The 112,584-nt window shown below is 70.2% G+C and carries 107 protein-coding genes, 7 pseudogenes and 1 riboswitch (1 of these 115 only partly in view); of the genes and pseudogenes, 51 read left to right on the forward strand and 63 right to left on the reverse strand.

Annotated features, from left to right (window positions below):
• Positions 1-653, reverse strand: a 653-nt coding sequence (locus MXD59_RS06520) for an RNA-guided endonuclease InsQ/TnpB family protein (protein ID WP_248823872.1), incomplete at its 3' end; no start/stop codon positions are given.
• A gap of 409 nt (positions 654-1,062) precedes the next feature.
• On the opposite strand from MXD59_RS06520, the gene MXD59_RS06525 reads away from it, so the two are divergent.
• The 4 genes from MXD59_RS06525 (at position 1,063) to MXD59_RS06540 (ending at position 5,484) form a co-directional block, all read left to right on the forward strand.
• Positions 1,063-1,587, forward strand: coding sequence for a PadR family transcriptional regulator (locus tag MXD59_RS06525; RefSeq protein WP_248823874.1), 525 nt, complete (start codon positions 1,063-1,065; stop codon positions 1,585-1,587).
• A complete protein-coding gene (locus MXD59_RS06530; RefSeq protein ID WP_248823876.1) occupies positions 1,584-2,300 on the forward strand; it encodes an ABC transporter ATP-binding protein in 717 nt (238 codons plus the stop codon). Before MXD59_RS06525 ends, MXD59_RS06530 begins: the two co-directional genes overlap by 4 nt.
• The gene (locus tag MXD59_RS06535; protein WP_248823878.1) at positions 2,297-4,630 is read left to right on the forward strand and encodes an ABC transporter permease; all 2,334 of its coding nucleotides are present in this window, start codon (positions 2,297-2,299) and stop codon (positions 4,628-4,630) included. Before MXD59_RS06530 ends, MXD59_RS06535 begins: the two co-directional genes overlap by 4 nt.
• A 278-nt stretch (positions 4,631-4,908) precedes the next feature.
• Positions 4,909-5,484, forward strand: a complete 576-nt coding sequence (locus MXD59_RS06540) for a Rossmann-fold NAD(P)-binding domain-containing protein (RefSeq protein ID WP_248823879.1) — start codon at positions 4,909-4,911, stop codon at positions 5,482-5,484.
• A gap of 248 nt (positions 5,485-5,732) precedes the next feature.
• Here MXD59_RS06540 and MXD59_RS06545 read toward each other — a convergent pair whose 3' ends face one another.
• Both MXD59_RS06545 and MXD59_RS06550 read right to left on the reverse strand, forming a co-directional pair.
• Positions 5,733-6,395, reverse strand: a complete 663-nt coding sequence (locus MXD59_RS06545) for a hypothetical protein (RefSeq protein WP_248823880.1) — start codon at positions 6,393-6,395, stop codon at positions 5,733-5,735.
• Positions 6,396-6,398: 3 nt separating this feature from the next.
• Positions 6,399-7,388, reverse strand: coding sequence for a helix-turn-helix transcriptional regulator (locus tag MXD59_RS06550; protein ID WP_248823881.1), 990 nt, complete (start codon positions 7,386-7,388; stop codon positions 6,399-6,401).
• A gap of 98 nt (positions 7,389-7,486) precedes the next feature.
• Here MXD59_RS06550 and MXD59_RS06555 point away from each other — a divergent pair, with 98 nt between their 5' ends.
• A complete protein-coding gene (locus tag MXD59_RS06555) occupies positions 7,487-8,083 on the forward strand; it encodes a DinB family protein (protein WP_248823882.1) in 597 nt (198 codons plus the stop codon).
• An 88-nt stretch (positions 8,084-8,171) separates the two neighbouring features.
• Here MXD59_RS06555 and MXD59_RS06560 read toward each other — a convergent pair whose 3' ends face one another.
• Both MXD59_RS06560 and MXD59_RS06565 read right to left on the reverse strand, forming a co-directional pair.
• Positions 8,172-9,011, reverse strand: coding sequence for a phytanoyl-CoA dioxygenase family protein (locus MXD59_RS06560; RefSeq protein ID WP_248823884.1), 840 nt, complete (start codon positions 9,009-9,011; stop codon positions 8,172-8,174).
• A 52-nt stretch (positions 9,012-9,063) separates the two neighbouring features.
• Positions 9,064-9,969, reverse strand: coding sequence for a TIGR03620 family F420-dependent LLM class oxidoreductase (locus MXD59_RS06565; RefSeq protein WP_248823887.1), 906 nt, complete (start codon positions 9,967-9,969; stop codon positions 9,064-9,066).
• A gap of 136 nt (positions 9,970-10,105) precedes the next feature.
• Here MXD59_RS06565 and MXD59_RS06570 point away from each other — a divergent pair, with 136 nt between their 5' ends.
• On the forward strand, positions 10,106-10,849 hold the full coding sequence (locus tag MXD59_RS06570) for an SbtR family transcriptional regulator (RefSeq protein ID WP_308301659.1): 744 nt from the start codon (positions 10,106-10,108) through the stop codon (positions 10,847-10,849).
• Here MXD59_RS06570 and MXD59_RS27275 read toward each other — a convergent pair.
• Positions 10,812-11,222, reverse strand: a complete 411-nt coding sequence (locus tag MXD59_RS27275; RefSeq protein ID WP_372511947.1) for a hypothetical protein — start codon at positions 11,220-11,222, stop codon at positions 10,812-10,814. The genes MXD59_RS06570 and MXD59_RS27275 overlap by 38 nt on opposite strands.
• A 367-nt stretch (positions 11,223-11,589) precedes the next feature.
• A riboswitch (ZMP/ZTP riboswitch) is annotated at positions 11,590-11,672 on the reverse strand.
• Between the two features lie 268 nt (positions 11,673-11,940).
• Between MXD59_RS27275 and MXD59_RS06575 the strand changes: the two genes are divergently transcribed.
• Positions 11,941-12,927 (forward strand): DMT family transporter, encoded by a 987-nt coding sequence (locus tag MXD59_RS06575; RefSeq protein ID WP_248823889.1) that lies wholly within the window; start codon positions 11,941-11,943, stop codon positions 12,925-12,927.
• Here MXD59_RS06575 and MXD59_RS06580 read toward each other — a convergent pair.
• Together MXD59_RS06580 and MXD59_RS06585 are read right to left on the reverse strand one after the other, a co-directional pair.
• Positions 12,893-13,312 carry an LLM class flavin-dependent oxidoreductase gene (locus MXD59_RS06580; protein WP_248823891.1) on the reverse strand — a complete coding sequence of 140 codons (420 nt, stop codon included), beginning with the start codon at positions 13,310-13,312 and terminating at the stop codon, positions 12,893-12,895. The two genes, MXD59_RS06575 and MXD59_RS06580, sit on opposite strands and share 35 nt — an antisense overlap.
• Complete coding sequence (locus MXD59_RS06585; RefSeq protein WP_248823893.1) at positions 13,194-13,679, reverse strand: LLM class flavin-dependent oxidoreductase; 486 nt, start codon at positions 13,677-13,679, stop codon at positions 13,194-13,196. Before MXD59_RS06585 ends, MXD59_RS06580 begins: the two co-directional genes overlap by 119 nt.
• Positions 13,680-13,976: 297 nt before the next feature.
• On the opposite strand from MXD59_RS06585, the gene MXD59_RS26875 reads away from it, so the two are divergent.
• Positions 13,977-14,732, forward strand: a complete 756-nt coding sequence (locus MXD59_RS26875) for an IclR family transcriptional regulator (protein ID WP_248823895.1) — start codon at positions 13,977-13,979, stop codon at positions 14,730-14,732.
• A gap of 82 nt (positions 14,733-14,814) precedes the next feature.
• Here the strand turns inward: MXD59_RS26875 and MXD59_RS06595 are convergent, their stop codons facing one another.
• Positions 14,815-15,879, reverse strand: coding sequence for an FAD-dependent monooxygenase (locus tag MXD59_RS06595; RefSeq protein WP_248823898.1), 1,065 nt, complete (start codon positions 15,877-15,879; stop codon positions 14,815-14,817).
• A gap of 42 nt (positions 15,880-15,921) precedes the next feature.
• Here MXD59_RS06595 and MXD59_RS06600 point away from each other — a divergent pair, with 42 nt between their 5' ends.
• A complete protein-coding gene (locus MXD59_RS06600; protein WP_248823900.1) occupies positions 15,922-16,482 on the forward strand; it encodes a TetR/AcrR family transcriptional regulator in 561 nt (186 codons plus the stop codon).
• A gap of 38 nt (positions 16,483-16,520) precedes the next feature.
• Here MXD59_RS06600 and MXD59_RS06605 read toward each other — a convergent pair whose 3' ends face one another.
• Both MXD59_RS06605 and MXD59_RS06610 read right to left on the reverse strand, forming a co-directional pair.
• Positions 16,521-17,378: an exodeoxyribonuclease III gene (locus MXD59_RS06605; RefSeq protein WP_248823901.1), complete on the reverse strand. Its 858-nt coding sequence runs from the start codon at positions 17,376-17,378 to the stop codon at positions 16,521-16,523.
• Between the two features lie 427 nt (positions 17,379-17,805).
• Positions 17,806-18,561 (reverse strand): DUF2306 domain-containing protein, encoded by a 756-nt coding sequence (locus MXD59_RS06610; RefSeq protein ID WP_248812202.1) that lies wholly within the window; start codon positions 18,559-18,561, stop codon positions 17,806-17,808.
• 313 nt (positions 18,562-18,874) lie between these two features.
• Here MXD59_RS06610 and MXD59_RS06615 point away from each other — a divergent pair, with 313 nt between their 5' ends.
• From MXD59_RS06615 to MXD59_RS06655, 10 genes and pseudogenes are all read left to right on the forward strand, one after another.
• Positions 18,875-20,209 carry a sensor histidine kinase gene (locus tag MXD59_RS06615; protein WP_248812234.1) on the forward strand — a complete coding sequence of 445 codons (1,335 nt, stop codon included), beginning with the start codon at positions 18,875-18,877 and terminating at the stop codon, positions 20,207-20,209.
• Positions 20,206-20,874, forward strand: a complete 669-nt coding sequence (locus tag MXD59_RS06620) for a response regulator (RefSeq protein WP_248812203.1) — start codon at positions 20,206-20,208, stop codon at positions 20,872-20,874. The genes MXD59_RS06615 and MXD59_RS06620 overlap by 4 nt, the downstream gene beginning before the upstream one ends.
• Positions 20,875-21,000: 126 nt before the next feature.
• Positions 21,001-21,090: pseudogene (locus MXD59_RS26880) on the forward strand (HhH-GPD-type base excision DNA repair protein); the annotation flags it as partial.
• 216 nt (positions 21,091-21,306) lie between these two features.
• Entirely contained in the window at positions 21,307-21,537 is a 231-nt protein-coding gene (locus tag MXD59_RS06630) for a hypothetical protein (protein ID WP_248812204.1), read from the forward strand.
• A complete protein-coding gene (locus MXD59_RS06635) occupies positions 21,534-21,917 on the forward strand; it encodes a twitching motility protein PilT (protein ID WP_248812205.1) in 384 nt (127 codons plus the stop codon). Before MXD59_RS06630 ends, MXD59_RS06635 begins: the two co-directional genes overlap by 4 nt.
• A gap of 122 nt (positions 21,918-22,039) precedes the next feature.
• On the forward strand, positions 22,040-22,504 hold the full coding sequence (locus tag MXD59_RS06640; protein WP_248823902.1) for an aromatic-ring hydroxylase C-terminal domain-containing protein: 465 nt from the start codon (positions 22,040-22,042) through the stop codon (positions 22,502-22,504).
• A gap of 581 nt (positions 22,505-23,085) precedes the next feature.
• Positions 23,086-23,997 (forward strand): NADP-dependent oxidoreductase, encoded by a 912-nt coding sequence (locus MXD59_RS06645; protein WP_248824076.1) that lies wholly within the window; start codon positions 23,086-23,088, stop codon positions 23,995-23,997.
• A 105-nt stretch (positions 23,998-24,102) separates the two neighbouring features.
• Positions 24,103-24,228 carry a hypothetical protein gene (locus tag MXD59_RS26310; RefSeq protein ID WP_283096539.1) on the forward strand — a complete coding sequence of 42 codons (126 nt, stop codon included), beginning with the start codon at positions 24,103-24,105 and terminating at the stop codon, positions 24,226-24,228.
• A 180-nt stretch (positions 24,229-24,408) separates the two neighbouring features.
• Complete coding sequence (locus MXD59_RS06650; protein WP_248823903.1) at positions 24,409-26,139, forward strand: ATP-binding protein; 1,731 nt, start codon at positions 24,409-24,411, stop codon at positions 26,137-26,139.
• Positions 26,140-26,298: 159 nt separating this feature from the next.
• On the forward strand, positions 26,299-26,874 hold the full coding sequence (locus MXD59_RS06655) for an HhH-GPD-type base excision DNA repair protein (RefSeq protein ID WP_248823904.1): 576 nt from the start codon (positions 26,299-26,301) through the stop codon (positions 26,872-26,874).
• Positions 26,875-26,989: 115 nt separating this feature from the next.
• Here MXD59_RS06655 and MXD59_RS06660 read toward each other — a convergent pair whose 3' ends face one another.
• Entirely contained in the window at positions 26,990-27,589 is a 600-nt protein-coding gene (locus MXD59_RS06660) for a TetR/AcrR family transcriptional regulator (RefSeq protein ID WP_248823905.1), read from the reverse strand.
• A 104-nt stretch (positions 27,590-27,693) separates the two neighbouring features.
• Between MXD59_RS06660 and MXD59_RS06665 the strand changes: the two genes are divergently transcribed.
• The 3 genes from MXD59_RS06665 to MXD59_RS06675 all read left to right on the forward strand — a co-directional run bounded on the left by MXD59_RS06665 (position 27,694) and on the right by MXD59_RS06675 (position 29,156).
• Positions 27,694-27,840 carry a hypothetical protein gene (locus tag MXD59_RS06665; RefSeq protein WP_248823906.1) on the forward strand — a complete coding sequence of 49 codons (147 nt, stop codon included), beginning with the start codon at positions 27,694-27,696 and terminating at the stop codon, positions 27,838-27,840.
• Positions 27,841-27,847: 7 nt separating this feature from the next.
• On the forward strand, positions 27,848-28,495 hold the full coding sequence (locus MXD59_RS06670) for a hypothetical protein (RefSeq protein WP_248823907.1): 648 nt from the start codon (positions 27,848-27,850) through the stop codon (positions 28,493-28,495).
• 109 nt (positions 28,496-28,604) lie between these two features.
• Complete coding sequence (locus tag MXD59_RS06675) at positions 28,605-29,156, forward strand: HhH-GPD-type base excision DNA repair protein (RefSeq protein WP_308301660.1); 552 nt, start codon at positions 28,605-28,607, stop codon at positions 29,154-29,156.
• Between the two features lie 16 nt (positions 29,157-29,172).
• Here the strand turns inward: MXD59_RS06675 and MXD59_RS06680 are convergent, their stop codons facing one another.
• The 4 genes and pseudogenes from MXD59_RS06680 to MXD59_RS06695 all read right to left on the reverse strand — a co-directional run bounded on the left by MXD59_RS06680 (position 29,173) and on the right by MXD59_RS06695 (position 31,328).
• Positions 29,173-30,000, reverse strand: a complete 828-nt coding sequence (locus MXD59_RS06680; protein WP_248823908.1) for a tyrosine-type recombinase/integrase — start codon at positions 29,998-30,000, stop codon at positions 29,173-29,175.
• Positions 30,001-30,005: 5 nt separating this feature from the next.
• Positions 30,006-30,458, reverse strand: a pseudogene (locus MXD59_RS06685) (replication initiator); the annotation flags it as partial.
• A gap of 289 nt (positions 30,459-30,747) precedes the next feature.
• Positions 30,748-31,128 (reverse strand): hypothetical protein, encoded by a 381-nt coding sequence (locus tag MXD59_RS06690; RefSeq protein ID WP_248823909.1) that lies wholly within the window; start codon positions 31,126-31,128, stop codon positions 30,748-30,750.
• Positions 31,128-31,328, reverse strand: a complete 201-nt coding sequence (locus tag MXD59_RS06695) for a hypothetical protein (RefSeq protein WP_248823910.1) — start codon at positions 31,326-31,328, stop codon at positions 31,128-31,130. Before MXD59_RS06695 ends, MXD59_RS06690 begins: the two co-directional genes overlap by 1 nt.
• 548 nt (positions 31,329-31,876) lie before the next feature.
• Here MXD59_RS06695 and MXD59_RS06700 point away from each other — a divergent pair.
• Positions 31,877-32,311, forward strand: coding sequence for an alpha-amylase inhibitor (locus MXD59_RS06700; protein WP_248823911.1), 435 nt, complete (start codon positions 31,877-31,879; stop codon positions 32,309-32,311).
• Here MXD59_RS06700 and MXD59_RS06705 read toward each other — a convergent pair.
• Genes MXD59_RS06705 through MXD59_RS06725 form a run of 5 tightly spaced genes read right to left on the reverse strand, consistent with a single transcriptional unit; the run spans position 32,289 to position 36,964 of the window.
• Positions 32,289-33,047, reverse strand: coding sequence for a hypothetical protein (locus MXD59_RS06705; protein ID WP_248823912.1), 759 nt, complete (start codon positions 33,045-33,047; stop codon positions 32,289-32,291). The genes MXD59_RS06700 and MXD59_RS06705 overlap by 23 nt on opposite strands.
• Positions 33,044-34,636 (reverse strand): hypothetical protein, encoded by a 1,593-nt coding sequence (locus MXD59_RS06710; RefSeq protein WP_248823913.1) that lies wholly within the window; start codon positions 34,634-34,636, stop codon positions 33,044-33,046. Before MXD59_RS06710 ends, MXD59_RS06705 begins: the two co-directional genes overlap by 4 nt.
• Positions 34,633-35,505 (reverse strand): ATP-binding cassette domain-containing protein, encoded by an 873-nt coding sequence (locus tag MXD59_RS06715; protein WP_248823914.1) that lies wholly within the window; start codon positions 35,503-35,505, stop codon positions 34,633-34,635. Before MXD59_RS06715 ends, MXD59_RS06710 begins: the two co-directional genes overlap by 4 nt.
• Entirely contained in the window at positions 35,502-36,407 is a 906-nt protein-coding gene (locus MXD59_RS06720; protein WP_248823915.1) for a cupin domain-containing protein, read from the reverse strand. The genes MXD59_RS06715 and MXD59_RS06720 overlap by 4 nt, the downstream gene beginning before the upstream one ends.
• A complete protein-coding gene (locus MXD59_RS06725) occupies positions 36,404-36,964 on the reverse strand; it encodes an RNA polymerase sigma factor (protein WP_248823916.1) in 561 nt (186 codons plus the stop codon). The genes MXD59_RS06720 and MXD59_RS06725 overlap by 4 nt, the downstream gene beginning before the upstream one ends.
• A gap of 189 nt (positions 36,965-37,153) precedes the next feature.
• On the opposite strand from MXD59_RS06725, the gene MXD59_RS06730 reads away from it, so the two are divergent.
• Together MXD59_RS06730 and MXD59_RS26885 are read left to right on the forward strand one after the other, a co-directional pair.
• A complete protein-coding gene (locus tag MXD59_RS06730) occupies positions 37,154-37,678 on the forward strand; it encodes a PadR family transcriptional regulator (protein ID WP_248823917.1) in 525 nt (174 codons plus the stop codon).
• Between the two features lie 44 nt (positions 37,679-37,722).
• Positions 37,723-38,193, forward strand: a pseudogene (locus MXD59_RS26885) (ABC transporter ATP-binding protein); the annotation flags it as partial.
• Positions 38,194-38,258: 65 nt separating this feature from the next.
• Here the strand turns inward: MXD59_RS26885 and bla are convergent.
• The 3 genes from bla to MXD59_RS06745 all read right to left on the reverse strand — a co-directional run bounded on the left by bla (position 38,259) and on the right by MXD59_RS06745 (position 41,850).
• On the reverse strand, positions 38,259-39,437 hold the full coding sequence (gene bla / locus MXD59_RS27280) for a class A beta-lactamase (protein WP_372511967.1): 1,179 nt from the start codon (positions 39,435-39,437) through the stop codon (positions 38,259-38,261).
• A gap of 101 nt (positions 39,438-39,538) precedes the next feature.
• Complete coding sequence (locus MXD59_RS06740) at positions 39,539-40,495, reverse strand: NERD domain-containing protein (RefSeq protein WP_308301661.1); 957 nt, start codon at positions 40,493-40,495, stop codon at positions 39,539-39,541.
• 584 nt (positions 40,496-41,079) lie between these two features.
• Entirely contained in the window at positions 41,080-41,850 is a 771-nt protein-coding gene (locus MXD59_RS06745; protein ID WP_248823919.1) for an SDR family NAD(P)-dependent oxidoreductase, read from the reverse strand.
• A gap of 59 nt (positions 41,851-41,909) precedes the next feature.
• Here MXD59_RS06745 and MXD59_RS06750 point away from each other — a divergent pair, with 59 nt between their 5' ends.
• On the forward strand, positions 41,910-42,752 hold the full coding sequence (locus MXD59_RS06750) for a helix-turn-helix transcriptional regulator (protein WP_248823920.1): 843 nt from the start codon (positions 41,910-41,912) through the stop codon (positions 42,750-42,752).
• 162 nt (positions 42,753-42,914) lie between these two features.
• Here MXD59_RS06750 and MXD59_RS06755 read toward each other — a convergent pair whose 3' ends face one another.
• Positions 42,915-43,625 carry a response regulator gene (locus tag MXD59_RS06755; protein WP_248812216.1) on the reverse strand — a complete coding sequence of 237 codons (711 nt, stop codon included), beginning with the start codon at positions 43,623-43,625 and terminating at the stop codon, positions 42,915-42,917.
• Positions 43,625-44,977: a sensor histidine kinase gene (locus MXD59_RS06760; protein WP_248823921.1), complete on the reverse strand. Its 1,353-nt coding sequence runs from the start codon at positions 44,975-44,977 to the stop codon at positions 43,625-43,627. The genes MXD59_RS06755 and MXD59_RS06760 overlap by 1 nt, the downstream gene beginning before the upstream one ends.
• A gap of 181 nt (positions 44,978-45,158) precedes the next feature.
• Here MXD59_RS06760 and MXD59_RS06765 point away from each other — a divergent pair, with 181 nt between their 5' ends.
• The 3 genes from MXD59_RS06765 to MXD59_RS06775 are packed head-to-tail and all read left to right on the forward strand — an operon-like array spanning position 45,159 to position 46,628.
• Positions 45,159-45,812, forward strand: a complete 654-nt coding sequence (locus MXD59_RS06765; RefSeq protein ID WP_248823922.1) for a hypothetical protein — start codon at positions 45,159-45,161, stop codon at positions 45,810-45,812.
• Positions 45,813-45,834: 22 nt separating this feature from the next.
• A complete protein-coding gene (locus tag MXD59_RS06770) occupies positions 45,835-46,146 on the forward strand; it encodes a hypothetical protein (protein WP_248823923.1) in 312 nt (103 codons plus the stop codon).
• A complete protein-coding gene (locus tag MXD59_RS06775; protein WP_248823924.1) occupies positions 46,143-46,628 on the forward strand; it encodes a hypothetical protein in 486 nt (161 codons plus the stop codon). The genes MXD59_RS06770 and MXD59_RS06775 overlap by 4 nt, the downstream gene beginning before the upstream one ends.
• 78 nt (positions 46,629-46,706) lie before the next feature.
• On the opposite strand, the gene MXD59_RS06780 is transcribed toward MXD59_RS06775, so the two are convergent.
• A complete protein-coding gene (locus MXD59_RS06780) occupies positions 46,707-47,450 on the reverse strand; it encodes an RNA polymerase sigma factor (RefSeq protein WP_248823925.1) in 744 nt (247 codons plus the stop codon).
• 46 nt (positions 47,451-47,496) lie between these two features.
• Here MXD59_RS06780 and MXD59_RS06785 point away from each other — a divergent pair.
• Positions 47,497-47,595: pseudogene (locus tag MXD59_RS06785) on the forward strand (HhH-GPD-type base excision DNA repair protein); the annotation flags it as partial.
• A 49-nt stretch (positions 47,596-47,644) separates the two neighbouring features.
• Here MXD59_RS06785 and MXD59_RS06790 read toward each other — a convergent pair.
• Together MXD59_RS06790 and MXD59_RS06795 are read right to left on the reverse strand one after the other, a co-directional pair.
• Positions 47,645-48,433: a Fic family protein gene (locus MXD59_RS06790; protein ID WP_248823926.1), complete on the reverse strand. Its 789-nt coding sequence runs from the start codon at positions 48,431-48,433 to the stop codon at positions 47,645-47,647.
• Positions 48,434-48,565: 132 nt separating this feature from the next.
• On the reverse strand, positions 48,566-49,141 hold the full coding sequence (locus MXD59_RS06795) for a LysR substrate-binding domain-containing protein (RefSeq protein ID WP_248823927.1): 576 nt from the start codon (positions 49,139-49,141) through the stop codon (positions 48,566-48,568).
• A 140-nt stretch (positions 49,142-49,281) separates the two neighbouring features.
• On the opposite strand from MXD59_RS06795, the pseudogene MXD59_RS27285 reads away from it, so the two are divergent.
• Positions 49,282-49,485: pseudogene (locus MXD59_RS27285) on the forward strand (MmyB family transcriptional regulator); the annotation flags it as partial.
• Positions 49,486-49,650: 165 nt separating this feature from the next.
• Here the strand turns inward: MXD59_RS27285 and MXD59_RS06800 are convergent.
• Complete coding sequence (locus MXD59_RS06800; RefSeq protein WP_248823928.1) at positions 49,651-50,529, reverse strand: helix-turn-helix transcriptional regulator; 879 nt, start codon at positions 50,527-50,529, stop codon at positions 49,651-49,653.
• A 114-nt stretch (positions 50,530-50,643) separates the two neighbouring features.
• On the opposite strand from MXD59_RS06800, the gene MXD59_RS06805 reads away from it, so the two are divergent.
• The 4 genes from MXD59_RS06805 to MXD59_RS06820 all read left to right on the forward strand — a co-directional run bounded on the left by MXD59_RS06805 (position 50,644) and on the right by MXD59_RS06820 (position 54,027).
• Complete coding sequence (locus MXD59_RS06805) at positions 50,644-52,284, forward strand: MFS transporter (protein WP_248823929.1); 1,641 nt, start codon at positions 50,644-50,646, stop codon at positions 52,282-52,284.
• Between the two features lie 86 nt (positions 52,285-52,370).
• On the forward strand, positions 52,371-52,622 hold the full coding sequence (locus tag MXD59_RS06810; protein WP_308301667.1) for a winged helix-turn-helix transcriptional regulator: 252 nt from the start codon (positions 52,371-52,373) through the stop codon (positions 52,620-52,622).
• A complete protein-coding gene (locus tag MXD59_RS06815) occupies positions 52,610-53,479 on the forward strand; it encodes an alpha/beta fold hydrolase (RefSeq protein ID WP_248823931.1) in 870 nt (289 codons plus the stop codon). The genes MXD59_RS06810 and MXD59_RS06815 overlap by 13 nt, the downstream gene beginning before the upstream one ends.
• The gene (locus tag MXD59_RS06820; RefSeq protein ID WP_248823932.1) at positions 53,479-54,027 is read left to right on the forward strand and encodes a TetR/AcrR family transcriptional regulator; all 549 of its coding nucleotides are present in this window, start codon (positions 53,479-53,481) and stop codon (positions 54,025-54,027) included. Before MXD59_RS06815 ends, MXD59_RS06820 begins: the two co-directional genes overlap by 1 nt.
• A 202-nt stretch (positions 54,028-54,229) precedes the next feature.
• On the opposite strand, the gene MXD59_RS06830 is transcribed toward MXD59_RS06820, so the two are convergent.
• Positions 54,230-55,459: an RNA polymerase sigma factor gene (locus MXD59_RS06830; RefSeq protein WP_248823933.1), complete on the reverse strand. Its 1,230-nt coding sequence runs from the start codon at positions 55,457-55,459 to the stop codon at positions 54,230-54,232.
• Positions 55,456-55,866 carry a YciI family protein gene (locus MXD59_RS06835; protein WP_248823934.1) on the reverse strand — a complete coding sequence of 137 codons (411 nt, stop codon included), beginning with the start codon at positions 55,864-55,866 and terminating at the stop codon, positions 55,456-55,458. Before MXD59_RS06835 ends, MXD59_RS06830 begins: the two co-directional genes overlap by 4 nt.
• A 141-nt stretch (positions 55,867-56,007) precedes the next feature.
• On the opposite strand from MXD59_RS06835, the gene MXD59_RS06840 reads away from it, so the two are divergent.
• On the forward strand, positions 56,008-56,652 hold the full coding sequence (locus MXD59_RS06840; protein WP_248823935.1) for a dihydrofolate reductase family protein: 645 nt from the start codon (positions 56,008-56,010) through the stop codon (positions 56,650-56,652).
• Positions 56,653-56,772: 120 nt separating this feature from the next.
• On the opposite strand, the gene MXD59_RS06845 is transcribed toward MXD59_RS06840, so the two are convergent.
• Entirely contained in the window at positions 56,773-57,510 is a 738-nt protein-coding gene (locus MXD59_RS06845; protein WP_248823936.1) for an SDR family NAD(P)-dependent oxidoreductase, read from the reverse strand.
• 193 nt (positions 57,511-57,703) lie between these two features.
• Between MXD59_RS06845 and MXD59_RS26895 the strand changes: the two are divergent.
• Positions 57,704-57,802: pseudogene (locus MXD59_RS26895) on the forward strand (HhH-GPD-type base excision DNA repair protein); the annotation flags it as partial.
• A 101-nt stretch (positions 57,803-57,903) separates the two neighbouring features.
• On the opposite strand, the gene MXD59_RS06855 reads toward MXD59_RS26895, so the two are convergent.
• The 7 genes from MXD59_RS06855 to MXD59_RS06885 all read right to left on the reverse strand — a co-directional run bounded on the left by MXD59_RS06855 (position 57,904) and on the right by MXD59_RS06885 (position 66,966).
• The gene (locus MXD59_RS06855; protein WP_248812230.1) at positions 57,904-58,287 is read right to left on the reverse strand and encodes a type II toxin-antitoxin system VapC family toxin; all 384 of its coding nucleotides are present in this window, start codon (positions 58,285-58,287) and stop codon (positions 57,904-57,906) included.
• Positions 58,284-58,532: a type II toxin-antitoxin system Phd/YefM family antitoxin gene (locus MXD59_RS06860; RefSeq protein WP_308222699.1), complete on the reverse strand. Its 249-nt coding sequence runs from the start codon at positions 58,530-58,532 to the stop codon at positions 58,284-58,286. The genes MXD59_RS06855 and MXD59_RS06860 overlap by 4 nt, the downstream gene beginning before the upstream one ends.
• Positions 58,533-58,706: 174 nt before the next feature.
• Positions 58,707-59,156, reverse strand: a complete 450-nt coding sequence (locus MXD59_RS06865) for a DUF7919 family protein (protein WP_248823937.1) — start codon at positions 59,154-59,156, stop codon at positions 58,707-58,709.
• A 57-nt stretch (positions 59,157-59,213) separates the two neighbouring features.
• Positions 59,214-59,663, reverse strand: a complete 450-nt coding sequence (locus MXD59_RS06870) for a DUF7919 family protein (RefSeq protein ID WP_248823938.1) — start codon at positions 59,661-59,663, stop codon at positions 59,214-59,216.
• Positions 59,664-59,736: 73 nt separating this feature from the next.
• On the reverse strand, positions 59,737-64,770 hold the full coding sequence (locus MXD59_RS06875; RefSeq protein WP_248823939.1) for a putative adhesin: 5,034 nt from the start codon (positions 64,768-64,770) through the stop codon (positions 59,737-59,739).
• A 450-nt stretch (positions 64,771-65,220) separates the two neighbouring features.
• Positions 65,221-65,361: a hypothetical protein gene (locus MXD59_RS06880; protein ID WP_248823940.1), complete on the reverse strand. Its 141-nt coding sequence runs from the start codon at positions 65,359-65,361 to the stop codon at positions 65,221-65,223.
• Between the two features lie 60 nt (positions 65,362-65,421).
• On the reverse strand, positions 65,422-66,966 hold the full coding sequence (locus tag MXD59_RS06885; protein WP_248823941.1) for a DUF7868 domain-containing protein: 1,545 nt from the start codon (positions 66,964-66,966) through the stop codon (positions 65,422-65,424).
• 564 nt (positions 66,967-67,530) lie between these two features.
• Here MXD59_RS06885 and MXD59_RS06890 point away from each other — a divergent pair.
• A complete protein-coding gene (locus MXD59_RS06890; protein WP_248823942.1) occupies positions 67,531-72,618 on the forward strand; it encodes a DUF6531 domain-containing protein in 5,088 nt (1,695 codons plus the stop codon).
• A complete protein-coding gene (locus MXD59_RS06895; RefSeq protein ID WP_248824089.1) occupies positions 72,599-73,264 on the forward strand; it encodes a hypothetical protein in 666 nt (221 codons plus the stop codon). Before MXD59_RS06890 ends, MXD59_RS06895 begins: the two co-directional genes overlap by 20 nt.
• A gap of 144 nt (positions 73,265-73,408) precedes the next feature.
• Here MXD59_RS06895 and MXD59_RS27740 read toward each other — a convergent pair.
• A pseudogene (locus tag MXD59_RS27740) lies at positions 73,409-73,681 on the reverse strand (MerR family DNA-binding transcriptional regulator); the annotation flags it as partial.
• An 11-nt stretch (positions 73,682-73,692) separates the two neighbouring features.
• Between MXD59_RS27740 and MXD59_RS06905 the strand changes: the two are divergent.
• Positions 73,693-73,953, forward strand: a complete 261-nt coding sequence (locus MXD59_RS06905) for an NAD(P)-binding domain-containing protein (RefSeq protein WP_248823943.1) — start codon at positions 73,693-73,695, stop codon at positions 73,951-73,953.
• Here MXD59_RS06905 and MXD59_RS06910 read toward each other — a convergent pair.
• The 3 genes from MXD59_RS06910 to MXD59_RS06920 all read right to left on the reverse strand — a co-directional run bounded on the left by MXD59_RS06910 (position 73,937) and on the right by MXD59_RS06920 (position 76,153).
• Positions 73,937-74,341, reverse strand: coding sequence for a hypothetical protein (locus tag MXD59_RS06910; RefSeq protein WP_248823944.1), 405 nt, complete (start codon positions 74,339-74,341; stop codon positions 73,937-73,939). The two genes, MXD59_RS06905 and MXD59_RS06910, sit on opposite strands and share 17 nt — an antisense overlap.
• An 82-nt stretch (positions 74,342-74,423) precedes the next feature.
• Positions 74,424-75,299 (reverse strand): trypsin-like serine peptidase, encoded by an 876-nt coding sequence (locus MXD59_RS06915; RefSeq protein WP_248823945.1) that lies wholly within the window; start codon positions 75,297-75,299, stop codon positions 74,424-74,426.
• Between the two features lie 395 nt (positions 75,300-75,694).
• Positions 75,695-76,153 (reverse strand): MarR family winged helix-turn-helix transcriptional regulator, encoded by a 459-nt coding sequence (locus MXD59_RS06920; protein ID WP_248823946.1) that lies wholly within the window; start codon positions 76,151-76,153, stop codon positions 75,695-75,697.
• A gap of 169 nt (positions 76,154-76,322) precedes the next feature.
• Between MXD59_RS06920 and MXD59_RS06925 the strand changes: the two genes are divergently transcribed.
• Positions 76,323-77,882: an MFS transporter gene (locus MXD59_RS06925; protein ID WP_248823947.1), complete on the forward strand. Its 1,560-nt coding sequence runs from the start codon at positions 76,323-76,325 to the stop codon at positions 77,880-77,882.
• A 53-nt stretch (positions 77,883-77,935) separates the two neighbouring features.
• Here the strand turns inward: MXD59_RS06925 and MXD59_RS06930 are convergent, their stop codons facing one another.
• Positions 77,936-78,274, reverse strand: coding sequence for an ArsR/SmtB family transcription factor (locus MXD59_RS06930; RefSeq protein WP_248823948.1), 339 nt, complete (start codon positions 78,272-78,274; stop codon positions 77,936-77,938).
• Between the two features lie 142 nt (positions 78,275-78,416).
• On the opposite strand from MXD59_RS06930, the gene MXD59_RS06935 reads away from it, so the two are divergent.
• Positions 78,417-79,307 (forward strand): LLM class F420-dependent oxidoreductase, encoded by an 891-nt coding sequence (locus tag MXD59_RS06935; RefSeq protein ID WP_248823949.1) that lies wholly within the window; start codon positions 78,417-78,419, stop codon positions 79,305-79,307.
• Between the two features lie 106 nt (positions 79,308-79,413).
• Here the strand turns inward: MXD59_RS06935 and MXD59_RS06940 are convergent, their stop codons facing one another.
• On the reverse strand, positions 79,414-80,274 hold the full coding sequence (locus tag MXD59_RS06940) for an SDR family NAD(P)-dependent oxidoreductase (RefSeq protein WP_248823950.1): 861 nt from the start codon (positions 80,272-80,274) through the stop codon (positions 79,414-79,416).
• A gap of 61 nt (positions 80,275-80,335) precedes the next feature.
• Here MXD59_RS06940 and MXD59_RS06945 point away from each other — a divergent pair, with 61 nt between their 5' ends.
• Positions 80,336-80,707 (forward strand): LysR substrate-binding domain-containing protein, encoded by a 372-nt coding sequence (locus MXD59_RS06945; RefSeq protein WP_248823951.1) that lies wholly within the window; start codon positions 80,336-80,338, stop codon positions 80,705-80,707.
• Between the two features lie 58 nt (positions 80,708-80,765).
• On the opposite strand, the gene MXD59_RS06950 is transcribed toward MXD59_RS06945, so the two are convergent.
• Positions 80,766-81,002: a hypothetical protein gene (locus tag MXD59_RS06950; RefSeq protein ID WP_248823952.1), complete on the reverse strand. Its 237-nt coding sequence runs from the start codon at positions 81,000-81,002 to the stop codon at positions 80,766-80,768.
• Between the two features lie 100 nt (positions 81,003-81,102).
• Between MXD59_RS06950 and MXD59_RS06955 the strand changes: the two genes are divergently transcribed.
• Positions 81,103-82,077, forward strand: coding sequence for a cold shock domain-containing protein (locus MXD59_RS06955; RefSeq protein ID WP_248823953.1), 975 nt, complete (start codon positions 81,103-81,105; stop codon positions 82,075-82,077).
• Positions 82,078-82,113: 36 nt separating this feature from the next.
• On the opposite strand, the gene MXD59_RS06960 is transcribed toward MXD59_RS06955, so the two are convergent.
• From MXD59_RS06960 to MXD59_RS06990, 7 genes are all read right to left on the reverse strand, one after another.
• Entirely contained in the window at positions 82,114-83,433 is a 1,320-nt protein-coding gene (locus MXD59_RS06960; RefSeq protein ID WP_248823954.1) for a VWA domain-containing protein, read from the reverse strand.
• Positions 83,423-86,011, reverse strand: coding sequence for a DUF5682 family protein (locus MXD59_RS06965; protein WP_248823955.1), 2,589 nt, complete (start codon positions 86,009-86,011; stop codon positions 83,423-83,425). The genes MXD59_RS06960 and MXD59_RS06965 overlap by 11 nt, the downstream gene beginning before the upstream one ends.
• On the reverse strand, positions 86,011-87,207 hold the full coding sequence (locus MXD59_RS06970) for an ATP-binding protein (RefSeq protein WP_248823956.1): 1,197 nt from the start codon (positions 87,205-87,207) through the stop codon (positions 86,011-86,013). The genes MXD59_RS06965 and MXD59_RS06970 overlap by 1 nt, the downstream gene beginning before the upstream one ends.
• Positions 87,204-90,359, reverse strand: a complete 3,156-nt coding sequence (locus tag MXD59_RS06975) for an SWIM zinc finger family protein (RefSeq protein ID WP_248823957.1) — start codon at positions 90,357-90,359, stop codon at positions 87,204-87,206. The genes MXD59_RS06970 and MXD59_RS06975 overlap by 4 nt, the downstream gene beginning before the upstream one ends.
• A gap of 46 nt (positions 90,360-90,405) precedes the next feature.
• A complete protein-coding gene (locus MXD59_RS06980) occupies positions 90,406-91,245 on the reverse strand; it encodes a DUF2182 domain-containing protein (protein WP_248823958.1) in 840 nt (279 codons plus the stop codon).
• A gap of 103 nt (positions 91,246-91,348) precedes the next feature.
• Positions 91,349-92,905, reverse strand: coding sequence for a tyrosinase family protein (locus tag MXD59_RS06985; protein ID WP_248823959.1), 1,557 nt, complete (start codon positions 92,903-92,905; stop codon positions 91,349-91,351).
• A 422-nt stretch (positions 92,906-93,327) separates the two neighbouring features.
• Positions 93,328-94,185 carry a short-chain dehydrogenase/reductase gene (locus MXD59_RS06990; RefSeq protein WP_248823960.1) on the reverse strand — a complete coding sequence of 286 codons (858 nt, stop codon included), beginning with the start codon at positions 94,183-94,185 and terminating at the stop codon, positions 93,328-93,330.
• Between the two features lie 179 nt (positions 94,186-94,364).
• Here MXD59_RS06990 and MXD59_RS06995 point away from each other — a divergent pair, with 179 nt between their 5' ends.
• Positions 94,365-95,075 carry an SDR family oxidoreductase gene (locus tag MXD59_RS06995; RefSeq protein ID WP_248823961.1) on the forward strand — a complete coding sequence of 237 codons (711 nt, stop codon included), beginning with the start codon at positions 94,365-94,367 and terminating at the stop codon, positions 95,073-95,075.
• A 22-nt stretch (positions 95,076-95,097) separates the two neighbouring features.
• Here MXD59_RS06995 and MXD59_RS07000 read toward each other — a convergent pair whose 3' ends face one another.
• Together MXD59_RS07000 and MXD59_RS07005 are read right to left on the reverse strand one after the other, a co-directional pair.
• Positions 95,098-95,988, reverse strand: a complete 891-nt coding sequence (locus MXD59_RS07000) for a MerR family transcriptional regulator (protein ID WP_248823962.1) — start codon at positions 95,986-95,988, stop codon at positions 95,098-95,100.
• A 34-nt stretch (positions 95,989-96,022) separates the two neighbouring features.
• Positions 96,023-96,574, reverse strand: coding sequence for a nuclear transport factor 2 family protein (locus MXD59_RS07005; RefSeq protein ID WP_248823963.1), 552 nt, complete (start codon positions 96,572-96,574; stop codon positions 96,023-96,025).
• Positions 96,575-96,692: 118 nt separating this feature from the next.
• On the opposite strand from MXD59_RS07005, the gene MXD59_RS07010 reads away from it, so the two are divergent.
• A complete protein-coding gene (locus tag MXD59_RS07010; RefSeq protein ID WP_248823964.1) occupies positions 96,693-97,145 on the forward strand; it encodes a MarR family winged helix-turn-helix transcriptional regulator in 453 nt (150 codons plus the stop codon).
• A complete protein-coding gene (locus tag MXD59_RS07015) occupies positions 97,142-98,824 on the forward strand; it encodes an MDR family MFS transporter (RefSeq protein WP_248813105.1) in 1,683 nt (560 codons plus the stop codon). Before MXD59_RS07010 ends, MXD59_RS07015 begins: the two co-directional genes overlap by 4 nt.
• Before the next feature lie 102 nt (positions 98,825-98,926).
• Here MXD59_RS07015 and MXD59_RS07020 read toward each other — a convergent pair whose 3' ends face one another.
• From MXD59_RS07020 to MXD59_RS07030, 3 genes are all read right to left on the reverse strand, one after another.
• The gene (locus MXD59_RS07020) at positions 98,927-100,534 is read right to left on the reverse strand and encodes a flavin monoamine oxidase family protein (protein WP_248823965.1); all 1,608 of its coding nucleotides are present in this window, start codon (positions 100,532-100,534) and stop codon (positions 98,927-98,929) included.
• Positions 100,535-100,738: 204 nt separating this feature from the next.
• Positions 100,739-101,323 (reverse strand): lytic polysaccharide monooxygenase auxiliary activity family 9 protein, encoded by a 585-nt coding sequence (locus MXD59_RS07025; RefSeq protein WP_248823966.1) that lies wholly within the window; start codon positions 101,321-101,323, stop codon positions 100,739-100,741.
• Between the two features lie 224 nt (positions 101,324-101,547).
• Positions 101,548-103,353, reverse strand: a complete 1,806-nt coding sequence (locus MXD59_RS07030) for a serine/threonine-protein kinase (protein WP_248823967.1) — start codon at positions 103,351-103,353, stop codon at positions 101,548-101,550.
• Positions 103,354-103,832: 479 nt separating this feature from the next.
• On the opposite strand from MXD59_RS07030, the gene MXD59_RS07035 reads away from it, so the two are divergent.
• The 3 genes from MXD59_RS07035 to MXD59_RS07045 all read left to right on the forward strand — a co-directional run bounded on the left by MXD59_RS07035 (position 103,833) and on the right by MXD59_RS07045 (position 105,684).
• Complete coding sequence (locus MXD59_RS07035; RefSeq protein WP_248823968.1) at positions 103,833-104,597, forward strand: SAM-dependent methyltransferase; 765 nt, start codon at positions 103,833-103,835, stop codon at positions 104,595-104,597.
• A gap of 156 nt (positions 104,598-104,753) precedes the next feature.
• Positions 104,754-105,098, forward strand: coding sequence for a hypothetical protein (locus tag MXD59_RS07040; protein WP_308301662.1), 345 nt, complete (start codon positions 104,754-104,756; stop codon positions 105,096-105,098).
• A gap of 256 nt (positions 105,099-105,354) precedes the next feature.
• Entirely contained in the window at positions 105,355-105,684 is a 330-nt protein-coding gene (locus MXD59_RS07045; protein ID WP_248823969.1) for a hypothetical protein, read from the forward strand.
• Between the two features lie 85 nt (positions 105,685-105,769).
• Here MXD59_RS07045 and MXD59_RS07050 read toward each other — a convergent pair whose 3' ends face one another.
• From MXD59_RS07050 to MXD59_RS07065, 4 genes are all read right to left on the reverse strand, one after another.
• Positions 105,770-105,964: a hypothetical protein gene (locus MXD59_RS07050; RefSeq protein ID WP_372511955.1), complete on the reverse strand. Its 195-nt coding sequence runs from the start codon at positions 105,962-105,964 to the stop codon at positions 105,770-105,772.
• Positions 105,965-106,367: 403 nt separating this feature from the next.
• On the reverse strand, positions 106,368-109,238 hold the full coding sequence (gene ppc, locus MXD59_RS07055) for a phosphoenolpyruvate carboxylase (RefSeq protein ID WP_504858342.1): 2,871 nt from the start codon (positions 109,236-109,238) through the stop codon (positions 106,368-106,370).
• Between the two features lie 194 nt (positions 109,239-109,432).
• Positions 109,433-110,776, reverse strand: a complete 1,344-nt coding sequence (locus tag MXD59_RS07060; RefSeq protein ID WP_248823970.1) for a M56 family metallopeptidase — start codon at positions 110,774-110,776, stop codon at positions 109,433-109,435.
• A 43-nt stretch (positions 110,777-110,819) separates the two neighbouring features.
• Positions 110,820-111,338, reverse strand: coding sequence for a BlaI/MecI/CopY family transcriptional regulator (locus tag MXD59_RS07065; protein WP_248823971.1), 519 nt, complete (start codon positions 111,336-111,338; stop codon positions 110,820-110,822).
• 818 nt (positions 111,339-112,156) lie between these two features.
• Here MXD59_RS07065 and MXD59_RS07070 point away from each other — a divergent pair.
• Positions 112,157-112,584 carry the 5' portion of a cytochrome ubiquinol oxidase subunit I gene (locus MXD59_RS07070; RefSeq protein ID WP_248823972.1) on the forward strand. The gene runs 1,654 nt beyond the window's last position, so only the first 428 of its 2,082 coding nucleotides appear in the window; it begins with the start codon at positions 112,157-112,159; the stop codon falls past the right edge of the window.

Here is a 112,584-nt window from a genome sequence, read left to right on the forward strand (position 1 = left end):
CTGGCGCGGGCGAGTCGGCGTTGCCACCGGTGCAGCCGTTCGGTTTCGGTCGGCAGCAGCCCCGGGCAGGTCCGCAGCTCGCCCGTCGACAAGGCCGCGGACACGGCGACCCCACGGTCCACGCCCACCACCTCACCCGTGCCGGGCGGGTCGACGGGCACGGGCACGGCGGCGAACGCCACATGCCAGCGGCCGGCGCGGTCCCGGGTCACCCGGTAGGACTTGAAATCAGGGACCTTCCGCGATACACGGAACTTCACCCAGCCGGTTTTCGGTACCCAGCAGCGGGACCATCGCCGGTTCAGCTTCTCGACCCGAGCGTTCTTCCCGACGACCTGGAAACCTTCGGACTGGCCGCGTTTTCGGAACGTCGGCCGCCGATGCGACCCACCGAAAAAGTTCCGCATAGCCTGGTCGAAATCCCGCAATGCCTGCTGCTGGATGGTCTGCGACCCGGCTTTCAACCAGTCGAACTCCGCTCGCGCGTCGGTCAACTGCCGGCAGCGTTCCAGATGATTCGGCGGCTTTCCCCGATAGCGGGTCCACCACGACTGCTGTTCGACTGCCAGGTTCCACACGTACCGCGCATGCCCGCAGTGCTCTTCGAGTCCGACGCCCTGCCCGGGCGTCGGAGAGAGACGGTAACGGGACATGCTTCTATTCTACTGAAAGGATTCGCTCATGCGTTCCAGCGTGGGGCGCCGTTTCCTCCCCGGCCTGAAGGCCAGGGTATCCACGGCGCAAATCCGATGACGATCGGGCGACCCTCGGATCGTCACCCGGGAAGCGGGAAACGAGAAACGGCGCGATGCGCCGTGTCCGTGGGCTCCGCGGGTGGGCGTCGTGAACCACTCGCGCTGGGCCGACAAGGTCGGCAGCTCCAGCGGATCTGGCCAGCGTCTCGTGACGGGGCGGTCGTGGCGGCCGCGTTCCGCGCCCATCGGTCGGTGAAGCTGGCCTGATTGACGCTGTGATCATCTGTTGGAATGCCTGGTTTTGACACACGGGCTACTTCGGCGAACTACTACCTTCGCGTATACTCTCGATGTAGAGTCTCGGGTCATGAGCGTTCCGCTGGCCCTGTTGGGGCTGCTCGAGCGAGAGCCGAGCCACGGGTATGACCTCAAGCGCGACTACGACGCGTTCTTCGGCCGGGGCAAGCCGCTGCCGTTCGGGCAGGTGTACGCGACCCTGGCGCGCCTGGCCCGGGATGGGAAGGTGATCGCGGCCGACGTCGAGCCCGGCGCGGGGCCGGACCGCAAGCGTTACGTCATCACCGAGCAGGGCGTCAGCGACATCGAGACCTGGCTCGCGACGCCGGTCGAAGCCGAACCCCATCTGCAGACGGTCCTGTTCGTCAAGGTGGTGCTCGCCCTGATGTCAGGGCGCTCGGCCGAGGGGTACCTCGACGCGCAGCGGGCCGCCCACATGCATCGGATGCGGGAACTGACCGAGCTCAAGCGCACCGGGACTGTGGTCGACGCTCTGCTCGCCGACCACGGCCTGTTCCATCTGGAGGCCGACCTTCGTTGGATCGAGCTGACCTCGGCTCGGCTGGACGCGCTGGCGAAGGTGGTCACGACGTGAGCACATCCTCGAGTGGCGCTGCGCCGAGCTGGCCGGCGCGCGTGCTGGAGGCACGCGAGGTCTCGCTGTCTTTCGGGCAGACGCCCGCGCTGAGGGGGGCGAGCATGTCGGTGGCCACCGGCGAGATCCTGGCGGTGATGGGGCCGAGCGGGTCCGGCAAGTCGACGTTGCTGCACTGCCTGGGCGGCATCCTCGCCCCGGACACCGGTGAGATCCACTTCGCCGGCCGGCGCATCGACACCCTGAGGGAGAACGCCCGCGCGGCGCTGCGGCGCGACCGGTTCGGCTTCGTCTTCCAGTTCGGGCAGCTCGTGCCGGAACTCAGCGTCGAGGAGAACATCGCACTGCCCCTGCTGCTCAGGGGCGCCCGACGGTCCGATGCCCTGAACCGGGCCCGTGGCTGGTTGGAGCGGCTCGACCTGGCCGGGCTGGAACGCCGGCGCAGCGGGGAGCTGTCCGGTGGGCAGGCCCAACGGGTCGCATTGGCCCGGGGTCTGGTCGCCGATCCGGACGTGCTGTTCGCGGACGAGCCAACCGGGTCACTGGACTCACTCGCCGGTGAGCGGGTGATGGACCTGCTGGTCACCGCAGCCCGTGAGCAGGGTACGAGCGTCGTACTGGTCACCCACGATCCCCGGGTGGCAGCCTGTGCCGATCGGGAGATCATGGTGCGGGACGGCAGGGTCACGTACGGTGAGCTGGTCGCCTCATGATCCGGCTGGGCCTGCGACTCGCGGTGGCCGGCGGCCGGGAGGCGATCAGTCGGCTTGCTCTCATCGCGATCGGGGTGGCGGTTGGGGCGGCCCTGCTGCTGACCACTGTGGCCAGTCTCCACGCGGTCAACACGCAGAACTCCCGGTACGCCTGGCTGGAGACCACCTTCCTCGGGTCGAACGCACCTGCCGCGTTCACGGCGTCCGGTGGGTCTGCCCCGCTGTCCCCGCCGTCGTCAGCGTCATCGGCCGCGAGCCGCGCGGGCACGAGCGATCCCCTGTGGTGGCGGTTGCGCGCCGACTACTTCCGGGGCCGGGAGATCGGGCGGGTCGACGTGGCGGCCACCGGCCCCGGCTCCCCGGTGCCGCCCGGGCTCGCGCGCCTGCCGGGACCGGGGCAGTTCTACGCCTCGCCCGCCCTGGCGAGGCTGTTGCGCGACACCCCGGCCGGGCAGCTCGGCGACCGGTTTCCCGGCCGCCTGGTCGGCCAGATCGGCTCGGCCGCGCTGCCTGCCCCGAACTCACTGCTCGTCATCATCGGCCACAACGCCGCCGATCTTTCCCAGCAGGACGACGTCGGGCAGGTCACCGCCATCAGCACGACCACTCCCGCGGCCTGCGCCACCTGCGCGCTCGGCGTCGGCATCAACGACAACGGCATGACGCTCATCCTCTCCGTGGTGATCGCCGCGCTGCTGTTCCCCCTCCTGATCTTCATCGCCGGCGCGACACGGTTGTCCGCCGCGCGCCGGGAACAGCGTTTCGCGGCGATGCGTCTGATCGGCGCGACGCCGCGGCAGATGTCGGTGATCTCAGCCGTTGAATCGAGCGTGGCGGCGTTCGCCGGCGTCGCCGCCGGCTTCGGCCTGTTCTACGTGGCGCGTCCGGCCCTGGCCCGGATACCGTTCACGGGCCAGCCGTTCTTCACCGGCGACCTGACGCTGAGCCTTCTGGACGTGCTGCTCGTCGCCGTCGGCATTCCGGCCGCGGCCGCCGTAGCGGCGCATGTGGCTCTGCGTCGGGTGAACATCTCACCGCTGGGCATCGCCAGGCGCGTCACCCCGCGACCGCCCCGCGCCTGGCGGGTGATCCCGTTGGCGGCCGGTCTTGGCGAACTCGGCTACTGCGCCTACATCGCCGACATCGGCGCCGACTCCGATACCAGCACGCACCTGCAGGCCGCCGCGTTCCTGACCGGCATTCTGGCGACCATGGTCGGGCTGGTCATCGCCGGGCCCTGGCTGACCATGCTCTGCTCCCGCCTGATGGCCGGACGGGCCCGGCGGGCCGCCACTCTCATCGCCGCCCGCCGTCTCGCCGACAACCCGCATGCCGGGTTTCGCGCCATCAGTGGGCTGGTCCTCGCTCTGTTCGTCAGCACGTGTGCCATCGGGGTGGTCACGACGATCGCGGCTTACAACGGCGGCACGGCAGGCGCTGTGGCTGCTGGCCGCTCCACCGTCGTCCGCACATTCGACAACGGGCCGACGGGTTCGACGGGTTCGACCACGTCGGTCCCCACTGTGACCTGGCGAGCGCTGACCTCGATTCCCGGTGTTGCCGGGGTGACGCTGATCCGCCGCGCGCCGGTTTTCGACCCGCGCGAGTTCCCACCGCCGGGGATTGTCTCCTGCGCGGAGCTTGCCCGCGCCCCGGCCCTCGGTCGCTGTTCGGCCGGCACCGGCACCGCGACGATCAGGCCTGTCTTCGGCGGCGGTTTCGTCCATGGCGCCTCGCCGCTGGCCGACACCCGCTGGCCGGCGGCCGCCGTAACCGGCGCCGATCTCGGGCGGCTTCCGCTCAGTTCCATCGTTGTCGCGACGGACGGCTCGAGGAGTGCGGTCGAGCGGGCCCGGACCGTCCTCGACCTGGCCTACCCGAGCACGTTTCCCCCGCAGACCCTCACCGAGTTCGACGCGCGCAACGCGCAGCAGCTTGACAGCTACCGTCAACTCGCGAACGTCGTGATCTTCACCAGCCTGCCCATCGCCGGCTGCGGCTTGGCCGTCAGCGTCGCTGGTGGTCTCGCCGACCGCCGACGGCCGTTCAGCCTGCTGCGCCTCACCGGAGTGCCGCTCGCGGTACTCCGGTGGATCATCGCCCTCGAAGCGGCTGTCCCGCTGGTTATCACCGCGGCCGTTGCGGCGGGCATCGGCTTGCTCGCCGCGCACCTGTTCCTACGCGGGCAGTTGTCCGAGAACCTCCAGCCGCCCGGGGCCGGGTACTACCTGCTTGTCCTCGCCGGACTCGTCGCGTCCCTTGCCGTTGTCGCCTCGACTATGCCATTGCTAGCGCGCAGCACCGGCCCAGAAACCGCCCGCAACGAGTAGCTGGGGCCGCGGTTGTCGCTGGCCGGCGGTTATCTCCCCAACCACGGTCCTCACACTGCCAGCTCAGATCCGGCCATCCGGGGGCGGCTGCTGGCCTGGGCTGGTCTTGTGCCGGTTGCCGGACGGGCACAAGCCATACTCAGCTCGCGGGTGCGGGGCGCTCGCTGGCGGCGCGTTCATTGGAGCGCAGGGTGTCGACAGCGAGGTGGCGTTTGGCCGGGGTCAGCGGCCCGAGGCCTTTCCTGGCGGCTGCCGCGAAGGCTGGAGTCCGCTACCTGGTGGTGCTGTCTTCTCCGGCGGCGTACGAAGCGGGGGAGTTCGACCGGCCGATCGGCATGGTCCACCGCGCGGTCGAGCGTGCCGTGGCCAACTTTGGCCTCGATCACACCATGCTCTACCCGAGTTGGCTCGCGACCAACACCCAGCGTGACTGGGCTGACCAGATCCGGACGACCAGACGGGTCGCGATGGTCTTCGGGGACGCTCCCGTCGCGCCTATCCATGCTGACGACATCGCGGAGGTCGCCGCCGACCTGCTTACCCGCAACACCCGTCGCGCCCGGATACAGATCCTCATCGGACCCCGGTCGCTGCGCCTGCGGGGCGCGGTCGCAACCATCGGCGACATGCTTGGCGTCGAACTCCCCGTCGATGACCTGACCCGGGACCAGGTATTCGAACGTGAGCAGGCCCGGATGCCCCGCCCGATCCTGGAAACCCTGCTCGACGTCGCCGCCGCGAGTATCGGCCAGACCGACCCGGTCACCAACACTGTCGAACGGATCACCGGCCACCCCGCCCGACCGCTTCGCTCCTGGATCGAAGCCCACCGGACGGACTTCCAGCACGTCTGACGAGGTTCTTGCGAACCCACAAGAAGATTCGCCTGGCGCCATGGTCGCCATATCTGCTGGGATCAGGAGATCCAAGACGATCGGGTGACCCTCGGATCGTCACCTGGGAGGCAGGAAAGCGGGAAACGGGCGATGCGCCGTGTCCGCGGGCGGCACACCCGGAGGCTGGCCGTCGTGACGTGGCCGAGCTCGCCGGCCATAGCGCGTTGGACGCGATGTCGACCGACACGACCGGTCGGCGGTCCGCCCTACCAGAAGGTCAGGTCCATCCGGTGGGAGCAGTGGGGATCGGTGTCGATCTCCACCTTGCGCTCCTTTTCGGTGATCAGTGTGGGCAGGGCCGCGATCAGTGCGGTGACGGCACCGGAGGGCCGCACGTCGACCGCGAGCACATCGGGCCTTTCCGCGGTGTCGAGGTAGAGACGCAGCAGGTCCTGCTCGAGGAAGAGAAAGCCGCGCAGGAGGGGGTCCGGCCGTTCCCCGGTGAACGGCTGGGCGACGCAACGCAGAATGGTCAGGGCACGGTCATCGAGGGCCTCGGCCGCGGACGCGATGGTGGTGGGGTCCGGGCGGACGAGTGTCATGCCCATCATCGTGGTGACATTGTCGCTGGAGAAGTAGTGGGGGCCGCTGGTCAGGGTGCGCAGGATGGCGAGAAGGTCTCCGGCGGTGAGGTTCTGTCCGTTCACGTGCAGGGGGAACTCGTACGCCGTCAGCCTGTCCGGGGTGTGCGCGGCCTCATCCCCGGTAACGAGGCGGATGGCTGCGGCCGGCGGTGGTATGGGAAGGACGCCCCGGAGGTACACGGTGTCGTCACGTGCAGCCGGGAGCAGGGGTGTCTGAACATGGTGGAGCAGCAGGCAGGTGATGTCCGCCTGCTGCTCCACCAGCCCGTCATACGTGGATGTCATCCGTCAATTGCAGCCGCTGGCGGCGGCGCGCGCGTACCGGCGGGCCAGGGTGGCGAAGGCGTCCGCGAGCTCGGGTGGCCCGAGGACCTCGATGTCGGCGTCGAACCGGCCGACGGTGGCGGCCAGGCTGGGCCAGGACCAGGAACCGAGAACGAGCCGGCAGCGGTCCGGGCCGAGTTCCTCGACGATCCCGTCCTGGGCGTACCGGGAGACGAAGGCGGCGGGCAGATGAATGATCATCTCCCCGTGGCAGGGCTGGCGCTCCGGTCCGAAGGAGCCCTCGAAACGCTGGGCGACGAAGGCGGCCACATCCGTGCCGGGCAGCTGCCGCGGGGTGAACCGCGGCCCGGTCGGGGTGCGCGGGCTGATCCGGTCGGCCCGGAAGGTGCGCCAGTCCTCCCGGTCCAGATCCCAGGCGACGAGATACCAGCGTCCCGCCCAGGTGACCAGGTGGTGCGGCTGCGCCCGCCGCGGCGGGGAGGCAGCGACCGACTCCGATCGCGACGAGACGGTGTAGTCGAAGGAAAGCTCCTCGCGGGCGTGGACCGCGGCACCGAGCGTCACGAGAACGGCCGGGTCGACCCGCGGGTTCGGTCGATTTCCGCCGCGTTCGACCGCGGTGACCTGAAGCGCGTCGATCCGGTGGCGCAGCCGCGCGGGCATGACCTGCCGGATGGTGCTCAGCGCGCGGGCCGCCGCCTCCTCGACACCGACGCCGGAGCTGGCAGCGATCTGGAGCGCGACGGCGACGGCGACGGCCTGCTCGTCGTCGAACAGCAGCGGCGGCAGGTCCGCCCCCGCATCGAGCTGGTAGCCACCGTCGGGGCCCTTGGTGGCCCGGATCGGGTAGCCCAGCTCACGAAGGCGGTCGACATCGCGGCGCACCGTGCGCGGACTTACCTCGAGCCGGGCGGCCAGCAGCGCCCCCGGCCAGTCCCGGCGTGCCTGCAACAGCGAGAGCAGGGCCAACAGGCGCGCTGAGGTCGTCGGCATGTCACTGAGATTGCCCGTAGAAGAGGCCAGAAACTGACCGCTTCTCCGGTGACAGTGGTCTTCAGTCGACCACGGCGACAACAGAAAGGCCGATCATCATGACGACCGCCCCCGCCCCCGCCCGTACCCTCGGGCACGCCAGCGTCCTCGACGCCGAGCGGGCCGACCTGCTCGCCGAGCTCGCCGCGGCCCGCACCCTGCTGATCAACACGACTCGTGGCGTCAGCGACGCCCAGGCCGGCGAGCGACCGACCGTCAGCGCCCTGTGCCTGGGCGGGCTGATCAAACATGTCGCCTCCTGCGAGGAAACCTGGGCGCGGTTCATCCTCGAGGGGCCCTCGGCGTTGGACGTCGCGCTGCCCGACGGCGTCACCTGGGACGAGTTCATGACCGGCACCGCGCGCGAATACCCGGCCTGGGCCATCAGGCGTCACAACGACTTCCAGATGCTGCCGGGTGACACGCTGGCCGGGGCCATCGCCCGCTACCGGCAGGCCGCTGCCCGCACCGACGAGATCGTCGCGACCATTCCCGACCTGTCCGCGGCGCAGCCACTGCCGGCGGCACCCTGGAACGAACCGGGCGCGCGACACAGCGTCCGCCGGGTGCTGATCCACATCATCGCCGAGACCACCCAGCACGCCGGGCATGCCGACCTTCTGCGCGAGACGATCGACGGCCAGACCACAACCTGACGACCGCCTCGTCCAGGCCCTGGATGGGGCTGGACGGGCCTGGCGGTGGACGAGTCGCACCAGCGTCCGTGCGGGTCCGCGGCGTCGGCTACCCGGTCACACCCAGCCCGCGGCGGACGGCGAGTTCGACGGGGGAGTAGGTGTCGTCGGCGCGGTCCAGGTCGAGCAGGCCTACCGGGTCCAGCGGGGGCTGGGCGATGAAGCGTGGAACGGACCCGCGGTGTCGTTGCGCGGCGTGGATGAGGAACGGGTGGCAGAGGTACACGTCACCGGCCCGCCCGGTCGCGAGGACCACCGGACGGTCGGGACTGTCGAGCCTGCCCGCGGCGTCCATCTGCCCGCACAGCTCCAGCCCGTTTCGGCCGCGTTCACCCCCCGGCGCCAGAAACGGCGGCACATCGAGGTGTGATCCGGCCTTGATGCGGGTCGGTGCGTCGTCGGGGCCGACGTCCGAGAACAGGAACAGCATCAGCAGGGCGCGGCCGCGGGACCTGATGTTCAGCCAGAACCACGTCTCACCGTCGGGCAGGTAGGAGCCGTCCATGTGCCAGCCGGCATCACCGGGGTCACGGGGATGCGGGAAGCGGATGGGGAACGTGCCCAGGCCGCCGCGGGGCCGCCACCGGCCGGGCCCGACCAGCTGATCGAAGGCGGCATGCAGCCGTGGCGTGGTGGCGGCCCGTTGGAAGGGTTTCTCCGCGCTGCCGTCGATCCGGATGACGGGACGGGTCCAGCCAGCCGGGTTGTCGGGGTCGAGGCCGGTCAGGCGCCACAGGATCGCACGGCACTCGTCGGCCAGGTCCCTCGGGAACGCCTCCCGGACGTGGACGAAGCCCTCGTCGATGAACGTCTGGATCTCTTCGTCGGTCAACGTCGACACCGCGGTCATCACCTCGACCTCGGATTCTCGTCGGCCGGGGACGGTCACTCAAGCGCATTTCGTGCGGCCACGACGTGCCCGCACCGGATGCGCTGGGCGGTCAGACGGCTGGGAACAGCAGTGGGGCGAGCCGTTCGAGCTGGTCGACCGCCTGAGTGAGGTCCGCCGCGAACGGGTTGACCAGCACGTGGTCGGCGCCCGCGTCGAGATGGGCGGTCAGCCGGGCCGCGACAGTGGTTTCGTCGCCCCAGGCGAGGACGTCGTCGATCAGCCGGTCGCTGCGTTCGCCGGTCACCTCCGCCTCGCTGTAGCCGAGCCGGCGGTAGTTCCTGGTGTAGGGGGACTCGGGGGCACCCGCGCCGAGGCTGAGGATGCGGCGCAGCTGTGCGCGGGCGGCCGGCGCGTCGGTTTCGAGGACCACGGCCTGATGGGGGATGACCAGGAGGTCCGGGCCGACCGCCGCGCGGGCGACCGCCGTGTGCGCCACGGGCTGCAGGAACGGATGGACGCCGTCGGCTCGTTCGCGGGCCAGTTGGTGCGCACGCGGTCCAAGGGCAGCCAGGACGCGCGGGTAGGGGGGAGCTGGTAGCTGCGTCAGACGCCGCCCGGCATCGTCCATGGCATCGAGGTAGTCACGCAGGTGAGCAAGAGGCCGCTCGCCGGACTGACCACCAAGGCCGAGGACGAACCGGTCCGGATGGGCCTCAGCCAGTGTGGCGGCGCCGGTGTGCATCGAGCCCGCGGCGCGGACACTGATGTTCGCGATGCCGGTGCCGACGGTGATCCGATCGGTCGTGGCCAGCATCAGACCGTGCTGGGTGAACGCCTCGCGGCCGCTGACCGGCGCGACTGGCGGGGTCTCCCCGCTCCACACCGATCCGTACCCCAGCCGCTCGATGCGGACGAGCTCGCGGCGCTGCATGGCCACCGGCGTACTGAGCAGGACGAACGGGGGAATCCAGACCCCGAACCGGCCCAGCCTTCGCCTGGTCTCCGCAACCGTCATCGCCGATCCCTCCACCTCTTCAAGTCAAACGGAGGCTGCCTCCGCCTGAGGGAGGCGAGCTTACCGGAGGCAGCCTCCGCCTATGGCTGTGGGGGGGGAGGTACCCTCCGCTTGTTCGCCGGGAAGGGAAGCGCGGGTGAGTGCAGTGGCCGAGCCGAGGCCCATGCGGGCCGATGCCCGGGCCAACTACGAGCGTCTGCTGGCGTATGCCCGTGCCGCGTTCGCCGAGCACGGCATCGGGGCCTCCCTGGAGGACATCGCCCGCCGGGCCGGAGTCGGGACGGGGACGCTGTACCGGCACTTCCCGTCGCGAGAGGCTCTTCTCGAGGTCCTCCTCCACGATCGGTTCGACACACTCGCGGCCAGGGCCCGCGAGCTGTCGGCCACCGCGGCGCCCGGATCCGCGCTGACCTGCTGGCTGCGGGAGTTCGTGGAGTTCACGGGCACCTACCGCGGGCTCACCGCCGCGTTCACCCGGACCCTGCGGGATACCTCGACCGAGCTCCACACGGCCTGTGAGGGCATGCGCGAGGCCGGGGCGTCCCTGCTCACCCGCGCGCAGCGGGCGGGCGTGGTCCGCGCCGACCTCGACGCGCTGGAACTGTTCACCCTGGTCAGTGGACTCGCGTGGTCCTACGAGCAGACCTCGGCCGCAGTCCCGGGGCGGGTGACGGTCGACCGGCTGCTCACGCTCGCGCTCGAGGGCGTGGCGCCGACGGCCCTCCCCGACCGCGGTCGGGGTCGCCGTCGCGGAAAGGCGGACGAGCCTCCCGAAAGACGGTCGCCGCACACATCAGTGTCGGAACAGGCGAAGCCCGGTGTGGACGAGGGCGACCCCTTGATCACGGCAGGCACTGAGGATCTCCGCGGAGCGGATTGATCCGCCGGGTTCGGCCACGTAGCGCACCCCGTGTCGGCGGGCATGAACAATGTTGTCCTGAAAGGGGAGGGCGCCGTCGGAAGCGAGGCTGACCTGGTCGAGTCGACTCAGCCATCGGGAGCGCTCCGTGGCGGTCAAGGGCGGGCTCCCGCCGGGCCCGAGCGGGAACGCGGGATCGGCGGAGCTCGCCTCGAGGTAGTGGATCTGGGCATTGATTCTTTCTTGGATCTTCGAGTTCTGGCCGACGTGCAGTGCCCGGACGAGGCGGTGTCGGCGTAGCCACGTCCACCCGGGACTGTTGACCCGCGCCCACGCCAAGCGTCATCCCGCCGCGGACGTAGGCGACCGAGTTCGACTGGGTGTGACGCACCACGAGAAGGCCCCTAGGAGCAGGTCGTCGAGGGCGTGGTCGGGAATCGTGCCGACGCGGATATCGGCCAGGGTCTGCCGGTTCGGAACGGCGTCATCCCAGGGCTGGGTGAAGCGCATCCCGTGCACCTCGCGGATCTCCCAGGGGGTGGCCGGTGGGTCGGGTCGGCCTCCAGGGTCAGGAATGTGCCGTTCTTCTTCGCGGACAGGGTTGCCACGACCCCTGGCTCATAGCCGGGCGCCACGATTCCGTCGCAGACCAGCTGGCGCAGCAGCAGGGCCAGCGGGGCTGGCGGTCGCCGGCCGCTGGTGGGGATTCATGCCGTACCGCAGGTCCATCGACCGTCCTCACCGCGCACAGTCAGCTGTGCGTCGCGGGCCTAGGCGGTCGGCGTCGACGATCTTTCGGCCGTTCCCCGGTGGTCATCCACCCGCGCCAGTAGCGGCCACGTCCAACCGTAGCAGCTACACATCAGCCGGTAGCTGCGTGTCGACGCGATCCTGTGCGCGGGATTCTCCTCGGGATCCTATGCTGACCGCTATGAGTTCGACTGCGCTTTCGCCGCCCGCCGTCTAGGCGGGCCGCTACGGAAGGTAGTTGCGACGGGTGACGGTGCCCGCCGCACTGGTTGTGCTGCCCGCATCCGGGAACCAGGCCACTTCCCTTCCGTGGAGAGCGCGCAATGTCGAATATTTTTGTCGGCCCGTCTGCTGGGCGGGGAATGATTTTTCTGGCCCTGGCGGGCACCGCCTGGGGCACGACCGGTGCCGTCGTTGACACGGTCTGCCGAACAGGCGCTGTCGGACCGTTCGCCGTTTCCTTCTGGCGCTTTGCCAGCGGCCTGTTCGTGCTTCTCCTGGCGCGCGTCGTGCGACCGTCCCGATCCGTGAGGACTGCCGATACGGCTGCTCCGTCGCAGCGTTGGAGCTTTGTCATGCGGGTCGGAACAGGCGTTGGTCTGGCGGTCTTCCAGACGGCCTACTTCGGGGCGGTTGCTGTGACCGGCCTCGCGGTGGGCACGATCGTCACGCTGGGAGCGGGACCAGCGCTGACCGCCCTGGGGGCGCGACTGGTGCTCGGCGAGCGCCTGGGGCACGGCCTCGCCGCGATACCGGCTGTCCTCGGTGGGCTGATGGTGCTTGTGCTGGGAAACCACGGCGGCGAGGTACATCCAGCGGGTGTCCTGCTCGCGTTGCTGTCCGCGGCGGGGTACACGGCGATCACGCTGCTGGCTCGATGGGCGGGACGCGCTGGCGGTGGCGGTGATGATGCCGTCGCACTGACAGCGTGGGCTTTTGGCGTCGGCGGTCTGGTTCTGTTGCCGCCTGCCATGGCCGAGGGACTGCTGCCCCATACGGCCGACCTCGCTCGGGTGCTGGCGTTGCTGGCATACGTGGCCGTGGTGCCGACCGCCCTGGCCTACCCGCTGTACTTCGCCGGCGCGGCAGTCGTGCGTGCCACCACCACCTCGACCATCATGCTGATCGAGCCGGTCAGCGCCACCGTCCTCGCGGTTATCCTGCTCGGCGAGCGGTTGTCGACCGCGGTTGTGGTCGGCACGCTTTTGTTGGTGTCCGCCATGACCGTTCTCGCGGTTACCGAACATGCGGACGCGCTGCGCTCCGTGCCTCAGCCAGACGAGAGGGGCGAAACGCCGTGTGCGGAGGACGGCGCTAGAGGTGGGTGGACAGCGCGCCGAGCAGAGTGATCGTGCGGGCGTGTTCCTCAGGTGTGGGGACTCCGGAGAGGTTGGCGATGACCTGGGTGGCGCCGGCGTCGGCCAGCCGGGTCAGCTCCCTCTCGACGTGGCGTTCGTCTCCGATGATCGCCACGTCGGCTGCTGTCCGGGCGCCCTCACGGTCGAGGATCGTGCGGTAGGACGGTACCGAGTCGAAGAACGCGAGGTTGGTCGCGGCGCGGGCGCGGACCTCGTCGGGTGCGTCGGTCACACAGATCGGGAGGCCGGCGATGACCTCACGGTGCTGTCCGCCGGCACCAGCGGACAGCGTGGGCACGATGTGCTCCGCGAGCGTGCGCGGCCCGGCCAGCCAGGTGATCGTCCCGTCGGTCAGCTCGCCGCACAGACGCAGCATGGCCGGGCCGAGCGCCGCAAGCACCAGCGGAGGAGGCGCCGTGGCGCTGTTCGACGGCGGCCCGGTGGCCGACGCCGAGACCGAGCCACAGGCGTCCACCGACCGCGGCCTGGGTGGTCTGTACCTGGCTGGACATCGCGATCGGGTGCCGGGAGTGGATGGTCGTCACAGCTGTGCCCAGGGCCAGCCTCGGGACCTCCCGCCCGATGAGGGCGAGGGCGGTCAGCGCGTCGACGGTGTAAACCTGGCCGAGCCACAGCGATGCCAGGCCGGCGTCCGCGACCACGCGAGCTCGGGTGACCAGGTCGTCCACGGCGTTGGGGCCGTCCGCGGCGGGCAGTTCGAGCGCGAGTCCGAGTGGGATCATCAGTGGTCACCGCCGTCGCTCGCGAACGAAAAGCTCGTCCGATGTCCACCTACGATGACCATGCGCAGGTGCCGCCGAAGTCGGTGCCCGGCATGGTGCGATGAGGCGCGGCGTGCCGCTCTGGTTCTTCCGACCGGCGATTCCACGGGGGTGGAGGCGGGCACGGTGTGGCTCCCTTCAACGGCGGCTGTGGAAATCCGACCCCAGATTCCCCGTAACGCGCCATGAACCCACACATTCACTTTCACGGGATGAAAGTCGGTCCACTCGCGGTGAGGAGCACGCACAGTGTCGGTGGTGGGCAGAGCGTTCTCGATCCTGGACGCCTTCGCGGGCGGGACGCCAAGCCTGCGGCTGACCGCGATCGCCGAGCGTGCCGACCTGCCACTGCCGACGGCGCTGCGGCTGGTACGTGAGCTGGTCGCCTGGGGTGGCCTGCAACGACAGTCCGACGGCTCCTACCGGCTGGGAAGCCGGCTGTGGACACTGGGTGGGCAGGCCCCCTGCCAACGGCGGCTGGTGGAGACCGGACGCCCCGTTCTGCACGGTCTGAGCCGGGAGACGGGGCTGCCGGTGCTGCTCGCCGCGCTGGATGGCAGCCGCCTCGTGGTGCTGGATGGTGCTGATGCCGGGGCCGGCACCGCCGTGCGGCCGGGGACGATGCTGCCGCTGCACGCCACCGCGGCCGGCAAGGTCCTGCTGGCCTACCTGCCGGACTCCCGCCGTCGGCAGCTGCTGACCGACCTGGTGCGCCTCACGCCGCACACGCTCACCGCACCTGGCCTGCTGGATCGGCAGCTGGCCGCGATCCGGGCCGGAGCGCCCGCGAGCGCATGGGAGGAATGGCATCTCGGCGAGAACGAGGTGGCCGTTCCCGTGGACCCGTTCGCCGTGCACGGCCCTGAGGCAGCCCTGGCCGTGACGGCACGCTCGGCGGCCCAGGCCCGCCGTGTGCTGCCGCTGCTCGCCCGGGCGGCGCTGACGATCAGTGCTGGACTGCGACCCTCGGGGCAGGCCACGGCCTGTGCGACCCGTGCAGGCGAGCCGCGGTGACCAGCGGCGCGGAGCGGCCTGACTACCAGTGATCGTGATGGAGAACCTGGTCGGCTCGACACCTGGTAGCTGTCCGCAGGTGTCAGCGGACGAGGGGCTGGAGCCCGCGCAGCATGAGGTTGCGGACTGTCGCGCCGCTGCGGGCGTGCGAGACGGTTCCGATCCGTCGTGACCGCGCCGCGATCTGCTGTGCCTTCTTGCGGCGCTCGCCGTCATAGCGACGCAGCGCGGCGGTGACGCCGTCGTCGCCGTCATCACGGGTAGCAGCCGTCAGATGGTGCACGAGACTGATCGCGTCGATGATCGCCTCGCATCCTCCTCTTCCGGCGTGCGGGGTCATGGCATGTGCGGCGTCGCCGAGCAGCGCGACCCGGCCGGCGACGAAACCGGGCAGCGGCGGGTGCAGGTCGTAGATCGGGTTGCGAAGAAGATCCGCCTCCTGGGCTGCGGCGAGGATGGTCGGAATGGGCTCGCGCCAGGCTCCGAACCGTTCACGTAGTCCGTCGAGTCCCGAGGTGTCCTGCGGCTGCGCACGGAACGCCGCGTAGAAGTTCGTCCTGCCCGGCTCCATCGGGGTGTTGCCGAACAGGGCGCCGTCACCCCACGTCTCGCCGTAGGAGCCCGACTCGAAGTCGACGGTGCCCCGGTAGCCGATCAGCCCGCTGTAGCGGGGTGTGGTGCGGTCGCCGAAGAACGTCTGCCGCACTGCGCTGCGCAGCCCGTCGGCACCGATCAGGACGTCGGTCTCGGTGAGTTGGGCGCGCAACGCGGCCTGGTCCGCCCGCACGCCGGTCCGGATGTCGATGTCGTTCGCGTGCGTCAGCAGGAGGTCCATCAGCGTGCGGCGGCTGATCAGGCGCACGCGTGGAGTGCGCGGTGAGTCCCCGGGTAGCCGGAGCAGCCGGCGGCCGTCGTGGCGGTAGATCGCCGCCTCGGTAACGGGCACGGACGCCTGGGAGAACTGGTCACCCAGGCCGATCGTCGCCAGCCCGTCCTGTGCTTCGGGCCAGAGGCCCAGGGCGGCGCCCACACCGACGACCCGCGGCCACCGCTCCCAGACGGTGACCGACCATCCCGCGTCCCGCAGGCCGATCGCGGTGCTCAGACCGCCGACGCCCGCGCCCACGATCAGTGCTTGCTTCGCCATGCCCCAAGAATACTACGCCTGTAGTAAAACTACAGTCGTCTCGTGTCCACCCAGCGCAGCCGACGCGAGGCGGTCCTTGATGCGGCGATCGAGGTGCTCGGCAGCGGCGGCTCCCGGGCTCTCACTCACCGCGCGGTCGACCGCCGCGCGGGCGTCGCGGAGGGCACCACCTCCAACTACTTCCGCACCCGGCAGGCATTGGTCGCAGGCGTGCTGGCCCGTATCGCCCGACGGGAAAGCGCACCGTCCACGAGCCCGGCCGCCGTACCGACCGACGCCGAGCAGCTCGTCGCCGTGATCGCCGAGCGGCTGCGGTTCCTGCTGGGCCCGGGCCGTACGCTGACCCTGGCGCGGCACGCCCTGTTCCTGGAGGCCGCGCTCGACCCGCGGCTGCGGCCCGATCTGCTGGCCGAGTCGGCGCCGTGGTGGGAACTGGGGGAGACGTTCCTCCGGGGATTGGGCGTTCCCGATCCCCGGACACGCAGTCGCCTGCTGTTCGCCTACCTCGACGGGCTGCTCGCCGACCAACTGGCCCGGCCGTCTGCCGACTTCGACCCGGCGGTGGCAGTACGCACGGTCATGCGCGGTCTGCTGACACCCTGACGAGGCGCAGCTCCCTGCTCGCCCGGAGAACCTGACTTCTACCTCGCGTGCAACGCATCCTTTCCATCGCCAGCGGTATTGATGGTTGGCGGAGTGCCGGAAGTCCGTGCGTCGAGATCGGCGTAGACCGGTGCGTGGTCGCTCCAGCGTTGGTCGTAGGTGGGTGCTCGGTCCACGGCGGTGGCGAGGAGTCGTCTGGCGAGGTGCGTGCTGGAGATCAGGTAGTCGATGCGCCAGCCGGTGTCGGTGTCGAAGGCCTTGCCGCGCCACGACCACCATGTGTAGGGGCCCGGTTGTTCGCCTGTGGCCTTGCGTACCAGGTCCACGAAGCGGTCCTCGGTGAACAGCTGGTCGAGCCAGGCTCGTTCCCGGGGAAGGAAACCGGCTTTCTTCAGGTTGCCTTTCCAGTTCTTCAGGTCGAGCTCGCGGTGGCAGATGTTGAGGTCACCGCACACGAGCAGGTGCCGGCCGTCGGCGGCAAGCTTTGCCATCCGTTCACGGATCGTGGCCAGGAAGCGGTATTTTTCCTCCTGCATCGGCGTGTCCGCTTCGCCGGTGTGGACGTACACCGACGCCACGGTGAGCAGTCCGGGATCGCCTTCCAGGGCGAAGTCCGCCTCCACCCATCGGCCGGTGCCGGTGAAGTCGCCGAGCCCGGTGCGGACAGCCGTGGGAACGATCCGGGACAGGATCGCGACTCCCGCCCGGCCCTTCGCCGCCCCGGCCTCGTGGACGATATGCCAGTCGGGCCCGACCGAGTCCGCCAGGATCGTGTCGTCGGCGCGGACCTCCTGGAGACAGAGGATGTCCGGGTGTCGGGCCGCCAGCCACGCGTCCATTCCCCGCCGCCTGGCAGCGCGGATGCCGTTCACGTTGACCGTCGCCACCCTGAGCACAGCGCCCCGGCCTCCTCGTCAGCACGTGGTCCGTTCCACCGTGTTGTGCACCATGGAAGCAGACCGGCGAAGCGGGGGATCGGCCGCCATCGTCACCTGCGAAGCCGATCAGTCCTCGAGGTGGGGCTCGGACTCGCGGACACGCGCCCGTGCGCGGCGCCGTTGCCACAAGGTCACCGCGGCGCTCGTTGCCGAACCGGCGACCTTCGCCACCAGGAATCACGCCAGTTTCGCTTCCGACTGCGCCGATGGGTGAGTTACTTCACGCATCCATATCCCGACGATCTCGATGTGAGAGGAGTCGTCGGAGGCAGTCTCCGATTTCAGGTGCACTTCAGGTCAACGGTCGCGCGGCGCGTCGGTCGCAGGCGGCCTGCGAGCAGCATGCGGAGAAAGCCGTTCTCCGTCCCGAGCGTGTGTTCATGCGCTACTTCCGCTTGAGGAACGAACTGCTCACGTCGGAGGCGGGGACTTCGTCCATACGGATCTGATTGCGGCGGAACCTCCGGGCCAGGAACCACTGGGCGACGAGCAGGTTCGGCACCCAGCACAGGAACGGCACGGCATAGTAGGCCCGGTCGAACGCGACGTCATCGCTGGTGCCGGCCAGCCCGGCCTGGGCGGCGATCAGCACGGCCAGCCACAGCCGCAGGGTCACCGCCGCGTAGGTAAGGGCGAAGGCCCGGACCGCCCAGCGTCGGTGGGCGGGGACGTCGCGGCGGCGGATGGCCCGCCACGCCGCGACGGCGAAACTCATCCAGAGCAGCGCCAGCAGCCCGAAGCCGGGTACGCCGATCGGGCCTGCGACGTTCACCGGCGACAGCACGGCACCGGCTGTCCCGGCGACCACAATGGCACTCAGCGTAATCCGTCCGGCCATTCGGTGCAGCCCGCGCGCCCGGGCACGCACCCATGCGGAGAGCTGGATCGGCGACAGCAGCAGGGCCGTCCCCCCGAACACGATGTGCAGGTAGAACGCGGCCTGGATGAGCGTCGACCGGTCTGCGTAGTTCGGCGCGAGCCGGCTGTCCTGCTCGGCCAGGGTCGTCAGCGACGTCGTCAGGTACGGAAGCGGGGCGAACACCGCGATCGCCACCGCGCTGAGCGCGAACCACCAGACGGCGGCGGTGCGGCCCCAGCTCCGGCCGCGGCCGGGTACAGGGGCGGAAGTCAGGGCGGACATCGGGTTCCTCCGGGACAGAGCTCAGGAGCGGACGTGGGGCAGGCAGGTGGGGCAGCTCCGGAAACCGCGTGGACAGCCGCGGACAGGCTGCGGACGGACCATGGACGGATGCGGACGGGCCGCCGGACGGGCCGCGGATGCCCGGTCCACGTCGAGCGGCCGGCGCCTGGGAAAGGGTCTCCGGGCGGGGCGCCGGCGGTCGACACCCTGGCGGGTCACGGCAACCCGCCCCGCAGGACTCCCGGGCTCACCCGCGCGGGTGACACGGGCTGCCCGGCACGGGGATCGCGTGCCGGAGGCCAGGCCGGCCACCATGGTGTGTGTGTTCTCAGGGTTGGTCGCTTCTGATGTCCTGTCCGTCGCCGCCGTCTCCGCCGACTCGTTGGGTCGGGAGGCCACCGCCTCCCCGGGGGCTCGGCGCGGGCGCACGCTGTGGCGCGCGCGTCCGCACCGGGCCGATGTCGGGCTGGCGGTCGGGCTGGCGACCGTGACGATCGCCGCGACCCTGGTCTCGTCCGGTCAGGCGCCGTACCGTGCGCTGGACGCGGTCGCGCTGATGCTGGCCGCGATGTCCGGGCTGGCGCTGGCGTGGCGTCAGGCCGCGCCGCTCGTCGCGACGGCGGTGACGTCGGCGATCGTCGCGGGCAACGCCGCGGCCGGCTACAGCGTCGTGGCCGTCCAGTGGCCGCCGTGGCTGGCCCTGTTCGGCTGCTTCTCGCTGGGCGGCCGGGGTACCCGGACCGCAGGCGTCGCCATGTGCGCCGTGGCCGTCGGTGGCTACGCCCTGTTCGACCGCGGTGGCCTGCCGGTCGAGGCCATGGCCGGGATCGCAATGACCTTTCTCATCGCGACAGTCGGTGGCGACGCGGCGCGCAGCCGCCGCGCGGTCGCCGCGGCGCAGCACGCCCGGATCCGCGGCGAGGCGCGGGAGCAGGCGCTGGCCACCGAGCGGCTGCTACACGAGGAACGGGGCCGGCTGGCGGGCGAGCTGCACGACGCGCTGGGCCACACCGTGAACGTGATGGTGTTGCAGGCTGGCGTCGCGCGGCGGCTGTTCGCGGACAACCCGGTCTTCGCCCGACAGGCCCTCACCGACATCGAGAACATCGGCCGCGAAGCACTGGGCGAGCTGGACCGGATGCTGCGAGTGCTGCATCCGCAGCCGGACCCGCGGCCGGCAGATCCGCGCTGGGAGAACTCGCAACCGGGCGACGGATGTCCCGGCAGGGGGGATGACGGCGCGGACGACGTCGACGCCCAGGAGCGGCCGGCCGGCATCAGCGGCCTGGTGGTGCTCGTCGACCGGATCCGTGCCACTGGCCGAGCGGTAGATCTCGACGCGGCACCAGTGGATCTGTCCGCCGGCACCGAGCGGGCGCTGTACCGGATCGTGCGGGAGGCGCTGACCAACGCCGTCCGGCACACCCACACGGGACGGATCCGCGTCCAGGTCAGCCGGGTCGCCGACCAGATCCGGGCCGAGGTGTTCAACGAAGGCACCGGGTTCGCGTCCCCGGTGCCCGGCCGGGGACTGATCGGCATGCGGGAACGGGCCCGGCTCGAGGGCGGGTCACTGGAGGCCGGTCTGGTCGAGGGCGGCTTCCGGGTGCTGGCGACGCTCCCTGCGCACCCGGTCACCAGATCATGATCAGCGTGTTGCTGGCTGACGACGACCGCCTGCTGCGCAGCGGACTGCGTGCGCTGCTGGATGCCGAGCCGGACATCGTGGTCGCCGCCGAAGCGGCCACCGGCGAGGAGGCGGTGTTGGCGGCGCGTAGCCACCGCCCGGACGTCGTGCTCATGGACGTGCGGATGCCCCGGCGGGACGGGGTGTGGGCGACCGCCCAGATCGCCGCCTGGCCGCAGCCCCGGCCGCGGGTCCTGGTGCTGACGACGTTCGATATCGACAAGGTGGTTGAGGGTGCCCTCGCCGCCGGGGCTGACGGCTTCCTGCTCAAGCGGGCAACCCCCGAACAGCTGATCGAGGGCATCCGCGTGGTCGCCGCGGGCGATGCGCTGGTCGCCCCGGCCGTGACCCGCCGGCTGCTGGCCACGATCGCCAGCCGTCGCGCGCCGGACCGCGAGCTGCTGGCCCAGGCCGACCGGCTGACCGACCGGGAGACGGACGTGCTGCGGGCGTTGGCCGAGGGCCAGACGAACAGCGAGATCGCGGCCACCCTGCACGTGTCGGTGGAGACGGTCCGCACCCACGTGAAGCGGATCCTCAGCAAGCTCGGTGTCCGGGACCGCACCCAGGCGGTGGTGTGGGCCTACCGCACCGGATTCGTCGACATGACCACCCGCAACCCCTGATCCACGAGTCCGTTCTCGCCGACGCGCAGGCCGGCAGGCCCACCGAGCCCGCCGGGATCACACGGACTGCAGGCGAACCGAGCAGCACGCGTCGGCCACCGTGACACGGTCGGTTACGGTGGCGGCGTGGGCCTGCACCTGAGTCAGATCGACGAGGCGGACGAGCTGCTGACGAACGATCCGTTGGCCTTGCTGATCGGGATGGTGCTGGACCAGTAATGTTCGGAAAGGTGGAACGGCGCGGTCCTCTGATCTGGGGTTTCTCGCGCGGGGCTGCTGCCTCGTGATCGTCGAGCGCGGCCGAAGCCGGCCAGGCGGGCAGTGACTCACCCTGACCCCTCCCGCCCGGCAGGCACCGTGGACGAGCCACGCCGAGCTGACATACCGCGGTAGTTGCTACTCCGGTATTCTGGAGCGGTGAAGGTTGACAAGATGAGCGTCTCGTTCGACGGCGAACTGGGTGACGCGGTTCGGGACGCCGCCCGGCGCGCTGGCGTCGGGCTGTCGGCCTGGCTGGCGGCCGCCGCTGCCGCGAAGCTTCGAGCCGATGCCCTCGCCGAGTTCCTCGACTCGTGGGAGACGGCAAATCCGGCGTTGGCGCCGGAGGAACTGGCGCGGGCTGAGCGCGAGCTGGGCCTGCGCGCGGATCAGTCGGCGGCGTGAGCGCGCTCGTTCTCGACGCGGGCGCGTTCCTGGCTGTCGAGCGCGGCGATCGGGAGATGGTCGCCCGACTCCGGGTCGCGCAGCAGCACGACATCGGGCTACGGAGCAACGCCGTCGTCGTTGCCCAGGTCTGGCGGAATCAGGCCGGGCGGCAGGCCGCACTGGCCCGCCTGCTACGCGCGGTGGAGGTGTGCACCGTTGATGAGCGGACCGGCCGCGATGCCGGTGTGCTACTTGGCCGCGCCGGCACATCTGATGTGGTTGACGCGACGGTCGCCCTGCTCGCCCGTCCGGGCGACCGCATCCTGACCAGCGACCCCAAGGACATCACCCGGCTTGTTCAGGCGGGCGGCGTACCAGCCGTGGTGGTGCCCTGCTAGCAACTTCACCAGCCGGCTTCCCTTGGCCAGCAGCACGGCTGCGACGCCACCATCACCTGACTCACCTCATCTTGACGGGTAGGGCTCTCCGGCCGTTGCTGCGGTTCCTCGTCAGACCCGTCTTGACCCGCCGGCAACACCGCGACCGCGACGACTACCCGACCTACCGCACCAGCCCGCTCAGCCACGATCTCGGCAGTCGCCGCAACCCCGTCCGAGCCGGAGACGCCGCGCCTGACGGCCCACTTGGGAACGACACTCGGCTCTTCGACCTGTTCCGCGGACCCCACTTCACCGTGTTGACCTTCGGCAACCGATCAGCCACCACCGTCGAGGCCGCCCACCTGCACGCCCATACGGTCCTACCGGCGGGGTCGGCGGCGCCCGCCGAGGCATGCATCGACACCACAGGCCTGACCCACCGCGGCTACGGCGCCCGTAACGGCACCCTTGTCATCGTCCGACCCGATGGGTACGTAGGGCTCGTCGCCCACGACCCGCGTCCAGACACGCTACGCAACTACCTTGCCCAGGTCCGCCTACTACCGCTGCCGGCGCCCGGAGGTGCCCCGGCAGCGAGGCCGTAGCCCGCCCGCCTTCCCCTGGCCGCGCCTTGTCACCAAAATCGTGTGGCTGTGAGCGGATGGGCGCGTAGGCAACTTTGGTCCCGCGAGCGTCCGCGCCCTGACTCGGTTTGGATGCGTAAGCGGAGCCCCGTGTTCCGCTTGCACATCCAAACACCGCCACCACCCACCAAGCCAGGACGGCCCCGAGGAGCGCCTCGTTGGCGGTCTGCCACTCAGTCGAAGCAACGCGCCGACGGCGAATCCGACCATCGTCGCGAGCACCGACGACCCCACGAGACTGCGCCCGTGACCGGGAGCAACGAGCGTACACGGACACCAGCGAACGAACCCCCGGTGAACTCTTAACCCGCTGGATGGGTCGCCGAGCTGCAGGAGGTGTGAGCGATCCAGCCATGGCACGATGATCTGATCAGCACCCCGCCGCGAGCGCGGCTGGCCCGTGCGCATCACCGCGACGACATCGCTGATGACGTCCATCCTCAACCCCAGTCAGCTCCTCCAGAGACGATCGGGTATGGATCGAGGACGTTCACGCATGGTCCGTCCTCGATCTTCGCCTTACGTTTCGGCGTGTGCAGGCTATGCGAATCCACGGATACGGCGACGCGGCCGTCATCCGCCGCGACGACATCCCGCCGCCGGTCCCTGGCCCTGGTGAGGTGCTCATCCAGGTCGCGGCGACCTCGTTCAACCCTTCCGAAATCGGAGTGCGCTCCGGGATGCTGCGCTCCCTGTTCCCACTCGATCTGCCGCACACACTCGGCTGGGACGTCGCCGGTACGGTCGTCGAGGTCGGCAGCCGGGTCCGCACGCCTGCCGTCGGCGACCAGGTCGTTGGCCTCCTGGCCGGGGGTGCCGCGGCTGAGTACGTCTCGGCCGCCGCAGATGCTCTGGTACCGGCTCCGACTTCCATCCCGCTTGCCCACGCGGCCGCCCTTCCCGTCGCTGGCATCACCGCCTGGCAGGCGGTGTTCGAGCACGGCCGCGTCGCGCCTGGGCAGCGGGTGCTCATCAACGGTGCCGGCGGTGGCATCGGCGGGTTCGCCATCCAGCTGGCCAAGCACGCCGGAGCACACGTCATCGCCACAGCCAGTCCGCGCAGCACCGCGGCGGTCCAGCGGCTCGCCGCCGACCAGATCATCGACTACACCGCCCGTTTCATTGCCGACGGGCTCGATCGGCCGGTCGACGTGGTCCTCAACCTCGTCGCGCTGAGCCCGCCACAGGCCGCCACCCTGGTACCGCTGGTCCGGCGCGGCGGCGTTTTCGTTTCCGTCACCACCCCGATCGAGCCACCGACCGGCGTCCCCGTGACGGCCACGCACTTCGTGGCGCGGAACGACACAAGCCAACTCGCCGCACTGGTCAAGCTCGTCGACGCCGGCGCCGTCCGTGCGGACATCGCCGCCACCCGTCCGTTCGCCGATCTCGCCTCAGTACACCGCGAGGCCGAGGCCAATCGAACCCGCGGCAAAATCATCATCATTCCGTGACGAGGTTCCCCGGGGCCATCACCGGCCACGCAGGACTACGCCGGCTGCACGGCGATCCGGCAGACGTCCCCATGGCCGCCCGACGCAGTCGGCTACGGTGATGGCGTGGGACTGCACCTGAGCCAGATCGCCGAGGCGGACGAGCTGCTGACGAACGATCCGTTGGCGTTGCTGATCGGGATGGTGCTGGACCAGCGGGTATCGGAAAGAACGAGCGAAATGGTGTCGTAGGCCCAGGCTCCGAGCCGTGATGTCTGGCAGGGATGGCGGTCACCGGACTCCGTTGTCCCCACCAACATGCGGATGCCCGCTCTGAGCCGGGATCAGGCTCATGGTAGTCGGTCATGGTAGTCGGCCTGAGTGGTACCATGATTGCATCCTGATGCGTCGAAGGCATCCTGATGGGGAGTCATGGACCGCGAGACAGTGGCCCGTACGATCGGCGACCTGGCTCGGCTCGGCAACGACAACTACCGGTTCGAGATCAAGAAGGCCAGGGGCGGCATGCCCCAGTCGTTGCACGAGACGATCAGCGCATTTGCGAATGGTGAGGGCGGGACAGTCCTTCTCGGTGTGGATGAGAAGGCGGCCTTCGCTGTTTCCGGACTCGCAGATCCGCGGTCAATTAGCGATAGTTTCGTCACCTTGTGTCGCTCTATGGATCCGGTGGTCGCGCCGTTGGTCGACATTGTGGACATGGGTGGCCCGAAGGTTCTCTATGCCTACGTGCCCCCGATTCCGCGGGACCGTCGGCCCTGCCATCTGGCGCGGCTTGCTCCGTGGGACGCATCCTTCGTCCGTATGTCGGACGGCGACCGAAAGCTATCGGCATACGAGGTCCAGCTCCTCCTCGAGAACCGGGCCCCGGCGCGGCACGATGCGTCCGTCGTGCCGGAGGCAACACAGGATGATCTCGACTCGCAACGGCTACGTGCCTTCGTCGCCCGGGTTCGGGAGCAGCGGAGCGTTTTCGAGACAAGGTCTGATGCGGAAGTCCTACGTCTTCTGAACGTGCTCCGAGAGACCGACGATGGTCCTCGGCCCACACTCGCCGGCCTACTAGCATTCGGAATTTATCCGCAGCAGTACTTTCCGCAACTGAACGCCACGGTGGTCGTCTTCCCGACGCCTGATCCGGCCCGGCCAGGGCCGCGCGGGGAGCGGTTTCTGGATAACCGTTCCGTAGACGGTCCGATACCTGTGATCGTCCGTGATGTTATAGGAATCCTGAAACGACACATGAAACGGCGCGGCATTATCACCGGACTGTTCCGTGTTGATGAATGGGAGTATCCCGAGGAGGTGCTCCGGGAGACTCTGGTGAACAGTCTGGTGCACCGCGACTACTCACCGTCAGCCCAGGGTGCCCAGATTCAGGTAGAGCTCTACCCTGACCGATTGCAGATCCGGAACCCGGGCGGACTCTTCGGGCCAGTGGGTCTACGAGAGCTTGGACTCGGCACAGTGCCACCGTCATCGCGCAATTCTGTCCTGCTCAAGATCCTGGAGGATACCCCGCTTGATCCGGGTCGGACAGTGTGCGAGAACCGAGGCACCGGTATCGCGCGCGTCCGGGCGGCGCTCGCTGAGGCGGGCATGGAGCCACCGGTCTTCGAGGACGACATCGCGACCTTCACCGTCACAATCCCCAATCACGCGCTGCTCGACGAGGACACCAGGGACTGGTTGTCCACGTTGAACATCGCCGGACTCACGGGTGCGCAGCTCACCGCGCTGGCGCTCACTCGACGCGGGGAGACCTTGACCAACGTCAGCTACCGGGGTGCGACCGGCGTCGCGGACAGTCGAACCGCGACCACGCAGCTCAAAGAACTGCGCGCACGCGGCTTGCTGGTGCGGGAAGGAGACCGGGGAAGCGCCACCTACCGGCTGAGTCCCCACGCCGGCCGGGCAACGAAGCAGCTCGACCGCGGCCGGACACAGAATGACCTTGTGCTGGCCGTGTTGACCAGGACACCGGTCAGCCGCGCCGAGATCGCTCGCCAGGCCGGTCTTACCGACGAGCAAGCTCGCCAGACGCTCGCGCGGTTGCGTCGGATCGGGCAGGCCGAGTTGGTAGGGGCGCCCCGATCCCGGAACGCGCTGTGGCGACTGGCTGATCCATCGCATCACGGCGGCTAGCCGATGCGCCAGCGGAGCGTCCGCGTCTCCCTCCCCACCCAGCTATTGATCAATGGTCGGAGGTGGGCGTCTACGAGGTGTTCCGGGACGACGCCGACTGCACGGAGATCCGCCCGGCAGCGCGACGGCCGCTGCTGGGCGGTCGGTTACGGTGGTCGCGTGGGACTGCATCTGAGCCAGATCGACGAGGCGGACGTGCTGCTGACCAACGACCCGCTGGCGCTGCTGATCGGAATGGTGCTCGACCAGCAGATTCCTCTTGAGCGGGCGTTCGCTGCTCCCCATGAGCTGACCCGGCGTCTTGGACAGCCGTTGGACGCGGAGGAGCTGGCGAAGCACGACCCCGACGCGTTCGGCGCGATCTTCTCCCAGCCGCCGGCGCTGCACCGGTTTCCCGGGTCGATGGCCAAGCGGGTGCAGGCCATGTGCCAGATCATCGTGGACGCCTACGACGGAGACGCGGCCCGGGTGTGGACGACTGCGGCCGACGGCAAGGAGCTGTTGAAGCGGGTGGCGGCGCTGCCGGGGTTCGGTACGCAGAAGGCCAAGATTTTCGCGGCGCTGCTGGGCAAGCAGCTTGGCGTGACCCCGCCGGGGTGGCGGGAGGCGTGCGCGCCGTTCGGGGACGAGGGCAGCTTCCGTTCAATCGCGGACATCATAGACGTCTCCACCCGCGACCAGGTCCGCGAGTACAAAAAGCAGATGAAGGCGGCAGCCAAGAGCACGGCTCCGTGATCGTCGCGTGGCTTCTGAGGGTCACGCCGTGATGGCTCCGTGAGAGTGGAGGTTGCGGGGACGGATCGGCGGTCGGCCGTCGAGACGCGACCTCGGTGAGCGCAGTGTTGGACGATTAGCGGGCCAGATCGTCGACGTGCTGGCGTAGCACGGCGCGGATGTCGGTTGGCGTGATGCCGGGCGGGTCGGCGATGCCTTGCACGACCAGGCCGTCCAGTAGTGCGTGCAGCCGGCCGGTCTCCAGGTCGGGATCTCGGTGCGCGGCGAGCCGACCGAGGTCGTCGAGTTGGCGGATGACGGTCTGCACGACATATCGGATCAGCCCGTCTACCTCGCGCCGTTGCTTGCGCAGCTCCGCCCCGATGTGCGCGTTACTGACCAGCGCGAGCCATGCTTCGGACTCGATTCGGCGGTTCGCGTCGAGGGGCAGTAGCTGTTCGAGGATCTCGACAGGCGTGGCCTCTGTGATGGCACCGCCACGGGTCGCGTCGAGCGCGTCGAACCGCTGGCGGACCTGACAGACCGCCCGTTCGACCGCGAACGCGATCATCGCGTCGCTGGTCGGGAAGTAGTGGCGCAGCGCCCCGGGCGACCAGCCCGCCTCCCGGGCCACCGTGCGGACCGACACCGCCGAGAAGCCCTCACGTAGTGCCACCCGCCACACCGCGCCGGCGAGTTCCTCGCGGCGGGCCTCATGATCGACAACTTTGGGCACCATCCATCATGGCACAGCCGTGCTAAATTAATTTTATGGCACAGCCGTATGAAAACGAGGGTGTCCGGCGACCCCGTTGGGCGCCGTGGTGGGCCTATCTTCTCGTGGCAGTCGGCCTGAATGTCCTGCGGCAGCTCGCATGGCCGCCGTCACAGGTCAGCGCCGTGCTGACAGTCGGTCTGTTCGTCGCCGTGCTGATCGTGACGGGGGTGGCCGTGACAGCCGTGTTCCGCGCGTTCGCCGGCCGGTGACATCGGCATGATCGGCACCGCGATCGTCTGTTGCGAGACCGGATTCTGGTTGCTGCTGGGGTTCGGGCTGCTGTTGCGCTACCGCTGGAACCGGCTGTGCATGGCTTGCGCCGTGCTGTGCGGCCTGCCCGTCCTCGACCTGGCCCTGCTGGTCCTCACCATGCTGGTGCTGCGGGCTGGTGCCCGACCAGACTGGACCCACGGTCTGGCAGCCGTCTACCTCGGCTTCTCGATCGCCTTCGGACCGCCCTTGATCAGATGGGCAGACCAGCGCGTGCGCAGCCCCACCGCCCAGCCCGGCGCTCGCCGGCCCCACGAGCCGCCGCATGTCAGGACGGAGTGGCGCCGCTTTGGCCGGGCCTGCGTGGCGGCGGCGGCGAGCACTGGTCTATTGCTCGGCGCGGTCGCCTGGTTGGGAGACAGCGCCGACACCGGCGCACTGCTGGCCTGGATTCCGCAGCTGGGCCTCGTCCTCGCCGGCTGGTTGATCCTCGGTCCCCTCTGGGTAACTGCCCGCCAGTCACACCTGCGCCCCAGGTCTGGCCGTATTCCCGGCAAAGACGACCACCCCGGCAGAAAGCTGGACGACGGCTCTGGCCACGGCAACGGGCAGCCACTGACACGGCCCCTGCAGGCAGATACAGAGCCGTCTTAGGGCCGTCGGCATGCGGCGCTGATGGCCCTCGCCCTCGCGCGCCGCGACCCCTGCTGCGCCTCTGCAGCTGTGAGGATAGGGCCGACGGTATCGAGGCCCTTCCACGAACGTGTGTTCGCGACACCCTCTGGAACTGTCGCGCCAGCTCCATCCTTCCGAGACTGGTGGGGACCAGCAGTTTCCGTTGGAACGGGCGTTTGCTGCTCCGTACGTGTTGACGCAGCGCCTCGGCCGGCCGCTCGACGTGGAGGAGCTTGCCAGCTTCGACCCCGAGGCGCTGGGCGCGATCTTCGCCACGCCGTCTGCGTTGCACCGGTTTCCCGGCTCGATGGCCAAGCGAGTCCAGGCGCTGTGCCAGGTGCTGGTCGAGAAATACGATCGTGATCTGACCAAGGTGTGGAGCACGGCGGCAGACGGCAAGGAGCTGCTGAAGCGGATCGGCGCACTGCCGGGCTTTGGCGTGCAGAAGGCGAAGATCTTCGTGGCGTTGCTCGGCAAGCAGCTCGACGTGACTCCGCCTGGTTGGCGTGGAGTGACCGCGCCCTACGGCGACGAGGACAGCGTCAGGTCCGTCGCCGACATCACTGGCCCGGACAGCTTGCTCAAGGTCCGCGACTACAAGAAGCAGATGAAGGCCGCGGCGAAGGCATCTGCCGGCTGACCTGCGGTTTCTCTGTTCACTGGACCTCGCGGTCCGCAGATAGTCCGCAGGAGTCCGCGCCGGATGCGGCGCTGCATGGTGTCCGTGGGGCAGCGGCGCTTGGCGTGTGTGGGGCGGTGCCGGTCAGCGAGAGGGCTCCTGGTCCGTCGGCTGCCGATGCCTGCGGGGTGGTGGCTGGACGGCGTAGGGCGGTGTCGATGACGGTGCGGGCGCGGTCGTCGTCGCCGGGCCAGAGGTGGGCGTAGGTGTTGAGGGTGATCGCGGCGGAGGAGTGACCGAGCATGCGTTGGACCTGCTTCACGCTCGCGCCGCCGGAGATCAGCGCCGAGGCGTAGAAGTGCTTCAGGTCGTGGGTTCCGGCGGTGATGCCGGCTGCGCGGCACGCTCGTTCCCAGGCTGAGCGCCAGCGGCGGTACAGCAGGGGCGTGCCGTCGTCGTCCGTGAAGAGCATCTCCCGTGTCGGGTGGGTCGCCAGGTGCGCGGCCAGGGCGTCGGTGACGAGCCGGCCGACGGGGACGGTGCGGACGCTGGCCGCCGTCTTCGGCGGTCCGAAGCTGCCGGATTGCAGCCGTTGGCGGTCGACGCGGATGGTGCCGCGCAGGAAGTCGACCCGGTGGGGGTCGAGGCCGAGCAGTTCGCCGATGCGCAGGCCGCTGCCGGCCAGGGCCACGACCGCGGCACCGAAGCGCGGTTCGATCGTGTCGGCGACGGCGTAGACCTGCTCGACGGTGAGGGGTGCGACCTCTTCCCGGGCGAGCTTGGGCAGGGCGACGCCTGCGCACGGGTTTTGCGTGATCAGCTGGTCTTCGATGGCGAAGTCGAAGATCAGGGAGAGGGTGGTCATGATGCCACGCCCAGGGCGGACAGTTCGACGTCCACCTGGCCGATGAGGTCGTCGATCTCGCGCATGCCATCGGCATCGTTCGTCGATTCTGCCTCCGCCCGGATGACCTCCAGGTCGGCGCGGAAAGTGGCCAATGTCTTCATGTCGTCCGTCGGCGGATCAGGGTCGGGAAGCGGCTCGGCATCGAGATGCCAGCCGGCCTTGCACTGCGCCATCCGCAGCTTGCGCGCCCGCTCCGCGCAGGCCGGACACCTGCTCGCCAGGGTGGCGCCGCACGGCACCGCGTGCACCGAGGTTTCCCCGGTGGCGGTGTCGACGCGGCGCATGGCCAACGGACGAATGCACACCCCGTTCTCCACCGCCACGGTCTCGACGACCTGGCGGGCCAGCGGCATCCGGGCCCGCTCGACGCGCGTCGAGGCAGACGGGGACGGTAGAGCAGGCCGCGGCGAAGGCATTGGAGCGACCGGCGACGACGGGGCTGCTGACGGCATGGGCGACCACTCCCACGAGGCAGGGCAGAGACGAACAGGGGAGGGCCGGCCGCCGGCCGCTGGGCTCAGATCCCCCGCTCATCTCGCGGAGCGTTGGAGGGGTCGCCCAGCCTCGATGGCCGCGCCAGCACCGCCCACACGGAGCCTGCGCCGTCTCGTGGGCAAACGGACCCTACGCGCGTAACCATCCGTACGCCAACCGTTATGCACTCAATGTATGTCGCCCTGGTATAGCGAGCCGGCCTGACCATCCCTACTCTGTATCGGCTCTGCCCCCTGGCCCGGAGTCCGCGACAGCCGGTGGATGGCGGTGGGCGGGCGGACGTGCGGGCACCGGTCTGTGTCGCAGTAGTGCCGGTCGCCAGGCTTCGCCGATGGCGATCAGGGCCGAATCCAGGCCGGCTTGCTGGCCGGCATTGAACGCGGTTGCCTCGGCAGCCGTCACCGTCCGTCCCTCGACGAGCAACAGCGGCGATGCGCCGAGGGCAAGAATGGCCGTCAGCGCACGTCGGTAGTCCGCGAGAACGAGAGGCGGCTCACCGGTCGCGTCCTCGTCGAAGGCCGCGTCCTGATCGAGCAGCCGGAGCACGTACGCCCGATACGCCGCTACGGCTCCAGCGCCCGAACCGGTCATCACGCCACCGCCGGATGGTGCGTGGTCGCATGCACCGATGCGGGAAACCGGACCGGCCCGACGCTGTACTCCGACCAGCCGGACTCACGCGCGAACCGGTCGGCCTCGCGGGCGTTCTCGAAGGCCAGGACGATTTCCCGCACTCGTTGGCTGTCATCGTCGAACCGGACGAGGCCGAATACCACCTGTTCCGCGTCCACCTGATCACCTCCGGGCATAGGGGGGTCGGTTCCGGGCGGCTCGTGTGGCCCTGGTTGGGCGCCGCCCGGAACCGTGGGTGCGGCGCCGCGCCGGGGACCTTCGTCGGCCCGGCCAGAACCGCGAGCACCAGTGGACCGCGGGCTTCCCTGCGCTCACGGCCGCACCCAGACCGACCGGCAAAACTCAACATCAACAAGGGTGAGAGGGTAGCCCACGATCACACCTGGCCGAGGCACGAAAGATCTGGGTTAACGTTCGCGACCGGGTGGTCGGTTTTCCCGAATTAGCGCAGGTGGTGGCGGACGCGGCCGAAAACGGTGTTCGATCCGATGTGGCCTCGTGCCAGAAGATGCCCATCTGGAATAACCCCTGATGGTGGCCTGGCCGGACTTCTGCCTCAAGGGAGATGGCGGAGCCGGCGAATGGCGGGGCAAGGCCGGCGGTGGCGGTTGCGACATATTGAGACACCTGCTCAGAGCGCATCTTGAGGGATGCTGTGCCTAATCGGAGTGCACAGTCCTGGCTGGTTGTCGGAGTGGCCTTCGCTGTGATCGTTGCGTTGCGAACCTTTGAGTCCGAAATTCACCATCCGCTTTACTGCCGAGGTCGGCATTACTCCACGTGGTGCTGGCTTTCCAGCAAGTGGCTGAGTGGCGGACGGAGTGTGTTCATGAGCAGGTTTGGAACGCGGGCGCGGCGGACGCTGGTTGTGGCGGCAACGGCGGGGGCAATGGCGGGTGGCGGCCTTCTGGCCACCCCCGCCTTCGCTGGAACCGCGCCGGGTTGTGTGAGTGTCAGCACTACCACCGGCACCGTCACCAAGACATTCAGGATGACCAACAACTGCAGCTACTCGCTCCGGGCGAGGATGATCCTTGCTCGCCACAGCGATACCGACTGCGTCAATCTGGCGGCCCGCGGCGGCTACTACTGGATCCAGGTCGCCCGAACGGCGGCGCTTAGCGGCGTCGAGACCTGCTGAGGTTCCGGCCGACAGCTTCAGTGACGTCCAGGTGCGGGTCACCCCGCGACCCGGCTGCCCGATCCTGCGGGCCGCGGGCCGCCCGCCGACGACGTGGCCTGGGTTCGCGGCCGAGCAGACCCGCTGTCACGAGCAGGAGAGCCAGAAGCAGACCCCAGACCTGATGGGCCTCCTCCCAACGGGCACTGGTGGAGGCGACGAACAGCGCAGCGCTGCCAGGCAGCGCATAGAGCGCTCCGACTGTCGCCAGGAACACGGGTGCGGCGACGAGGCCCACCGACCCGTCCGGGCGCACGCGGCTGATGGCAGCGGTCAAAGCGATCGCAAGAACGAGAATTGTGGTCGCCTCGAGGGTCAGTCCGGGCAGGCGCAACGGCAAGCTCATGCGCTGGTGGACGAGGCCGTGCTTCGCGATGGCCGCAGCCGCCACCCAGCAGATCACCGTGACCGGCAGCGCCGAGGCCACCCGCAGCAGGTTTCGCCACAACCGGGGCACCGGCAGAACCGATGTGGTCGGCGCACTCAAGTCGTCAAGAACAAAGGTGAAGCCGAGGGCATTGATGATTGCCGAGAATCGCAGTAGGCCAGTCCAGGAGCCGGAGTCGAGGTCCGTCCCCGTGGCCGCGGGGACGGCGGCAACCGCGAGACCAAGGGCTGTACCGACCAGGAGTGGATGGTACTTCGTGCTGCGGAAGGTGGGTCCGAGCAGCGCGCGGGCCGTGGCGACGGCGCTCATGAACAGATTCCGTCCTGCTCCGTTGGTGGCGGGGTGATCCCCAGCAGCTCGCCGGCACGCTCGAACGACGTGCCCGGCGTAGTCAGCTCCGGCCAGGTGGACCGCACCCGCGCGCTTATTGTGTCCGCAGGCTGGGAGAGCATCCGCAGCCCGAAGGCCACCACTCGATCGGCGACGTAGTACCCGCTGCCGAACCCGGCGGCGGTCATGGCGACGCCGCCCGAACTCCCGGAGATCAGACTGTCGAGTCCCTTTCTGCTGCGGGGCGAGGCCTGCCCGGCCAGCCAGATGACCAGCGCCCCGCGTGCCTCGCAGATCTGGAGACCGTCGGCGGGCGCGGCCCTGCCGGTCACGGCTCGGTAAGCGAACTGCCCAGCAAGATCGATCACCGTCGCGTTGTCATTCCAGCTGGTTGCAACCGGAACGGAAGCCGGGGTGCCATGGCGGTTGTCGTCGTTCTGCCACTGGGCCAGCGGCACCGGCTGGCCCATGCCCGCACCGGCTTCGGTGTTTCCGGCGGCCTGGACCCGTTGCCGCACGGTCCATGGCTGGTCAGCCACAGCGGGCGGCAGCCGGCGCAGGATGCCCTGCAGCACGTTGTCCCATCCAGCGATCTGCGGGCGGAAATCAGGAAATGAGCAGTACGTCAGCTGCCCGCGGTGCTCGCAGATCTGCTGGGCGGCGGGCTGGTAGGTAGCGGCGTCCCGGGCTGCCGCCAGTTCGCCGGACGGTGAACGAAGTTGGAGAACACCTGCGATCAGGATGAGTACCACCCCGGCGGCCGACACGACGCCGAGCAGGCTCGTGCGCATCTTGTTGACGGCCAAAGTCGCGACTGCGAGCACGACGATCAGTCCGGTGAGATAGGCCAGGTGCCATCCCGCGGGCCGCCCCAGCAGGCTGATCGGCAGCGGCGGCGCACCCTCGCGTCGGGAAGCCAGCGGGAGAAGCCATCGTGCCGACGATTGCGCCAGCCGGCCGGGGAGCATGGCGGCCAGGACCGCCACGGCCAGCGTGACCATCGCCAACGGGGCAGCCGCCGCAGACCGGGTCAGGCTGCCCAGCAGCACCCCCACCACCCCGAGCAGCACCACCATGAGCGGCCCGCCCGCGAGCTCGAAGGGGTTCGGATGCCCCGACGCGCCGGACTGCACGGCCAGGTCAGTCATCCGTGCTCCGACCAGTGCCGCAGCGATCAGCCCCACGGGCACCAGCGCGGCCAGCAGCGCCGCTGCCCGGTGCCGGGCCGAGAGGACCAGCACCTCGAGTTGGGCGTCCGCTCCGCTCTGTGCGGGCCGCAGCATCGCCATGTTGGCTGCCAGCAAGGTCGCCAGCGCCAGCGGCAGCAGCCGAATCTGCGTGCCCCGGTCAGAGTCCTGCAGCACCGGAAACCTGCCGGCCTCCCCCCGCGTCATCGCGGAGTAGAGCCAGGGAAGCAGATATGCCAGGAGGCCCACGAGCACGGCCGGATGACGGATGAGCCGGGCCGTCTCAACCCGGCTCAGGGCGATGGTCGCCCGCCAGGAACGGACCCTGCCCACGTCCATCGCGTCCGGAAGCGGAACGCGGGTGGTCGTTGGCGCGCTCATGCCGCCGCTCCCGCGCCCTGTACCCGCGTCGGGTCGATCAGCAGCAGGTAGCCGTCCTCCAGAGTTGGTTCGACCAGCTGCGCGCGGGGCGGCGCGTGGCCGACGTTTCGGTAGGCCCCGGTCCCGGTTCGCCAGGACACGAGGGCCCCGGGGGCGCGTGTCGGGCTCGACCAGACCCGGCCCCGAGCGACCGAAGCGAGGTCCACCGGATCTCCCTCGAACCGGATCGAACCCGCATCCAGCACGATGACGCGCTGGCAGACCGTCGTCACATCCTCGGTCTGATGGGTGGACAGCAACACCGTGCGGCCCTCCCCGAGGCCGGCGACGAGTTCCCGGAAACGCAGCCGCTGCTCCGGGTCGAGGCCGACCGTCGGCTCGTCGAGCACCAGTAGCCCCGGATCACCCAGCAGCGCCGCGGCGAGCGCTACCCGCTGGCGCATCCCACCGGACAGATTCTTGATCTTCTTGTTGCGCTGGTCCGCGAGGCCGACGGCGGCCAGCACCCGCCGCACCTCGTCGTGCCGGGCGCGGCGATCCGTCATCTCCTTGAGGATCGCCACGTAGTCGACGAACGCGAACGCGGTGAAGGTCGGATAGAAGCCAGGGTTCTGGGGCAGATAACCGAGCTGGCGGCGCACGGTCAGCCGGCCCGCCGCCGTGTGCGGATCGACGCCGAGAATGCGCAGGTCACCGCCATCAGCGACGATGGACGTCGCCAGGATCCGCAGCAGACTGGTCTTGCCGGCACCGTTCGGGCCGAGCAGGCCGGTCACCCCGTCACCCAGACTGAACGAGACCCCGCCGAGGGCCACGGTGCTGTGATACCGCAGCGTGAGGCCCGCAGCGGTGACGGTCGGACGGGTCATGGGTTCCTCCAGGGCCCGGCGGGCCGGGCAAGGTTGAGGCGGCGGCTGGTGGCGAAGGCCGACCGGGAGGCCGTGAGCACGAGGGCGGCGAACAGTACGGCTACGGTCGCCCAGAGCTGGCCGATGGGACTGAAGATCACCGATGAGCCGGTGTTCGGATGCACCGTGGCCAGTAGCGCCGCGACCCAACCGGTGCCGGTGAGAGTCGGGGCCAGCAGCGGGCCGAGCCGGGGAATCAGCGCCAGGGTGAGCAGCGTGAGCGCGACCCCGGGGAGCAGCCAACCGAGCACGACCAGACCGAAGCCGGGCAGGGCGAGGCTCGCGCAGCCGCTGAGCACACTCGTCGTTGCGAGCACCGCGAGCGTCCGCAACAGCAGCAGCCGGAACGTGTGCAGCGGGGTGACCGCGACCAGTTCGTAGCTTGGATCGAGCCGCGGTCCGAACGACAATGCGACGCCGACCATCGGCAGCGCCGGCGCGACCCCAAGGAAGACCAGCGGTGCGGCGGCCGCCTGCGCCAGGTGGGAGGCAAGCGTGGTCAGTGTGAGGGTCAGCGTGACCGCGAGCAGCCAGGGTGCGCGCAGCCCCGGCGTGACGGCGATCAGCCGTGCGGTGGTCTCCGGCACTCTGACCCGGACCATCATCCGCTCCACCGGCCCGCGGTGCGGCCGGTCGAGGGCCGCGTCCAACCGGGACCAGCCGGCCGCCACCCGATCCTGATCGGCGGCCGCGGCCAGCCGCCGCCGGCAGTCGGCGCACGCCGCCAGATGGGCTTCCAGCGACCACAGCCACGGCGACGCCAGCGTGGTGTCGCCGTACCGACGCAGTTCCTCGTCGCTGACATGCCAGGAGTTGTCGACGGGTCCGGTGTTGTCGACGGGCCGGGGGTCGGATGTCGTCATGCCAGCTCCTGACGCAGCTGTCGGCGGGCTCGCATCGCCCGCGTCTTGACCGTGCCGGCCGGAATTCCCAGCAGCACCGCGGCATCCCGGGTGCTCAGCCCGTCCAGGACCGTTGCCTGCAGAACCGCGCGCAGCTCCGGGGACAGCCGGCGCAGTGGGTCGGCGATGTCACCGTGCTCGATCCGCAGCAGGATCGTGTCCTCGGCGGACGGCTCGTCCCGGGACCGCAGCCGGCCGAGGGCGGTCGCCAGCCGCTGGCGGGCGCCATGCCCGCGGATCGCGTCGATCAGTCGCCGCGACCCGATCCGCCACAGCCAGCCGGCCGCGTCACCGTCGGGCGTGTCAGCCTGAAACCGGCCGGCCGAGCCTCGCCAGACCGCGAGGAAGGTCTCCTGCACGACGTCATCGACGAGCGTCTGGTCGGCACAGCGGGCCTGCAGCCGGGCCGCTAACCATGGCGCATAACGCCGATACAGAACCTCGAACGCACCGCGGTCGCCGTCAGCGACGGCACACAGCAGCGCCGCGTCCGTCGGCTCACCCGGTGACCTGCTCACATTCGTTCATCGTAGGGACCGCCTCCATCGGTTCGCGTGGGAATTCGGACCATCGCACAAGGGCACTTTTGTGGTGTGTCGCGTAGCGGAGGAGCTGGCGAAGCAAGACCCTGACCCGCTCGGCGCAGGTGTGGACGACCGCAGCGAACTACTATCTTCGCGTATACACTCGATGTAGAGTCTGGGGTCATGAGCGTTCCGCTGGCCCTGTTGGGGCTGCTCGAGCGAGAGCCGAGCCACGGGTATGACCTCAAGCGCGACTACGACGCGTTCTTCGGCCGGGGCAAGCCGCTGCCGTTCGGGCAGGTGTACGCGACCCTGGCGCGCCTGGCCCGGGATGGGAAGGTGATCGCGGCCGACGTCGAGCCCGGCGCGGGGCCGGACCGCAAGCGTTACGTCATCACCGAGCAGGGCGTCAGCGACATCGAGACCTGGCTCGCGACGCCGGTCGAAGCCGAACCCCATCTGCAGACGGTCCTGTTCGTCAAGGTGGTGCTCGCCCTTATGTCAGGGCGCTCGGCCGAGGGGTACCTCGACGCGCAGCGGGCCGCCCACATGCGTCGGATGCGGGAACTCACCGAGCTCAAGCGCACCGGGGCGCTGGTCGACGCACTGCTCGCCGACCACGGCCTGTTCCACCTGGAGGCCGATCTTCGCTGGATCGAGCTGACCTCGGCTCGGCTGGACGCACTGGCGAGGGTGGTCACGCCGTGAGCACATCCTCGAGTAACGCAGGGTCGGATGACCGGCCAGCGCGCGTGCTGGAAGCACATGACGTCTCGCTGTCGTTCGGGCAGACGCCCGCGCTGCGGGGGGCGAGCATGTCGGTGGCCACCGGCGAGATCCTTGCGGTGATGGGGCCGAGCGGGTCCGGCAAGTCGACGTTGCTGCACTGCCTGGCCGGCATCCTCGCCCCGGATACCGGTGAGATCCACTTCGCCGGCCGGCGCATCGACACCCTGAGGGAGAACGCCCGCGCGGCGCTGCGGCGCGACCGGTTCGGCTTCGTCTTCCAGTTCGGGCAGCTCGTGCCGGAACTCAGCGTCGAGGAGAACATCGCGCTGCCCCTGCTGCTCAGGGGCGCCCGCCGGGCCGATGCCCTGAACCGGGCCCGCGGCTGGTTGGAGCGGCTCGACCTGACCGGGCTGGAACGCCGGCGCAGCGGGGAGCTGTCCGGCGGGCAGGCCCAGCGGGTCGCGTTGGCCCGGGGCCTGGTCGCCGATCCGGACGTGCTGTTGTGTGCATCCAGCTCGTCCGAGTGCGCCAAGATCTTCTGGCGAAGGATCCTTCGAGATCAGCCCGTCAGCGCGGAAACAACGGCCCGGGCCGTTTCGGCGAGCAGGGAATCAGCGGCGGTGGCGGTCTCCTCGGGCCTGTCGGACAGCACGGCCATCACCAAAGGTCCGCCGGCGCCTGGCCAGGTGATCGCGACGTCGTTGAGGGTGGCGAATCGTCCGGCCCCGGTCTTGTCTGCGGTCGTCCAGCTCGAAGGTAGGCCAGCGCGGAGTCGGGCCGTGCCGGTGGTGTTCGCGATCAGCCAGGTCTTCAGCTGTGCCCGTTCCGGGGCCGGCAGGGCGTCCCCGAGGAGGAGGGCCCGGTATCCGGTGGCAATGGCCAACGGTGTCGTGGTGTCGCGGAGGTCACCACGCGTCGCGCTGTTCAGGTCGGGTTCCCATCGGTCCAGCCGGGTGGACTGATCGCCGAGCGACCGAGCGAACTGGGTGATCGCGGCCGGACCGCCAAGGAGTTTCAGGAGTTGGCTGCCGGCAGTGTTGTCGCTATGAGTGATGGCTGCGTCGCAAAGTTCGGCGACGGTCGTTCCAGTAGCAACTCTGGTGCTCGTCACCGGAGAGTTCGCCACGATGTCGGCGGCGGAGAAGTGGATGGTGCGAGACAGGTCCCCGCCGCGTAGGGGGTGCGCTCGCAGCACCGCCGCGACGGCATACGTCTTGAAGATCGAGCACAGCGCGAAGGAGTCGTTCTCGCGATGGCGAACCGACCGTCCGGAGGCGGTATCGACGGCGAAGACGCCCAGGCGCGCCCCGTAGTGGCGTTCCAGGTCGACCAGCGGTGTGTTGTCGGCGACGTCCCGCGGGGTGGGCGTCGCCGAACGCCGTGTCGAGGTCACCCCGGCAGAACCGGTGGAGCACGCGTCTACCAGGAGGCCAGCGAGGCTCGCGACGGACGAGGCCAGGAACTGCCTTCTCTTCAGATCGGGCATAAGGTCGGGACTCTCTCTGCGCTGCCTGGCGATGGGATCATGACGGCGGCGGCTGGGTCCCGGCGGCCTTTCGGGCCGCCGAACGGACAATGCCCTGGCGCGAACGCTTATCAGGCGGTGACGGTGAGCGACGCAGCTGCCCTGGCGGGCTTCACCTCGAGACCGCCGAGCCGCCAGGAGATGCTGAGCTCGCGGCCCCGGGTGATGGCGGCGGGCAGGGCGACTCGGAAATCGACGGTCCGGCTCGCGCATTCACCGTGGGCCGGTGCCTCCCGTGACCGCGAGTCGCCTGTTCCTCCTGGCGCATGTCGATCATGGCGGCTGGGTCGGACGGATGGCTGACCAGGATGCGGTCAGACGTTCAGCCAGTTACGCCGGTCTCGCGCCGCGGTATGAATTCGTTCGACCTGGGCTGGCTGCCACACCGCCGAAAGATCACCGAAGGTTTCGATCTGGTCGTGCCGGATGGCGTGGACTCGGACGGCAGGGGAATCGTCACGCAAGGGCGCCACGGTCAGCTTCGCCGGCGCGACGAATGCCAGCACCGCCTCGACCCGCACCGCGAACCCGCAGGCCCGACTCAGCGCCGTCGACGCCCGGTTGGCCTCAGCACGGGCCTTTCGCACGTACGGATATGATCGGCCCCCCAGCTTCACGGCCTGGTCGCCCACCCAGATTCTGGCGCCGACGTGGTACTTCGTGTTGAAGGTGAACACGCCGCCCGGGCCGATCAGCAGATGATCGATGTCGACATCGCGGGCCAGCGGTATCGAATGTAGTACTCGCCAGCCTCGGCTGGAGAGCTGTTGCAGTTCCGCTCCCACCATCTCCTCGCCGACCAACCCCTTGCGCCACCCGCCGGTCTCCACCCGCCGCCGGAGCAGACGGTTGAGCAGTGCCCGCCAGAAACCCGGCGTCAGCTCCCTGAGCTTCGCCTGGATCGCAGCGCCGGGTGGGTTATGGGCAAGGTCGTCCGTGGGATGGGGCGCCACTCCCGCCAGGCCGGGGATGCCCGGTGCCAGCCCGGGCCGGGGCAATGCCGACACGGGCACTTCCGGCGTCCATCCGGGTGATGGTGGCACGACGTGCGACGGCCGTGGGTGGGCCGAGGGTTCCGGTCGATGTTCCAGGTAGGGGGCGAGCGCGTTGAGCACCGTGTCCTGATCTACATCGAGCAGCATGTTGAGCTGCTGGGCCCGTAGGTCGAACCAGGCGACGCTGGGCCCGTTCGGGAAATTCACATAGAGCCGAGCATGCCCGTATCGGTGCCACGTTTTCACTTCCAGCTCGTCCATGCCCTGTGCGCCCATTCCTGTCGACGAAGATGACGGATCAGGGTCGATCAAACGCCTTTGTTGCGCGCCGAACCGACCGCCCGGTGAGCAGGCGGCTCCCATACGGTGTGACCGCACCACACTATCCGCGAGGGGCGGCCCCATCCAGCGGTTCTGTGGCGGGCGGCAGGCCCGCGACCCATAAGGGAATGGGTATCGGGACTCCGACCAGCAAAAATGCTGGTCGGAGTCAGGTTTCCAGGATCTTCGGTGTTAGCTACGCTTCGTATAGCGGAACGCTTACGCTGTCACGCCGCGTATAGAATGCGGCGCACAGAACAACCGTCTGGGCACAGGGGTGGTCGTCAACCGACAGGATTCGGCGTCGGGCCCGGAGCAGGTGCTCCGACGCTCGGGCCGGCATAGGACGAAGGAGCGGGAGGTTCGACGGTCCGCGCGGCACGTATCGGCTCGGTCGGTAAATCGTGGGGACCAACGAGCGGAGCCCAGCCTCGCGTCGTCCGTTTGGATGAAGAGTCCTCAACGGTCCCCGGCTCGACAGGTCAGGGGAAGCGGAGCCGTCCAGGCGTAGATCGATGCGGCTCCGACGGGTACGGGGGTTACCAGGGGACGGGGGTGCCGTCCCAGGAGAAGAAGCCTCCGGTCGGGCCGTCGTCGGGCAGCAGGGCGAGGCGGACGGCCCCCGCCGCACCCTCGGCCGGGTCGCCGGCGCGGGACGAGACGCGCGCCGGCCCGTTCAGATCGGTGCGCCGCGCGCCGGGGGCGAGTGCGTTGACCTTGAACCCGTCGTCGGTCAGGGCGTTGGCGTAGAGCACGGTGAGCTCGTTCAGCGCCGTCTTGGACGAGCGGTATGCGCCCAGAGCGCCCGTCGGCCCGCTGGCGAAGGCGATGATGCCCTCGGCCTGGCCGGTGGAGGCCGCGAGCGAGGCGGCACCGCTGGAGATGTTCACGATCCTGGGACGCGCGGAGCGCCGCAGCGCGGGCAGGAACGCGTTGGTGACGGCTACCACGCCGAACACGTTGGTCTCGTAGATGCGGCGGAACGTGTCCGGGTGCTCCTCGGTCACCGGCCTCGGGTCGACGGAGGAGATGCCGGCATTGTTGACCAGGATGTCCAGGAGGGGCACCTGCTCTGCCGCCGCTGCGATGCCCTCGGCGCTCGTCACGTCGAGGACGAGCAGCCGCGCGTCGCCGTCGATGTCCGCGACGGCCTGCCTGCCCCGCCCGGCGTCGCGCGAGCCGACGTACACGGTGTGCCCCGCCGCCGCGAGCTGCCGCGCAATGTCCTTGCCGATACCCTTGTTGGCTCCTGTGACCAGTGCGATCAGGTTGTCCATGTGATCCAGGGTGCCCGGGGCCCGGTGCCGCATCCAGGCACCATCAGTACGAGGCTGAGCGGCCGGGCGGGGCGGTTCGGAAGGTGGGGCGGATGGCACGACAGGGACTGGCCAGCTTTCCACGACAGGGACTGGCCAGCTTTCTGCGTGACCGGCGGGAGGCACTGCGCCCGGCGGACGTGGGCCTGCCGAGAGGTGCTCGTCGGCGTACGCCGGGCCTGCGGCGTGAGGAGGTCGCGGCGCGGGCGAACATGTCGGCGGAGTACTACGCGCGCCTCGAACAGGCGCGCGGGCCGCGGCCGTCGGCACCGGTCCTGGACGGCGTCGCGGGCGCGCTGCGGCTGACGCGCGCGGAGCGGGCGCACCTGTTCCAACTGGCCGGCGTGGCCCTGCCGGCCCCGGCCGGACCGCCGCGCCGGGTCCGCCCTTACGTGGCGAGCCTGCTGGAGCGGATGCCGGAGACCGCGGCGATCGTGACGGCGGCCAGCTACGACGTGATCGCGTGGAATCCCCTGGCGGAGGCGCTGCTGGGTGGCCTTCGCGACCGGCCCAATCTCGCCCGGCGCCGCTTCCTGCCGGGCGAGCAGGCCCTGACCACCGGCCACGAGGAGTTCGGTGAGATCGCCGTCGCGCGGCTGCGTGCCGCGGCGGATCGTTATCCGGGCGACCAGGCGCTCGCCGCGCTGCTGGCGGAACTGCGCTCCAGCAGCGCGGAGTTCACCGCGATCTGGGACACCCATCCGGTGCGTGTCCCCGGCCACCGGACCAAGACGGTGTTCCACCCGCAGGCGGGCCCGCTGCGTGTCCACTGCGATGTGCTCACCGTCCCGGATGACGACCAGCAGGTCGTCTTCCTCACCGCCGCGCCGGGCTCCCCGAGCGCCCGCGGCCTGCGGCAGCTGGCCGTGGGCAGTGTCGCGGGCGGTGGGCAGTAGACGGCCTGCCGGCGCCGGACCGTCTGGGGAGACCTGGTCAGAGATTCTTGATCAGGCCGCCGTCGATCAGGTATTCCGCCCCGGTGATGTTCGTGGGCGAGGCGAGGAAGGTCACCAGCCGGGCACCCGCGCAGGAGAAGACCAGGTTGAAGGTGTCCGTTCCTAGGGAAGGCCGCCGGGAGCCACTGTTCCGGTCTCGTAGGCGATGACGACAAGCTGAGCCCGATCCCGGGCGTGGAGCTTGGCCAACAGGCGGCCGATGTGTGTCTTGACGGTGGCCACACCGACGAACAACGTCGCGGCGATCTCCGTGTTGGACTGTCCGGAGGCGACTTTCACGAGAACCTCCAGCTCGCGCTCGGTAAGCAGATCATGAAGGTTTGTTCGGGCCGCCACGGGCCGCGGCTGACGCACGAACTCGGCGATGAGCCGCCGGGTGAGGGCGGGTGTCAGCAGCGCGTCTCCGCGGGCCACGATTCTGATCGCGGCGAGGAGGTCCTCCGGCCGGGTGTCCTTGAGGATGAAGCCGCCGGCGCCTCCTCGCAGCGCTTCGAAGACATGCTCGTCCTGGTCGAAGGTCGTCACCACGAGAATGTGCGGGGTGGCGGTCTCGCTCCCGGACATGAGGACCCGGGTGGCCTCCAGGCCGTCCATGATGGGCATGCGGATGTCCATAAGCACGACGTCGGGCAGGAACTGCCTGGTCAGCCGCACGGTCTCCACACCGTTGCCGGCCTCGGCCACCACCGTGAGATCGGGTGCCGATGCGACCAGCGCCCGCAGACCGGCTCGGACGAGCGCCTCGTCGTCGGCGATCAGCACACGGATCCGGCTGCGCCGGCCCGGCGCGTCGTCGTGTTCGGCCCCGGTCATCACACCTGATCCGCCGCGTCGTCAGCTGGCTCTCGGGTAACCGGGTGATCCGCTGGAAAGCGGGCCACGACGGCGAATCCGCCTTCGTCTCGAGGCCCGGCGGTGAGCGTCCCGCCGAACAGCTCCGCCCGCTCCCGCATCCCGATCAGACCGAGCCCGCCGCCCTGGCTATGGGATCTGTGGCCCTGGGGTTGGTGGACCCGGCCGTCGTCGACGACGCTGACGACCAGTTCCCGGGGTTCGTGGTGAACCTCGACCTGCGCGCGGGTCGCGCCAGAGTGCTTCACCACGTTGGTCAGCGCCTCCTGCACGATGCGATAGGCGGAGGTCTCCAGGACCGGAAGGTAGTCGCGAGCCTGGCCGCTGCCACGGTAGGAAACCCGCAGACCATCGTGACGCAGGCCGGTGACCATCGGTTCCAGGTCGCGCAGCGTCGGCCCCCCGTCCCGCTCGGCACCGCTGGACGGTCCCGAGGCCGGGTTCGCCTGGTTCGGGGCCGCCGGTCCGGTCCCGTGCCGCGTCTGGCGCAGGACGCGGCGCACCTCGTCGAGAGCTGACCGGCTGGTGGTCTCGATCGCGATCAGCGCGTCCCGTGCCTGCTCCGGCTGCTCGTCGAGCAGCAGCCGGGCCACTCCCGAGCGGACGGCGATCATGCTCAGCGTGTGCGAGACGACGTCGTGCACGTCCCGGGACACCCGCAGCCGCTCCTCCGCCCGGATGCGGCGCTCCCGTTCGGCAGCCTCGCGTCGGCTCTCCCACGCGAGGCGACGCCGATAGTCGCGCCGGACGCGCAGGGTGTCGCCGAGCAGCCAGGCAGGCGCGGCCATCAGGACCTGGACGACGTTCTGATCCTGATCGGGATGCAGCGGTATCGCGACGGCAGCGGCCACCGCCGTCGCGATCGCGGCCGCGGCGCACCAGAACAGCGAGCGGCGCCGCGGGCATCGATCGGCGACGACGAAGACGGCAAGGGCCAGCACGGGTCCGGCGTTGCTCACGAACGGCGTGAAACGCACCCCGAGCAGGCTCGCGGCACATTCGACCGCGGTGACGCCGACGAGTGCCGCGACCGGCCATCGCCGACGTACAACCAGGGGCGTCACGGCCAGAGCGCCGAACAGCACGACGTGCGTCGTCGACCCGTAGGCGGCCGGGCCCGATCCGACGGCCACGCCCGCCGCGCCCGGCAGAGTGAACGCGGCGAACGAGACCGCGGCGAGCGCGACGTCCCATGCGTCGACCCGATCTCGCCGACTCGGCCACCCCGGCCACCCCGGCAGGCGGCGGCTGTACCCGGAGGTACCTGCCGGGTCCGCGGATCGCGGTGTGGGTACCGATGTCCCGTTCACCATGTGGGTGACGGTAGACGCGGGGCTCGGTCCTCGGCGTCGGTCCGGAGTCGGACCATCGTGGTCATCCCCGGGTCGGACGCGGCGGTCGACCCGGGTCCACGGGTGGAGCCGAAGTCGAGCCTGTGGCCGGACGACGGCGCGCGCTGTCCACTCGACAGTGAGAGCCATGAAATTGGCTGCCATGAAATCGACCGGCAGGTTCTCGACGTCACCCGCCGGAACGGAGATCCGCACCGCCGCCCGGCAGGTGTCCGTACCGCTCGTGGGGTTGTGCGCGGTCTTCCTGGCCGCGGGCATTGTGACCGGTGGCGTGAGTTGTCTGCACCGCTCGCCGGTTCGGGCAGAACACAGCCCGGGCACCGCCGCGTGGTGGCCGCACCTGGGCGTGTTCGTCCTGTGTGCGGCCTTTCTCGGCGGATCCTGGCTGCACCGCCGCCGAGTCCGTTCACTCGGCGGCAGGGGGCTGTTTCTGCTGGCGCCATGCGGCCGGCCGGCGGCTCGCCGCGTCCGCCGCACGATCTCCGCCGCGCGTCGCCGGCCGGCCGTGCTCGCCCGGCTCGTTGCCGCGGTGCTTCCGGCAGCTCTGCTGCTGTACCTCAACTGGCGCGTGGGTGAGCAGGTTCTCGGCGGCCTGGACCCGAACTTCACCGTCAACGCCTGGGGCGGTCCGACCTATCTGGGCGCCATGGCCTGCCATTATCTCGACGCGGTGGCGATGGCCATCCCGGCGGTCCGGCTCCTCGACCGACTGCTGCTTCCCGGCGCCCCACCCCGATCCGCCCCGATCTGCCGCGACCGCTGCCTGACCAGCGATGCGACGGCCGCGGGGGCGTAATACGTCGTGTTACGATGATGCTGTGCCCAACATTCGGTTCACGATCTCGACGGCCTCGGACGTCCAGGCCGCGATCAGGGCGCACGCCGAGGCGGCGGGCATGGACGTGTCCGCCTACATGATCGCGGCGGCCGTTGCGCAGATGGCGCGCGACGACGCCGCCGCGGCGACCTTCGCGGCGCTGGACGCACGTAACCGGACAGCCGCCGAGCAGAGCGCCGACGTCCCCGAGGCGGACCTGCCTTCGCTCGACGCCCTGACGGTGGACGAGCAGGCCCTCGTCCACCGGGTGCTGGGCAGCGCGCTCGGATCGGATGCCGCGGGCGTCGCGTGATCGCCCGTACCGTCGTCTACGACGCCGGGATGCTTCTGGCACTTCTGCGGGGCAGCCCCGCGGCGCGGCTGCTCCACCATGGCCTACGCGCAGCGCCGCACCGGCCAGTCGTCATCGGCCCGGTCCTCGCCCAGACGTGGCGACCGGACCCGAAGACGGTCCATGCTTTCAGTCGGTATCTGACGGACTGCACCGTGCCGCAGACTCGGGAGGCCGCGCCACCCGTACGCGGCGCGGCGAGCGTCTCCGCTGGTTGCGTCGCCTGCGCCAGGACCTTCACCCTCGACTCGTACAAACGGGCCGGGGCCATGCTCGCCGACGCGAGGCTTCCCACGAAGAAGCGGCCGGACGTCATCGACGCCCTGGTCGTCATCGCGGCCGCTCTGCACGGTCCGGCCCAGATCCTCACCAGCGACCCGGCGGACATAGCTGCCTACACCGCCACACTCGACCGCGCGGACATCGTCGTCGAGTCGATCTGAGTCGCCTCGTCACTCATGCGACGGTCGCTCTGCTCGCCCGTCCGGGCGACCGCATCCTGACCAGCGACCCCGAGGACATCACCCGGCTCGTTCGGGCGGGTGATGTGCCAGCCGCGGTGGTGCGCTGCTGACGGTCCTGCTGGCGCTGAGCGAACTGAGGCGGCGTAGACGTCGTCTGAGGTGGTGTTGTTCGGCGAGGCTGATGGTGGCGGCGATGGCTCGTCGGTAGGTCTCGGCCGCGTCGGCTGTTCTGCCGGCCCGCTCGAGGAGGTGGGCGCGTACGGAGTCGATGCGGGGCAGGCCGGGATGGTCGGCTTCCAGCGTGTCGATCCGGGCGAGGGCGACCTCGACGCCGTCGACCATGGCCTGGGCGACGATGCTGTTGAGGGTGACCGTGGGGTTCTGGTGGCCGGTGACGATCCCAAGCAGCCGGTAGAGCGCGAGGATCTCGTCCCAGTCGGTGGCCGTGAGGTCGGGGGCTTCGGCATGCAGCGCCGCGATGCAGGCCTGGAGCAGGTAGGGGCTGGGTTCGGCACCCCGGGCGGTCTGTTCGACGAGTGTGATCCCTTCGCTGATCAGCTCCTGGTCCCACCGTGACCGATCCTGCTCAAGGAACGAGGCTGGGCCGACGCGTGCGCTGGGCCTGATGCCGCGCGCCTGAGGTGGCGAGGGTCGCGGGCGCTCAGCGCAACCGCGGCGTGAGGTCGTCGTTCTTCGAGGGCCCGAAGGTGGCCCGAAGGAGGCCCGAAGGAGGAACCGCGCGTCGTCGTCTTCACCACGGAGGGGCGAATGCTCGAACGGCTCGTGCCAGGAATTTCCCACGACCACCACGCCGGGCGCCCGGGGTGCGGTCGGCTACGGTGATGTCGTGGGACTGCACCTGAGTCAGATCGACGAGGCCGACGAACTGCTGACCAGCGACCCGTTGGAGCTGCTGATCGGGATGGTGCTGGACCAGCCAGTACCGGAACCATGGAGTGGGGACGTCCGAGACCGGGGGACGACCGGGTGAGTCTCTAGTCGCCGCCTGGCGGTATGACCCCGTCATCGGCGGCGAGCCGGCAGGATGTCAGAAATCCAAACATGCCCGTACCGTCCTTGTGTCGGAAGAAGTCCACCATCTCGGTGTTGAACTCGTGGCGGCGTGCGGCCGGGACACTGATGGCATCCATCCCCTGGGACATGAGGTGACCATTCATCATGTAGCGGGCGGTGCGCTTGTTGCCGTCGTAGTAGAACTGCTGAAGCGAGCCGAAGAGAAAATAGGCGATCGCCTGCTCGAACTCGGCGTCGATCTCGGCGGACAGGAATTCCAGCCCCCGCGAGAGGACGCGACGCAGGTTCTCGCCGCCGCGCTCGGTAGCGGGTGGCAGGTAGCGACCATGCTGTCCGAGGCTGACGCCGGGGGTGAGAGTCTCCTTGCCCTCGCCGCGGAAGTGGCCCGACTCCAGTGCCTCGTCCCGGGCGAGCAGGAACTGGAGCCTGTCGGAGATCTCTTTGGAGAGCCGGAACTCGCCTGTCCTGACGAGCCGGGCGAGCTCGTTCGCCGCTTCGGCGAGGTTCAGGATCTGACGTTCGTCGCTGATCTTCCGCCCGCCAACGGTGATCCCGTCCAGGAGTGTCTGGACTTCGGGGTAGGTGAACGGGTTGCCCTCGAGCACCGCCGCGTCCCACACGTACTCCGGCAGTGACTGATGAAACCGCCAGACGGTGCGCTCGACGGAGAACCGTGGAATGTCCCGCCGTACAGCGGATCGGTCCCAGGCGAACCCCATCGCATCCAGCATCGCCTCGCTCGTTGCCATGATCGCACCTCCTCGGGGCCGCGCGCGACCGCACGTGCCGCCGGCCGGGTCTGTGATCCAACGATACGGGGACCGCAGCAGGCCAGGTCGGGGACGGTACCGGCAGAGTCGCGTGTTCGACCGACTTGTTGATCAAGTGATGCGGGCGGGCTCCCCGCCCGGACTGGCTGCGCGTCGGCCACCGGGCACGCTCACGAGGTCGTGGCGCAGTGGCGTGGTCACGAAACGGGGGACCAAGGCGACGGTCTGGCCCAGCGCGACGAGTTGTAGCAGTTCGTTGGGGCTGCGTGCTTCGGGACCGGTGGATGGTCCTCGCTGCGGGTGCACGTTCTCGTCGTGAAGGTCGGCCATGCGCAGGCTCGTCCGCACGGCGAACGGGGGCGTAGCTGGTAGCACAGCCATGAGGGGTTCGGTCAGCAGCGGCTCGGTGTCGAGCCCGCTCAGGTCATCGGCCAGGCTGTAGACCAGTGCGGCGTCGGCGCGGCCGTCGCGCAGCAGCCGACCCCGGTCCGTTTGAAAGATCACCCGCACTGGCAGCGAGCATGGCTCGCATTCGCAGGCGGCGAGGATCGCCGGGAGCAGGCCGGCGTCCCCACCCGCCTTCATCGCCAGGACCAGGTGCGGATCATCGGCGCCCGCCCGCCGGGTACGCCGGGCCGCGGCATCGACCGCGTCCAGGGAGTGGCGCGCCTCGCGGGCCAGCAGCACCTGCCCTGCCGCATCCGGGCACCGTCAGTACGAGGCTGAGAGGCCGAGCGGTTCGGAGGGCTGTACATGGCACAGCAGGGACTGGCCAGCTTCCTGCGGCGCGAGGAGGTGCTGACCACCGGGCACGAGGCTTCGGCGAGATCGCCGTCGCGCGGCTGCGCGCCGCGGCGGATCGCTATCCGTACGACCCGGCGTTCGCGGCGTTGCTCGCGGACCTGCGAGTGGGCAGCGCGGAGTCCACCGCGATCCGGGACACCCATCCGGTGCGTGCCCCCGGCCACCGGACCAGGACGATGTTCCACCCGCGGGCAGGCCCGCTACACGTCCACTGCGACGTGCTCGTCGTCCCGGCGGAACAGGTACCAGCGAGCCCGGCGAATCCGCTCGACAGCTGTGAGGCAGCCGGTGCTTCTGCGTCCTGGCGGTCGGAGAAGCCGTGCATCATTGATTTGCCCCATGGCTGGGCTCAACGGCACGGCGGCCCGGTAGTTTCGGTTCTGGCGAGGTACTCAGCCGTGCGTGGACAGCGGTGGGTGGGCAACGGCGATACTGCCGAGAAAGTTCAGCGCCTGCGCCGCGGGACTTCCCGCGGCTGCTGTGTAGACGACCATGAGGTGACGAGCGGGGCCAGGAACGCGGAAGGTCTGGTAGTCGAGGGAGACCTCGCCCACCGCGGGGTGGCGGAAACGTTTGCGGCCGTGCGTCTTCTCGTGCACGTGATGCCTGGCCCACAACGCGCGGAAGGTGTCGCTGCTCAGCGACAGTTCACCGATCAGGCGCACGAGCCGCGGGTCGTGGGGTTGGCGGCCGGCGGCCATACGAAGGATGCCGACCGTGGTGCGGGCGGCATCGTCCCAGTCGGGATGGACCTGCCTCGCGTCGGGGGCGAGGAAGATCTGGCGGGCCATGTTCCGCTCGTTCGGCGGCAGCCGGGGAAAGTCGGCGATCAGGGCCGCGGCCAGGTCGTTCCACGCCAGAACGTCACTCCGGTCGTTCATGATCACGGCAGGGGTGAGGACTGCTTCGACGACCTGCCGCAGGACGGCGGCACGCGGTGGCGCGCCCTGCTCGCAGGCATCGGCCGTCGGCACGGGGCGACGAGGCGGTCGGGCCAGGTCGTACAGATGAGTGCGTTCGGCGGGTCCCAGCCGCAGTGCCCTGCTGAGCGCGTCGAGGACCTCGTCGGAGGGGCGCCTGGCACGGCCCTGCTCGAGGCGTACGTAGTAGTCGGTGCTGAGGCCGACGAGCTCGGCGACCTCATCGCGGCGCAGCCCCGGCACCCGGCGGGTGCCGGTCCCGGGCAGGCCGACGTCCGCCGGGGTCACCTGCCCCCGCCGGAGACGGAGATACTCCCCCAGGGAATCGGCGATCATGAAGGTTGCGGCCATGTACTCAATGATGTGGCCGGGACGACGGTCGCGGTGGCCGACAGGGTGGCCCCGGTAGTCCCAGGGAACGGCTGTCTCTTCAACGTCCCGCGGTGGCCGTAAAACGATCGGGACATGTCCCAGCGTTCTCGTCCTGGATCTCGATCGGATCCTCATCCGCCCACCGCGGTGGCACCGAGCATCGGGGCCGCCGGGCCCGAGGCGCGCCAGCGAGCCGCCGATCATGGCGGCGGCTACCGGCTCACGGTGGCCGCGGTCGGACTCGCCAGTCTGATGCTGCCGTTCCTCGTGTCCGGGGCCGCCGTCGCGCTGCCGGACATGGCCGCCGACCTGGACGCCTCGGTCGGCTCCGCGCAGTGGATGCTGAACGGCTTCAACATCGCGTTCGCGGCCCTGCCCCTGGCCGCCGGCGGACTGGCGGACCGCCTCGGTCGACGTCGTGTGCTGCTGGCCGGTATCGCCCTGGTCGGCGCCACCTCACTGCTGGTCGGGTTGGCGCCGTCGGTCGTCGCGGTCGACGTGGGACGGGTGATCCAGGGGTGCGGCGCCGCGGCCGTGCTGGCCGCGGGGGCGGCGGTGCTGGCCGATTCGACCTCCGGCCGGCGTCGGCAGGTCGCCTTCGGGGTCCTCGGCACATGTTTCGGCGCGGGTCTGGCGATCGGGCCACTCGCCGCCGGGGCGCTCGTTGGCGCGGCCGGCTGGCGGTCGGTGTTCCTGCTGGTCGCGGCGGTGTCCGTGCCCGTCTGGATGTGCGCGCTGCGCTGCGCGGAGTCCCGCGACCCCGGGCCGTCGAGCCTGGACCTGATGGGCCTGGCCCTGTTCACGGGCGGGCTGTCCTGTCTGTCGCTCGTCTTCGTCCAGGCCACCACCGCCGGCTGGGCCACGCCGGGCACTCTGCTTCCACTCGCCGCGGCCATGGCGTTGCTCCCGCTGTTCGTGCTGGTAGAGCTGCGCCGTGCTGACCGCGCGATGTTCGACGTCCGGCTGTTTCGTCGACCTGCCTTCGTGGCCGTGGTCTGCCAGCCGTTCACCGTCACCCTCGGCTTCGTCATTCTGTTGATCTACCTGCCCGCCTATCTGCAGGGTGTTGGTTCCCGTACCGGTCTGGCGAGCGGTTTGCTTCTGCTGCCCATGACCACACCCGTCCTGGTCCTGCCACTGGCCGCCAGCCACCTGGCCGCGCGTACCTCCATCCGGACGGTCCTGACCAGCGCTTCCCTGCTCATCGCCCTGGGCGCCCTCCTGATGGTCACGCTTCGCGGCGACGCGTCCTGGTGGACGTTGGCCGTACCGCTGGTGCCCTTCGGGGCAGGGGTGGGGCTGGCGTTCGGGGTTATGGACAACGCCGCTGTCAGCGCCGTCCCGGTGCGCAGTGCCGGGGCGGCCGCGGGCATGTTCAACACGATGCGCGTGACCGGTGAATCCTTGGCCGTGTCGGCTGCGGCAGCCCTGCTCACCACGCTGTCCGCGGCCCGGTTGCGGGAGACCGGCATACCCGCGCACACCGCGAGGTCTCTGGCGGGCCAGGCGGTTCACGGCCAGGTGAGCGCACCGAATCACGGCGCCGTGGCCGCCGGCTTCACCGATGCCTTCCACACCCTCGGTCTCATCCTGGCCGCCCTGTCCGTCGCCGGTGCCGGACTCACCTGCCTGGCGCTCACCCCCCGCGGCGAGGTACCGCCGCCCCACTCCGGCTTCCAGGAAGCCGACGACGGCCATGCGATGTCGGACGTACGCCGTGGTTCTTCGGCGTAGGTGGCGTGTTTCTCCTACCGAGAGTAGGGCGACGGTGATGCGATGTCCTTCTCGCCGACTGCCCAGCCCGTTCCGCCCTGGAACTGATCTCGGGAACCTGGACGGTTGTCGTCCTGATCGCCATGTGCGACGACGCTCAGCGCCACTCGGACCTGCTTGAGCGGATCGGCGGGATCAGCCGAAAGACGCTGACGCAGTCGCTGCGGGCCTGCGTGCGGGCGAGGCTGGCCGACCCGGGTGACAACAGGCATCGACCTCGTTCCGGACCTGATCACATATCATCGTCCCAGACGACCGACCGGTCGGTCGGTCAACGGGAGGTCCGATGCCCTTCGTAGCGACGCGTGCCGGGCGGGTGTTCTACGAGCAGCGTGGATCCGGCCGGCCGATCGTGATGCTGCCCGCGACACTGCACGATCACCGGGACTTCGACCCGGTGGCGGCGCGGTTCGCGTCGCGGTATCGCACCATCGCGGTGGACTGGCCTGGTCACGGTCGGTCGGACGAGCCTGACCCGGCTCAGCGCGTCAGCGCCTCCCTGCTCGCCGGGGTTCTCGCCGACCTCGTCGACGACCTCGACCTCGGCCCGGCCGTTCTCGTCGGCAACTCGGTGGGGGGATACGCGGCGTCCCGGCTCGCCCTGGACCGACCGGCCGCTGTCGCAGGGCTCGTGCTCGTCAACGCGGGTGGGTTCAGCCGGCAGACCGTACTCAGCCGCACCGCCTGTGCGTTGCTTGGACGACCAGCGGTAACCCGACGCGTCCTGCCCCACCTGGTACGGGCCTACCTGCGGCCGGTGAACGACCACGACCGGGCGGTCGCCGAGCGGGTGCGGGCCCGGGCCCGCACCGTCGAGGGCGCCCGGACCGCCGCCGCACTGTGGCACAGCTTCACCACACCCGCGTTCGATCTGCGCGCGGACGGCCCCCGTCTCACCGTCCCCACCCTGCTGACCTGGGGAACCCGGGATGTTCTCCTACCGCTGAAAGCCGGTCGGCAGACCCACGCCGTACTGCCAGGAGCGCGGTTCCACCCCTTCGCTACCGGACACGTCGTGTTCGCCTCGGACCCCGACGGATTCACCGCACTCGTCGAGCCGTTCCTCGACACCGTGTTCCAGACATCACCACCCGACCCTCGCCCGCCGACGGCATCGTTGCCACAAGGCCCCGCCGGCCCCAGGGATCTGTCCTGATGCCGTCCCGGCAGGAACGTGCGGCGCTCACCCGCGAACATCTCGTTGACACCGGCCTGGCGCTGGCGGAGGAAACCGGCCTGGCCGGCATGAGCGTCAATCTCATCGTGGAAGCGGCCGGCGTCGCGAAAGGAACGTTCTTTCACCATTTCGAGGGCCGGGCGACCTTCCTGGCCGCGCTCCACCGAGAGTTTCACGACCAGCTGTTCACCGCGATCACACGATCCGTGGCCGGGACCCCCCACGGACGCGACCGGCTACTCGCCGCGACCGAGGCCTACCTCGACCACTGCCTACGCCACCGCGGAATCCGCGCGCTGTTGCTCGAAGCCCGAGCCGAACCACTCGTCGCCGACGCGATCGCCGAACGAAACCGCCAGGCCTGCCGATTTCTCACCCCTGACTTCGCCGCCATGGGCTGGCCGCACCCCGCCGACGGTGCCGCCCTCTGGAACGGCCTTGTCGTCGAAGCGGCCCTGCTGGAACTCGCCCGTCGATCCCGGCGTCCCACCACCAGAGAAACCCTCGCCCACTTCCTCACCCGGTGACACGGGCCTCGTTCCGGCACCGGAGACCTACCGCATCGGCTACGTCGTAGGCCTGGGTGGACCAGCACCAGGTCCCGGCCGGGCGGTGTCGGTGATCGCCTGCAGCTCGCGGAGCCGTGGGCGACGCAGAGCTGGTGAGTGGCGTCGGTGTAGCTGTCGTACGCGGCCCAGGCGTCGTGGACCACGACCCCGCAGCAGGATGTCACGGGTGCGCGCCGGACAGGCGGCGTAGACGTCGTCTGAGGTGGTGTTGTTCGGCGAGGCTGATGGTGGCGGCGATGGCTCGTCGGTAGGTCTCGGCCGCGTCGGCTGTTCTGCCGGCCCGCTCGAGGAGGTGGGCGCGTACGGAGTCGATGCGGGGCAGGCCGGGATGGTCGGCTTCCAGCGTGTCGATCCGGGCGAGGGCGACCTCGACGCCGTCGACCATGGCCTGGGCGACGATGCTGTTGAGGGTGACCGTGGGGTTCTGGTGGCCGGTGACGATCCCAAGCAGCCGGTAGAGCGCGAGGATCTCGTCCCAGTCGGTGGCCGTGAGGTCGGGGGCTTCGGCATGCAGCGCCGCGATGCAGGCCTGGAGCAGGTAGGGGCTGGGTTCGGCACCCCGGGCGGTCTGTTCGACGAGTGTGATCCCTTCGCTGATCAGCTCCTGGTCCCACCGTGACCGATCCTGCTCGTCGAACGACGTCAGGTGGCCGTCCTGCGCCACCCGGGCTGGGTGGCGGGCCTCGGTGAGCAGCATCAGCGCGAGAAGACCGGCGGTCTCGACGGACTCGGGGACGCTGCTACGAAGGAGTCGGGCCAGGCGAATCGCCTCGGTGGCGAGATCCGCGTCGCGGGGAGGCGCTCCGGCAGTCGTGTGGTGCGCTTCGGTGAACATCACGTAGAGCACGTCGAGTACGGCGGTGACGTCCTCGCCCGTCTGCCCGGGCGGAGGCAGCGGCCGGCCGAGCTCACTGACGCGGCGTTTGGCCCGGGTGATCCGTTGGGCGATGGTGCGCTCGGGGAGCTGGTAGACGTTGGCGATCTGGGCGGTGGTCAGCCCGGCGACCGCCCGCAGGGTCAGCGCCACCTGCCCGGAGCGTGGCAGGTCGGGGTGGCAGCACAACTGGAGGACCAGCAGCGAGTCGTCCCGGTGCACGGCCTGCGGCGGCACCGGAGCCTGCAGTGACGCGGCGCGCGCCTCACGGTGGCGGCGCCGGGCGTCACTGCGGGCACGGTCGGCATAGCGGCGGCGGGCGGTGGCGATCAGCCAGCCCAGCGGGTCGTCCGGAAACCGCGCCGGCCACTGCTGGTACGCCTGCAGGAGCGCCTCCTGGACGGCGTCCTCGCACAGGTCGAACTGGGCGCTGCCATGGCTGCGCAGCAGCCGGGCGAGGGCCTGTCGCGCGAGGTCGCGCCACTGGCCCCCGCCGAGGGGCTCACCTGGGATCATCCCTCGCCCAGATCGGCGAACATCACCGGCCGAAGCTCGAGCGCGAGGCCGGGAATGTGGGCATCGGGGATCTGCAGGGCCAGCTCCACCGCCCGGGCCTCGTCCTCGACATCCAGGAGGTAGAAGCCGCCCATGAACTCCTTGCTCTCGACGAACGGTCCGTCGGTCACCTCGGGCTGCCCCCCGGAGCTGCGAACGACCTTCGACTGGCCGGGGTCGGCGAGGGCCTGGGTCGCGACGAACTCACCGCGCTCCTTGACCGCGGCGATGAACGCGCCGTGTCCCTTCCGGATCTGCGCCTGCTGGTCGTCGGTGAGCTGCTCCAGCACGGTCGGGTCCACCTGCATGATGATCAGATACTTCACGGTCTCCTCCTCGGTGGAGCGGCCACCCGTGTGGCGGCTCACCAGGTGGTCGTCGCCGACATGGCTGCCGCGACAGTACGCAGCCGAAATTCTTCGCCGCCGTTTGTCGCGCGGGGCGCGCCGGTGACGACCACCTGCCAGGCGGCCGCGACGGGCGGGTGCCCATGCTCAGGGAGACAGGCCATGACGCAGCGGGTTCGGGTTCACTGCTTCAACGTCACCAGGGACGGTTTCGGGGCGGGTGAGGATCAGAGCCTGGAACGCCCGTTCGGCGAGGCGGACCCCGGTGCCCTGTTCGCCTGGGCCGGCGCGACGGCCAGCTGGGTCCGCCGCACCGACCCGGGCGGCACCCGAGGGCTCGACGACTACATCGTCCGCGACTTCACCCGCAACATCGGCGCGGAGATCATGGGGCGGAACAAGTTCGGTCCGACCCGTGGCCCCTGGCCGGACCACGAGTGGCAGGGCTGGTGGGGCGACGAGCCTCCCTTCCACACGCCGGTCTTCGTGCTCACACATCACGTGCGGCCGTCGTTCACCCTGAGCGACACGACGTTCCACTTCCTCGACACGACGCCGCACGAGGCGCTGGAGCAGGCGAAGTCCGCCGCGGCCGGCCGGGACGTGCGGATCGGCGGTGGCGTCACGACCATCCGCGAGTTCCTCGACGCGGACCTGATCGACGAGATGCACATCGCCGTCGCTCCGAGCGAACTCGGCAGTGGTCTGCGCCTCTGGGACAGCCCGGACGAGCTGACCGACCGATTCCACCTGGAGCGCGTGCCAAGGCCGAGCGGTGTCGTGCACCATTTCTTCTGGCGGCGATAGGCACTGGCGACGGCGGACGACGATCCGTTGATTGGGCCAGGGTCTGTGCGCAGCACGACCCGGCCATGACTGCCGCGGGTCGCGACTATGCGCGTCCCGTTGGCATGGTCTCCGATGTGGTTACCAGGCTACTGGGCCGTTGGCGTCGATGAAGGTTCCTGACTCCGCGTCGGCGGGCAGCGTCGCGGCCGTGACCACGATCTGCGCCGCTTCGTCGGCGGTCAGCGGCGCCTGTTGTCTGCTGATCGGTGTCAGATCCGTCTGAACGAAGCCGGGGCACACTGACGTGACCTTGATCGGAGTGCTCTTCAGGCTTTTCGCCAGCTCGACGGAGATGCTGTTCAGCGCGGCTTTCGAGCTTCGGTACGCCGGCAGGAGCATCGAGTAGTACGGCGAAAGAGGGTTGTTCTGATCGGTGAGCGACCCCATGGTCGACGAGACGTTGACGATCCGACCGGCGACGCTCTTGTGTAGCAGCGGCAGAAAAATCTCCGTCACGGTGACCGGCCCAAACGTATTGGTCTCGAACGTTTGGCGGAAGATGCTCGTGTCGGCGAACGCGTGCTCCACGATGTCCGTCGACTCGGGCAAAATGCCCGCATTGTTTACCAGCGCGTCGAGTCGGCAGTAACGTTCCCGGATGATCTCCGCGGCGGCTCGCACACTCGGCGGGCTGGTGACATCGAGCTCGACCCAGTCCACGGTGAGCCCCTCCTCTTCCAGGGTATCAACGGCTTTGCGTGCGGCGGCCTCGGCACGTGCGCCGATGATGACGACGGCACCGGACCGAGCCAGGGCCTTGGCCGTCGAAAATCCCAGGCCACGATTTCCGCCGGTGACGAGAACAATTTTCGACATTCTTCTGCAAGCTCCTGTCCGTATGGTTCCTCTGTAGTATGGCCGTTGCGACGGTGAAATTCTGGCGAGATTCCGACGTCACGTTCGCGGTTGCCCGGCAGGGGGCCGGGGCGTGGTGGTCAAGACACTCGCCGGCCCCCACCGGCGGTTGCTGTCTCGCCGCGGTCGGACCAAGCGCCGCAACCCTGGTGACGTGGGACTGCATCTGAACCAGATAGCCGAGGCGGACGAGCCGCTGACGAACGACCCGCTGGCGTTGTTGATCGGGATGGTGCTGGACCAGCCCGTACCGGAACCATGGAGTGGGGACGTCCGCGGTCGGGGAGTCTCTGGTCGCCGCCTGGCGGTATGACTCCGTCGTCGGCGGCAAGCCGGTGCGACATGTGCCCTGGATCAGATGGTGACGATGTCGACGAGGTCTTCGAGGCCGGTGAGGTCGGCGGCGTTGCGGGTGTAGATGCTGGCGTCGTGGGCGTGTGCGGTGGCCGCGATCAGCAGGTCCATCGTCCGGGCTGGTGGTTGGCGTCCGATCTCGACGACGCGGGCGGCGAGCCGCCCATAGCTGTCGGCGACGGCTTCGTCGAGAGGTAGGGGATCGAATCGTCGTTGCAGTGCGCTGAGACGGGCGAGGCGGTTCGCGCGGGTCTCGGAGGTCCTGGCAACCAGGACGCCGAAGTGGAGCTCGGCGATGCTGATGACGCTGATCGCGAGTTCACCGGGGATGGGCGCGACGTCGGTGGCGACCAGAACACTGGTGTCGAGGATGCCGCGACTCATCGGCCTTCCCAGGGGTCCGTGAAGGTGCCGTCGACAAGATCGCGGTCGCTGGGCCAGTCCGTGTCGGCCGGGAGCAGGAAGATATCGGCGAGGTCGTCCCAGCGCCGCCATCTGTGCGGGGCCACCGGACCGAGAACAGCTGCCGGTCGACCGGTGACAGTGATGGTCAGGTGCTCGCCATCTTGGGCGCGCCGCACCAGCTCACTGGCGTTCTGCCGCATCTCGCGAAGCCCTATCTCGACCACCTGTCCAGAGTAGCACTTGTGTTACAAGCTGGCGTGGAGGTGGCCGGAGGTCCCGGGCGGATCGTTGTCCCGGTACGGGCGCCGGCGTCGTTGGCGGATGCGTTCAGGGCTCGCGCGGCCGCCGAGCACATCCCGACGTCGGCTCTGGTTCGTCGCATCCCGTCCCGCGCTGCGTTAGAGCAGCACACCCGCTGGCGGCGTGATGGTTCTGCGGGCGAGTACTGCTTCGGTGAAGATTGCGGGTGGCTGGTAGTGGTGTTCCTCGATGTAGTGGAACACCAGGTTCGGTGCGAGCAGCAGTTCTCCGCCGGCGGCGACCACGCCGATCTCGGCGCTGCCGAGCCGTACTTCTTCGTCGCCGCGGCGGACGACGCAGATGGCGGCTGGCCTGGTGGCGTGCGGTAGCAGGCAGTTGTGGAAGCTCCGGACGCGGATGATGGAGCGGTGGGCGCAGAGGTAGAAGAGGGCGTCGAGGAAGGCGTCGTCGGGGAGTGTGGTCGGGAATTCGTGTTCGGGCGCCAGCCGGCCGACCGCGAGCGCTGCAGCTCCGGGCGGCGGCCAGCCAAAGTTCCTCGAAATCATTTCAAGATTCGGGTATGTAGCGAGATCCTGCTGGTAGGGCATCGGACGGCCTTTCGTGTTCCGCAGCAGAGAGACCACAAAGACATTGCTGCCGTGGTGCTAGAACGGCACACCCGCTGGCGGCGTGATGGTTCTGCGGGCGAGTACTGCTTCGGTGAAGATTGCGGGTGGCTGGTAGTGGTGTTCCTCGATGTAGTGGAACACCAGGTTCGGTGCGAGCAGCAGTTCTCCGCCGGCGGCGACCACGCCGATCTCGGCGCTGCCGAGCCGTACTTCTTCGTCGCCGCGGCGGACGACGCAGATGGCGGCTGGCCTGGTGGCGTGCGGTAGCAGGCAGTTGTGGAAGCCCCGGGTGCGGATGATGGAGCGGTGGGCGCAGAGGTAGAAGAGGGCGTCGAGGAAGGCGTCGTCGGGGAGCGCGGTCGGGAAGTCGTGCTCGGGCGCCAGCCAGCCGACGGTGAGCGCCGGAGTTCCGGGCGGCGGCCAGCCCTTGACCCTGGACATCGCTTCGAGATACGGGTGTGTAGTGAGATCCTGCTGGTAGGGCATCGGACGGCCTTTCGCGTCGTTTTCTCTGGCGTCCCTGGCGGACGGTGCTCGCCTCTCCCCGTTGGTACGCTACCTACCATCCCTGGACGACTCGGCAGGCGGCCCAGTGCCAGTCCCCCATGTTGGGCTCCAGGAGCTCGGAGAGCCGTGTCGGTCTGTTCACGGTTCTGGAGGTGGGGGCTATGTGAAGGTCGGACCCTGGTATAAGCGAATAATCGGGAATGCTGCTGCCAGCAGGGTAGGTGAACTTTTCGTAAGAGTTCGGACCCAGCCACTCGAAAATTTTCATGGTCGCGACATCATTTGTCTCAATGGCATATCCGAGGTCATCGGTTATTGGCATACCATGCCGGATGTACATTGTCAGGCTGGTGCCTTCGGGGATGGTGACGGTCGAGGCGTCGCCGGGTCGGATCTGCCCATGGCCAGCGAACACGGGGCGTGGGGGTGCAGGGAGTGAATCAATACCTCCTGTGGCCGGCGGGAGGGCGTGGCTGGTCTCGGGAGCACCCTGTGTGAGGGGCGCCCGGCGGGCGAAGGCGCGGCCACCGGCGCCGGCCAGTCCGCCCGTGCCGCTGCTGATGGCCAGCTCGGTGAGGTTGATGTGGCCGGGGTGGGCGAGTTGTTGGGCAGCGAGGTCCTCGGCACTGCCGGCGGCCGCGCCCGCCTCGGCGGCGACGAGGTAGGAAGGACCGGTGGCGAGCAGACGGCTGGTGGCCTGGCCGACACCGCCGCCGACCGCTCCGGCGATGCCACCGATGGCCACGGCGCGGGGATCGAAGTGGCCGGTGACCAGGCCGATGCCGCCGGAGGTGGCGGCTCCGATGAGAATGCCGGCGCCGATGGCCTGGCCGCCGGGTACGAAACACAGGCCGACGCCGGCGGCGACGACCCCCACGGCGGCCAGAGAACCCCAGGGGTCCTCCCTGATGTTCGTCCAGGCCTTCTCGAAGAGGCCGGCGCGTTGTTGGGAGAGATAGTCCTGGTACTGGCTGTCGGTGAGCGGGCGCTGACCGGTGGGATCGAGAAGGCCGACCGGGTTGTTCCAGGCGTACTGATACGGGTTGGCGGCGCCGGGAAGGCCGGGCACGTGCACAAGCGGGTCCACCGACAGGAACGAGCGGGTAGCCGGGTCCAGGACGCGTTCGCGTTGCCAGACGAGACCGTTCACCGCGAGCTCGCCCCGAAACCCGATCGTCGCGCTGCGCTCGGTGGCCGGATCGGCGGCTGGCGTGGCTTCACCCCAGGGGTCGTGGGGACCCTGAGCGCCAGGCGCCTGTGTCTCCGGCGTGACCCAACGGTCGCCGAGCCGGCGGGTGTGGCCCGGTCCGGCGAGGGAGTCCCACAGGACGGGGGTGTCGCCCACGGCGATGGGAGCACCGCTGGCATCGGTGACGAGCCGGGTTGGGCTGGCGCCGGTGCGGTGCACAGCGTCCAGACGCCCGAGGTCATCCCAGTCGTAGGTGACGGTGCGGCCGTCACTGCGCCGTTCGGTGCGGCGGCGGCCGGCGGCGTCGTAGCCGTAGACGGTACGGATCGGTGTTCCGCCATCGGCGGTGTCGAGGGTCTCGGTCAGCTGGCCGGCGGCGTCGTAGCGGGCCTGTCTGCTCCGGGCCGTCGCCGTGTCACCAGCCCGAGACCGTTCCTCGGCGATCAGGCGTCCGCCGAGGTCCCAGCGGTAGCGGTGGTGGCCCCAGGGGCCGTCAGCCTGGACGAGCTGACCGGCCGCGTCGTAGCCAAAGTGAACCGGTTGGCCCGCCACGGTGGTGCGGACGATCCGGCCGTCGGCATCGCGTTCCCCGGCCTGGGTGGCCGCGCTCCGGGAAGGGACACGCAGCCGGCCCCGGTCCGGGTCGAGGACGGCATCAAGGTCGCCGTCGGCGTCGTGGTGGTAGCGCAGGCTGGGCGCGCCGGGGACTCCCACGGCGGTGATACGGCCGTCAGGATCGTGGTCCCAGACGATGGTTCCGGCGGCGGTGGTGCGACGGGCCAGCCGGCCGGCGGGGTCGTAGCGCAGCTGGACATCACGGCCGCCGTCCTCGCGGGCACTGAGCAGACGGCCGGCGGGGTCGTAACCGTGGGTGATCCGCGGGGTGTCGGCCGCAAGCGGTCCGCGGCCGGTGATCCGTCCGGCCCGGTCCCGCCAGGTGTGTGTGCCCGAGCCATCCGGATGCTGGACGGTTCGGGTCAGGCCGTCGGCGTCGCGGCTGGTGATGGTGGTTCGGCCCAGGGGATCACTACGGGTCGCCAGCCGGCCGACGGCGTCATAGCCGAAGCGTGTGGTGCCACCGAGCGGATCGGTCCAGGACGCCAGCCGTCCGCGCTGGTCGTAGTGGTAGGAGCTGACGGCACCGAGGGGATCGGTGATCTCGGTCAGCGCCCCGCGGGCGTCATAGCGGTAGCGGTAGGTGGCGCCGCCGGCCAGGGTGAGCCGGGCCGGCAGGCCCAGCGGGGTGTTCTCGGCTACCACGCGGCCGCCGGACGGGCCGGTGATCGCCGAGACGGCGCCCAGCCGGTCGTACTCCCAGCGCATGGTGCGCCCGTCCGGGCGGATGAGGGCGCTCAGCCGGCCAGCCATGTCCCACTGGTAGCGCTCGGTGGCACCGGAGGGCAGGCGCGTCTCGGCGAGCCGCCCGGCCCGGTCGTAGCCGTAGGTGATCGTCCGCCCGGACGGGGTGGTGACAGCGGCCTGGCGTCCGCCCGGCGTCCAGACGTAGGTGGTCTGGTTGCCGGCGGGATCAGTGATCCTGACGGGCCGCCCGGCCGGATCATGGTCGTGCTGGGTGCGTGCGCCGGTGGGATCGGTCTGGCTGATGAGCCGTCCCACGCGGTCGTAGGCCCGCTGCCAGATCTGACCGTCGGGCCCGATGATCGCGACCAGGCGACCGCGTCCGTCGTGCTCATGGCGCCAACCGGCGCCGGCCGCGCTGATACCGGTGGTCTGGCGGCCGTCGGCGTCGTAGCCGCGCCGTAAGGTCGCGCCGGCCGGATCGGTGACGGCGACCAGACGGCTCAGGCCGTCATAGGCGAAGGAGAAGGCGTTCCCATCCGGTGCCACGACCTGGCTGGTGTTGCCGAACCGGTCGTAGTCGAAGCGCACGGTCGAACCGAGCGGATCGGCCACCTCGCTGACCCGGCCCGACGGCCCATGGGTCGACCGCCACCGGCCCCCGGCCGCATCCACATAGGTCTCGGGACGGCCGGCCGGGGTGTGACCGAACTGGCGCGTCAACCCGGCGAAGCGCTCCAGGATCACCCGGCCGGCGGCGTCGGTCTCCCAGTCACGAGCCTGCCCGTCCGGGCCGGTCATCCCGACCAGCCGCCCGGCTCGGTCGTAGCGGAAGGTCGTCTGACCCCCGCCGCGGGTCCAGATGCGGATGGGCTGGCCGTCGTCGTCCCAACGCAGATGACAGGCCACGCCGTCCGGATCGACGATGCAGGTCGGCAGGTCGTCGGCGTTGACCGTCAGGCGGGTGACGCCACCGGCGGGATCGACGATCTCGGTCGGGGTGCGTAACGCGGCGGCGTAGGTCCAGCGGGTCTCGTGCCCGCCTGCGTCGGTGTGCACCAGCAACCGACCGGCGGCGTCCCAGGTGAAGGCTTCCTCGAAGTCCTCGGGGCCCGTCCGCCGGATGAGGTTGCCGGCGCTGTCATAGCCCAGGGACCAGCGCGCACCAGAACGTTCCCGAACGCCGACCAGCCGGCCGGCCGCGTCGAAACTCCGGTGCATCGCGTGGTCGGCATCATCAATGACGGCCGTGAGCCGGCCAGCCTGGTCATGCTGGTAGCCGTTGATCGCGCCGCCCGATTCGTCGCGGACGATCGTGCGGTAACCGCCCGAGTAGCTGAACCGTGTCAGCCGCCCCTCGGGGGAGCGCTGGCTGATGACCCGGCCTGCCTCGTCATAGTGGGTCTGGACCAGCTCGACACCGTCGGCATCCACGATCCCGAGCAGCAGGCCGGCCTGCGCCCGGTAGGTTCGCGGGCCGCCTGGCCCGCCGCTGGCCTCGATCAGGTTCGCCGCATCGTCATAGCGGTAGTGCACCGACCGGCCGTCGCTGGTGCGGACCCCGACGACGAGTTCCCGGCTGGTGTCCCAGTCGAGTGTCAGATACCGGCCCGAGCGAGGTTCCGACATTCGGACGAGCCGCTTGTTCTCCCAGTCGAGCACACAGGCGCGGGGACCGGATTCGATTCGGACCGGCCGGCCCGCGGGGTCGTACCACCAGCTCTCTTCGGAGGCCTGCCCGGCGTCACGCACAAAACGGAAGCCTCCGGCCGCCGCTGCGTAAGCCGTCGGTCCGCGGGTCGGTGCCGTTGGCTGGCCAGGTTCAGCTTCGGGTTCGAGTTCGGGTTCGGCGGCGGGCGCGATCCCGTTGGAGCTTCCTCCTGCCAAACCGGAAGGGGCGGCGGCCACGGTATGGAGGATGGCGCCCAGCAGTGGCATCGGAGAGGGATGGCCCGCGGTCGGGCGCCTCACCACGGATTGCGCGCCGTCCGGCGACCGCCACCGCACGACGTCCGCCGTGAGGTCGAGGGCGGCGTCGGCCCAGCAGCTCCAGCCAAGACCAAGCGCACCGCGGTCGGCCAGGGCTCGTGAGTTGTAGGTACGCTGCCACCCCAGGACGGCCGCTCTCCCCGGCATCGGCAGGTCCAGCTCGGACTCGACGAGGTTGCCGTTGGCCGTGCACACCGGGTCCTCGGCGAAACCGCTGTCCAACGGACGGCCCCGGATCTCCGGGGCATCCACCGTCAGTTCTGTTGCGGGCAGGGCGCCCACGCCAGCCTTGATCAGCGCGGCGGCAATCGTGGTATCGCTGGTCGTGACTATTCCGGCCGCTGTTCCTGAGGAACCGCGGTCCGCCGCGACAAAGGCCCCCCGGACACTGTCGACGAACCGCTCGCGCTCCTGTGCGTCGGTCAGGTGGGTGGACAGCTTCGCCCACAGGTCCGGATGGCTCAACGTGTACTGCGAACCGATCCCCGACAGCACCGAGTCGTAGAGGCTCTGCACGGAGGAGGCCGCGCCTGACAACTCGGTCCGTGCCGCCGCGGCGTCGGTGACGAATGTCTGCAGGTCGTCCGGGTCAGCCGCGCTGGTGGTCACCCGTCAGCCAGCAGAGCAGCAAGGAACGAGAAGGCACCTCAGGCAACGTGTCACCGCTATGCCTCCAACGGCTCAGGCCAGACTGATCACCGACCATCGTGGTCGACCCGTAACAGCGGTCCATTTCGTACCACAACTGGTTATTCGCCGCAAAAGGCCAGGTGGGAAGCTTGTGGAGATGATTTTCTCGAGGCTGGGGTACCGCCGGCTGGTACCAGGAGGGCGATCCCCGTCATCGGCCGGCGGGCGTTCCTTCGTTTTCGACAGGCCCGTAAACGTCCCGGTCTCCAGGCTTTGTGCTACTCCACGATATGGCGCCGAACACAGACCACTCGGACATCATCGACTGGGCCCCGCCTGAACGCCGGCCCGACGATCGCAGGGGAGATACCCGGCTCTGACCTCGGTGCGGCCGGGAGCTGGCTGTTGGTGCACGACGTGCCCGGGTTGTCAGCTGCTGGGGAGGCCGTCGTGAGCGGGACTGATCGGGGGCAGAAGGGCGGCCGAGACGAGGGTCGCCACCCACGCGATCGCCGTGATGACCAGCACCGGGGTTCGGCAGCGGCGGCGGTTACGTGCCTCGGGTGTCATCGGGCCTCCGGCATCCTCGTGAGGGGAAAGGGATCGTTCGCCGCCGCTGGCCGAACAGGGTCAGCGACCTTCGCGGAAGACGCTGATCCGGCCGATGCTCACCGCGTCCCGGTCGGTGATCGGAAGGACGGGCACGATCCGGACCGGAAGGCTGTCCACGTCGAAGGCGCCCTGCAGATGGAGCCGGTCGACGATGTCAGTGATCTCAAGGGCGAAGGTGAGGCCCTGGCCGGCATGCTCGGAGTCGGCCTCGCTGGCGTTACGCAGGCCGAACGGCGCGACGCCATCGGCGAGCAGTTCGGGATGGTCGGCCGGGTCCTCGTCCTCGGGCACGCCGACGTAGACGTTGAAGGCGGCCGTGTCCGACTGGCCGCGCACGTTCTCGACGTTGAGGAACACGCGGTCCGGCGCCGGCTGCTGGTCCCTGGTCGACAGCTCGGGGGTGAGACTCGAGATGACCTTGCGTCGCGTGCGCGGGTCGAGCCGCACGTGACCGTGCACGTCGCGGCCCTGGATCGGCAGTCGCCCGGAGGAGGCGCCGACCAGTTCGACGTTGGTGTTCTCCGGCATGGCCTGAGCCTCTTCCGTCTGTGCTTCTTCTGTCCGCGCCTGGTCGGTGAACCCGAGACGTTCCAGCCGCGTGGAGACCGGCACCGCAGCGGCCGTCGGTGTCAGGGTCGCATAGCTGTACCCAAGAGTTGTCAGGCTGACGACCTGGCCGGGCGTGAAGGTCCAGGTGCTGCCGGTGTGCAGCGGCATCACGAAGGGCCGCTGGCCGCTGACGGCCGGCCCGCCGATCCAGCGGGAGTTCGTGGGATTGGTATGGCCTGCCGACGATGTGTTCCAGGACTCCCACAGCCGGTCGATGTTGGCGTGGTGCAGCCAGAAGATCGGGTCGAGCCCGGCGCTGTCGGGATTCGCCATGAGCCCCGACTGACCTCCCGAGCTGCCCCCGACCAGAAGGTGCACCATGTTGTGCGGCTGGTTCTCCAAGCGGCCGGGAACGGACCCGGTGTGCGAGAAGCCGGTGTCGATGCCGCCGAAACCCGGGCTGCCGCCGCTCGACACCCCGGTGAAGAGGGTCTCGTTCATCGCGGCCAGGTTCACCTGGTTCAACGGTATGGTGACATTGCCGTCTCCGTTCGGGCCGTACCGTGCCGGCACGTAGAGCGGGTTGGTTCCGCCGTCGGGCCAGGTGGGTGAGGCGAACGCGGGCGGAAGGGCGTTCTGGCCGGCGCCGAAGTAGTTCCAGTACGGCAACGTCCAGTCGGTGGGCCCGCCGATGCTCGCCACCGCGGCCCGGAGATTGTCCTCGAAGGCGTACACGTACCCGCGGTGCCAGGGCAGAAAGTACCAGCTGGCGTGCTGGCACTGGGCCCAGAACTGGCTCTGCACGCTGCTGCTCGGCAGTTGGTCGGACGCGCTGAGGTAGCCGCGCTGGGTCCACAGCTGCTGGTTGAAACCGTGGATCGCGGCAAGGAAACGCCAGCTCTTGGGATTGGCGATGGGCAGTGCCTTCATCACGGCGACACCACGGGCGTACCAGAGGATCGGATCGGCCCAGGTGCCACCAAGATCGTAGACGTTGGAACGGACATTCGCCATCGTTTCCCCCTTTGGCTCCGGCGGCCCGACGGCGACGGCGATCCGCCGAGAATCGCCTTTCCTGTCAGGACGCGATGCTTCGTCATGATGGCAGCGCCCGGCCACTTTGAAAACATGGTTCGCCAGAAATTTTCCTGGTGGAACCGGTGTCGTCTGGTGTTCATGAAACTTTCTTCGGGTAAGCAGCCGCGCGGTTTTCCGGGGTGGCGGACATGGGTCCGCGTTGCTGGATCATTGGCGTTCTCGCGATAATTACAAGGTGGCCGGTGTGTCGTTCGCCGCGTGGAAACCGACGGGGCCGGAGGCGTCCGCGGAAATCCTGACGAGGATTGGGTTGCACTCCCTGGAGTCATCCGGCACTTCGGATGCATCCGTTCCGGGGAGAGGTGGGAGCTGGGTCATGGACGGTGAACGCAGGACGGCACTTTCCAGACCGGCGGCGCGGGTGTCGGGTGACACGATGCGTGTTCCCTGGCGGAGTTCTGCTCACTCCTGGCGGGCGATGTACATGCGGTCATATGGTCAGTGCTCGGACCGGGCAGGAGAAGCGGAAGGACGGCCGCGATGGCGAGGAGCTCCGCAGATCCCGACGACCTGGGTCGTTTCGTGACGGACGCCCACGCGGCCCGGGAGGGTCTGTTCCTCCAGGTGCTGGGAGTGCGCGCGTATTACGACGACGTGGTGGCGCGACTGGGGCCCCAGTACAGTCTGTCGCATCCCGATCTGTGGGCGAAGATGGGCAGGCATCTGACCGACGCCGGCGTCCTGGAGGATTTCGTGGGCGCGGTCCGGGACGCCTTTGTGGCGGCGGACCGCGGGCCGGGTCAGGTGACGGTGAGTGACAACCGCATCGCCTGGTATCTGGAACAGGCCGGGATCACGGCCCTACCGACGGAAACGTTGACGGTGGACGCGCCGGAGACGCGGGGCCGGTTGCTGGACAGCGGATTCGTGGATGATCCGGTGTGCACCGCGAACGGGAACTTCGTGATGCAGGAGTTCGACCTGCCACTGCCGGGCCGGGCGGCGGTGGCGGGGTGGCAGCGGACGTACAACTCCCGGGCCTACGGCCGGCCCGGTGCGCTGGGCCGCGGCTGGTCCTGCTGGGCGGACACGGTGCTGGACCTGGGCGACGATCCGGTCGGCCCGGTCGGCCCGGTCGGCCCGGCCCCTGCGGCCGGTCAGGGTGGTGCGTCCGGCCCCGCCGAGGTGCTGGGCTGGCGGGGGCTGGACGGTGCCGAGTCGCTGGTGGCGTGGCCCCGGGCGGACATGCCGACGGCCATGGCGGGTCTTGGCGGAACGCTCCACCTCGACGGGGGCGGTTTCCGTTTCACCCGGGGGCAGGACGAGAGCTGGTGGTACGACGGGTCGGGCCGGCCGGTGCGGGTGCGCAGCGGGCCGTCGGAGATCGTCCTGACCTGGGCGGACGGCCGGCTGGAGCGGGTCGGCTATCCGCGGTCGGGGCGGTTTCTGGACGTGGGGTGGGACGACGCCGGGGAGCTGATAACGGCGGTCCGGGCGAGCGACGGCCGGGTGGTGCGGTATTCCTATGACGATGGCCGGCTGGTGGCCGTCGAGGGCGGCCCGCAGGGCGCGCAGCGGTATCGCCATGAGGGCGAGCTGCTGGCGGAGGCTTTTGACGCCGACGGTGTGCGGCTTTTCCACAACACCTATGACGGCGCTGGCAGGGTGCTGGCCCAGGCCGCGCCGGAGGGCAGGGTCGTCCGATTCGACTACCCCGGCGGGTACCGGACGCTCGTCACCGACAGTTCTGATGGCCCGGGTGGTGCGGGTGGCGGTGCCATCAACGAATACCGGCATGACACGGCCGGCCGGCTGGTGTGTGTGGTCGACGACGCCGACCGCGCCTTTCGCCGGGTCTTCGACGAGTCCGGCCGGCTGCGCGGCGTTCGGGAGCGATCCGGGGCGTCCTGGTCGATGGACTACGACGACGCCGGGAACCTGAGCCGCCGGACCGGGCCGAACGGGGGCACCGAGCAGTGGGTCTGGGATTCCGCCGGCCGGCTGGGCACCCATACCGGTCCGGATGGTTCCCGCACCCGTTGGCTGTATGCCGGCGCGGCCCGGACGCCGGTGGAGATCGTGGACGCGGCGGGCGCCGTCACCCGGATCACGGTGACCGCCGATGACCTGCCCTCCCGCATCGTCGATCCGGACGGGGTCTCCACCCATCTGCGCTGGGACGGTGACGGTCAGCTGGTCGGGACGCGGGTGGCCGGTGGGGGGCGGGTGCGGCTGCGCTACGACGCTGCCGGCCGGCTGGTCGGCATGGTCGGCGCGGACGGCGGGTCATGGCGCTGGGAGTGCGACGAGGCGGGCCGGGTGGTGGCGCAGGAGGCCCCCGACGGGACACGCAGCCGCTTCACCCACACTCCGGCCGGTCGGCGCGACGGCTACCTCGACCCGGCCGGCGGCTGGTGGCGTTCCCGTTACGGCCCGCACGGCCTGGTCGAGGAGGTCACCGATCCCACCGGCTCGTCCGTCCGCTTCGGCTACGACCTCGTCGGCAACACCACGTCGATCATGGCGCCGGACGGTCAGGTGTTCGCCTTCGAGTACGACGGCCTGAGCCGGCTGACAGCGCTGCGGGACCCGGCCGGCTCGACCTGCCGGCGTGACTACGACCCGGACGGCCGGCTGACCGTCGAGACCGACGCCGAGGGGCGCGAGTGGCGCCACGGCTATGACGCGGCGGGTCACCCGACCGAGCTCACCGGCCCGGACGGGCGGGTCTGGCGCCGTGGCTACGACCCCGCCGGCCGGCTCGTCAGCGAGACCGAGCCTGACGGGGCGACCGTCCGCCACGAGTACGACCCGGCCGGCCGGCGCACCGCGGTCATCGACGCGGCCGGCCGGCGCAGCACCGCGCGATGGACACCGGGTGGCCGCCTCGCCGCGCAGGTCACACCGTCCGGCCGGCGCACCAGCCACGGCTACGACTCCGCCGGACGCCTCGCCCAGACGGTCTCCCCAGCCGGGGGGATCACCCGCTACCAGCACGACCCCGCCGGCCGGCCGACCACACTGACCACGGCGGCGGGCCGGCGGACGCGCTGGGAGTACGACGCCCGAGGCGACGTCCGGGCGATCGTCGACTCCGACGGGGGCCGCACCGAGATGGTCCGCGACCACCTGGGGCTACCGACCACGATCACCGGCCCCGATGGCGCGGTGCACGCCTACACCTACGACGCGCGCGGCGGGATGCTCTCCGCGGTGGACCCGCTGGGCGCGGTCACCCGTTACGCATACGACGTTCGCGGCCAGCTACGGGAGTGGACCGACCCGGCTGGTGGCCGTCACGAGCTGGCCTACGACGCGGTCGGCTGGCTGACCGGCCACACCGACCCGCTCGGCCGCACCACCAGCGTCACCCACACCCGCAGCGGCCTGGTCGACACCGTTCGCCACGCCGACGGGACCGGTCTGCGCTGGTGGCATGACATCGCCGGTCGCCCCACCGGCGTCGGCCTTCCCGACGAACCCCAGCCTCGCCTCCAGTACAGCTACGACGAGGCCGACCGCCTCACCCGCGCCGACCAGAGCTCCGCGGTCCCGGTGACCCGCGCGACCCGCACCGCCGCCCGCCCGATCGCCGCCACCTACGGTCCCACCAGCGACTTCGCGGACCGCAGTGTCACCCTGACCTATGACGTGACGGGCCGGCTGCTGACCCGCAGCACGGCGGCTGGCCGGCTGGAATGGACCTACGATCCGGATGGCCGCTGCCTGACGGTCGGCCAGCCGGGGCGGGCGCCGATCCGCCACGACCACGACGCCGACGGCAACCTGAGCGCCGTCGAGCATCCACTGCTGGGCCGCCGCGCGATCCTGCGCGACGCCGACGGCCGGCCGCTGCACCCCGACCGCATCGTCGAACGCGATCCCGCCGGCCGGACAACCCGGCTCGTCGACCAGGGCCGGGAGATGCGCTTCGCCTACGACGCCGCCGGCCAGCTCGTCACCGCCGACGGCCCGTGGGGACGCCAGACCCTGACCTGGGACGCCGCCGGCCGCCTGCGAACCGAAACCCACCGCACCGCGGCAACGGCCGCCAGCACAGCCACCATCGACCACTGGACCTACGACGCCGCCGGCCAGCTCGTGGAACACCAACGCGACACCGCCGGCCCGCCCGTCGCCGCCGCCCCGCCCGTCGCCGCCGGCCCGTCCACCCGGGCCGGACAGCCCGCGACCCAGACCAGCCGCACCCTTTTCAGCTACGACGCCGCTGGCCGCCGCACCACCGTCACCGGCCCGACCGGCACCCGCACCTACGCCTGGGACGCCTTCGGCCGGATCAGCGCCGTCCACGCGAGCGGCACCTCCGGAACGGACCAGACGATCAACTGGGTGCTGGACGCCCTCGGTGACCCCCTCCAGATCGACGGCACATCGCTGCTGTGGGACCCGGTCACCTGGCCCGGCACCGTCCACTCCCTCGGCACCACCACCTACACCCACACCGACGACGCCATCGGCGTCCTGCCCGCCTCCTCGTCCCCGCCAACAGGCCCGCCCAGCTGGTACGCCACCGACTGGCAGCACTCCCTCGGCGGTGCCCCCGGAGTCCCCGGCGCCTACGACCCGTGGGGCAGCCCGATCCCCGCCGGCCCGACCGACCCGCCGGCGAATCGACTGATCGGCCTTGGATACCGCGGTGAGCTGACCGTCGACGGCCTGGTCTGGCAGCGCGAGCGCCTCCTGGACCCGGCCACCCGTTCGTTCCTGAGCCCCGACCCGCTCGAGCACGTCCCCGGCATGCCCGGCGCCGGAAACCCCTACCACTACGCCTGGAACGACCCGGTCGGCCGCCTCGACCCCACCGGTCTCAAACCCATCAGCGACGATGCCTACGACGCCTACCGATCCCAGCAGACCAGGAACACCTTCGGCCGCGCCTGGCACACGATCGAACACGACCCCTGGGGCACCCTCGCCGCCGCTGGTGTCATCGCCGTCGGCGTCGGTCTGTGTTTCACACCCCTGGCTCCCCTCGCCGCCGCCGGCAGCGGCATCCTGTTCGGCGCCGGTATCAGCGCCGGTATCGGGCTGGCCACCGGTTCCTTCGATCCCCGGGACGTGGCCATCAGCGGCGCCGCCGGCGGAGTCGGAGCGGGCCTGGGTAACTATCGCGCCGTGTCGGTCATGACACCGAGGCTGTTCGCTCCGGCGACCACGGCGGGCGCGGCGACCGGCGGCATCGGTGATCTCACCGACCAGGAACTCACCAACCCCGGCCACCTCGACGTCGAACGCCTCGTCCAGAACACCGCCACCGGTGGTTTTCTCGGCGGTGCCAGCCGCTTTGTGTCCGGCCGGAACATCGCCGCCCGCACTATTCCGGTGATCGGGCGTCTACCCGACACCGCGGTCGCACAACGGTGGCCTGGCCACGAGGTACTGGCCCTAAGACCGTGGTTGACCGGGCCATGGAGCAAGGATATAAACGCTCGCTGGATGGACGGAATTATCAGGGAAAAACGCGTTGTCTATCTTGGCTCGGAGCCCGATATGGTGGATATTTTTGTAGAACGGAAAGGCGAGAATGTTTTGAGGGTGGAAGTGAGAACTTTGCTACTGGCAGGATACAAGCGCATGGGCGACTATTATGTCCCATCTGGAGGGTGATATGGCCGACCGGAAAAACTACGATTTCCACTCCCTTAACATTCCCCGGGAATTTTCGCGGGACGAAATTTATCTTCCGCGTCCTGTCGAACTTCCACAGGACGGAGAGGTTCTTTCTTTGCTGCGCGCGGTGGATTCGCGGCACGAGCTTGCCTACATGCACAGCCTTCTCGATAGGAGTGAAGCGGCGCAGCTGGGTGGATTTGGCTGTCGCGCTACCATGATAGCGATTAGAAAGCAAGATCCAGAAATCCTCCGATGGGGTCTCGTCGCTTTTCTGATCTGGATACCTCACAGTGATGATTTTCGCGATGATCTTCCGGTCATGGCGCTTTTTGGGCACAGTGCCAAGAAGCTCGGGTTGAGTCCATGGCGTGAGTTTCGCCGAGCGGCGAAGCGTGTCCCGGTGGCGCGGGGCTGGGTGCGCGGCTGGCTGCTGAGGCTTCCTTGGGAGAGAAGCCTCAAGGCTTGGCGGTACGCCGAGTCAGCCGACGACGACGGTTTCTGTTACCAGCAAACAAATGTTGGGCCGATGACCCCTGAGATGAGAGATATGATCGAGAGTCGTGCGCCGATGACACCTGAGCTGAGAGCTGTGATCGAGGAGATAGAAGAACGAGCGAGAAAAAGAAAGCGCCGGCTCTGAGTTCGGTCGGCTTGACGCGCTGCCAGTAGCCAGCGTGTCCCTGTCATTTCGGTCAGGGCATTCGTGGCGCCGGTGGAGCTGATGCGCCTCCTTGGCCGCTGGGGAGGACGGGCCCGCACCCAGCAGGTGCCGGATCCGACTCACCCGCAGCACAGCGTTCTGGTCGTATTCGCGGTAGCCGTTCGCGCGACGGCGTGCCTCCAGCAGGCCCTGGGCCTGGTAATAGCGCAACTGGTGGGCGTTGACGCCCGTCCGACTGCTCGGTTCCCCAATGCGCACCGAGTCTCGCTTGACCTTCAGGCCGGCATCAACGTTGACGATGCTGCCATGAGTAACAGCCCCGATGCATTCGTGACAGTGATTGGACTCGGTCTGATGGGCCGGGCACTTGCCGGCGTCTTCCTGACGGCCGGGCATCCTACGGCCGTGTGAACCGTACGACCTCGAAGGCGGACCAGCTGGTGGCCGAGGGTGCTCGACTGGTGCCCGCCTTCGGCGACGCGCTGGCGGCCGGTCGCCTCACGATCATCTGTGTCGCCGACTACCAGGCCGTGCGCGAACTGCTCGGTGGGAACAGCATCGAACTGGACGGCACGATGGTGATCAATCTGACCTCGGGTAACTCGGCCCAGGCCCGGGAAACCGCCGCCGACCAAGGGCTGGATACCGACTTCATCGTTGGACGGTGAGAACGCCGTCCTGGACGGTTCCGATCAGGACGGTTTCGCCGGTCCAGGTGACTCCGGACGCGTGGCTGGGATTCTCAAGCCTGGTCGGGTCGGTTCCGACCAGCCGTAGTGCCGGTTCGCCGCACTGGGGTGGATAGGAACCGGCGAGTCCCGTGCAGAGGCGGCTGGTTCCGTCCGGCTCGAGCAGGACGTAACCCCGGACGCTCACCACCGTGCCGGCCGATGCCCGCCTCGCCTCGGCCACCCCGAGAACTCCTCCCGGCGTCGACTCGGGGGAGGACCGGGGGGAGGAGTTGGGGGTGGGACCGGGAGCGTCGGAGCTCGAGCAGGCGGCGGCACCTCCGAGCAGCAGACAGGCCAGCAGCAGAGCGGTTCGGGAGTTTCGCATGACAGCTGTCCCCGGCGTCGCGCGTGGGTGGGTGGGCCCTGATGCGGCGGGGTGGACGTTTCTGCCACCCCGCCGCGCTCACTCAGAGGTTCTTGATCGTATTGTAGAGGTCGCGCACCTCGTTGCCGAAGTACGGTCCGTTCCACTTGTACCGAACGCCGTTCGCGTTCCAGAACACCCAGCTGTTGACCGAGTCGAGGTAGCCGTAGGTTCCCCCGAATTCATCCAGCCAGGGGCCGCCGCTCGCACCCTCGGTCATGTTGCAGTTGATGCCGACGAAGCCACCGTCGTTGAACGTGTTGCCCGTGCAGTACTGCAGGGATCCGCCGTTGAACGGAGTGTTGACGGGATAGCCGAACTGGTAGATGAACTGGACCAGGGGATAGTTCCACTCGATCCCCTGGCCGCCGACGACGTTGACGACACGCTGGCCTGATCCGTTGGTGTTGAGGACGGCCGCGCCGAAGTCGTAGGCACGATTGCCGCTCTGCGTCCAGCTGGTCCAGCTCCAGAGCTGGCGCGCGGACCACACGCCGTAGGGAGCGTTACCGTTGTTGTAGCGGGGAATGAACACCCAGTTCGAGTGCCACTGGCCGCCGTTGCCGGGGTTCACACAGTGGCCGGCGGTGAAGACCAGGTTCTTTCCGTCGCTGTTGACGGTGCTCCCCGAGCAGGAGTACCCGACCCCGCTGCTGTTCGTGAAGAACACCCGGCCGGACGTTGTCGCCGGTGGGCTGGTGGTGGAGCCGTACCAGGGTGCCGCGGTCGCCCCGAAGCCCGGTCCGCTCCCACCACCGCTTTCTCCCCGTGCGGCGGGCGGCGCCTTCTGCGGCTGCACCCGACCGGTCGGGCCGGCCGCGACCGCGGGTCCCGGCTCACGCACCTTGGCCGGATCGGCCGCGGGAAGGTCCGCCGGTTTCGCGTTTCGTAGGCGTTCCGGCGTCCAGAACTGGGCCACCGCCGCCTTGTTCGTGGTTATCTCCGGGCTGGCCACCGGTCCGGAGCGGGCTGCACCCGGGGCAGCCGGATCTGCGACAGCGGGTAGGCCGAAACCCAGTCCGACAGCCAGTACGGTAGCTGCGGTAAGCGTCACCGTACGAGTCAGTTTGAGGCGATTTTTCACTCTCGCCAACCTCCTGTCCCACAATGCTCTCGCCGAGTGGAAAGAGCGATTGCATCGTGTCGGGAGGTTGAATGTTTCGAGCTTTCCGACACACCTCACTACGCCGGGCTTCGTGTCGCATTAAAGACAGGCTCGCGAAGTACGAGAAAGCTGTTTTCCGCGCATACCGGAACTGCGGAGATTCCCGGCGGATCGTATTTCCGGGATGATTGCGACTGGCTGGCCGACGGTCAGGGGCGTGAGACGTGTTCCGGTGTGGTGGTGCGGCGACCGGCTCCGTCGAGGGCCTGCCGTAGGAGCCCGGTCAGGGCGTCCCGTTCCGCGGGGTCGAGGCCGGCGAGGACCTCGTCCTCGATCGACTCCTGGGCGTGCTCGGCGTGTTCCAGTGCGATCCGGCCGGCCTCGGTCATCGCCACGAGATGGCGGCGGCGGTCGGCCGGATCGCGGCGCCGTTCGATCAGGCCGGCCGTCTCCAGGTCGTTCAGCATCAGGACGCAGTAGTTGGCGTCGACGCACAGGCCCTCGGCGAGCGCCTGCTGCGTGGTCCGGGCATGGTCGCGCAGGAAGGCCAGCGCGCCCAGGTCCTTGAGACTGATGCCCAGTAGTTCCGGGGTGCTGGCCCGGTGGACGAGCCGCGCCAGGCGGGTGAGCAGCACGATCGGCCCCGAGGTGATGGCGGCGTCCGACATGGGCCTATAGTAGCGTCCGGCAGATCATCACCTTGTCGGGATAATTTGCTGGACGGGACCGTCCTGTCAATGTCAGGATCGTGGCCGAGTGGGCCTCGGTCCACGCAGCTCGCTTCGACCGCCTTGTTCGACCGGCTCAGAGGAGATCCTTCGATGGTCAGGTCCGCCGATGTCTGATCCCACGATCGCCGCCGCCGCCGCGGGCCGGGCCGACCGTCGCCGCTGGATCGCGCTGGTGGTCGTGTGTCTGGCCATGTTGATGAACGCGCTCGACGCGTCGATCGTCAACGTCGCCCTGCCGGCGATCCAGGACAGCCTGGATTTCAGTCAGTCCAACCTCACCTGGGTCGTTGACGCCTACCTGATCGCCTTCGGGAGCTTCCTGCTGCTCGCCGGGCGCCTCGGCGACCTCGTCGGCCGCAAGAAGGTGTTCCTGACCGGCGTGGCCCTGTTCACCCTGGCCTCCCTGATCTGTGCGATAGCCCCGAACCAGGCGACGCTGATCGCGGGACGTTTCGGGCAGGGACTGGGTGGGGCCGTCTCGACCTCGGTCATCATGGCGATCGTCGTCACCGAGTTCCCGATTCCGGCCGAGCGGACCAGGGCGATGGGCGCCTACATGATGGTCACGCTGGCCGGCGGGTCGCTTGGCCTGCTGGCCGGCGGAGTTCTCACTCAAGCGGTGAGCTGGCACTGGATCTTTCTGATCAACCTGCCGATCGGGGTCGCGACGTTCGCCCTCGGGGTCGTCCTGATCGAGGAGAACGAGGGTCTCGGCCTCGGCGGCGGGGTGGATGTCACCGGTTCGCTGCTGGTCACCCTGTCGCTGCTGGTCGGCATCTACGCCATCGTCATGGCGGCCGGCCACGGCTGGCTTTCGGCTCACACCCTCGGCTACGGCGGGGTCTCGGTCGTCCTGCTGGTGGCGTTCTTCGTCGTCGAAGCCCGGCGGAAGAACCCGATCATGCCGCTGCGCATCCTGCGGCTGCGCAGCCTGGTCGGGTCCAGCGTCGTGCGCGGCTGCCTGTTCATCGGGATGCAGGTCCTGTTCTTCTTCGGCGCGCTCTACCTGCAGCAGGTCCGCGGCTACAGCCCGCTGCGCACCGGTTTCGCCTTCCTGCCGGTGACCCTTGTCGTCGCGGGCCTGTCGGTGGGCGTGGTCGGCCGGCTGCTCAACCGGTTCGGGCCGCTACCGGTGCTCCTGCCCGGCCTGGTCGCGTCGCTGGTCGGACTGTTGCTGCTCGCCCGGGTGGACGAGCACAGCGGCTATGCCACCGGCATGCTGCCCGCCCTGGTGATCCTCGGAACCGGCATGGCCTGCGCCACGGTTCCGTTGTTGTCGGTGGCGATGGCCGACGTTCCGCGCGCCGACGCCGGCCTCGCCTCCGGGATCGTCAACGTCTCCATCTGGCTCAGTTCGTCGGTCGGCCTCGCGGTCGTGTCCAGCGTGGCCGCCAGTCGGACGAAGTCCCTGGAAGGGCACGGGCACGCGGCCGCGAGCGCCCTGGTCAGCGGCTACCACCTCGGCTATCTGATCGGTGCCGGCTGTGTGGTGGCGGCCCTCGTCACCTTCTTCGCGATTCTGCTCGGCCCGGCGCGGGCGCTGTCGCCGGCGGCCATCAGTCGGCGGGCGGCGGCATCCGCGGTGACCATCCCGGAGCCGGCAGGCCCGGCCACTGCCCGCCCGCAGACAGCGGCTCCCGCCGAGGCGATCGCCCGCGACGCCTGATCCCAGCGGCCCGGTCAGCCGGCGGTCCTGTCATCCGATCACCCGGCGTCCGGTCACTCGGTCGGCTCGTCCTCGTCGAGAACCAGGGGGAGCAGGCCGGGGAAGCGGGCGTCGAACTCGGCGCGGCGCAGCCGGTTGAGGCGGCGTGAGCCCTGATCGACCTGCTCGAGCAGGCCGCAGGCGCGCAGCACGGCGAAGTGGTGGCTGGCGGTCGCCTTGGACACGGGCAGGTCGAAGGTGCCGCAGGTGCGGGTGAAGTCCGGCTCGCCGGCCAGGGTCCGCAGGATGGATCGGCGCACCGGGTCGGCGAGCGCGTCGAGAGCCGCCTGCAGGCTCACGTCGACCGGATCGGTATGCCGCAGGCTGTCGGCCCGCCGTGCCCTCGTCGTCATCGTGCCCTCGTCGTCATCGTGCCCTCGTCCTGATCCGCCTCGACACCCAGGCTGTTCGATGGCTATCGTACATCGCATGTGTTCGATCGAAACCGAACACATGCGGCGCGCGGGCGTCGCCTATCCGTGAAGGAGAGCAGCCATGACGGTGTCCATCGGACGGGTCGGCATCTGGGCCCCGTCCTTTGCCTGGAGCACTCCCGACGCCCTCACCCCCGATGCCCTGGAGGCGGTGGCCGAGCTCGACGAGCTGGGGTTCGGGGCGTTGTGGCTCGGCGCCAGCACCCCTGATCTCGTCCTGCCGGGGGCCCTGCTCGCCGCGACGAGCAGGATGACGATCGCCACCGCGATCGTGAACGTGTGGGCGGCGGAGGCGGACGAACTGGCGGCCAGCTTCCACCGGGTCGACGCGGCGCATCCGGGCCGGCTGCTGCTCGGGCTCGGTGCCAGCCACGCTCCCGTGGTGGCGGCGCTCGGGCGGACCTACACCCAGCCGCTGAAGCACCTCGAGGCCTACTTCGACGGCCTCGACGCGGCCCCGCGGCCGGTGCCGGGGGCGTCGCGTGTCCTGGCGGCACTGCGGCCGAAGGCGCTGGAACTGGCCGCACGCCGCACCGCCGGCGCCCACCCGTACCTCGTCACACCCGACCACACCCGGGCGGCCCGGGAGACGCTGGGCGACGGGCCGCTGCTGGTGCCGGAACAGAAGGTCGTGCTGGAACCCGACCGGACCGAGGCCCGACGGCTCGCCCGCCGCAACGTCAGCTACTACCTCGCGCTGCCCAACTACGTGCGCAACCTGCAGCTGATGGGCTTCACCGGCGACGATCTCACTGGCGAGGGCAGCGAACGGCTGCTCGACGCCCTGTACGCCTTCGGGGTCGAGCAGATCGTCGCGCGGGTCGCCGAGCACCACGCCGCCGGCGCCGATCATGTCGCGGTCCAGGTCATCTCCGCGGACACCGACGTGCGCACCCGCGTCGGCCGACCGTCCCGACCGCAGTGGCGCAGCCTGGCCGCCGCCCTGCTGTGACCCGCGGCCCACAGCCCGCACCGGACGTCAGCCGTGATCGGCCGTGGGAGTGACGCCCCGGGCAGTCCGTCACTCCACAGCGACAACAGCCGCGCGACCAGTTCTGTCATGGGGTGGGTGTGCCGCGCCGGAGCGTGGGGTCGAAGGTGGTGTCGCGGGCGGCCTTCTGCCAGGCGTCGACGTCGGCGCGGACCTCGTCAAGGTGTCGGAGGACAGCGTCGACGCCGTCGGGGCCGACCGGCAGCCGCAGCGGCACGTTGCCCGAACCCAGCACCTCGAGGACGAGGCTGGCCAGCTTCGCCGGGTCGCCGGCCTGATCGCCGTCGCCGCCTTCGACCATCGCCCGGGTGCTGCCCACGGAGGCGGCGTACGTTCCCCGGTCGGCGCTCGACGAACGGTTGGACGGGGCGAACAGGCTGGTGCGGAACGCTCCCGGCTCCACGATCAGCACGTCGACACCGAACGGACGGACCTCGTGCGCCAGACCCTCCGACCATCCTTCCAGGGCGAACTTCGTCGCGCTGTAGGCGGAGAACCCGGGCGCCGACATCTGGCCGCCCATGCTGCTGAGCTGCACGATCGCACCGCGACCCTGCTGGCGAAGCTGCGGCAGCACCGCCCGGGTAAGGGCCACCACGCCGAAGAAATGCAGCTCGAACAGGCTGCGCAGTTCGTCGTCGGACGTTTCCTCCGCGGCACCGACATGGGTGCGGCCCGCATTGTTGACCAGCACGTCGATACGGCCATGCCGGGCGAGGACGTCGTCCACGACGGACTGGGCGCGCGTCGTGTCGGTGACGTCGAACGGGACGACATCGAGGCGGTCGGGGAACCGCGCGGCGAGAGCGTCCAACGTGTCAGGACGACGGACCGCGGCGACGACGACGTCACCGGCCTCGATGGCCGCACGGGTGAAGGCGAGGCCGAAGCCGCTGTTCGCACCGGTGATGATCCATACCTTGTCCATGGGTCCAGCGTGGCGGGCCGGACCATGGTGCGTCCAGGACCAGCTGTGATAACCAACGGTTATGGATGTCCATGCCCTGCCGAAGGACGCCGGTGAGCTGCGGGACTACTGGCTGCTGACCGGGCTGCGTCCGACACCGCCGATCGGCGCGGTGGTGCGCAGCGTGGAGGAGACCTACGAGGCTCTGGTGGCCGGCATCGGCATCGTCCTGCTCGCCGCCGGTAACGCGCCGCTGCTCGACCGGGCCGGGGTGGTCACCCGTCCACTCGTCGACGGGCCCCGCACCCAGCTCGCGTTGGCCTGGCATCGCGACGACCGGCGCGAGGTCGTCCTTGACTTCGTTCGTGCCTGCCGGGACGTGGTCGCGGCCAGCGGTACACCGGCGGCGGGTCGTCGGCCGTCTCCCCACGACCGACCGGATGCCGAAACCTGACCTCCTGACCTCCTGACCGCGTTGACGGCCGGACGGCCTGGCCGCCGGATGGCCGGGTTCAGGGACGGCTTTGGCCGGTCTGTTCGAGTGCGGCCCGGTAGACGGTGGCATCGAACTGGAACGGGCCAAGTCCGTCCAGGTTCCAGGGGAGATGGCCGGTTCGGAATACGCGCCAGGTGATGAATGTGTCGGTGTCGCCATCCCCGAACCACGTCTCCACCGGCTGGTCGAGGAAATGCCGGCCTGGCCAGCGAACGTCTTCGTAGTGGCCGTGCCGTTGTCCGGTGGCGTCCATCGAATCCTTAGCCACGTAGGAATACGGCCGCCGCGGCCGGTCGTCGACGCCGTCGCGTATGCCTGCGCTGCCTCGAACCGCCGGGGTGTTACAAAGAACCATGGCGTTGTTGACGCGGGGCGCACGAATCGTCCTGGCCGTTGTGCCGGTTCTGCTTGCGGCGGCCTGTGCTGACGCCACCGTCTACGGGCGGGGTGGGGGAGTCGGCGGTGGTGCCGACGGCGGTGCGAAGGTGGCGTTGCGGGTGGACTGGATCGGTGGCTTCGTGACGCCGCAGATGCTGGTCACGCGGCTGCCGATCGTGGCCGTCTACGCCGACGGCCGGGTGGTGGACACTGGCCCGGAGTTCGCGATCGCCCCCGGGCCGGCGTGGCCCAACGTCCAGCTGCGGCGGATCTCGGTGGCGGATGTGCGCCGTCTGCTCGAGCTCGCGGCCGCCTCCGGTGTCGGGCGCGAGCGGGACTACGGCCAGCCGCCCGTCACGGACGTCCCCGCCACCCGCTTCACCATGCAGGACGCGGACGGCGTCACCACCGCCGAGGTACCGGCACTGCTCGAATCGGACGGCACCGGGCTGACACCCCACCAGCAGGCCGCCCGCCGAGCGGCCAGGAAACTCTACGACGCGCTCACCGACCTGCCCGCCACCCTCGGCGCGGGCGCGGTAGGCGAGCCGACCCCCTTCACCCCCACCGCCGTGGCCGCGGTCGCCTCACCCTGGACCGACCCCTGCACCGGCCCCGCCCCCGTACTCGAGCCCGCCAGCACCACCACCTCCTCGGACACCCCCATCTCGGCGGGCGGTGCGGCGCCGGGCGGGCTGTGCGCGGACGGGCTGCCGCGGCAACCCGAGCGGGTGTGGCCCGGGCCGCGGCTGCCGGGCGAGCCGATCGGTGACGGTCTGGATGTTGGCTGTGTGACAGCGGTGGGCGGTGCGGCGACGGCGGTGATCGAGGCCGCCCGCGAGGCGGTGGCCACCACCCCGTGGACGTCCGATGGCAGGCTGTGGCGGGTGAACCTGCGGCCGCTGCTGCCGGACGAGTCCGACTGCGCGGATCTGCGCGCCGCCAGCTGACCGGGAGGTCCGCGACGGTCACGGTGTCGCGCCCGTTCAGACGAGGGTGAGGCCGTGCAGGGCGGCCCAGCGGCCGACGTCCTCGCGGCGCAGCGCGGTGGCGAGCAGCTCGGGGAAGCGGTCGGGGGTGCAGGCGAAGGCCGGCGCGCCCAGCTCCGCGCAGGTCGCGGCGAGGGTGTGGCTGTAGGCGGGTGTGCCGTCGTCACACAGGGCCAGCAGCACGATCACGGTGACGCCGGAGTCGACCAGGCCCCGCAACCGGGCGATCAGTGACGACTGGTCACCGCCCTCGATGAGATCGCTGATCAGGAACAGGACGGTGTCGCTGGGGCGGCGCACCAGGCTCGCGCCGTAGCCGACCGCCCGGTCGATGTCGGTGCCGCCGCCGAGCTGGACCCCGAACAGCACGTCCACCGGATCGTCCAACTGGTCGGTGAGGTCGACGACGGACGTGTCGAAGACGACGAGGCTGGTGTTGACGGCCCGCAGACTCGCCAGTGACGCGCCCAGCACCCCGGCGTGGACGACCGATGACGCCATCGAGCCACTCTGGTCGATCAGCAGGATGACATCGCGTAGCGCCGCGGACCGGCGGGCACGCTGGTGCCCGATCAGCCGATCGACGATGACGGTGCGCTGGTCGGGCTGGTAGTTGCGCAGGTTGGCGAGGATGGTGGCGTTCCAGTCGACGTCGGCCAGCCGCGGGGTGCGGGTGCGTTGGGCCCGGTCGAGGGCGCCGAGGACCGCCGAACGCAGCGAGTGCTCGAGGCGCCGCTCGATCTCCTCGACGACTTTGCGGACCACCTCCCGAGCGGTCTGCCGGGTGCGTTCGGGCAGCGCCGAGCGCAGCGAGAGCAGGGTGCCGACGAGGTGCACGTCGGGTTCGGCGGCGGCCAGCAGTTCCGGTTCCAGCAGCATCCGGGTGATCCCGAGCCGGGTGACCGCGTCGCGCTGGAGCACCTGCACCACCGAGGACGGAAAGTAGTCGCGGATGTCCCCAAGCCAGCGGGCCACCGCGGGCGCCGAGCCGCCGAGCCCCGCCGATCGGCGCTGCCGCGTCCCACGTCCGGCGGAACCCGTACCGGAGCCGTTGCCGTCCTGGTCGGTGTCGTAGAGCGCGGCCAGGGCGGTGTCGATCTCCACGTCCCGTTGCGACAGGCCATGCGCCCCCTGCACCATGGATGCGGCCGGAGTGCCGAGGACCAGACGCCACCGACGCAGCCGCTCGTCCTCCCCACCCGCCACGCCCGCCGCAGTCGCAGGTGTGCTCGCGGTCGCGGTCGTGCCCTGGTCTGGAGTCGTGGGCGTGGGCGTGGGTGCCGCGGTGGCGGTGGGAGTGGGCTGGTCAGGTGGCATGAGGGTTGTCCTCGTCCATGGGGGTGAGTCCCAGCAGGATGGTCAGGGTGGGCAGGACGGTCCGGACCCGGTCGAAGTCCCACGCCGGGCCGGTGGCTGGGCCGAGGCCGGGACCAGCCGGCTGGCCGCTGGCGGACGTCACCGCCGAGGCAGCCACCGCCGCGTCCGCCATCGCCGGGGCCGCCGCCGAACCTGCCATCGCGGGTGCTGGCACCGCACCGGCCTGGGCGGGCTGGGGCTGGGTGGGCTGGGGCAGACCGGCGCGGACACGTTCGCCGATCATGCGGCGTTCGGGGTGGCTGAAGGCGGCGAACCCGCGGCGCAGCGGGGCCAGCGCGACGACGAAGTCGTCCTCGGCGAGCCCACACAGCCAGCTGTCGACCAGCGCCAGCAGCGCCGGGTCGCGGGCGAGCACCGAACCCGTCCGACCGAGGAAGCCGGCGAGCCAACGCGCGGCCTCGGCGGGGGCGCCGCCCGCGGTGGACAGCGCTCGGGCCAGCCGAGTCGACAGCTCCACCGGGTCGATCCGACCAGCGTCGGACAGGATGCGGGTGCACCGCCCGGCCACCAGCGTGTTGCCGCCGGACTGGCCGGCGACAGCGGCCACCGCCGTGTGCCAGCGGCCGATGTGGTCCTGCTCGGCGATCAGGGTGAAGGCGGCGTCGGCGCCGTCGATCGCGGTCACCATCGCGTCCGCGGCGTCGTCGTCCAGGCTGACGCAGCCGGGGGGCAGCCCGGCGCAGATCCGGGTCATCAGGCTGGTCACCAGGCCGACGACCAGCGAGGTGTCCGTGCCGCGGACATCGCCGTAGCGGTGCACGCGGGCCAGCGGGGTGAGTGCCCGCATCAGGTGGGCGACGTCGCCGGTGGCGGCAGCCCGGCGTTCGAGACCGGTCGACACCGCCGTTAGCGCGGCCGGCAGGTCGGCGAGGACCACCTGCTCGAACAGTTCGGTGATGGTCGCGAGGTCACCGGCCTGGCCGATGCGCACGGCGACGACCGCGGCGGCGGCGTCCTCGACGGTGGCGCCGTGGCGGGCGGCCGAGACGAGGGCGAGCGCGAACGACGGCTGCCACGCCAACCGCCAGGCCTCGGCGAAGGTACCGGTGCTGCTCGTGTGCGCCGGGATGCCCCAGTCGACGTCCAGCAGGCGCAGCCGGTGCAGCAGGGCGCTGCGTTCCCGGTCGAGGTCACGGCGCAGATCCAGGCGCAGCGGGCGCTCGGTCGGGTTCGGGGCGAGCCGTAGCCGCTTCTGCGCGCGGGCGACATCGGCGGCCAGCGGCACGGTCGGGACGTCCGGGCCGACCATGCCGACGACATCGCCGATGACAAGCCGCTCGCGGATGACGCGCAGCGGCACCGGATCGCCGGCGCACAGCCCGGCGAGCACGGCGTCATCGAGTTCGGTCAGGCCGGGAACGGTCCGGTCGCGGACCGCGGCGAGCGCCTCGGCCAGCCGGACGGTCTCCACCGCCGACGCCGTCGACGCGGGCAGGTCGGCGGCGCGCAGAAGGGCGGCGACCCGGGCCACCCAACGGGAGGTGACCTGGTCGGGTGCGGCCCACAGATGCTGGTACCAGCCGGGTGAGGTGATGCCGGCGCCGTAACCGGAGTCGGTGGCCAGCAGCGCGTGGGTCCACGGCACCCAGGTCGTGGCGGTGCGCACCGGACGGACACCGCGCAGCAGCGCCCGGTCCGCGGTGACGCTGCCCCGGCCGGCCTGGCCGGTCCGCCCGGTCAGCGCCGGGACGTGCCAGGCACCGCAGATCACGGCGATGCGCTGGGCCGCGTCCGCCGAGGTGCTGGCGGCACGGATCTCCAGGCGCATGTGCGCCTCGCGAAGCTCGTCCCGGGCCTGGCGAAGCCCATCCTGACCCTGGCGAAGCCCGGCACCGGCGACGTCGGCTTCGCGCAGGGCCACCATCGACTCCGCCACGGCGGCGAACAGGTCCACCGCGGCCGTCCCGCTGGCCATGGTCGTCCCGCTGGCCGCGGGCGTCCCGCCCGCTACGGGCACGGTGCTGTGCATGGCCGCGGCGGTGTCCGGGCGGCGGTGCTCGACGAGGTCCTCCCAGAAACGCTCCGGGTCGTCGTGGCCGGCGGCGAAGGCCAGCCAGCCGAGCGGGTCGGCGGCCAGGTCGAGGCCGCAGAACCCGCTGGCGTCACCACCGGTGTCACCGCCGTCCGTGCTGGTCGGTGTGGCGCGGGGTTCAGGGGTGGCCGCGGCGGCCACCTGGATGGTGGTTTCCGCGGCGGCGCGGCGGCGCAGGGCCAGGTCGTGGCCGAACGGCAGGTCGATGAACCGGGTGGGCACACCGGCCGCCTGGCCGTACCGCAGGGCCTGCCATTCCGGCGAGAACTCGGCGAACGGCCAGAACGCGGCGTCCCGCGGCTCGTCGACGGCATAGGCGGTCAGGGCCACCGGCGGGGTGAGGGCACCGAGATGCGTGAGCGCGTCGTTGCCTTCGGGTGGGCCCTCGACCAGGATCAGGTCGGGGGCGAGTTCGGTGAGCGCGGCCCGCACCATCCGGGCGGAGCCCGGCCCGTGATGGCGGACGCCGAGCACGGTCACGCCCATCAGGCGCCGCCGGCGGCCACGGCACCGTCATCGGCCAGGTCCTGGCAGGCACGGTAGAGGTCCCTCCAGCCGGGGCGGGCGCGGACGACGCCCTCCAGGTACTCCTGCCAGGCGACCGGGTCCGTCGACGGGTCCTTGATCACGGCGCCGAGGAGGCCGGCGGCGATGTCCTCGGCGCGCAGCTGGCCGTCGCCGAAGTGGGTGGCCAGGGTCATACCGCCGGTGATCACACTGATCGCCTCGGCGGTGGACAGCGTCGCGGTCGGCGTCCTGACGGTGGTGCGGCCGTCCGCGGTGACCCCGGCGCGCAGCTCCCGGAAGATCCGCACGACCCGGCGGACCTCGTCGAGGGCCGGCGGCTCGTCCGGCAGCGCCAGCGCCCGGCCGATCTCGGCGACCCGCCGGGTGACGATCTCCACCTCGGCGTCCTCGGTGGCCGGCAGCGGCAGGATGACGGTGTTGAACCGGCGTCGCAGCGCCGAGGACATCTCGTTGACGCCCCGGTCGCGATCGTTCGCGGTGGCGATGACGGTGAACCCGGCGACGGCCTGGATCTCACTGGAGAGCTCGGGGATCGGCAGCGTCTTCTCGGACAGCACGGTGATCAGCGCGTCCTGCACCTCGGCGCCCATCCGGGTGAGCTCCTCGACCCGGGCGACCGATCCGCGGGTCATCGCCCGCATCACCGGCGAGGGCACCAGGGCGTCGTGGGACGGCCCTTCGGCGATCAGCCGGGCGTAGTTCCAGCCGTAGCGGACGGCGTCCTCGGAGGTGCCGGCGGTGCCCTGCACCACAAGGGTCGAGTCGCCGCTGATGGCGGCGGCGAGGTGCTCGGACAGCCAGGTCTTGGCCGTGCCCGGACTGCCGAGCAGCAGCAGCGCCCGGTCGGTGGCCAGGGTGGCGACGGCGACCTCGACGAGCCGGCGCGAACCGATGTACTTCGCCGAGATGACCGTGCCGTCCTCGAGCACGCCGCCCAGCAGGTAGGTGACGACCGCCCAGGGCGAGAGCCGCCAGGACGGCGGACGGACCCTGGTGTCAGCGGCGGCCAGCGCCGCGAGTTCGCCCGCGTAGGCCTGTTCGGCGTGCGGGCGCAGCAGCGGCGGTGCCTCGGCGTCGGCGGCCGCGTCGACAGTCCGGGAGGGGGCGGGCTGGGCGTCGGCGGTCTGTGTGGGGGCGGTGACGGGCGGGGTCAACGTGGGCCTTCCTGGACGAGGCGGGCCGGGCGGGGCGGCCCGGTGTGGTCGGGAGATGGCGGGGTGGCCAGGGCGGCGTACAGCTGCCGCCGGGCGTCGAGGGCCGCGCGGAGCTGGGCGTGGTCGCCGGCGAACACCGGGGCGATCGCGTCCGGGGCGAGGGCGTCGAAGCCGGCGTCCGGGGCGAGTCGCCAGGCGGCGGTCGTCAGCAGCTGACGGACAGGCGGCACCGCCCAGTGGTCGGGGGCGTCGCCGGTGATCAGCGTGGTGATGGTGGCCAGCGCCGTCCGGGACAGCGCCGCCGACCAGGGGCCGGTGATGCCGGTGAGCAGGACCGCCGCGAGCTCCGCTGGCGATCGCCGCCGAAGCGTTGGCCGGGACGCCGCCGGTGGGTTTCGCCCGGTGGCGTTCTCTGCGCCGGGGTTTTCGGCGCCGAGACGCTGGCATCGCTGCAGGGCGAGGCCGAGGGCCTCGGCACGGGCGGGCTCGGCCAGGCAGTTGACCAGGCGAGCCAGTTCGCCCGGCTCGGAGTAGGGGATGAGCGCCAGGACCCACTCCGGTTGGGCGTGGCGGATCACAGCGGTGCGCAGCCAGTCACGCATCCGGGCGGCCGGAGCGTGCCGTACACCGGCGATGGCGACCTCGGCGGCGAGGAACTCCGCCGGGGTCAGCCCGCTACGCTCGGCCCATCGAGCCGGGTCGACCCGGGCCAGCTCGCCGTACAGCAGCATCGCGCGGTAGTCGGCGGCGCCGATGCCGGGCTCGCGCTGGCGGGGATCGGTGATCTGGTCGCGGCGCATCTCGTCGGTGAGCTCGATGGGGGTGGCGAACTCCAGCCGGTGGCGGCGCCGCCCGGGTAGCCCATGGCGGGTAACGGTGAGCAGCCCGTCGGTTCGCCTCGCCGCCCGGGTCTCGATGCCGGCGCCGGGCAGGGCGAGCGCGGTGCGCACGGCGGCCTGGGCGACGTCGGCGCGTCGGTCGCCGAGCGCGTGGTCGAGCAGGTCGACGTCCCAGGGGCCGAGGCCGGTCCGCAGGATCTCGCAGTAGGCGACCCGCTGCGCCGCGGTGGCCTGGTCGAACGGCGCGAACGCCGGGCCGCCCGCGGGGCCGCGCAGCAGCGCCGCCGCGGCGGCCGGATCGTGCTGGCGCAGCTGCCGCAGCAGGGTTCGGCGGGTGGCCGCCTTCGCCGTCGCCCAGCTGGCCTGGCCACTCGCCGCCGACGACGACGCTTCGTGGGCTGCCTCCACGGCGAGCGCCCACGCACCGTCCGGGTGCAGGTCGGCGAGCCACCGGCCACGCGCACCGAGCACCCTGCTGATAGTCATCCGGAGGTCCGACTCGCGCTGGCCCCGCGACAGCAGATCGCAGAGCAGCTCGGCCGGCGCGTGCCAGCCGGTTTCGGCCATCGCCGTCAGCCAGGCCCGCAGCGCTTCGGGCTGCGAACCGGCGAGCACCTCCTCGAGCAGGCGGGCATGCTCCGGGGCCAGGACCCGGGCCTGGTCGGACGGCGCCTGGGCGGGGGCGGGAAGCCCCGCGGCCCAGGTGGGGAGCTGCCCCGCCCGGCGCGCACCGGCCGCGAGCGCGGCGGTGCGCAGCAGCAGCTCCGCGGCGACCGGCGCACCGTCGTCACGGCCCAGTGCCCGCGCCAGCTCAGGAACATCAGGGACGGCGGCGCGGCCCGTGCCGACCACCGCCGCGTCGATCAGCCGCGACCAGCCGGGTGCGGCCCGCACCGCCGGGGGTTCGTCGACCTCCGGGGCCGCCGGGACCGCCGGGGCCGGTGCCTGGACCGGGGACCGGACGGCGGACAGCGGGGTGAGCGCGAAGCCGTCCCATTCGACGGCCAGGTCAAGCCGGTGACCACCACCCACGGCGAGCAGCCACCAGCCCCAGCCGGCAGCGATGTCGCCGGCCAGCGGCAGTGCCTGCCCGTCACGGTCACGCAGCAACCACGGGGCCGCACCGTGGGGCGGGAGGACGGTGATCTCGTGGACGACGAACGCGACCGGATCGGCCCAGGGATCCACCTGCAACATGGCGGCGTAGGCGGCGAGCAACGCCACCCAGCTCGAGACCGCCTCGTCGGCGGGCACCGTGCCCTCGCCGGACACCAGCGTGGTCAGCGGCTCCGGGGCGGCGGCATCGGCGAGGGCGAGCCGGGTCGGCCGGCGCCCGGGGTAGGCGGCGACCACCGCCTGGACCCGGCTGAGCGCGGGCAGCCCCGGCGGCGGGGTCTGTTTCCCGGCGCCGTAGCTGACCAGCTGGGCGAGCCCGGGCGCCCCCGGCACCCGCAGCCACTGCCGGCGCCCCTGCAGCTTGCCGGCGACGAAGAGCCGATCACCCAGGACATCCACCGAGAAGTGCCGCCGCTCGCCGGCGAGAACATCCGCACTCGAGCGGGTGAAACCGACTCGGTCCCGCACCACCTCGACAAGCGCCGGTGGCAGCTCGGCCCGCCGTGACCAGCCCTGGCAGAGCAGGTGCAGCCGGGCGAGCCGATCGGTGAGCCGACCAGGCCAGTCGGGCCCGCCACGGGCGGCGATCAGGCCCATCTCCCGGACGGCCTCGGCGAGCCCGGGCGCCTGGGCATCCACCATCCGCGCCGCGGTGGCCTCCCACCAGGCCGGACGTTGGGCCTGGGCGGCGCCGAGCCCGCCGCGGGCCAGATCGAGCAGCCAACGGTCGAGCTCCGCCACGCCGCCGTCGACCCGGGCCTCCCGGCGGGCCAGGGTACGGGCCGACGACGCCGCCCTGCCCGCCGGGCGCACACCAGCGGCCACACCGGCGACCGGGGCGGCCCGGGCGGCCCGCCGCTCGAGCCACCCGGCCGCCCAGTCGGGTGGGGCACCGCCAGCGGCGACGGCGCCGGGAACCGCACCGGCGAGAAACAGCAGGCCCAGCGCGTGCTTGCACGGGAACTTACGGCTTGGACAGGTACAGGTGAAGGCGAAGGCGGCGCCGGTCAGCGCCACCACCTGATAGGGCTTCGACCCGCTGCCCCTGCAGGCACCCCACAGCGCACCGCCCTCGCGACCAAGCTCCGACCATCTGGCGGCCACACCGAGGCGTTCCCCGGCCCGGGCCGAGGCCGGGTCGGGGGCGAGCGCCAGCACGGCTTCGCGGGCCAGGGACGAACCGGGTGCGACGGACATGGGGCGATCCTGGCAACCACCTCCGACACTTTTGACCGTCGACGGTTCAGGCCCTGGTCACGGCGGCGGGCCGCGTTCCGTCCGCGGTGGATCGCCACAGCGGACGTGCACTGGCGGCGACGATCCGTACCGCCGTGACCGGTGGCCGTGGCCGCCAGGCCGGGACGGCGGGAGCCTCGAAGAACTCGGCCCAGATCCAGAGCGTGACGATCACCATCGCGCCGAGATGCCACCGGCCGGCCAGCAGCGGCAGCAGCATCAGCGCCCAACAGGAGCCGACGCACCACAGGGCGTGCGTGCCACCCAGCCGCAGGGCGTCACGGTCCGCGGGCCGACCGAAGGCCGCGATCGCAGGGTGTGCCTGGCGTCGGTTGAGGCAGCGTTGCCGCCATGGCGAAAGCTCCCAGACCGCCACCACGAACAGCCCGACCGCGAGCGGGATGGCGCCGCTCCGCGAGATCTCCCGCAGCGCCGTCGCCAGAGCGAACAGAACCAGCCCACCCACCGACCAGACGGCCGCGTAGGCCGCGAGGAGCGATGTCAGGGTCCTCCTTCGCCGCGCTGGCAGGCTACGCACATAGCCGTGCCGCAGGGCCGGTACCAGCAGCGGGGCCATCATCGCCGGCAGCATGAACGGCCAGGTGGTCAGGAACATGCGCGCGGATCCGCTCGGGGAGTCCATCGAGTCCATGTGCGCCGTCCCGCCCTGGGCCGCCCGCGGATCGTGCGCACCGTCCATGGCGGGCATGGCGGGCATCGCCATCCCGTGTTCCATGTGTTCCATGTGATCCATGCGCATCACGGAGCCGGAATGGTGACCCGAACCGGACCCGATCGCGTGGACGGCCAGCAGAGCCGCCCACGCGATCGCCGTGACGACCAACATCGGTGTTCGGCAACGACGACGGTTGTGGGCCTCGGGAGAACGGGCCCGGCCAGCGCGGATCGCCGAACGTCCGACACCGGCCGCCGCGACGGCCGGGGCCGGATCAGAGGCCGTCGCGGAAGACACTGATCCGGCCGATGCTCAGGTTGGCATCGTCGGCGATCGGGCTGATCGGCACTATGCGCACCGGCAGGCTGTCGACGTCGAACGAATGGTCGAGATGCAGCTGGTCGACGAGGTCCGTGATCTCGAGGACGAAGGTGAGGCCCTGACCGGCATGGTCGCCGTCGGGCGTGCTGGCCTTGCGCAGACCGAACGGTGAGACGCTGCCGGCGAGCCGGTCGGGACGCGCCACCGGGTCCTCGTCGTCCGGCACGCCGACGTAGACGTCGAACGCGGATGTGTCCGATCGTCCGCGCACGTTCTCAAGGTTCAGGAACACGCGGTCCGGGGTCGCCGGCGTCCTGGGGGACGGGTGATCGTCCGGGGTCGGGGGTTCACCGGAGAGGCTCGCGGTGACCTTGCGCCGCATACCGGAGTCGAGGTGCACGTGGCTGCGTACGTCGCCGCCCCGGACCAGCACCGCATCGGTGGTGGCGCCGACCAGTTCGACACGGGTCTCCTCGGGCACGGGCTGCGTTCCTTTCACGGGAACGGGGGCGGAAATCCCGAGTCGGACCAGCCGCTGCGCCGGTTCGGCGGGAGGTGAGGCGATGAGTGCCGGCGCCAGATCCGAGTACTGGTAGCCGAGCGTCTGGATGCTGACCAGCTGGGCGGGGGTGAAGGTCCACGTGGTGCCGTCGTGCCACGGCATCGCGAAGGGCCGCTGGCCGTTGGCGGCAGGGCCACTGAGCCAGCGGGAGCTGGTGGGATTGAGATGGGTCGGCGACGACCGGTTCCACGATTCCCAGAGCCGGTCGATGTTCGCGTGGTGCAGCCAGAAGATCGGGTCGAGCCCGGCGCTGTCGGGTACCGCCATGGCCCCCGGCTGGTTTCCGCTGCGCCCGCCCACCAGGGTGTGCACCATGTTGTGGGGCTGGTTCTCAAGCCGGCCGTAAATCGACCCGGAGTGGGAGAATCCGGTGTCCACACCGCCGAAACCGGGGCTGCCGCCGCTGGTCACGCCGGTGAAGACCGGTTCGTTCATGGCATTCAGGTCCACCCGGTTCAGGGGCACGGATACCTGACCGTTGCCGGTGGGGCCGTACCGGGCCTGCACGAACAGCGGGTTGGCGCCTCCGTCCGGCCAGGTGGTCTGTGCGAACGCGGGTGGGATCGCGTTCTCGCCCGGCTTGAAGTAGTTCCAGTACGGCAACGCCCAGTTGGCCGGGCCGCCGAGGCTGACCACCGCGGCCCGGATGTTGTCCTCGAAAGCGTACAGATACCCCCGGTGCCACGGCAGAAAGTACCAGCTGGCGTGCTGGCACTGAGCCCAGAACCGCCCGCGCAGTGCGCTGCTCGGCAACTGCTCGGTCGGGCTGAGATAGCCGAGCTGCTGCCACAGCTGTGAGTTGAAGCCGTGGATGCCGGCGTAGAACCGCCAGCTGGTGGGATTGGTGATGGGGCGCGCCCGCAACGCGGCGACACCACGGGCGTACCAGAGGATCGGATCGGCCCAGGTACTGCCGAGCTCCCACACGTTGGACCGGATGTTTGCCATGGCTCCCCCTTGATCGACCCTGGCGTTCGACGACGTGTGGTCACGCGACTTGCTTTCCGCCGACATACCGATGCGTGTCCGGCTACATCATTATCGGATCGGTGGAAACTCGGCAATACTCGCCACGCCGGCCGGGTAAAATTTGCTTACCAGCCAGAATCCGGTTCCGGATGGTTGGTGCGACTCCGTGTGGGGGCGGTGGAACTCGTCGACTTCCGCCGCGCCGTCGACACCGCCGTTGACCGCGCGCGGGATCGAGGTGCTCCGGCTGGTGGCCAAGGGTCGGACGGTGCAGAACCACGTCCACAGCATTCTCGGGTCCACAGCATTCTCGGAGGCCACGCCCGCGCAATCGCGTCGAGCTGACCCGATTCGCCGTCCGGGAGGGCCACGATGACGTGTCGTGGTCGTGGGTCCGCCGGTCAGCACGCGTCGCCGGAGGACCGAGCACGTTGTTCGATGTCGTGCACAAGGGTGTGCAGGCGCCGGTCATGCGCGGTCCGGTGGTCTATGACGAGGTTGGCGATGCCGCGCAGCAGGGCGTAGGGCCGCCACCTGGCGGGGGCGATGCTGAGGGGCGCGCGCCGGGTGATGGCGTCGACGAGCAGGTCAGCGGCCTGCCCGGCGGTGAGGCGAGAGCGCATCGGCCGAGGGAGCATCTGGTGGAGACGACGGCCCAGCGGGTCGTCGTCGAGGGTACGACGGGTCAGCGGGGTGTCCACGACACCGAAACAGGCGAGGCCGGCGGTGGCCCCGTGCGGGGCCAGTTCCGCGCGCAGGGTTCGGCCGAGCTGTTCCACCGCGGCTTTCGTCATCATGTAGGCGGCTCCACCCACACCGGGTGTGAAGGCGGCGACGGAGGAAACGACGACGACGTGTCCGCGCCGGGCGATCACCTGTTCCAGCGTGGCCCGGACGGTGTTGAACGTTCCGGTCAGGTTCACGGCGACCACGCGGTCGAACTCGGCGGGGTCAGTGGTGCGCACCGTGGCGACCGGTGGCCCGACACCCGCGTTCGCGACCACCACGTCCAGCTGACCGAAACGCGCCATGACGGTGGCGACCGCGTCGGCGATGGCGGCACGATCCCGGACATCCACCGGCAGGAACAGCGCCCGGGAGGAGCCAAGGTCGGCGGCGAGCCGTTCACCGGCCGGCACATCGACGTCGAACAGGGCGACTCGTGCTCCGCGGCCGTGCAGCCGACGGGCCAGCGCCGCGCCGATTCCGCTCGCGGCGCCGGTGATCAGCACGACTTTGGTGGCCACGTCGTAGACCACGGTTCTCCTCGCGATGCGCGGACGGGCGGCGGATAGCGGGCGGGTGTCTCGGCCACCGTCCATGAGAGTTCGAGCCGCCAGACCTTGACCGAATCTCTGATCCTGTCAGGTGAGGAGCGTGGGCATGGCCCGTTACCAGGCGCGCGAGCGCGTCCCGACGGCGCCCCCCGAGGTGCGGCGTGCCAGTTGATCACGGCCGTCCGTTGGCCCTGGTGACCGGGGCCAACCGGGGGATCGGGCTGGAGGTGGTGCGTCAACTCGTCGAGCGTGGCTGCGATGTGCTGGCGGGAGCACGCGATCCGGCGGCGGGGCGGCGCGCGGCGACCGAGATCGATCCGGGCGGCTCGCGGGTGAGCGCCTGCCCACTCGACATCGCCGATCCGGCGAGCATCGCGGCGGCCGCGGCCGAGCTGACCGAGCGGTACGGACGGCTTGACATTCTGGTCAACAACGCCGCTATCTCCTACGACCCGAGTGCACGGGCCATCACCGTCGACCTTGACGGTGTGCACACCGCGCTGGAGACAAACCTGTTCGGTGCCTGGCGGCTCACCCAGGCGCTGCTTCCGCTGCTGCGCCGCAGCCCGCATCCGCGGATCGTCAACGTCAGCAGCGAAGGCGGCTCGATCAGTCAGCTCACCGGCGGAACGCCGGCCTATTCGGTGTCGAAGGCGGCGCTGAACGCGCTCACCCGGTTGCTCGCCGGTGAGCTGCGCGAGGACCGTTTCCTGGTGAACGCCATCTGCCCCGGCTGGACCGCCACCGACATGGGCGGCGGCGGTGGACGGCCCGTCGCGGCCGGCGCGGCCAGCGTCGTATGGGCGGCGCTGCTACCCGATGACGGCCCGACCGGCGGCTTCTTCCGCGACGGCCGCCCGTTGCCCTGGTGATCTCCGCACCGGGCGGCTGATGTCAGGCGTGGGCGCGCAGGGCGCGGGCGTACCACTCCCACACGTCGATGATGTCGTCGGGAGCCTGACTCGGCTCCCAGCCGTTGACAATGCCGACAAGAGTCCAGTAGCGACCGATGCGGCGGTCGGTGAAGGCCTCGATGCGGTCGGCGACCCGGTTGCGGTCCTCCGCCGGGGTGGGGCCCAGTGCCTCCAGCCGTTCGACGATGGCTCGGGCCTGCGCGCTGGCGGGGTCGGCGCCGGCCCGGGCGGCTGGGCCGGCGAGTGTGCCGACCGCCTTGCCGACCTCGAACTGCGCCACGTCCGGCTGCGGCCCCTCGGCGCGGGCCCGCTGGGCCATCCGGCGGCTGGTGGCGATGAAGTCGGGGTCGCGCAGCAGTTCGGCAACCTCCACCCAGGCCGCGATCTGCTCCGGGGTCGGATCGTCGGGCAGGTCGGGTGCGCCCATGCTCAGCCGGTCGGCCACCGTGTCGGGGTCGTCGCCGAAGACGGCGTCCAGATAGTCGTCGACGATCCGGCGACGCTGCTCGGCTGTCAGCGTGGTCAGGTCGGTCATCCGTTCCAGCTCCTCGGGGTCGGTGGATCCGACGAAGGCGCGCAGCACCGCGCGCTGCAACCGCAGCAGGCGGATCTGGGCGTCCAGGGCTTGCGCGTGCCGCGCCGCGATGTCCTGTAGGGACGCCTCGGCGCCGAGCACCCGCCTGATGTCGTCCAGGCCGACCCCGAGCTCACGCAGGGTACGGACCAGACGTGCCCGGGCCACGGCATCCGGCCCGTACAGCCGGTAGCCCGCCGGCGAGCGCCCCTGCGCGGGCAGCACCCCGGCGTCGGCGTAGAACCGGAGCGTGCGCACCGACAGCCCGGTGCTCGCCGCCAGCTGGCCGATCATCATGAAGCCGATCCTCGGGTCTCCACCGACTGGAGAGTCAACCTTCTCGCCGGCCACCGGCCCCTCGCGGGTCACCCTCCCGGCGTGTGACGGCGCGGGACCGTGCGAGCGTGAGCAGGCCGCGGTCTCCCTGCTCGTAGAGGCGACGCAGGGTCAGCTCGGTGATCAGCCAGCGGCCGTCCGCCGCCGGGACGACGGTGAGCTGGTATCGGCCGGCGATCAGCCAGGTGGGGTCGGCGGAGCCGCTTCGCAGCAGGTGGTACGCGCGGGCCTGCGCCTCCAGCAGCACGGCGCCCCCGCCCGGCTCGGCGGACGCCAGTACCGGGCCGGTGAGGTGCTGGGTCGCGTCGAAGCCGGGGAGCACGCCCTGCCAGCGTCGGACCAGACGATCGGCGTCGAGGGTCTCGACCTGGCCGCCGAACACCGAGGTGTAGTCGACGACCACGGTGTCGGCGAGGGTGGCCCGCGCCCGCGGCCAGTCAAGATCGTCAAAGCTGTGCAGGAGGGCTGTCAGCGTGGCCGTGGGGTCGGTGGTGGGGCTGAGGCGGGGCGGACGGTCGGAATGGGCGCCGCGGGCGGGGTTCGTCATGATTTGGGCTTCCTGGGGTAGCGGTCGCGCCACCGGCTGTGACGAGGATCATGGCGCGGGCGGGTATGGAACGTCCGTCCGCGGTATTGTTACTTGTATGCTGCAAACATCTTCTGAGGTGCGGGTCGAGCAGATCGCTCGGGTCGCGGAGGAGGTCGCTCGGCTCCAGCGGATGCTGGGCCACGCCCGCAGCCAGATCCTCAGCGGGGCCGGTCAGGACGTCGAGTGGGCCGCCCAGATTCTGATCAGCTATCTGGCCGCCGCCGGGCCGATGCGACTGGGGGCGCTCGCGGCGCTCGTGCAGTCCGACTCGTCCACGGTGAGCCGGCAGGTGGCCGCCCTGGTGCGGGATGGCTTCGTCGAGCGGCGGGCCGACCCTGACGATGGCCGGGCCGTGGTGCTGGCGGTCACCGAGGCCGGCGAACAGGCCCACCAGATCCATCGACAGATCCGCAACGAGCGTTACGGCGACATTCTTGCCAGCTGGACCACCGAGGATGTGACGGCCCTGGCCACCCTGCTCCATCGACTGGACAACGCGTTCGAGACCAGACTCAGAGGCGGCGGATGAACACTCAACCGAAGAGCGCGACGGCGACAGCGGCTCCGTCCGGTCCACTGACACATCGGCAGATCATGGCGATCATCACGGCGTTGCTGCTGGGGATGTTCCTCGCCGCACTCGACCAGACCGTCGTGAGCACGGCGATCCGGCGCATCGGGGACGACCTGCATGGCCTGTCGGCACAGGCCTGGGTCACCACCGCCTTCCTGATCACCTCGACGATCACGACGCCGTTGTACGGGAAGCTCTCCGACCTCTACGGTCGCAAACAGCTGTTCATGACGGCCATCTCGATCTTTCTCGTGGGCTCGGTGCTGTGCGGGCTGGCGACCGACATGTACATGCTCGCCGGGTTCCGGGCCGTGCAGGGTCTTGGTGCCGGCGGTCTGTTCTCGCTGGCCATGGCGATCACCGCGGACATCCTGTCGCCGCAGGACCGCCCCCGGTACATGGGGTACTTCATGGCGACGTTCGCCACGTCCAGTGTGCTGGGGCCGGTCGTCGGCGGGTTCCTCTCCGGCCAGGACGCGATTCTGGGCGTCACCGGCTGGCGCTGGATCTTCGTGTTGAACGTTCCGATCGGCATCATCGCGTTGATCGTGGTGAACCGGGTGCTGCGGGCCTCCCCGCGGCGCGCCCAGGTGCGGATCGACACCTGGGGAACGGTCACGATCATTGTCGCCGTCGTGCCGGTGCTGCTGGTGGCCGAACGTGGCCGGGAATGGGGCTGGACCTCTCCCTGGTCGATCGGCTGCTTCGTGCTCGGCCTGTTCGGCGTCGTGGGATTCCTGTTCGCCGAACGGCGAATGGGAGATGATGCGCTCATTCCGCTGCGGCTGTTCCGGAACAACACCTTCTCCGTGGGCTCCGGGATCAGCCTGGTGCTCGGCATCGGGATGTTCGGCGGCCTCGCCGCGATCCCGCTCTACCTGCAGATCGTCAAGGGTGCCTCGCCGACCCGCGCGGGTCTGCTGATGCTGCCGCTCATGCTCGGCATGATGAGCGCGTCCCTGCTCGCCGGTCGCTGGACGTCGCGGACCGGCCGCTACCGGATCTTCCCGATCGTTGGCAGCGCGCTGCTGGTAGCCGCACTGGCCCTGCTCTCCCTGCTCGGCGCGGACACCCCGCTGTGGAAGACCGACCTGTTCATGCTGCTGTTCGGGGTCGGGCTCGGGCTGAACATGCAGACCATCCAGATCGCGATGCAGAACGCGGTGGCACCACAGGACATCGGCGTCGCCACCTCATCGGGTACGTTCTTCCGCCAGATGGGCGGCACCCTGGGGACCGCGGTGTTCCTGTCGATTCTGTTCGGTGGCGCGCCCGGTAAGATCAGCACGGCCTATCAGAGCGCGGCGGGCAGCCCGGACTTCGTCGCCGCGACCGCGGCGCATCCCGACCAGCTGCACCAGATCACCGGCAGCGGTTCACTGGACGACACCGCGTTTCTGACATCCATCGACAGGACCATCGCTCACCCGTTCATGGTCGGCTTCTCCGACGCGATGAGCGTGGTCTTCCTGGTCGGTGCTGCCATTGTCACGATCGCCTTCGTGCTCAGCTTCGTCCTGCGCGAGGTTCCGCTGCGGCGGGTCTCCGGTCTGGAGGCAGCCCGTGCGGAGGCCGCCGCGGCCGCTCCCCGCACCGAAACCGTGGCCGACGTCGCCACCGAGGCCCACGTCTGACCTCGGACGGGCCTGACCTCGGACGGGCCCTGAGGCATCGCCCGGCCGGGCTCTCTGCTCGCCCGGCCGGGCGGTCGGCTGGTCGGCTGGTCGGTCGAGAGGTCAGCGGGAGCCCTGGGTGAGGGCGACCGAGTCGGGCACACGGACGGTCTCGGGCACGGTGAGCGGAAGGACGCCCTGGATCTGCCCGATCACATAGTGGGCCGACATCATGGCGCCTTCCTGCCAGCCGGGCAGCGGGGAGCTCTGGTCGCCGAGGACGTAGAAACGTCCGTCGCCCTCGGGTTGCAGGAGCTGTTTGTAGGCCCGCATGTGATCGGGGTTCGCGGGGTCCCAGTCGGCCCAGCCACCGAGCTGGTACGGCACCTTCTGCCAGGCGACCGTGATGCCCTTCGCGGTGGGAACGACGCCCTCGTCGGCGAACCGCGGGTGCAGCTCCGTCGCACCGGCCCGCGCCTGCACCAGCCGTTCGGACGGGGCCAGGTCGCCGAACTTCGCGGCCACGTCACCGAAGTTGTAGGCGCCGGTGACGGTGCCCGTCGGCGAGAAGTAGTCGTTGCTCGGATACCAGACCTGGGTGATCGGATGGTTCGTCCAGCTGATCCCACCGTAGATCTGATCGGTGTCGTTCTCCCAGAAACGTTCGTCCGCCTGCCAGCCGACCTTGCAGGTGTCCGCGAACTCGACCGCGTTGATCGCCGCGTCGAACTCGGCGGAGAAGTTCGTCGAGACACGCCGTAGCACCGGCAGCGGGATGTTGCTGACGCAGTAGTCGACGGTCAGCGTCCGCGGATCACCGTCATGGCGGTATTCGACGGCGACGCCCCCTGTGTCGAGCAGCCGGATGGCGGTCACCTCGGAGCCCAGTTCGATGATGTCGCCGAACTGTTCCCGGATCTTCCGCTCGAAGGCGGTCACGATGCGGTCCATGCCGCCGACCGGCTGGAACATCGTCGCCTGCCACAGGTAGTCCACCGGCTGGTAGAACCGGTGCCGCCAGAAACCCGACTCCACCAGGTCCGCCAGCGGGATCGGCGGCGCCGGGCGGGGAAAGTCGTGCACGTCGGGATCCTCGGCGTACCCGGAGCGGGTGGAGCCGTCGTAGCTGTGGTCGTCGGCCAGGGAACCGAACACCCGCAACAGGTCCAGCAGCTCCCCGGTGGCGGCGTCCCGTTCCACAAGGGTCCGGGCGAGCATGGCCGCGAGATGCCCACGGGTGTCGTTGGCGACCTGCCGGTTGCGCCACCGGACGACCTGGCCGTCCGCCAGGTGCATGACGTTCGCCGTCGTCTCCATGATGTACGGCTCGAGCTCGACACCGAAGGCCTGACAGTAGTCGAGTGCCCGGCGATGGTGGTGGGGAATGCGACCGGGGCCCAGGTTCAGGTAGAGCCCGTCGTCGAAGGAACACCGGTGGGTGGTGACCGGCGACCCGGTCGGGCCGAGCTCGTGGAGCACATCGCCGTTTCGGGCGGTGCGGTTACGGCCACCCGCGCGTTCCGATGCCTCCAGCACGGTGACGCGGTAGCCCAGCCGGGCGAGTTCGTAGGCCGCGGTGAGCCCGCCGACCCCGGCACCGAGGACAGCGACGGTGGCGCCCGCGCGGGGCGCCGGGGGCGGCTCGAACGAGCCCGTCCAGCCAGTCGCCTCCGGGCCGCCCCGGCCGATCATCGCCTCGCGCAGTGCGTCGGCGGCGTTTCGTGCGGTCATGAGAGCTGTCCTCGGCCTGGGTCGCGCATGGTTACCACCCGTCCTGTCTGGTCATCGCCGCCAGGCGACCACCGCTGGCTGGTGGTGGTCGCCTGTGGCTGGTGGTTGTCGGGTAAGGCTTCTGGGTCGTGCGGGGCGCGCCTCGCACGCCGACCGGCCGGAGCTGGCCGGCGGACGAGGCACCGGTGTCATCCAGGAAATTCGTTACCCGGTGAATTCGAGATCAATAACCTGATAGAAGCCCTTGGCGGTGTCCGCGACCTCCCAGACGCTGAGCAGGACGTGATATCCCTGCCGCCGTGGCAGGGTGAGCTCGTGCCGGGTCGGGTTCTCCGGCAGAAGGTCGTCGGCCGCCCAGTAGGGCTGTCCGTTGAGCTGGACCTGGTGGAACGGCCGCGGCTCGAACTGGGCTCGGCTCAGCGGGGCGGTCGGGTCCCAGTCCTCCCGGGTGATGAAGTAGTTCCACCGCCGCGTCTTGTGCGGCGCGTGGAAGCTCCAGGTGATGGGAAGTTTCTGGCCGGAGGCGACGGGATGCTTCTGCCATTCCGAGCCCGGTCGGTCCAGCTCGGCGGCGTAGTCCAGACCGGCGCTCGCAATCTTCCCGTCGACGGGCGGGACGTCGTTGTAGACGTCGTCCGACGCGTACGGATCGGCCAGCCCGCCCTGCGTCTGCGGGAAGAACTTCCCGGACTCGAGGCCCGCAGACTGCCATTCGGGGAGATATATGTTGGCGCGGGAAGCCGGCTCCGAGATCAGACCGTGTCGCGGTTGTACTCTGCTCTGGGTCATAGCGAAAAGGTAGTTCCACACCTCGCGTTTTGCATTCCCGTGGAGCGGGAAGTCGTCACCTTCCGTAACGACTTTTAAAAAATCTCTCGGCGCACCCGGTGACACCTCGGGCGTCTCCCACCAAAATCCGAAAACGGCACCGAGCGGCATCTTTCAGTCAGTCAGGAGTATCTCGGCCAGTGGAGTCCACTGCACCACAGTCGGAAACGTTCATGGACAGAGCTCTAGCGGGAGCGGGTCAGGGTGCCGGCGGGATTCGATGTTCCGGGGACGTCCGAGGTGTAGCGCAGGGTTCCGTCCGCCTGATGGCGCAGCATGACCGTGCCGCCATGGGCGCACAGTGGTAGGCCCAGCAACGTCGGTTCGCTGGTCCCGCCGCTGCCGGGGACGTCCTGCAGGGTGAGGCTGCCCGCCGCCGCGGTCAGGCGCATGTCGGCCACACAGCGCAGTTCGCTGCCGGTGACGCTGGCCAACGCGTTGGTGGTGACCTCGGAGTGGGCGACCGTCTCGCCGACCCGTCCGGCGCGGACGGTGATGACGACGTTCTGCGGCACGCCGGAGCTGTCGCTGAGCGCCCCCTGCCAGGTGCCGAGATAGGCCTGCGCGACGGCGGCTCCGCCTGTCCCCGCGGTCGCCGCCGGTTCGGAGCCCGCGCCCGGGTCGGTCGAGGAGGCTGGCGGTTGCGCGGAGCCGGCGGGACGGGCGGCATCGGAGGGGGCGGCGGACTGGCCCTGGTCGCCCGCTGCCGGGTCGTCCTTGCCGTCGGAGGGCAACACGAGGAACAGGACCGCCGTCAGGACCACGAGGACGGCGATCACCGCACCGACCAGCGCGACGACGCGTCCGGTCCGGCGGGTGGACGGCTTCGGCGGTGGTGGTGGCGTCGGCGAGTACGGCGGGGGCGGGGGAGCGGGCTGCGCGAACGCAGCAGGACGCGCGGGTGCGCCGGGGTATGAGGACGCGCCGGGCTGCGAGTACGGGCCCGGGTGTGCGGGCGAGCCGACGTGTGCGGGTGAGCTGGGTTGCGAGTACGGGCCTGGGTGTGTGGGTGCGCCGGGGTGCGAGGTCACGCCGGGGTGTGAGGGGGAGCTGGGGAACGGGCGGGCCGGCGGGCCGGGGTGGGCGCGGGTCGGGGCGTCGAGGTCGAGCAGCGCCAGGGCGCTGCGGCTCAGGGCCGTGACCAGCTCCGGCGGTAACCAGCCGGCGGCCACGAGCGCGGCGGCCGCGCCACGGCCGGGGGCGAGGCGGGCCAGCAGCGCGGTCGGGGTCGGCCGCAGCGTGGGATCCTTGCTCAGGCAGGCTGCGATCAGCTCGCGTAGCTCGGCGGGCACCTGGGTCAGATCCGGCTCGTTCGACAGGATGGCGTACATCACCGCCGGCAGACCGGGGCCGCGAAACGGCGGCGCACCGGTGGCGGCGTAGGTCAGGACGATGCCGAGCGCGAAGATGTCGGTGGCCGGGCTGATCTCACCGGTGCCGATCTGCTCGGGTGCCATGTAGGCCGGCGAGCCGACCGCCCCACCACTGTGCGTCAGGACGGTCGCGTCGACGGCCCGGGAGATGCCGAAGTCGATCACCCTGGGGCCGTCCAGGCTCATCAGCACGTTGGACGGTTTCAGATCACGGTGGACGAGGCCCGCGCCGTGCACGGAGATGAGTGCCTCCGCGAGGCCGGCGCCGAGGGCACGCACGGTGTGTACCGGAAGCGGGCCGTGGTCGCGCACCGCGTCCTGCAAGGAGGGCCCCGGGACGAACGCCGTGACCAGCCAGGGCTGCTCGGCCTCCGGGTCGGCGTCGAGTACCGGCGCGGTCCACATCCCGCCCACCCGCCGGGCGGCGTCGACCTCACGCCGGAACCGGTGGCGGAACTGGGACTCCTCGGCGAACTCGGCACGGATCACCTTGATCGCCACTGTGCGCCCGCCGGTGCTGCGGCCGAGGTAGACCCGGCCCATTCCGCCGGCGCCGAGGCGGGCCAGCAGGCGGTAGCTACCGATGCTCTCGGGATCGTCGGGGTGCAGAGCTTCCACTGCCGACGTCCTCCCGCTCCGGGCGACCACCGTGACGGTGCCCAGGTGGTCGCGGTGCCCGGGCTGCCCAGAGAATACGGTGGTCCGGGTGAGGCTGACCCATGGGCGTCGGCCATCCCACCTTCGTGGCGGGTGCGCCGGCCAGGGTCCGGTAAAACCCTTGCGGGAACGAATCCCACGGCCTAGCGTCATGACCGTGCGCCGTCGGATCAACCGATGGCTCCCTGCGGAGGATGCCTCATGACCGCCCCGGGTCATCACCCGGGTCATCGGTAGTCGTCTTTTCTCGATTCGCCATGTGACCGTCCGGTCGCAGGCCGATCGGGTGGTGCGCCGTGTCGCGCCGCCTTCCTCCGGTGACCCGTGGATATCGGACGTCCTGTCATGATCTCCCCATCGGGAACCTGGAGCATCCTGCGTTGAGCACGCACATCTCATTCGGGTCCGCTGCTTCCCCTTCCTCCGTCGAGGCGTCGGCCGTGGATATCACGACCTGGTACGAGAACTTTTTCAGCTACCTTCCCAACGAGTTCTGGCGTCGGGTGGCCACCCCGGAACTGACCGAGGCCGACGTCGCGTTCATCGAGGCCAGGCTTGGTCTGCCCGCGGGAGCTCGGATACTCGACGCCCCCTGCGGCAGCGGACGGCACAGCCTCGCGCTCGCCGCCCGGGGCTTTCGGGTCACCGGTGTCGACCTGTCCGCCGAAGCTCTCGACCATGCCCGTCGCGTCGCGGCGAGCGCCGAGGCCACGGCGAACGGGAATGTCGTGACCTTCGTGCGGGGTGACATGAGGGAACTGGGTGGGCTTGGTGTCTTCGACGCCGCGGTCTGCCTGGGTAACAGTTTCGGCTATTTCGACACCGCCGGTACGCGGGCGTTCGCGCGGGCACTCGCCGCGGCGGTGCGGCCAGGCGGCGGGCTGGTCATCGACGTCGGGGCGGTGGCCGAGTCGATGCTGCCGGGATTCACCGGGGAGTCGCACACGATGACCACCGGCGATATCGAGGTCGAGATGTCGGGCAGCTACGACGTCGCCCGCAGCCGGCAGACCAGCCGGTACCGCTTCGTCCAGGGTTCGCGTGAGCTGCGGGCCACGGCGCTGCACCACGTGCGGACCAGCGGGCACATCGGCGAGCTTCTCGAGGAGGCCGGGTTCACCGACCTCGGCCGGTACGGCGACTCCGACGGCACTCCGTACACGATGGGTTCGGCTCGTCTCCTGGTCACGGCCCGTCGCCGGTAGCCCCACGTCCGTCGTTTGTCGTCCGGACCCTGACCCGTCCGGACGACTCCGACCCGTCCGGGAACGAGATAGTTAGCGTAGGCTAAATATCTCTCCGCCTACGTCCTGATCGGTCTGGGTTTTGGCCTCGTCAACGCGCCGATCACGAACACGGCGGTGACCGGCATGCCGCAGTCGCGGGCCGGTGTGGCCGCGGGTATCGCCTCGACGAGCCGGCAGATCGGCCAGTCGCTTGGTGTCGCCGTCATCGGTTCCCTGGCGGCGGTGCACGTCGCCGGACGTCCGGCGGTGGTCGATGCGACCAGCGCCGCCGGCTGGTGGACGATCGTCGCGGCCGGCATCGGGGTGCTGGTGCTGGGGGTCGCGAGCACGGGTGCTCGGGCCCGCGGCACGGCCGCCCGGGTCGCCGAACAGCTGGTCGACACCCGCGCGCCGGACGAGGACCCGATCACCGCCGCTCCGGTGCCCGCCACCCACCGTCAGGGCGCGCGGACACAGTAGCCAGCCGCCGACGCGGGAACCGTCCGGGAAATCCGTGGGGTCGACCGGACCGTCGCCGTGACTGAGTTTCCGCCGGCAGCCCGGGATTTATACCGCTTCGAGCCTGTCCCTTGATGTCCGCCTTTTCGTACAGCTTGGAAAAGTCTGTTGCGTGCCTGAAATTGCCTTGGCTTGACGGCCGGTCGAGGCGTCGCGGTAATCTCACGCCGCACCTGAAGCGCAGGCTTGAACATCAACGAAAGGAAGAACCGCAGAGATGGCCCAGCAGCAGATCCAGCAGCAGATCGAGCAGCAGCTTCGGCAGAACTGGCAGCAGCTCCGCTACGGCATCCTGGACCAGTTCGGACAGGTCAGCGCCGCGGATGTCGACAGCGCCACCAGCGTGAACGACCTCGTCGCACGCATCGCGGACAAGACGCACCACAGCGAGCGTTACATCGAGAACCGCCTCCACCAGCTCGTGGGTGTCGGCGGCGGCCAGGGCGGGAACCTCGGCGAGCGCTTCGGCGCCTCGCAGGGTGGCCAGCGCGGCAACCAGCAGAACCAGAACCAGAACCAGAACCAGCCGTTCGGGTCCCAGCAGTAGCATCGGCGGCAACCGATGGCGGGGACCTCCCAGTGGCCCTGCTCGTGGGCCGGGGAGGTCCCCGTTCGGTTACGTGGTTATCGCGCTACTCGGCGGGCGTGGGCTCATAGGCCGCTCCCAGTAGCATGCGAAGCTCGAGCAGCTCGTCGATCATCTTTGCCGTCGCGGAATCCCGTGGGCGCCGGCGCAACTCGTCCAGCATGGCATCCGTTTCCTCGACAGTCGGAATATCGTCGATAGATGCCGCAATCTTGACGATCGTCTCCATGGCGTCCACCACCTGCCGTCTGGTCGTCTGGGTCTGTCCGACGCCCTTGTGTGCATGGCCTGTGTGAGGCCGGATCGGACGTGTTCGTCTACGCTGACGCTGACAGGTTCTCCGGGCATTAATCAATCGTTACCGAGCTGTTAATTGCCGCTCACCGTCGCCGTCAATCGCGGCGCGAGGCACGGACGGCCAGCGATCGTCGACATTTCGGGAATGTGTGGCCACATTCCGTGTCGACCCCCTCGCCGATCGACTGTCCGTTGGCGTGTCACCACTGCTCCTCTCCTGCTCGCCTCGTCCACCCGATGGTCCGGTCCGTGTTCTGTGCGGACCACCGTGCACTCCGGCTGAACTCGACCTATACCCGCTCCCGCCGCTGGTGAAGCGGGACGCGGCCAGCCGGGTCCTCCCCTGGTCAGCCGGTGTTGCGCAGGCCGGCGGCGATGCCGTTGATGGTGAGCAGCAGGGCGCGGCGCAGGTGGGGGTCGGCGTCGGGGCCGGCGGCCCGGGAACGGGCCAGCAGGGAGATCTGCAGGGCGTGCAAGGGGGCGAGGTAGGCGTCGCGGACCTCGAGGGTGTGGCGCAGTGTGGGGGCGTTCTCGAGCAGTTCCCGCTGGCCGGTGACCGCGAGCACCTCGCGCACGGTGCGGGCGTGCTCGGCGCGGATCGTCTCGAAGATCGCCGAGCCGGCCGCGCTGGTCGAACCAGCCGCGCCGGGGGCGCCGGTGGGGGCGAGGTCGCCGGTCAGGGTGGTGACGTAGCGCTCGGCGATGGCGAGGTCCGACTTGGCGAGGGTCATCTGGACGTTGCCGAGGAACGTCCGGAAGAAGTGCCAGGAGTGGTACATGTCGGCGAGGGTGTCGCCGGCTCCGGCGGCGCGGGCGGCGGCCAGGCCGGTGCCGACACCGAACCAGCCGGGCAGGATGATCCGGGACTGGGTCCAGCCGAACACCCACGGGATCGCGCGCAGGTCGGCGAGGCCGCCGGAGCCGCCGGGACGGCGCGACGGGCGGGAGCCGATGTTGAGGTTGCCGAGCTCCTCCACCGGGGTGGCGGCGAGGAAGAACGGCACGAGTGCCGGGTTCGCGACGAACGCCTGGTAGGCCTCGCGGGCCGAGTCGGCCACGGCCTGCATGGTGGCGTCCCAGCCGGCGAGCACGGCGGGGCTCAGTCGGGCGGAGCGGTGCAGGATCGAGGCCTCGACCACCGCGGACAGGGCGATCTCGAGGTTGTGCCGGGCGAGCTGCGGCAGGGTGTACTTGTCCGAGATCACCTCGCCCTGCTCGGTCACCTTGATCGAGCCGTCCAGGGTGCCGAACGGCTGGGCCATGATCGCCTCGCCGCTGGGGCCGCCGCCGCGTCCGACCGAGCCGCCGCGGCCGTGGAACAGGCGCAGCACCACGCCGTGGCGGCGGGCGATGTCACGCAGGTCCCGCTGGGCCTTGTGGATCTCCCACTGGGACGCGGTGATACCGGCGTCCTTGGACGAGTCCGAGTAGCCGAGCATGACCTCCTGCACGTCACCGCGGGCACCGACCAGCGCCCGGTAGGACGGGTCGGTGAGCATCCCGTCCAGCAGGGCACCGGCGGAGCGCAGCTCGGCGACCGTCTCGAACAGGGGGACGAAACCGATCCGGGCCCACGCCGGCCGCCCGGCGAACCCGACCCCGACCAGGCCCGCCTCCCGGGCGAGCACCGCCACGGCGAGGATGTCGTCGACGTCGCGGGTCATCGACACGATGTAGCTCTCGATGACGTCCGCGCCGAACCGGTCGAGGGCGACCCGGATCGTGCGCATCAGGTCCAGCGCGCCGAGGGCACCGTCGGGTAGCGGCGGCGGCGCGCTGCCCAGCAGCGGGCGGCGCCGGGTCAGTTCGGCGGACAGCAGGGCGCGTCGGGCCGGTCGGTCGAGTTCGGCGTAGGGCACGTCCAGTTCGCCGAGCAGGTCGTAGAGGGCGCCGAGCGCACCATGGTGTTTGTCGGCGTGTTCGCGGATGTCCAGGGTCGCCAGCGCCAGACCCATCGCGTTGGCGGTGCGGATCATCCGTTGCAGCGGGCCGTCGGCGACCAGGCTGCCATCCCCGGCGGCGAGCGACACGCGCATCACCGCCAGATCGTCGAGCACGTCGGGCAGACCCGCGTAGTCGCGGCCGGCCACATGGGGGCGGCCGGCGGCCAGACGGTCACGGGTGGCGGCGAGACGGGCCAGGATGTAGCTGCACTTGAGCCGGTACGGCTCCTCGGCGTTGAGCCGGACGTAGCGCTCGTACACCTCGGGCAGCGCCACCCGGTCGGCGGCCAGCGACGCCACCAACCCCTCGCTCACCGTCACCACCCGGGTGGACGCGGTCAGCTCCTTGACCAGCCGTTCGACGGCCGAGGTCAGCAGCCGGATACCGAACTCGTGCTGCAGGGTCAGAACCTCGAGGGTGACCGCCGGCGTGACGTTCGGATTTCCGTCCCGGTCACCGCCGGCCCACGAGCCGAACCGCAGCGGACGGGCCCCCGCCGGCAGCGGGATCCCCACCCGGGCGAAGGCGAGGTCCAGCTCCTCGAGCAGGTCGGGCAGCACCTCGGTGGCGATCAGTTCCAGGTAGTAGGCGGCGGAGCGGGCCTCGTCGGTGGGCTTGGGCCGCTCCACCCGCAGCTCGTCGGTCTGCCACAGGATGTCGACCATCTCGGCGAGGCGACGCCCGAGGCGTTCGGTGTCCGCCGGACGGGATGTGCCGACATCCGGGCTGTCGGCGTCGAGCAGGTCGGCGATGCGGCGCAGCGTGTCGAGCACCGAGCGACGGCTGGCCTCGGTCGGATGCGCGGTGAACACCGGCCGAAGCTCGAGGCGTCCGGCGATGGAGCTGGCGAGCTCGCGCTCGAGGGTGCCGGCGTCAAGCGCGTCCCCCATCCGGGCGAACGTCTCCGCCAGCGGGCCCTGGGCCCGGTCGGAGAGCTCCCGGGAGCGGTACAGCTGCTCGGTGATGTTGGCGAGCTGGAAGTAGGCGGTGAACGCGCGGGCGAGCACGATCGCGGTCGGGTCGTCGACGCCGGCCAGCAGCCGGGCGAGTTCGGCGCCGTTGTCGGGCCGGCGGGCCAGGGCTCGCACCTGCTCGACGAGGGCCAGGGTGTCCGCACCCTCGTGGCGGGTGAGCGCCTGCCCGAGCAGATCGCCCAGCCTGCGTACACCGGCGCGCATCGCCGCGTGCCGGGTGCCGCTGGACACCCCACCGGCGAAGGCGCCCGGATCCGGGTCGCGTGCGTCCAGGGCCGTCGTGGTCCGATCGGTCGTCACAACCGCCTCCGGCGATGTTGTTCGCGGTCGTTCTCGGGCGGGGTCAGGCTCGGTGGGGCCAAGTCTGCCGAGTCGATGGCGCTCTTGCCTACGTCCGGCGATGTGGTCTAGCCGATGCTGGCGGACGGTTTCGCGCCGTCCGTCCCGGCCGTCGGTCGGGCGTTCGGCTGGTCGGGCGTTCGGGTGTGGCCGGTTCAGCCGATCAGGATGATCAGCGGTGGGGTGGCGAGCACCGCCGCGGCGCCGAGGTAGGCGACCAGGGCCTGCCACCAGTGCACCGCCGGCGGGTCGAGCAACCGGGCGATGCGGGAGATCACCGGATTGGTGATCCCACGCGACGGGCCGACGCCGACCGGACCCTCGTGGCCGCCCTCGCGGCCGTGACCGTGCGTGGCCGCGGTGCCGCCGGCACCGGCCGTGCGGATGCCAGCGGCATCGGCGAGAGTGCCGTTCGCACCGAGGGCGCCGTTCGCACCGAGGATGCTCAGGGCACCGGCGGGCACGGGTGCCCTGGTCACCCCGATCCGGGCGAGCGCCCGAGCCAGTGCGGGGCGGCTGGTCTGCCGTCCGGCGGCATCGTCGGCGAGCATCTCCACCAGCAGCGACACCGCCGCGGTGGCCTCCCGGGCCGGGCCCAGGAACGGAAAGGTGCGCTCCCAGGCGACGAACGGCTGGATGACCAGGTCGTGACGGCCGGCGACATGGGCGGCCTCGTGGGCGAGCACCGCGTCGAGTTCGTCGGCGGCCAGGGTGTTGAGCAGGCCGCGGGAGACCACCACCCGGGCGTGCCGTACCCCGGGCACGCAGTAGGCGACCGCGATCGGATGGTCGAGAATCCGCAGCCGGATGCCGGCCCGGTCGCGGTGCTCGCACAGACAACAGGACGTGACCGCCCGGATCGTCACGCTTTCATCCGGTATGGGCCCGTTGTTCTCGCCGTCGTCAGCGCCGCCGGTCGTCGGATGACCGCTGGTGGCGGGCGACGGGTACGTCAGGCCGCTGACCGGTTGCTCCGGGGGGAGCCGGTCGCCCGGGACGAGATGGTCGTGATGCCCGGTCGGGGAGAACGGCTCGGTGGTGGGAAGGCCGCCGGCGGGGGAGAACAGGTGGCCGGTTGGATCATGGGTGTCGTGGCGGCGATGGCGGCGGCCGGCGAGGTCGACGAGATGCCGATGCCGGTGCCGTTCACGCAACGTGGCGGCGGTGGAGGCGCCGAGAACACCGAACAGTCGACCGGCGAGCGCGGTGGCGAGCGCCAGGCCGACCAGGTTGATCCAGCGCAGCCCGGCGAGCGGCTCGCCCGCGGCCACGTTGGTCAGATGGTCGATGATCGCCGAAGGAGTGCTGGCGGCCAGTGGGGAGACGGTGAACGCCACCGCGGCCAGCAGCGCTGATACTCCCCCGGCCAGACCGATCGCCTGCCAGAGCAGGATCGCGGCCCGCGGGTAGCGATGCGGCCATCGCGCGGCAGCGAGCAGGCGTGGCACCGGCCAGGCCAGCACGCCCGCGAACAGGGCGAGGAGTGCCGCGGTCGTCATGTCCTGGGCCACGCTACCCCCGCACTGGCCGAAGCTGAACTGTTTACTCCGGGTCGGTGGAGGCCATGCCGAGACCATCCGCATCGCCCGTTGCGGACCCGAACGGGCCTGCATCGGCATCGGACCCGGTCGCGGGGGCTGAGGCGGCCGCACCCGCGGCGGGTGGTGCCGCGGCGCCCATCCCGATGGGCTCCGCCAGCGGCGGGAGCACGCTCAGGGGGTCCAGCGCCCGGCGCAGGATCTCCGCCTCCTCGGCGGAGACGGAGCCGACGAAGCGGACCAGGGCCGAGCCGCGGTCGTCCGCCGTGCCGAGGGCCTCCATCATCGCCTCGGCGACGACGGCCTCACGGCTGTCGGTGGCCGCGTAGCGATGGGCCCGCGCGGCCCGCTGCCGGCGCACGAAGCCCTTGCGTTCCAGTCGTTCGAGCACGGTCAGGACGGTGGTGTACGCGAGATCGCGCTCATGGTCGAGGCGGGCGGCGACCTCGCGAGCTGTCAACCACCCGTCGCTGGACCACAACACGTCCATGACCGACCGTTCGAGGTCACCCAGGCGCGCCATGCCTCAATCCTACGTCGCGTAGAAGTTGACCGTGGTCGAACCCCGAGGTTTGTCGACGCAGCCTGCGTCACACCCGTGCTGACCTCGGTGTTGGGCGGACGGTAAGGCGCGCCGGCGGGACGGGGGCGCCCGCCGAGGGGTCCGCCGGCGCCGGCCCGGTCGTCGGGTCCGACGGGCCCACAGGTCTGGCCGCGCCGGCCCGGTGGTCCTGCCCGCGGCCGGTCGGACGGCCAGGGAAGCGCCGTCCACCGCCGTCGATGGTCACCTTCCGGCGATCCGAACCGGACTCCTGGCCTGGCCCGGCCGGGCTATTCGGTCGCGATGGTGGCACCCCGGGCGAGCCGACCGGACCGATTCGCCGCCGACCTTTCGGTGGCCCGCCGACGTCCGTCGGTCGTTTCCGCTGTGTGCCGCCGCGGGCTGGCTGTCATTCTTTACGTGGAATTAAGGCAACCCGCAGGACATTTGACCCACGGGTCGGAACACATTGGTCCTGGCCGGCCCGGAGTGACGCCTGCGACCTGTGGTCGGCATGCTCTTTGGTGCCGCCCGAACGGTGCAAAAAACGCCGACGGCGGCCGGCTTGGCAGAATCACACCCGTCCTGACGGGGAAAAGACGGCCTGGACACGTATGCCTGGTGGGGGGACGAACGAAGCACCGCCCCGCCGGTCGGTGCCGACCCTGTTGTGGACCTCACGCAGGAACGCCGGGCCGACCGGACCGCCCGCTACGTACCTTGGGACCTTCTACGCTGGGTAGAAGGTCGACTGATTCCCGGTCGATTTCTTCCCGCGGTCCTTCGAAGGAGCCGTGCGCATGGTTCTCGCCGCCGACGCCATCGACCTCGCTCGTGCCCAGACGGCGTTCTCCCTCGCGTTCCACATCTGCTTCGCCGTATTCGGTGTCGGCCTGCCCTGGATGCTCGTCTACACCGAGTGGCGCTGGCTGCGTACCGGTGATCCGGTGTGGCTGGCGCTGACGAAGAAGTGGTCGCGTGCCTTCGCCGTGCTCTTCGCGGTGGGCGCCGTCTCGGGAACAGTGCTGTCGTTCGAGTTCGGGCTGCTCTGGCCCGCTTTTATGTCCAAGTACGGTGGCGCCCTCGGGCTGTCGTTCACCATGGAGGGTTTTGCGTTCTTCACCGAGGCGATCTTCGTCGGGATGTACCTGTACGGCTGGAAACGCCTCTCGGCCCGCGCGCACTGGCTGACTCTCTGGCCGATCGCGATCTCCGGCACGCTGTCGAC

It is taken from the genome of Frankia umida, from assembly GCF_023242945.1.
Classification (GTDB): Bacteria; Actinomycetota; Actinomycetes; order Frankiales; family Frankiaceae; genus Frankia; species Frankia umida.

Bases quoted from the DNA above. Each gene is read 5' to 3' on its own strand.
- MXD59_RS06525 (WP_248823874.1), top strand. From the start codon at position 1,063: ATGAGCGTTCCGCTGGCCCTGTTGGGGCTGCTCGAGCGAGAGCCGAGC.
- MXD59_RS06535 (WP_248823878.1), top strand. From the start codon at position 2,297: ATGATCCGGCTGGGCCTGCGACTCGCGGTGGCCGGCGGCCGGGAGGCG.
- MXD59_RS06545 (WP_248823880.1), bottom strand. From the start codon at position 6,395: ATGACATCCACGTATGACGGGCTGGTGGAGCAGCAGGCGGACATCACC.
- MXD59_RS06550 (WP_248823881.1), bottom strand. From the start codon at position 7,388: ATGCCGACGACCTCAGCGCGCCTGTTGGCCCTGCTCTCGCTGTTGCAG.
- MXD59_RS06555 (WP_248823882.1), top strand. From the start codon at position 7,487: ATGACGACCGCCCCCGCCCCCGCCCGTACCCTCGGGCACGCCAGCGTC.
- MXD59_RS06565 (WP_248823887.1), bottom strand. From the start codon at position 9,969: ATGACGGTTGCGGAGACCAGGCGAAGGCTGGGCCGGTTCGGGGTCTGG.
- MXD59_RS06575 (WP_248823889.1), top strand. From the start codon at position 11,941: ATGATTTTTCTGGCCCTGGCGGGCACCGCCTGGGGCACGACCGGTGCC.
- MXD59_RS06580 (WP_248823891.1), bottom strand. From the start codon at position 13,312: ATGCTGCGTCTGTGCGGCGAGCTGACCGACGGGACGATCACCTGGCTG.
- MXD59_RS06585 (WP_248823893.1), bottom strand. From the start codon at position 13,679: ATGATCCCACTCGGACTCGCGCTCGAACTGCCCGCCGCGGACGGCCCC.
- MXD59_RS06595 (WP_248823898.1), bottom strand. From the start codon at position 15,879: ATGGCGAAGCAAGCACTGATCGTGGGCGCGGGCGTCGGCGGTCTGAGC.
- MXD59_RS06610 (WP_248812202.1), bottom strand. From the start codon at position 18,561: ATGTCCGCCCTGACTTCCGCCCCTGTACCCGGCCGCGGCCGGAGCTGG.
- MXD59_RS06615 (WP_248812234.1), top strand. From the start codon at position 18,875: ATGGTGTGTGTGTTCTCAGGGTTGGTCGCTTCTGATGTCCTGTCCGTC.
- MXD59_RS06620 (WP_248812203.1), top strand. From the start codon at position 20,206: ATGATCAGCGTGTTGCTGGCTGACGACGACCGCCTGCTGCGCAGCGGA.
- MXD59_RS06630 (WP_248812204.1), top strand. From the start codon at position 21,307: ATGAGCGTCTCGTTCGACGGCGAACTGGGTGACGCGGTTCGGGACGCC.
- MXD59_RS06645 (WP_248824076.1), top strand. From the start codon at position 23,086: ATGCGAATCCACGGATACGGCGACGCGGCCGTCATCCGCCGCGACGAC.
- MXD59_RS06650 (WP_248823903.1), top strand. From the start codon at position 24,409: ATGGACCGCGAGACAGTGGCCCGTACGATCGGCGACCTGGCTCGGCTC.
- MXD59_RS06670 (WP_248823907.1), top strand. From the start codon at position 27,848: ATGATCGGCACCGCGATCGTCTGTTGCGAGACCGGATTCTGGTTGCTG.
- MXD59_RS06680 (WP_248823908.1), bottom strand. From the start codon at position 30,000: ATGACCACCCTCTCCCTGATCTTCGACTTCGCCATCGAAGACCAGCTG.
- MXD59_RS06690 (WP_248823909.1), bottom strand. From the start codon at position 31,128: ATGACCGGTTCGGGCGCTGGAGCCGTAGCGGCGTATCGGGCGTACGTG.
- MXD59_RS06705 (WP_248823912.1), bottom strand. From the start codon at position 33,047: ATGAGCGCCGTCGCCACGGCCCGCGCGCTGCTCGGACCCACCTTCCGC.
- MXD59_RS06710 (WP_248823913.1), bottom strand. From the start codon at position 34,636: ATGAGCGCGCCAACGACCACCCGCGTTCCGCTTCCGGACGCGATGGAC.
- MXD59_RS06715 (WP_248823914.1), bottom strand. From the start codon at position 35,505: ATGACCCGTCCGACCGTCACCGCTGCGGGCCTCACGCTGCGGTATCAC.
- MXD59_RS06720 (WP_248823915.1), bottom strand. From the start codon at position 36,407: ATGACGACATCCGACCCCCGGCCCGTCGACAACACCGGACCCGTCGAC.
- MXD59_RS06730 (WP_248823917.1), top strand. From the start codon at position 37,154: ATGAGCGTTCCGCTGGCCCTGTTGGGGCTGCTCGAGCGAGAGCCGAGC.
- bla (WP_372511967.1), bottom strand. From the start codon at position 39,437: ATGCGCGAGCCGGACCGTCGATTTCCGAGTCGCCCTGCCCGCCGCCAT.
- MXD59_RS06740 (WP_308301661.1), bottom strand. From the start codon at position 40,495: ATGGGCGCACAGGGCATGGACGAGCTGGAAGTGAAAACGTGGCACCGA.
- MXD59_RS06745 (WP_248823919.1), bottom strand. From the start codon at position 41,850: ATGCGGCACCGGGCCCCGGGCACCCTGGATCACATGGACAACCTGATC.
- MXD59_RS06750 (WP_248823920.1), top strand. From the start codon at position 41,910: ATGGCACGACAGGGACTGGCCAGCTTTCCACGACAGGGACTGGCCAGC.
- MXD59_RS06755 (WP_248812216.1), bottom strand. From the start codon at position 43,625: ATGACCGGGGCCGAACACGACGACGCGCCGGGCCGGCGCAGCCGGATC.
- MXD59_RS06760 (WP_248823921.1), bottom strand. From the start codon at position 44,977: ATGGTGAACGGGACATCGGTACCCACACCGCGATCCGCGGACCCGGCA.
- MXD59_RS06765 (WP_248823922.1), top strand. From the start codon at position 45,159: ATGAAATCGACCGGCAGGTTCTCGACGTCACCCGCCGGAACGGAGATC.
- MXD59_RS06790 (WP_248823926.1), bottom strand. From the start codon at position 48,433: ATGGCAACGAGCGAGGCGATGCTGGATGCGATGGGGTTCGCCTGGGAC.
- MXD59_RS06800 (WP_248823928.1), bottom strand. From the start codon at position 50,529: ATGGCCGCAACCTTCATGATCGCCGATTCCCTGGGGGAGTATCTCCGT.
- MXD59_RS06805 (WP_248823929.1), top strand. From the start codon at position 50,644: ATGTCCCAGCGTTCTCGTCCTGGATCTCGATCGGATCCTCATCCGCCC.
- MXD59_RS06815 (WP_248823931.1), top strand. From the start codon at position 52,610: ATGCCCTTCGTAGCGACGCGTGCCGGGCGGGTGTTCTACGAGCAGCGT.
- MXD59_RS06820 (WP_248823932.1), top strand. From the start codon at position 53,479: ATGCCGTCCCGGCAGGAACGTGCGGCGCTCACCCGCGAACATCTCGTT.
- MXD59_RS06830 (WP_248823933.1), bottom strand. From the start codon at position 55,459: ATGATCCCAGGTGAGCCCCTCGGCGGGGGCCAGTGGCGCGACCTCGCG.
- MXD59_RS06840 (WP_248823935.1), top strand. From the start codon at position 56,008: ATGACGCAGCGGGTTCGGGTTCACTGCTTCAACGTCACCAGGGACGGT.
- MXD59_RS06845 (WP_248823936.1), bottom strand. From the start codon at position 57,510: ATGTCGAAAATTGTTCTCGTCACCGGCGGAAATCGTGGCCTGGGATTT.
- MXD59_RS06855 (WP_248812230.1), bottom strand. From the start codon at position 58,287: ATGAGTCGCGGCATCCTCGACACCAGTGTTCTGGTCGCCACCGACGTC.
- MXD59_RS06865 (WP_248823937.1), bottom strand. From the start codon at position 59,156: ATGCCCTACCAGCAGGATCTCGCTACATACCCGAATCTTGAAATGATT.
- MXD59_RS06870 (WP_248823938.1), bottom strand. From the start codon at position 59,663: ATGCCCTACCAGCAGGATCTCACTACACACCCGTATCTCGAAGCGATG.
- MXD59_RS06880 (WP_248823940.1), bottom strand. From the start codon at position 65,361: ATGACACCCGAGGCACGTAACCGCCGCCGCTGCCGAACCCCGGTGCTG.
- MXD59_RS06885 (WP_248823941.1), bottom strand. From the start codon at position 66,966: ATGGCGAATGTCCGTTCCAACGTCTACGATCTTGGTGGCACCTGGGCC.
- MXD59_RS06890 (WP_248823942.1), top strand. From the start codon at position 67,531: ATGGCGAGGAGCTCCGCAGATCCCGACGACCTGGGTCGTTTCGTGACG.
- MXD59_RS06895 (WP_248824089.1), top strand. From the start codon at position 72,599: ATGTCCCATCTGGAGGGTGATATGGCCGACCGGAAAAACTACGATTTC.
- MXD59_RS06910 (WP_248823944.1), bottom strand. From the start codon at position 74,341: ATGCGAAACTCCCGAACCGCTCTGCTGCTGGCCTGTCTGCTGCTCGGA.
- MXD59_RS06920 (WP_248823946.1), bottom strand. From the start codon at position 76,153: ATGTCGGACGCCGCCATCACCTCGGGGCCGATCGTGCTGCTCACCCGC.
- MXD59_RS06925 (WP_248823947.1), top strand. From the start codon at position 76,323: ATGTCTGATCCCACGATCGCCGCCGCCGCCGCGGGCCGGGCCGACCGT.
- MXD59_RS06930 (WP_248823948.1), bottom strand. From the start codon at position 78,274: ATGACGACGAGGGCACGGCGGGCCGACAGCCTGCGGCATACCGATCCG.
- MXD59_RS06935 (WP_248823949.1), top strand. From the start codon at position 78,417: ATGACGGTGTCCATCGGACGGGTCGGCATCTGGGCCCCGTCCTTTGCC.
- MXD59_RS06940 (WP_248823950.1), bottom strand. From the start codon at position 80,274: ATGGACAAGGTATGGATCATCACCGGTGCGAACAGCGGCTTCGGCCTC.
- MXD59_RS06945 (WP_248823951.1), top strand. From the start codon at position 80,336: ATGGATGTCCATGCCCTGCCGAAGGACGCCGGTGAGCTGCGGGACTAC.
- MXD59_RS06950 (WP_248823952.1), bottom strand. From the start codon at position 81,002: ATGGACGCCACCGGACAACGGCACGGCCACTACGAAGACGTTCGCTGG.
- MXD59_RS06955 (WP_248823953.1), top strand. From the start codon at position 81,103: ATGGCGTTGTTGACGCGGGGCGCACGAATCGTCCTGGCCGTTGTGCCG.
- MXD59_RS06960 (WP_248823954.1), bottom strand. From the start codon at position 83,433: ATGCCACCTGACCAGCCCACTCCCACCGCCACCGCGGCACCCACGCCC.
- MXD59_RS06965 (WP_248823955.1), bottom strand. From the start codon at position 86,011: ATGGGCGTGACCGTGCTCGGCGTCCGCCATCACGGGCCGGGCTCCGCC.
- MXD59_RS06975 (WP_248823957.1), bottom strand. From the start codon at position 90,359: ATGTCCGTCGCACCCGGTTCGTCCCTGGCCCGCGAAGCCGTGCTGGCG.
- MXD59_RS06980 (WP_248823958.1), bottom strand. From the start codon at position 91,245: ATGTTGGTCGTCACGGCGATCGCGTGGGCGGCTCTGCTGGCCGTCCAC.
- MXD59_RS06985 (WP_248823959.1), bottom strand. From the start codon at position 92,905: ATGGCAAACATCCGGTCCAACGTGTGGGAGCTCGGCAGTACCTGGGCC.
- MXD59_RS07000 (WP_248823962.1), bottom strand. From the start codon at position 95,988: ATGATGATCGGCCAGCTGGCGGCGAGCACCGGGCTGTCGGTGCGCACG.
- MXD59_RS07005 (WP_248823963.1), bottom strand. From the start codon at position 96,574: ATGACGAACCCCGCCCGCGGCGCCCATTCCGACCGTCCGCCCCGCCTC.
- MXD59_RS07015 (WP_248813105.1), top strand. From the start codon at position 97,142: ATGAACACTCAACCGAAGAGCGCGACGGCGACAGCGGCTCCGTCCGGT.
- MXD59_RS07020 (WP_248823965.1), bottom strand. From the start codon at position 100,534: ATGACCGCACGAAACGCCGCCGACGCACTGCGCGAGGCGATGATCGGC.
- MXD59_RS07025 (WP_248823966.1), bottom strand. From the start codon at position 101,323: ATGACCCAGAGCAGAGTACAACCGCGACACGGTCTGATCTCGGAGCCG.
- MXD59_RS07045 (WP_248823969.1), top strand. From the start codon at position 105,355: ATGGCCCAGCAGCAGATCCAGCAGCAGATCGAGCAGCAGCTTCGGCAG.
- MXD59_RS07060 (WP_248823970.1), bottom strand. From the start codon at position 110,776: ATGACGACCGCGGCACTCCTCGCCCTGTTCGCGGGCGTGCTGGCCTGG.
- MXD59_RS07065 (WP_248823971.1), bottom strand. From the start codon at position 111,338: ATGGCGCGCCTGGGTGACCTCGAACGGTCGGTCATGGACGTGTTGTGG.